Annotated in this window: 114 protein-coding genes and 1 pseudogene (1 of these 115 cut by a window edge); 35 read left to right on the top strand and 80 right to left on the bottom strand. The window is 68.8% G+C overall.

The genetic code is table 11. From position 1 onward, the window contains the following. Positions 1–213 precede the first annotated feature (213 nt). Positions 214–1116: an NAD-dependent epimerase/dehydratase family protein gene (locus NM203_RS28660; protein WP_255064062.1), complete on the top strand. Its 903-nt coding sequence runs from the start codon at positions 214–216 to the stop codon at positions 1114–1116. Here NM203_RS28660 and NM203_RS28665 read toward each other — a convergent pair. After that, a complete protein-coding gene (locus tag NM203_RS28665) occupies positions 1113–2018 on the bottom strand; it encodes an SDR family oxidoreductase (RefSeq protein ID WP_255064063.1) in 906 nt (301 codons plus the stop codon). The genes NM203_RS28660 and NM203_RS28665 overlap by 4 nt on opposite strands. Before the next feature lie 87 nt (positions 2019–2105). On the opposite strand from NM203_RS28665, the gene NM203_RS28670 reads away from it, so the two are divergent. Next, positions 2106–2666, top strand: a complete 561-nt coding sequence (locus tag NM203_RS28670; protein ID WP_255064064.1) for a TetR family transcriptional regulator — start codon at positions 2106–2108, stop codon at positions 2664–2666. Here the strand turns inward: NM203_RS28670 and NM203_RS28675 are convergent. Then, a complete protein-coding gene (locus tag NM203_RS28675; RefSeq protein ID WP_255064065.1) occupies positions 2644–3414 on the bottom strand; it encodes a hypothetical protein in 771 nt (256 codons plus the stop codon). The genes NM203_RS28670 and NM203_RS28675 overlap by 23 nt on opposite strands. Next, complete coding sequence (locus NM203_RS28680; RefSeq protein ID WP_255064067.1) at positions 3411–3926, bottom strand: HTH-type transcriptional regulator AldR; 516 nt, start codon at positions 3924–3926, stop codon at positions 3411–3413. Before NM203_RS28680 ends, NM203_RS28675 begins: the two co-directional genes overlap by 4 nt. A 94-nt stretch (positions 3927–4020) precedes the next feature. Between NM203_RS28680 and ald the strand changes: the two genes are divergently transcribed. Further along, a complete protein-coding gene (gene ald / locus NM203_RS28685; RefSeq protein ID WP_255064068.1) occupies positions 4021–5136 on the top strand; it encodes an alanine dehydrogenase in 1116 nt (371 codons plus the stop codon). A 4-nt stretch (positions 5137–5140) separates the two neighbouring features. Here the strand turns inward: ald and NM203_RS28690 are convergent, their stop codons facing one another. Further along, complete coding sequence (locus NM203_RS28690; RefSeq protein ID WP_255064069.1) at positions 5141–5530, bottom strand: YchJ family protein; 390 nt, start codon at positions 5528–5530, stop codon at positions 5141–5143. Positions 5531–5582: 52 nt separating this feature from the next. Here NM203_RS28690 and NM203_RS28695 point away from each other — a divergent pair, with 52 nt between their 5' ends. Next, entirely contained in the window at positions 5583–6134 is a 552-nt protein-coding gene (locus NM203_RS28695) for a DUF4334 domain-containing protein (protein ID WP_255064070.1), read from the top strand. Here the strand turns inward: NM203_RS28695 and bla are convergent. From bla to NM203_RS28725, 6 genes are all read right to left on the bottom strand, one after another. Next, entirely contained in the window at positions 6131–7033 is a 903-nt protein-coding gene (gene bla / locus NM203_RS28700) for a class A beta-lactamase (protein WP_255064307.1), read from the bottom strand. The two genes, NM203_RS28695 and bla, sit on opposite strands and share 4 nt — an antisense overlap. Then, positions 7030–8331 (bottom strand): M16 family metallopeptidase, encoded by a 1302-nt coding sequence (locus tag NM203_RS28705; protein WP_255064072.1) that lies wholly within the window; start codon positions 8329–8331, stop codon positions 7030–7032. Before NM203_RS28705 ends, bla begins: the two co-directional genes overlap by 4 nt. Then, positions 8309–10576 carry a polyribonucleotide nucleotidyltransferase gene (locus NM203_RS28710; protein ID WP_255064073.1) on the bottom strand — a complete coding sequence of 756 codons (2268 nt, stop codon included), beginning with the start codon at positions 10574–10576 and terminating at the stop codon, positions 8309–8311. Before NM203_RS28710 ends, NM203_RS28705 begins: the two co-directional genes overlap by 23 nt. Before the next feature lie 242 nt (positions 10577–10818). Then, positions 10819–11304 carry an LppU family putative lipoprotein gene (gene lppU / locus NM203_RS28715; RefSeq protein ID WP_408633433.1) on the bottom strand — a complete coding sequence of 162 codons (486 nt, stop codon included), beginning with the start codon at positions 11302–11304 and terminating at the stop codon, positions 10819–10821. A gap of 11 nt (positions 11305–11315) precedes the next feature. Next, entirely contained in the window at positions 11316–11585 is a 270-nt protein-coding gene (gene rpsO, locus NM203_RS28720) for a 30S ribosomal protein S15 (RefSeq protein ID WP_255064076.1), read from the bottom strand. Positions 11586–11708: 123 nt separating this feature from the next. Next, positions 11709–12686: a bifunctional riboflavin kinase/FAD synthetase gene (locus tag NM203_RS28725; protein WP_255064077.1), complete on the bottom strand. Its 978-nt coding sequence runs from the start codon at positions 12684–12686 to the stop codon at positions 11709–11711. 72 nt (positions 12687–12758) lie between these two features. On the opposite strand from NM203_RS28725, the gene mntR reads away from it, so the two are divergent. Further along, on the top strand, positions 12759–13469 hold the full coding sequence (mntR, locus tag NM203_RS28730; RefSeq protein WP_255064079.1) for a manganese-binding transcriptional regulator MntR: 711 nt from the start codon (positions 12759–12761) through the stop codon (positions 13467–13469). An 8-nt stretch (positions 13470–13477) separates the two neighbouring features. On the opposite strand, the gene NM203_RS28735 is transcribed toward mntR, so the two are convergent. The 10 genes from NM203_RS28735 to NM203_RS28780 form a co-directional block, all read right to left on the bottom strand. After that, on the bottom strand, positions 13478–14320 hold the full coding sequence (locus tag NM203_RS28735) for an SDR family oxidoreductase (RefSeq protein ID WP_255064080.1): 843 nt from the start codon (positions 14318–14320) through the stop codon (positions 13478–13480). A 95-nt stretch (positions 14321–14415) separates the two neighbouring features. Then, positions 14416–15672: an acyl-CoA dehydrogenase family protein gene (locus NM203_RS28740; protein ID WP_255064082.1), complete on the bottom strand. Its 1257-nt coding sequence runs from the start codon at positions 15670–15672 to the stop codon at positions 14416–14418. A 1-nt stretch (position 15673) separates the two neighbouring features. Beyond that, a complete protein-coding gene (locus NM203_RS28745; RefSeq protein ID WP_255064084.1) occupies positions 15674–16576 on the bottom strand; it encodes an SDR family oxidoreductase in 903 nt (300 codons plus the stop codon). 3 nt (positions 16577–16579) lie between these two features. Beyond that, positions 16580–17449 (bottom strand): MaoC/PaaZ C-terminal domain-containing protein, encoded by an 870-nt coding sequence (locus NM203_RS28750; protein WP_255064086.1) that lies wholly within the window; start codon positions 17447–17449, stop codon positions 16580–16582. Continuing rightward, complete coding sequence (locus NM203_RS28755) at positions 17446–17886, bottom strand: type II toxin-antitoxin system Rv0910 family toxin (RefSeq protein ID WP_255064088.1); 441 nt, start codon at positions 17884–17886, stop codon at positions 17446–17448. The genes NM203_RS28750 and NM203_RS28755 overlap by 4 nt, the downstream gene beginning before the upstream one ends. A gap of 28 nt (positions 17887–17914) precedes the next feature. Then, a complete protein-coding gene (locus NM203_RS28760; protein WP_255064089.1) occupies positions 17915–19108 on the bottom strand; it encodes a lipid-transfer protein in 1194 nt (397 codons plus the stop codon). A gap of 75 nt (positions 19109–19183) precedes the next feature. Further along, entirely contained in the window at positions 19184–19825 is a 642-nt protein-coding gene (locus tag NM203_RS28765) for a TetR/AcrR family transcriptional regulator (RefSeq protein WP_255064091.1), read from the bottom strand. Between the two features lie 80 nt (positions 19826–19905). After that, positions 19906–20796 (bottom strand): tRNA pseudouridine(55) synthase TruB, encoded by an 891-nt coding sequence (gene truB / locus NM203_RS28770; RefSeq protein WP_255064093.1) that lies wholly within the window; start codon positions 20794–20796, stop codon positions 19906–19908. Then, entirely contained in the window at positions 20793–21431 is a 639-nt protein-coding gene (gene pptT, locus NM203_RS28775) for a 4'-phosphopantetheinyl transferase PptT (protein ID WP_255064311.1), read from the bottom strand. Before pptT ends, truB begins: the two co-directional genes overlap by 4 nt. Before the next feature lie 17 nt (positions 21432–21448). Then, positions 21449–22402, bottom strand: a complete 954-nt coding sequence (locus NM203_RS28780) for an ACP phosphodiesterase PptH (protein ID WP_255064095.1) — start codon at positions 22400–22402, stop codon at positions 21449–21451. 121 nt (positions 22403–22523) lie between these two features. Between NM203_RS28780 and NM203_RS28785 the strand changes: the two genes are divergently transcribed. Then, complete coding sequence (locus tag NM203_RS28785) at positions 22524–23108, top strand: DUF3558 domain-containing protein (RefSeq protein ID WP_255064097.1); 585 nt, start codon at positions 22524–22526, stop codon at positions 23106–23108. On the opposite strand, the gene NM203_RS28790 is transcribed toward NM203_RS28785, so the two are convergent. Continuing rightward, positions 23096–24142, bottom strand: a complete 1047-nt coding sequence (locus tag NM203_RS28790; RefSeq protein WP_255064098.1) for a DUF7064 domain-containing protein — start codon at positions 24140–24142, stop codon at positions 23096–23098. The genes NM203_RS28785 and NM203_RS28790 overlap by 13 nt on opposite strands. A gap of 10 nt (positions 24143–24152) precedes the next feature. Continuing rightward, positions 24153–25280, bottom strand: coding sequence for a sulfotransferase family protein (locus NM203_RS28795; protein WP_255064099.1), 1128 nt, complete (start codon positions 25278–25280; stop codon positions 24153–24155). A 75-nt stretch (positions 25281–25355) separates the two neighbouring features. On the opposite strand from NM203_RS28795, the gene NM203_RS28800 reads away from it, so the two are divergent. Together NM203_RS28800 and NM203_RS28805 are read left to right on the top strand one after the other, a co-directional pair. Beyond that, complete coding sequence (locus NM203_RS28800) at positions 25356–27005, top strand: CocE/NonD family hydrolase (protein ID WP_255064100.1); 1650 nt, start codon at positions 25356–25358, stop codon at positions 27003–27005. Next, a complete protein-coding gene (locus tag NM203_RS28805; protein ID WP_255064102.1) occupies positions 26995–27360 on the top strand; it encodes an MmcQ/YjbR family DNA-binding protein in 366 nt (121 codons plus the stop codon). Before NM203_RS28800 ends, NM203_RS28805 begins: the two co-directional genes overlap by 11 nt. On the opposite strand, the gene NM203_RS28810 is transcribed toward NM203_RS28805, so the two are convergent. Together NM203_RS28810 and NM203_RS28815 are read right to left on the bottom strand one after the other, a co-directional pair. Then, entirely contained in the window at positions 27349–27852 is a 504-nt protein-coding gene (locus tag NM203_RS28810) for a DUF1802 family protein (RefSeq protein WP_408633436.1), read from the bottom strand. The genes NM203_RS28805 and NM203_RS28810 overlap by 12 nt on opposite strands. Positions 27853–27893: 41 nt before the next feature. Beyond that, positions 27894–28169 carry a DUF2277 domain-containing protein gene (locus NM203_RS28815; protein ID WP_255064104.1) on the bottom strand — a complete coding sequence of 92 codons (276 nt, stop codon included), beginning with the start codon at positions 28167–28169 and terminating at the stop codon, positions 27894–27896. A 30-nt stretch (positions 28170–28199) separates the two neighbouring features. Between NM203_RS28815 and NM203_RS28820 the strand changes: the two genes are divergently transcribed. The 3 genes from NM203_RS28820 to NM203_RS28830 all read left to right on the top strand — a co-directional run bounded on the left by NM203_RS28820 (position 28200) and on the right by NM203_RS28830 (position 31031). After that, complete coding sequence (locus tag NM203_RS28820; protein WP_255064105.1) at positions 28200–28970, top strand: enoyl-CoA hydratase; 771 nt, start codon at positions 28200–28202, stop codon at positions 28968–28970. A gap of 154 nt (positions 28971–29124) precedes the next feature. Then, complete coding sequence (locus tag NM203_RS28825) at positions 29125–29658, top strand: hypothetical protein (protein ID WP_255064107.1); 534 nt, start codon at positions 29125–29127, stop codon at positions 29656–29658. Positions 29659–29690: 32 nt separating this feature from the next. After that, positions 29691–31031, top strand: a complete 1341-nt coding sequence (locus tag NM203_RS28830; RefSeq protein WP_255064108.1) for an RNA polymerase sigma factor — start codon at positions 29691–29693, stop codon at positions 31029–31031. On the opposite strand, the gene NM203_RS28835 is transcribed toward NM203_RS28830, so the two are convergent. From NM203_RS28835 to rimP, 7 genes are all read right to left on the bottom strand, one after another. Then, the gene (locus tag NM203_RS28835; protein ID WP_255064109.1) at positions 31028–32359 is read right to left on the bottom strand and encodes an MATE family efflux transporter; all 1332 of its coding nucleotides are present in this window, start codon (positions 32357–32359) and stop codon (positions 31028–31030) included. The two genes, NM203_RS28830 and NM203_RS28835, sit on opposite strands and share 4 nt — an antisense overlap. After that, positions 32346–33344 (bottom strand): DHH family phosphoesterase, encoded by a 999-nt coding sequence (locus tag NM203_RS28840; protein ID WP_255064111.1) that lies wholly within the window; start codon positions 33342–33344, stop codon positions 32346–32348. The genes NM203_RS28835 and NM203_RS28840 overlap by 14 nt, the downstream gene beginning before the upstream one ends. Continuing rightward, complete coding sequence (gene rbfA, locus NM203_RS28845; protein WP_255064112.1) at positions 33319–33816, bottom strand: 30S ribosome-binding factor RbfA; 498 nt, start codon at positions 33814–33816, stop codon at positions 33319–33321. Before rbfA ends, NM203_RS28840 begins: the two co-directional genes overlap by 26 nt. After that, positions 33816–36596: a translation initiation factor IF-2 gene (gene infB, locus NM203_RS28850; RefSeq protein WP_255064113.1), complete on the bottom strand. Its 2781-nt coding sequence runs from the start codon at positions 36594–36596 to the stop codon at positions 33816–33818. The genes rbfA and infB overlap by 1 nt, the downstream gene beginning before the upstream one ends. Positions 36597–36674: 78 nt before the next feature. Next, positions 36675–37046, bottom strand: a complete 372-nt coding sequence (locus NM203_RS28855; protein ID WP_255064114.1) for a YlxR family protein — start codon at positions 37044–37046, stop codon at positions 36675–36677. Between the two features lie 117 nt (positions 37047–37163). After that, positions 37164–38174: a transcription termination factor NusA gene (gene nusA / locus NM203_RS28860; protein ID WP_255064115.1), complete on the bottom strand. Its 1011-nt coding sequence runs from the start codon at positions 38172–38174 to the stop codon at positions 37164–37166. After that, positions 38171–38737: a ribosome maturation factor RimP gene (gene rimP / locus NM203_RS28865; RefSeq protein ID WP_255064116.1), complete on the bottom strand. Its 567-nt coding sequence runs from the start codon at positions 38735–38737 to the stop codon at positions 38171–38173. The genes nusA and rimP overlap by 4 nt, the downstream gene beginning before the upstream one ends. Before the next feature lie 164 nt (positions 38738–38901). Here rimP and NM203_RS28870 point away from each other — a divergent pair, with 164 nt between their 5' ends. Beyond that, on the top strand, positions 38902–39414 hold the full coding sequence (locus NM203_RS28870; RefSeq protein ID WP_255064117.1) for a hypothetical protein: 513 nt from the start codon (positions 38902–38904) through the stop codon (positions 39412–39414). Beyond that, a complete protein-coding gene (locus NM203_RS28875; RefSeq protein WP_255064118.1) occupies positions 39411–39890 on the top strand; it encodes a ferritin-like domain-containing protein in 480 nt (159 codons plus the stop codon). The genes NM203_RS28870 and NM203_RS28875 overlap by 4 nt, the downstream gene beginning before the upstream one ends. 5 nt (positions 39891–39895) lie before the next feature. On the opposite strand, the gene NM203_RS28880 is transcribed toward NM203_RS28875, so the two are convergent. From NM203_RS28880 to mqo, 10 genes are read right to left on the bottom strand one after another with little or no spacing between them, the layout of a single operon-like run. Further along, positions 39896–41650 (bottom strand): proline--tRNA ligase, encoded by a 1755-nt coding sequence (locus NM203_RS28880; RefSeq protein WP_255064119.1) that lies wholly within the window; start codon positions 41648–41650, stop codon positions 39896–39898. Between the two features lie 34 nt (positions 41651–41684). Beyond that, positions 41685–42344 carry a 4a-hydroxytetrahydrobiopterin dehydratase family protein gene (locus NM203_RS28885; RefSeq protein WP_255064120.1) on the bottom strand — a complete coding sequence of 220 codons (660 nt, stop codon included), beginning with the start codon at positions 42342–42344 and terminating at the stop codon, positions 41685–41687. Beyond that, a complete protein-coding gene (locus tag NM203_RS28890; protein WP_255064122.1) occupies positions 42341–43822 on the bottom strand; it encodes an MFS transporter in 1482 nt (493 codons plus the stop codon). Before NM203_RS28890 ends, NM203_RS28885 begins: the two co-directional genes overlap by 4 nt. Positions 43823–43867: 45 nt before the next feature. Next, positions 43868–45466, bottom strand: coding sequence for an MFS transporter (locus tag NM203_RS28895; protein WP_255064124.1), 1599 nt, complete (start codon positions 45464–45466; stop codon positions 43868–43870). A 33-nt stretch (positions 45467–45499) separates the two neighbouring features. Continuing rightward, entirely contained in the window at positions 45500–46714 is a 1215-nt protein-coding gene (cobA, locus tag NM203_RS28900) for a uroporphyrinogen-III C-methyltransferase (protein ID WP_255064126.1), read from the bottom strand. After that, a complete protein-coding gene (locus NM203_RS28905; protein WP_255064127.1) occupies positions 46711–48075 on the bottom strand; it encodes a cobyrinic acid a,c-diamide synthase CobB in 1365 nt (454 codons plus the stop codon). The genes cobA and NM203_RS28905 overlap by 4 nt, the downstream gene beginning before the upstream one ends. Then, on the bottom strand, positions 48069–48683 hold the full coding sequence (cobO, locus tag NM203_RS28910) for a cob(I)yrinic acid a,c-diamide adenosyltransferase (protein WP_255064128.1): 615 nt from the start codon (positions 48681–48683) through the stop codon (positions 48069–48071). Before cobO ends, NM203_RS28905 begins: the two co-directional genes overlap by 7 nt. A gap of 1 nt (position 48684) precedes the next feature. After that, entirely contained in the window at positions 48685–50529 is a 1845-nt protein-coding gene (locus tag NM203_RS28915; RefSeq protein WP_255064130.1) for a magnesium chelatase subunit D family protein, read from the bottom strand. A 4-nt stretch (positions 50530–50533) separates the two neighbouring features. Beyond that, the gene (locus NM203_RS28920; RefSeq protein WP_255064132.1) at positions 50534–50989 is read right to left on the bottom strand and encodes a GNAT family N-acetyltransferase; all 456 of its coding nucleotides are present in this window, start codon (positions 50987–50989) and stop codon (positions 50534–50536) included. Between the two features lie 7 nt (positions 50990–50996). Then, positions 50997–52499, bottom strand: coding sequence for a malate dehydrogenase (quinone) (gene mqo / locus NM203_RS28925; protein ID WP_255064133.1), 1503 nt, complete (start codon positions 52497–52499; stop codon positions 50997–50999). A gap of 108 nt (positions 52500–52607) precedes the next feature. On the opposite strand from mqo, the gene NM203_RS28930 reads away from it, so the two are divergent. Beyond that, on the top strand, positions 52608–53654 hold the full coding sequence (locus tag NM203_RS28930) for an alpha/beta hydrolase (protein ID WP_255064136.1): 1047 nt from the start codon (positions 52608–52610) through the stop codon (positions 53652–53654). A 4-nt stretch (positions 53655–53658) separates the two neighbouring features. After that, complete coding sequence (gene mtr, locus NM203_RS28935) at positions 53659–55059, top strand: mycothione reductase (RefSeq protein ID WP_255064138.1); 1401 nt, start codon at positions 53659–53661, stop codon at positions 55057–55059. On the opposite strand, the gene nicT is transcribed toward mtr, so the two are convergent. The 5 genes from nicT to NM203_RS28960 form a co-directional block, all read right to left on the bottom strand. Next, on the bottom strand, positions 55050–56141 hold the full coding sequence (nicT, locus tag NM203_RS28940) for a Nickel transporter NicT (RefSeq protein ID WP_255064140.1): 1092 nt from the start codon (positions 56139–56141) through the stop codon (positions 55050–55052). The two genes, mtr and nicT, sit on opposite strands and share 10 nt — an antisense overlap. Before the next feature lie 68 nt (positions 56142–56209). After that, complete coding sequence (locus NM203_RS28945; protein WP_255064142.1) at positions 56210–57034, bottom strand: class I SAM-dependent methyltransferase; 825 nt, start codon at positions 57032–57034, stop codon at positions 56210–56212. A gap of 88 nt (positions 57035–57122) precedes the next feature. Then, positions 57123–57449 (bottom strand): ArsR/SmtB family transcription factor, encoded by a 327-nt coding sequence (locus NM203_RS28950; protein WP_255064143.1) that lies wholly within the window; start codon positions 57447–57449, stop codon positions 57123–57125. 39 nt (positions 57450–57488) lie between these two features. Further along, positions 57489–60374: an AfsR/SARP family transcriptional regulator gene (locus tag NM203_RS28955; RefSeq protein ID WP_255064145.1), complete on the bottom strand. Its 2886-nt coding sequence runs from the start codon at positions 60372–60374 to the stop codon at positions 57489–57491. Positions 60375–60422: 48 nt separating this feature from the next. Beyond that, positions 60423–61709 carry a PGRS repeat-containing protein gene (locus NM203_RS28960; RefSeq protein ID WP_255064146.1) on the bottom strand — a complete coding sequence of 429 codons (1287 nt, stop codon included), beginning with the start codon at positions 61707–61709 and terminating at the stop codon, positions 60423–60425. Between the two features lie 332 nt (positions 61710–62041). Between NM203_RS28960 and NM203_RS28965 the strand changes: the two genes are divergently transcribed. Both NM203_RS28965 and NM203_RS28970 read left to right on the top strand, forming a co-directional pair. Next, a complete protein-coding gene (locus NM203_RS28965; protein ID WP_255064147.1) occupies positions 62042–63649 on the top strand; it encodes an HNH endonuclease signature motif containing protein in 1608 nt (535 codons plus the stop codon). 75 nt (positions 63650–63724) lie between these two features. Continuing rightward, entirely contained in the window at positions 63725–64132 is a 408-nt protein-coding gene (locus NM203_RS28970; RefSeq protein ID WP_255064149.1) for an NUDIX hydrolase, read from the top strand. Positions 64133–64135: 3 nt separating this feature from the next. Here NM203_RS28970 and NM203_RS28975 read toward each other — a convergent pair whose 3' ends face one another. Genes NM203_RS28975 through NM203_RS28995 form a run of 5 tightly spaced genes read right to left on the bottom strand, consistent with a single transcriptional unit; the run spans position 64136 to position 69081 of the window. Then, entirely contained in the window at positions 64136–64855 is a 720-nt protein-coding gene (locus NM203_RS28975) for a FadR/GntR family transcriptional regulator (RefSeq protein WP_255064150.1), read from the bottom strand. A 9-nt stretch (positions 64856–64864) separates the two neighbouring features. Further along, on the bottom strand, positions 64865–65638 hold the full coding sequence (locus NM203_RS28980; protein ID WP_255064151.1) for a 3-oxoacyl-ACP reductase: 774 nt from the start codon (positions 65636–65638) through the stop codon (positions 64865–64867). Next, positions 65638–66996: an aldehyde dehydrogenase family protein gene (locus NM203_RS28985; RefSeq protein ID WP_255064152.1), complete on the bottom strand. Its 1359-nt coding sequence runs from the start codon at positions 66994–66996 to the stop codon at positions 65638–65640. Before NM203_RS28985 ends, NM203_RS28980 begins: the two co-directional genes overlap by 1 nt. Continuing rightward, positions 66993–67736: a gamma-glutamyl-gamma-aminobutyrate hydrolase family protein gene (locus tag NM203_RS28990; RefSeq protein ID WP_255064153.1), complete on the bottom strand. Its 744-nt coding sequence runs from the start codon at positions 67734–67736 to the stop codon at positions 66993–66995. Before NM203_RS28990 ends, NM203_RS28985 begins: the two co-directional genes overlap by 4 nt. Next, entirely contained in the window at positions 67717–69081 is a 1365-nt protein-coding gene (locus tag NM203_RS28995) for a glutamine synthetase family protein (protein ID WP_255064155.1), read from the bottom strand. The genes NM203_RS28990 and NM203_RS28995 overlap by 20 nt, the downstream gene beginning before the upstream one ends. Before the next feature lie 169 nt (positions 69082–69250). On the opposite strand from NM203_RS28995, the gene NM203_RS29000 reads away from it, so the two are divergent. Then, the gene (locus NM203_RS29000; protein ID WP_255064163.1) at positions 69251–70825 is read left to right on the top strand and encodes an amino acid permease; all 1575 of its coding nucleotides are present in this window, start codon (positions 69251–69253) and stop codon (positions 70823–70825) included. Positions 70826–70852: 27 nt separating this feature from the next. Here the strand turns inward: NM203_RS29000 and NM203_RS29005 are convergent, their stop codons facing one another. From NM203_RS29005 to NM203_RS29025, 5 genes are all read right to left on the bottom strand, one after another. Then, entirely contained in the window at positions 70853–71416 is a 564-nt protein-coding gene (locus tag NM203_RS29005; protein WP_255064164.1) for an alpha/beta fold hydrolase, read from the bottom strand. Positions 71417–71517: 101 nt separating this feature from the next. After that, on the bottom strand, positions 71518–72165 hold the full coding sequence (locus NM203_RS29010; protein ID WP_255064165.1) for a hypothetical protein: 648 nt from the start codon (positions 72163–72165) through the stop codon (positions 71518–71520). Continuing rightward, on the bottom strand, positions 72162–73652 hold the full coding sequence (locus NM203_RS29015) for a cobyric acid synthase (RefSeq protein ID WP_255064167.1): 1491 nt from the start codon (positions 73650–73652) through the stop codon (positions 72162–72164). Before NM203_RS29015 ends, NM203_RS29010 begins: the two co-directional genes overlap by 4 nt. Position 73653: 1 nt before the next feature. Then, positions 73654–74514 carry a type I methionyl aminopeptidase gene (map, locus tag NM203_RS29020; RefSeq protein WP_255064168.1) on the bottom strand — a complete coding sequence of 287 codons (861 nt, stop codon included), beginning with the start codon at positions 74512–74514 and terminating at the stop codon, positions 73654–73656. 17 nt (positions 74515–74531) lie between these two features. Beyond that, complete coding sequence (locus NM203_RS29025; protein ID WP_255064169.1) at positions 74532–75110, bottom strand: TetR family transcriptional regulator; 579 nt, start codon at positions 75108–75110, stop codon at positions 74532–74534. A 94-nt stretch (positions 75111–75204) separates the two neighbouring features. On the opposite strand from NM203_RS29025, the gene NM203_RS29030 reads away from it, so the two are divergent. From NM203_RS29030 to NM203_RS29040, 3 genes are read left to right on the top strand one after another with little or no spacing between them, the layout of a single operon-like run. Continuing rightward, positions 75205–76227 carry a DUF1214 domain-containing protein gene (locus tag NM203_RS29030; RefSeq protein WP_255064313.1) on the top strand — a complete coding sequence of 341 codons (1023 nt, stop codon included), beginning with the start codon at positions 75205–75207 and terminating at the stop codon, positions 76225–76227. After that, entirely contained in the window at positions 76215–77393 is a 1179-nt protein-coding gene (locus NM203_RS29035) for a sulfotransferase family protein (protein WP_255064314.1), read from the top strand. The genes NM203_RS29030 and NM203_RS29035 overlap by 13 nt, the downstream gene beginning before the upstream one ends. Before the next feature lie 42 nt (positions 77394–77435). Further along, a complete protein-coding gene (locus NM203_RS29040) occupies positions 77436–77819 on the top strand; it encodes a PaaI family thioesterase (protein ID WP_255064170.1) in 384 nt (127 codons plus the stop codon). A gap of 4 nt (positions 77820–77823) precedes the next feature. Here NM203_RS29040 and NM203_RS29045 read toward each other — a convergent pair whose 3' ends face one another. From NM203_RS29045 to dxr, 6 genes are all read right to left on the bottom strand, one after another. Further along, positions 77824–78432 carry a DUF1707 SHOCT-like domain-containing protein gene (locus NM203_RS29045; protein ID WP_255064171.1) on the bottom strand — a complete coding sequence of 203 codons (609 nt, stop codon included), beginning with the start codon at positions 78430–78432 and terminating at the stop codon, positions 77824–77826. Positions 78433–78458: 26 nt separating this feature from the next. After that, a complete protein-coding gene (locus NM203_RS29050) occupies positions 78459–80282 on the bottom strand; it encodes a penicillin-binding transpeptidase domain-containing protein (protein ID WP_255064172.1) in 1824 nt (607 codons plus the stop codon). 81 nt (positions 80283–80363) lie between these two features. Continuing rightward, a complete protein-coding gene (locus tag NM203_RS29055; protein ID WP_255064174.1) occupies positions 80364–81218 on the bottom strand; it encodes a GNAT family N-acetyltransferase in 855 nt (284 codons plus the stop codon). A 70-nt stretch (positions 81219–81288) separates the two neighbouring features. Further along, entirely contained in the window at positions 81289–82446 is a 1158-nt protein-coding gene (gene ispG, locus NM203_RS29060) for a flavodoxin-dependent (E)-4-hydroxy-3-methylbut-2-enyl-diphosphate synthase (RefSeq protein ID WP_255064177.1), read from the bottom strand. Between the two features lie 24 nt (positions 82447–82470). After that, positions 82471–83694 carry a M50 family metallopeptidase gene (locus tag NM203_RS29065; protein WP_255064178.1) on the bottom strand — a complete coding sequence of 408 codons (1224 nt, stop codon included), beginning with the start codon at positions 83692–83694 and terminating at the stop codon, positions 82471–82473. Then, positions 83691–84866 carry a 1-deoxy-D-xylulose-5-phosphate reductoisomerase gene (gene dxr, locus NM203_RS29070; protein ID WP_255064186.1) on the bottom strand — a complete coding sequence of 392 codons (1176 nt, stop codon included), beginning with the start codon at positions 84864–84866 and terminating at the stop codon, positions 83691–83693. The genes NM203_RS29065 and dxr overlap by 4 nt, the downstream gene beginning before the upstream one ends. 151 nt (positions 84867–85017) lie before the next feature. On the opposite strand from dxr, the gene NM203_RS29075 reads away from it, so the two are divergent. The 3 genes from NM203_RS29075 to NM203_RS29085 all read left to right on the top strand — a co-directional run bounded on the left by NM203_RS29075 (position 85018) and on the right by NM203_RS29085 (position 88251). Next, a complete protein-coding gene (locus NM203_RS29075; protein ID WP_255064187.1) occupies positions 85018–85713 on the top strand; it encodes a fasciclin domain-containing protein in 696 nt (231 codons plus the stop codon). A 113-nt stretch (positions 85714–85826) separates the two neighbouring features. Continuing rightward, entirely contained in the window at positions 85827–86423 is a 597-nt protein-coding gene (locus NM203_RS29080; RefSeq protein WP_255064189.1) for a fasciclin domain-containing protein, read from the top strand. A gap of 91 nt (positions 86424–86514) precedes the next feature. After that, positions 86515–88251: a cytochrome c biogenesis protein DipZ gene (locus NM203_RS29085; RefSeq protein ID WP_255064190.1), complete on the top strand. Its 1737-nt coding sequence runs from the start codon at positions 86515–86517 to the stop codon at positions 88249–88251. On the opposite strand, the gene NM203_RS29090 is transcribed toward NM203_RS29085, so the two are convergent. From NM203_RS29090 to NM203_RS29105, 4 genes and pseudogenes are all read right to left on the bottom strand, one after another. Next, complete coding sequence (locus NM203_RS29090; RefSeq protein ID WP_255064192.1) at positions 88242–89165, bottom strand: hypothetical protein; 924 nt, start codon at positions 89163–89165, stop codon at positions 88242–88244. The genes NM203_RS29085 and NM203_RS29090 overlap by 10 nt on opposite strands. Further along, positions 89125–89896, bottom strand: a pseudogene (locus tag NM203_RS29095) (Rv3717 family N-acetylmuramoyl-L-alanine amidase); the annotation flags it as partial. The gene NM203_RS29090 and the pseudogene NM203_RS29095, both read right to left, overlap by 41 nt. A 40-nt stretch (positions 89897–89936) precedes the next feature. Beyond that, entirely contained in the window at positions 89937–90839 is a 903-nt protein-coding gene (gene puuE / locus NM203_RS29100; protein ID WP_408633434.1) for an allantoinase PuuE, read from the bottom strand. 37 nt (positions 90840–90876) lie between these two features. Continuing rightward, complete coding sequence (locus tag NM203_RS29105) at positions 90877–91746, bottom strand: TIGR03619 family F420-dependent LLM class oxidoreductase (protein WP_255064194.1); 870 nt, start codon at positions 91744–91746, stop codon at positions 90877–90879. A gap of 59 nt (positions 91747–91805) precedes the next feature. On the opposite strand from NM203_RS29105, the gene NM203_RS29110 reads away from it, so the two are divergent. The 3 genes from NM203_RS29110 (at position 91806) to NM203_RS29120 (ending at position 94124) form a co-directional block, all read left to right on the top strand. Beyond that, positions 91806–93098 (top strand): cryptochrome/photolyase family protein, encoded by a 1293-nt coding sequence (locus NM203_RS29110; protein ID WP_255064196.1) that lies wholly within the window; start codon positions 91806–91808, stop codon positions 93096–93098. 31 nt (positions 93099–93129) lie between these two features. Next, complete coding sequence (locus NM203_RS29115; RefSeq protein WP_255064197.1) at positions 93130–93792, top strand: GAP family protein; 663 nt, start codon at positions 93130–93132, stop codon at positions 93790–93792. A gap of 62 nt (positions 93793–93854) precedes the next feature. After that, positions 93855–94124 (top strand): DUF2631 domain-containing protein, encoded by a 270-nt coding sequence (locus tag NM203_RS29120; protein WP_255064198.1) that lies wholly within the window; start codon positions 93855–93857, stop codon positions 94122–94124. On the opposite strand, the gene NM203_RS29125 is transcribed toward NM203_RS29120, so the two are convergent. Then, complete coding sequence (locus NM203_RS29125; RefSeq protein ID WP_255064200.1) at positions 94121–95554, bottom strand: WS/DGAT/MGAT family O-acyltransferase; 1434 nt, start codon at positions 95552–95554, stop codon at positions 94121–94123. The genes NM203_RS29120 and NM203_RS29125 overlap by 4 nt on opposite strands. Before the next feature lie 56 nt (positions 95555–95610). Between NM203_RS29125 and NM203_RS29130 the strand changes: the two genes are divergently transcribed. Next, a complete protein-coding gene (locus NM203_RS29130) occupies positions 95611–96318 on the top strand; it encodes a DUF427 domain-containing protein (protein ID WP_255064202.1) in 708 nt (235 codons plus the stop codon). Here NM203_RS29130 and NM203_RS29135 read toward each other — a convergent pair. Genes NM203_RS29135 through NM203_RS29145 form a run of 3 tightly spaced genes read right to left on the bottom strand, consistent with a single transcriptional unit; the run spans position 96294 to position 99076 of the window. Then, positions 96294–97481, bottom strand: coding sequence for an acyl-CoA dehydrogenase family protein (locus tag NM203_RS29135; protein WP_255064207.1), 1188 nt, complete (start codon positions 97479–97481; stop codon positions 96294–96296). The genes NM203_RS29130 and NM203_RS29135 overlap by 25 nt on opposite strands. Position 97482: 1 nt before the next feature. Then, positions 97483–98523 (bottom strand): acyl-CoA dehydrogenase family protein, encoded by a 1041-nt coding sequence (locus NM203_RS29140; RefSeq protein ID WP_255064208.1) that lies wholly within the window; start codon positions 98521–98523, stop codon positions 97483–97485. 58 nt (positions 98524–98581) lie between these two features. Beyond that, on the bottom strand, positions 98582–99076 hold the full coding sequence (locus NM203_RS29145) for a nuclear transport factor 2 family protein (RefSeq protein WP_255064209.1): 495 nt from the start codon (positions 99074–99076) through the stop codon (positions 98582–98584). Between the two features lie 44 nt (positions 99077–99120). Here NM203_RS29145 and NM203_RS29150 point away from each other — a divergent pair, with 44 nt between their 5' ends. Beyond that, positions 99121–99594 (top strand): SRPBCC family protein, encoded by a 474-nt coding sequence (locus NM203_RS29150; protein WP_255064210.1) that lies wholly within the window; start codon positions 99121–99123, stop codon positions 99592–99594. Here the strand turns inward: NM203_RS29150 and NM203_RS29155 are convergent. The 6 genes from NM203_RS29155 to NM203_RS29180 are packed head-to-tail and all read right to left on the bottom strand — an operon-like array spanning position 99591 to position 104892. Next, entirely contained in the window at positions 99591–100478 is an 888-nt protein-coding gene (locus NM203_RS29155; protein WP_255064211.1) for an alpha/beta hydrolase, read from the bottom strand. The genes NM203_RS29150 and NM203_RS29155 overlap by 4 nt on opposite strands. After that, positions 100478–101203, bottom strand: coding sequence for an SDR family NAD(P)-dependent oxidoreductase (locus NM203_RS29160; protein ID WP_255064212.1), 726 nt, complete (start codon positions 101201–101203; stop codon positions 100478–100480). Before NM203_RS29160 ends, NM203_RS29155 begins: the two co-directional genes overlap by 1 nt. Then, positions 101203–101985, bottom strand: coding sequence for an HpcH/HpaI aldolase family protein (locus NM203_RS29165; protein WP_255064213.1), 783 nt, complete (start codon positions 101983–101985; stop codon positions 101203–101205). The genes NM203_RS29160 and NM203_RS29165 overlap by 1 nt, the downstream gene beginning before the upstream one ends. Then, the gene (locus tag NM203_RS29170; RefSeq protein WP_255064214.1) at positions 101985–102950 is read right to left on the bottom strand and encodes a zinc-binding dehydrogenase; all 966 of its coding nucleotides are present in this window, start codon (positions 102948–102950) and stop codon (positions 101985–101987) included. Before NM203_RS29170 ends, NM203_RS29165 begins: the two co-directional genes overlap by 1 nt. Before the next feature lie 2 nt (positions 102951–102952). Then, on the bottom strand, positions 102953–104179 hold the full coding sequence (locus tag NM203_RS29175) for a cytochrome P450 (protein WP_255064215.1): 1227 nt from the start codon (positions 104177–104179) through the stop codon (positions 102953–102955). Between the two features lie 8 nt (positions 104180–104187). Beyond that, positions 104188–104892 (bottom strand): NIPSNAP family protein, encoded by a 705-nt coding sequence (locus NM203_RS29180; RefSeq protein ID WP_255064217.1) that lies wholly within the window; start codon positions 104890–104892, stop codon positions 104188–104190. A 121-nt stretch (positions 104893–105013) separates the two neighbouring features. On the opposite strand from NM203_RS29180, the gene NM203_RS29185 reads away from it, so the two are divergent. Together NM203_RS29185 and NM203_RS29190 are read left to right on the top strand one after the other, a co-directional pair. Continuing rightward, on the top strand, positions 105014–105829 hold the full coding sequence (locus tag NM203_RS29185) for an SMP-30/gluconolactonase/LRE family protein (RefSeq protein ID WP_255064218.1): 816 nt from the start codon (positions 105014–105016) through the stop codon (positions 105827–105829). A 2-nt stretch (positions 105830–105831) separates the two neighbouring features. Further along, entirely contained in the window at positions 105832–106650 is an 819-nt protein-coding gene (locus NM203_RS29190; protein ID WP_255064219.1) for a thioesterase family protein, read from the top strand. Here the strand turns inward: NM203_RS29190 and NM203_RS29195 are convergent, their stop codons facing one another. Next, complete coding sequence (locus NM203_RS29195) at positions 106651–107805, bottom strand: CaiB/BaiF CoA transferase family protein (RefSeq protein ID WP_255064221.1); 1155 nt, start codon at positions 107803–107805, stop codon at positions 106651–106653. It abuts the gene before it with no gap. Positions 107806–107979: 174 nt separating this feature from the next. On the opposite strand from NM203_RS29195, the gene NM203_RS29200 reads away from it, so the two are divergent. The 3 genes from NM203_RS29200 (at position 107980) to NM203_RS29210 (ending at position 110474) form a co-directional block, all read left to right on the top strand. Beyond that, positions 107980–108522 carry a TetR/AcrR family transcriptional regulator gene (locus NM203_RS29200; RefSeq protein ID WP_255064222.1) on the top strand — a complete coding sequence of 181 codons (543 nt, stop codon included), beginning with the start codon at positions 107980–107982 and terminating at the stop codon, positions 108520–108522. 63 nt (positions 108523–108585) lie between these two features. Further along, positions 108586–110070 (top strand): aldehyde dehydrogenase family protein, encoded by a 1485-nt coding sequence (locus NM203_RS29205; protein WP_255064223.1) that lies wholly within the window; start codon positions 108586–108588, stop codon positions 110068–110070. After that, complete coding sequence (locus tag NM203_RS29210; protein ID WP_255064224.1) at positions 110067–110474, top strand: nuclear transport factor 2 family protein; 408 nt, start codon at positions 110067–110069, stop codon at positions 110472–110474. The genes NM203_RS29205 and NM203_RS29210 overlap by 4 nt, the downstream gene beginning before the upstream one ends. Here the strand turns inward: NM203_RS29210 and rlmN are convergent, their stop codons facing one another. Next, the gene (gene rlmN / locus NM203_RS29215) at positions 110475–111527 is read right to left on the bottom strand and encodes a dual-specificity RNA methyltransferase RlmN (RefSeq protein ID WP_303625412.1); all 1053 of its coding nucleotides are present in this window, start codon (positions 111525–111527) and stop codon (positions 110475–110477) included. A 52-nt stretch (positions 111528–111579) separates the two neighbouring features. Beyond that, a complete protein-coding gene (locus tag NM203_RS29220; RefSeq protein WP_255064225.1) occupies positions 111580–112431 on the bottom strand; it encodes a LysR family transcriptional regulator in 852 nt (283 codons plus the stop codon). A 170-nt stretch (positions 112432–112601) separates the two neighbouring features. Between NM203_RS29220 and NM203_RS29225 the strand changes: the two genes are divergently transcribed. Next, positions 112602–113546 carry a DMT family transporter gene (locus NM203_RS29225; RefSeq protein WP_255064318.1) on the top strand — a complete coding sequence of 315 codons (945 nt, stop codon included), beginning with the start codon at positions 112602–112604 and terminating at the stop codon, positions 113544–113546. Here NM203_RS29225 and NM203_RS29230 read toward each other — a convergent pair. Beyond that, on the bottom strand, positions 113457–113644 hold the 3' portion of the coding sequence (locus tag NM203_RS29230; RefSeq protein ID WP_255064226.1) for a phosphatidate cytidylyltransferase. It continues 655 nt past the right edge of the window; the window shows 188 of its 843 coding nt (coding positions 656–843); its start codon lies off the right edge, out of view; its stop codon occupies positions 113457–113459. The two genes, NM203_RS29225 and NM203_RS29230, sit on opposite strands and share 90 nt — an antisense overlap.

Raw genomic sequence — 113644 nt, forward strand, 5'->3', positions numbered from 1 at the left:
GTGAACCACGAAGACCTCCGAGGTGAGTTGGTGCGTTCCTAGACAGCTCGCACTTCACCCGGAGGTCTTCGTCTTGTCACCTCACCACGCCGTCACCAACGTCCGTGGTCAGTACACCTAGCCCAGGTCGAGCCCGATGCGGCGCCCCCACCGATTTCGGTGGGGGCGCCGTTTCGTCGTTGCCGCGGCGGGGCTCCGCCTAGCATCGGGCAGATGCGCGGCTTCAAGATCCTCATCACCGGACCGACCGGCCAGGTGGCCGCACCCCTCGCCAAGGCGCTGGCCGCCGACAACGAGGTGTGGGGTATCGCCCGGTTCAGCGACCCGACGGCTCGGGCCGACCTCGAGTCCGCCGGAATCCGTTGCGAGACCGTTAATCTCGCAAGCGGCGACTTCACGGCGCTCCCGTCCGATTTCGACTACGTGCTGAACCTCGCGGTGGCCAAGAGCGGCCGCTGGCACAAGGACCTCGCGGCCAACGCGGAGTCGGTGGGCCTGTTGATGGCCCACTGCGCCGATGCACGGGCCTTCCTGCACTGTTCGTCGGCCGCCGTGTACGACCCGCCCGATGACGAACCACGCACCGAGGACACCGCCCTCGGTGACAACCACAAGTCCCTGTTCCCCACGTACTCGATCTCGAAGATCGCCGGCGAAGTGGTCGCACGGACGATGGCGCGCGCCCTCGGTGTTCCGACGATCATCGCCCGGCTCAACGTGCCGTACGGCGACAACGGCGGGTGGCCGTTCTACCAGATGGAGATGATGCTCGCGGGCATGCCGATTCCGGTCCCGCCCGGCGGACCCGCCCGCTACAACCCCATTCACGAGGACGACGTGATCGCCACTCTGCCGAGGATGCTCGACGCCGCCTCGGTCCCGGCGACGACGGTGAACTGGTGTGGCGATCAGACTGTGAGCCTGCAGGATTGGTGTTCCTACATCGGCGAGTTGGTGGGCCGCGAGCCGGAGTTCCAGGAGAGCGACCAGGCCCTGCGCGGCGGCCCCACCGACGTGACCCGGATGCACGAGCTGGTCGGCGGGACCACCGTCGACTGGCGGGACGGCATCCGCCGGATGGTGACGACGTTCCATCCCGAGTTGGTCGGCGGCTAGGACACCCCCTCCGTGTAGAGCCCTGCTTTGAGGTCCTCGAGCAGCGTCGGATGGGTGGGCTCCCAGCCCAGCAGCGTCCGAGTACGCTCGCTCGACGTCGGGTTGTCCAGTGCCGCAATGGCACCCACGAAGCCGAGCTCGTCGAGCGCCTGCTCGGGCGTAACGCTGCGCACCGGAACGTCGAGTTGATCGGCGATCCCCGCAGCGATGTCCCTTAAGGCGATCCCCTGCTCTGCGACTCCGTGCAACCGTGTCCCCGCGGGAGCCGATTCCAACGCCAACCGGTACAGGTGCGCCGCATCGAGGTTGTGCACCGCGGGCCACCGGTTCGAACCGTCGCCGATGTAGAGCGACCGGCCGCGCTCGCGCGCGTTCGCCACGAGTCGCGGGACGAAACCGTGATGGTCGGTGGGGCCGTGCACGGTCGGGGCCAGGCGGATGACCGCCGATCGCACGCCGCGGTCGACCAGCGAGACGGTTGCGAGTTCGGATGCGACCCGCGGCCCGGACGGATCGACCGCGGAGTCCTCGGTGCCCAGCGCGCCGGTCCCTCCGAAGGCCAGCATCGCCGTGCCGGACGTGTTCACGAACGGCTTGTTCGAGCCAGCCAGCGCGGACCCCATCGCCTCGACTGCGCGCAGGTCGGTCTCCGCGGCGGCCTGGTAGTCGGTGAAGTCGTGGATGAACGCCAAGTGGATGACGCCGTCCGCATCCGATGCGCCCGCGGCGAGCACGTCGAGATCCTCCAGGCTGCCCTGTCGGACCCCCGCACCCGCGGCCCGCAACGCCTCGGCCGACGCGTCCGACCTCGCCAGACCGGTGACCCGGTGACCGGCGCCGAGCAGTTCGGCGACCACCAGCGACCCGATGTGCCCGCTGGCTCCGGTGACGAATACGTGCATGACCTTCTCCTTCGTGGGTGATGTCAGTTGATGACATCACCGACCCTACGCGTGATGTCAGTTGCTGTCATCACCTAGACTTCCCGCATGGGTCGCTGGGAGCCGGACGCGCAGGGCCGCCTGGAGCAGGCGGCCCTGGAGCTGTACCTGGAGCACGGCTTCGATCGAACGACGGTCGCCGAGATCGCCGCGCGGGCCGGCCTCACCGAGCGCACGTTCTTCCGGCACTTCGCCGACAAGCGCGAGGTGCTGTTTCGCGGCGAGGTGCTCGCCAACGCCATGGCGGCTGCCGTCGATGCCGCACCGGAATCGACGGCACCGCTGGATGCGGTGGTCGCCGCACTCGAGTCGACGTCGGACTTCTTCGCCGATCGCCGCCAGCACGCCCGTCAGCGCCAGGTGGTCATCAACGCGAATCCCGCACTGCAGGAACGCGAACTCATCAAACTCGCGTCGCTGGCCGCGACGATGGCCGACGCGTTACGCAGACGCGGCGTGGCGTCCGCGACGGCCAGCCTGGTGGCCGAGGCGGGCATCGCCGTGTTCAAGGTCGCCTTCGAGAGCTGGTTGGTCGACGACGCCGAGGACTCGCTGGCCGAGCACATCCGCACATCGCTCGACGACCTCAGGTCCGCGACTCACCCCTGAGCTCCGCCCACGCCGAATCCGCCTCCGCGAGTTCGTTATTCGCGTCCTGAAGCTGCTGCTCCGCATCGTGCACGGCCTGCTCGGCGACGGCGAGCGTTTCGAGTAGCCTCTCGTACCGGCGGCGGGCCGTCGCGAGCACCGACGTCCCGTCCGCCACCGCCGCCTCGGCGTTGGCGTGCCGCTTCTCCGCAGAGCGCAGTTCGGCCTTCGACACCCGCGGAGGTTTCGGCTCCGCGACGAGGTCGGGCCGTGCGGTGTCGGTCGACGCGTCGGCGAGCGAGGCGCCGAAATCGCCGAACCCCGACCACTGTTCGGCCTTGACCAGCCGCCCCAGCCGAGCCGCCACCTCCGGATCGGCGATCGCGGCCTGCAACGTCTCCGTGACGTCGCCGCGCAGTGCCGCACTCGGATCGGCGAGTGCCGCGGCCGCGAACGCGGCACGAACCAGATCCGTCACCAGTCGACGCTGCAGCGTCGTCAGCTCGCGAATGCGTGCGCCGTCCATCGCGGAATGCGCGGCCCGAAGCTCCGAGGTCATCTCCGTCAACCGGGTCCTCGCCGTCGAATCCGTGCGGACGAGGTTGTTGACCACCCACGCCGCGGCCGTCGGGCGCCGCGCGTGTGCGATCTCCTTGGCCGCGTCCGAATCTCCGCGCTTCTTGGCGGCGGTCACCAATTGTGTGCGCAGCGCGGTGAACTCCTCGGGCACGACACCGTACAGCGTGTCGAGATCGGCCTGCAGCGTCATAGCGGCGACGCTCCGCGCAGGTGCTCGAAGATCAGCGACGTCTGCGTACCCGCGACGTCGGCGTCGGCGTTGAGGTTCTGTACCACGAACGACCTCAGATCGTCGGTGTCCCGCGCGGCCACGTGCAGGATGAAGTCGTCGGCGCCCGCGAGGAAGTACACCTCCATCACCTGGGGGCGACGGCGGATGTGCTGGATGAAGCTGTCGATCTTCCCGCGCGCGTTCGACTGCAGGCTCACCGAGATCATGGCCTGCAGCGACAGCCCGAGCGCCGCGGGATCGATATCCGCGTAGAACCCCCGGATCACCCCGAGGTCCTGGAGCCGCCGCACCCGCCCGTGGCACGTCGACGCGGCGATGCCGACGAGGTCGGCCAGCGCGCTGTTCGGCATCCGGGCGTCGGTGTGCAGGGCGGTCAGAATGCGCCGGTCGATATCGTCGAGCGCCGCGGCCCGAACATTCTTCGGCGACACCGGCGCGTTGACGACGATTTCCGATGATCTTGACGTCATGACACGACTTTACCGAATCTTCGTCGTACTAATTGAGAAAGTGCCGAAGCTTCTTCACAATTCTGGGTAACGCATCGCCAATCGAGGAGCTGAAATGCGCGTCGGAATCCCGACTGAGATCAAGAACAACGAATACCGCGTCGCCATCACCCCTGCGGGCGTGGCCGAGCTGACGCACCGTGGACACGAGGTGCTCGTTCAAGCCGGCGCCGGCGAGGGCTCGGCGATCAGCGATACCGACTTCAAAGCCGTTGGCGCACAGATCACCAACACGGCCGACGAGGTGTGGGCCGAAGCGGATCTGCTGCTGAAGGTCAAGGAGCCCATCGAAGCCGAGTACGGCCGGATGCGCAAGGGGCAGACGCTGTTCACCTACCTGCACTTGGCCGCCTCTAAGCCCTGCACCGACGCGCTGATGGCGTCGGGCACCACGTCGATCGCGTACGAGACCGTGCAGACCGCCGACGGCGCGCTGCCACTGCTCGCCCCGATGAGCGAGGTGGCCGGCCGACTGGCCGCGCAGGTCGGCGCGTACCACCTGATGCGCACCCACGGCGGACGCGGCGTGCTCATGGGCGGCGTCCCCGGCGTCGCCCCCGCCAACGTCGTCGTCATCGGCGGCGGCATGGCGGGCGACAACGCCGCCGCCGTCGCGAAGGGCATGGGCGCACGCGTCACCGTCTTCGACCTGAACATCAACACGCTGCGCAAGATCGACGCCGAGTACGGCGGCAGCATCGAGACGCGCTACTCCTCGCGCCTCGACCTCGAGGACGCCGTGAAGCAGGCCGACCTGGTGATCGGCGCCGTCCTGGTGCCCGGCGCGAAGGCCCCCAAGCTCGTCACGAACGCGACTGTCGCGCACATGAAGTCGGGCTCGGTGCTGGTCGACATCGCGATCGACCAGGGTGGTTGCTTCGAGGACTCCCGGCCCACCACCCACGACGATCCCACGTTCGCGGTGCACGACACGCTGTTCTACTGCGTGGCCAACATGCCGGGCGCCGTCCCGCGCACGTCGACCTACGCGCTGACCAACGCGACGATGCCGTACGTGCTGAAACTGGCCGACAAGGGCTGGCAGGCCGCGTGCACGGCCGACGCCGCACTGGCGAAGGGCCTCTCGACCCACGACGGCGCGCTGCTCTCCGAGCAGGTCGCGGCCGACCTGGGCCTGCCGTTCACCGATCCGGCGAGCGTGCTGGCCTGATCGCCTAACCGAAAGCCTCCCCGTCCAGGTAGAACCAGCGACGGGCTCGCACAGCGAACCGGGACCGCTCGTGAAGCGTCCCGGTTCGTTGGTTCTCCCGGTAGTAGGCGCGAAACTCGACCTCCCCCGTGTCGTCTCCGGGCTGGCCGTCGACGACGTCGATGATCTCCAGCCCGAACCACTCCGGACCGCTGCCCGACACCGGTTCGGCCGACCGCGTGCGCGGGTGCCAGGTCGCCCAGATGTAGTCCGACCGCTCAGCCGCGTAGGCGCTGTAACGCGACCTCATCAACTCCTCGGCGGTCTCGGCGTGCCGTTCGCCGACGTGGAGGGGCAGACAGCAGCGTTGGTACTGGTCGCCGGTGCCGCAGGGACAGGGCTCATCGGGGCGCATTCGTCGAGTCTCCCTCGTGCGGTTCTTGACACCTGTCAAGTATGGTGTCGGCATGTTGCTCTCCGACGTTCTGCCGAATGCGCCGACAGACACCGCCGACGCCCTGACCCTGTTCGACGCGGCCCCAGCGGTCGAGGCCGACGCGATGATCGGTACCTGGCATGGCGCCGAACTGCCCACCGGCCATCCGTTGGACGGTCTGCTGGCGGCGAGCGGGTGGTGGGGCAAGCAGTTCGTGGACGCCGAGACCGTGCACCCACTGCTGTTCCCCACCGGCGACGGCGCACTATGGGCGTTGAACCCCCTGCTCGCGTTCAGCGGCCTCGGAGTGGTGACCAAGCTGCCCGGTCTGCGCGGACGCGACTACCGTGGGGCGATCTCGGCCGCACGGCCCGCCCTGCAGACCCGGGCACCCAAGGCACGACTGCGCACGACGCGCTACCGCGGCGTCGACACCGCGACGATGATCTACGACCAACTGCCCATCAACGACGTCTTCCGCAGGCTCGACGACGCCACCGTGCTCGGCGCGATGGACCTGCGCGGCTCGAAGGCGCCGTACTTCTTCGTCCTGAGACGCGACGACTCGCTGCCGGTCCGTTAGCCGCTGACGTAGGGCAGCACGAGGGTCGCGAGCTCACCGATCAGCGGCCGCAGGTTCTCCGCCTTCGGATCGTCGGTGCGCGAACGGGTCATGAACGCCAACAGGATTCGCTGCCCCTGCGGGCCGTAGACCACACCGACGTCGTTGGTGCTGCCGTAGTCGCCGCTGCCGGTCTTGTCCGCGCTGGTCCAGCCGGGAGGCAGGCCGGCCCGCATGCTCGACGTCTGATTCGCGCGCATCCAGTCCTCGAGTTGTCGCCGCTGACCGCCGAGGGCCTCGCCGACGAGCAGACTCCGGTATCCGGAACCGAGCGCACGCGGCGTGCTGCTGTCGCGCGGATCGCCGGGGATCGCGGAGTTCAACTCGATCTCCCAGCGATCCAGCCGGGTCCTGTCGTCGCCGATGGTGCGCGCGAAATCGGTGATGCGCGACGGCCCGCCGATGATCCGCAGCAGCCAGTTGCCCGCCGCGTTGTCGCTGCGGGTCAACGCCGCCTCGCATAACTCGGCGATGGTCATGTTCTGTCCGACCCTGGTCTCGGTGACGGGCGAATTGGGCTTGATGTCAACGGGTTCGATGCTCACCGCGTCGGTCAGGTTCAGTTCGCCAGCCGTCGCCTTCTGCAGCACGCGCGCGGCGGCGTACGCCTTGAACGTCGAACACATGGCGAACGGGTCGTTGGCGCGGTGTTCGACGAATCGATCCGAGTCGACGTCGGCGGCGAACACCCCGACATAGGCGTTGTGCCGCTTCTCCAGTGCGTCGATGCGTTCGGCGAACGGGGGAAGCGGCTCAGCCGGATCCGACGCCGACGGCTCCGACGGTTGCGGGGAGCACGCCGTCAGGACAACCAGCGTGCCCCCACCGATGAGAAGGCGGCGCCGCGAGACGTCCATCAGCCCGCCAGCGCTCGCAGCGGCTTGGGCAGCGAGCGCTTCGATCGGTGCGGTCCGAGAACGGCTGCGCCGAACGGCCGCGCGAGCAGTTGACGCGCCACCGCGTTCACCTCGTCGACCGTCACGGCGTCGATGCGCTCGAGACTGGTCGTCACACTGCGGTGCTCGCCGAAGTCCAACTCGTTGCGGCCGATGCGATGCATCCGCGACCCCGAGTCCTCAAGGCCGAGCACCAGGCCACCGCGCAACGCCCCCTTGGCGATTCGACATTCGGCCTCCGTGATGCCGTCGCGCGCGACGTCCGCCAGCACGTCGGTCGTCACCCGAACGACCTCGTCGAAGCGCTCCGGCAGACAGGCCGCGTAGACCGACAGCGCGCCCGAATCGGCGAACGTGTCGATGGTCGAGTACACCGAGTAGGCCAGGCCGCGGGTCTCGCGAATCTGTTGGAACAGCCGGGAACTCAGGCCACCACCGAGGGCTCCGTTGAGCACCGACAGCGCCCAGCGGTGCTCCCAGTGCCGCCCCGGAGTCCGGACCCCCATGAACACGTGCGTCTGTTCGCCGTCGCGGTTCACCAGCTGCAGCGACGGCTGGCCTGGCACCCGGCCGTTACCCTTACGCGGGCGCACCGGCTCGCGACCGTTGACCAGCCGCGGGCCGAAATGCTCTCGCACCAAGGCGATCACCCGGTCGTGATCGATGTTTCCCGCCACCGCGACCACCATTCGCTCGGGCGTGTAGCGCCTGGTGTGGAACGAGTGCAGCTGCGACCGCGTCATCGACGAAATCGACTCGACACTGCCGATCACCGGCCTGCCGACCGGATGTTCGCCGAACATCGCCGACAGGAACACGTCACCGAGCGTGTCCTCGGGATCGTCGTCGCGCATCGCGATCTCCTCGAGCACGACGTCGCGCTCGACTTCGACGTCCTCGACCGCGCACCGGCCCCGCAGGACGACGTCCGCCACCAGATCGACTGCCAACTCGAGATCGGTGTCCAGCACGTGCGCGTAGTAGCAGGTGTGCTCGCGCGAGGTGAACGCGTTGAGCTCACCGCCCACGGCGTCTACCGACTGCGCGATCTGCACCGCGGAGCGGGTCGGCGTCGACTTGAACAGCAGGTGTTCGAGGAAGTGGGCGGCGCCGGCGACGCTGGGACCCTCGTCCCGCGAGCCGACGCCCACCCACACTCCCACCGATGCCGAGCGCACCGACGGCACGTACTCGGTGATGACGCGTAGCCCACCTGGAAGGGTGGTGCGCCGAACCGGATTAGGTGTTGGCCGGCGCGGCATCTGCGGGCGCTGCGTCCGTTTCCGTCGGGGCGTCGGCAGGTGCCGCAGCCTCTGCGGACTCCTCCTCGGCTACCAGGATCAGCGAGATCTTGCCGCGGTTGTCGATGTCGGCGATCTCCACCCGGAGCTTGTCGCCGACCTTGACGACGTCCTCGACCTTGGCGATGCGCTTGCCGCGGCCCAGCTTGCTGATGTGCACCAGCCCGTCACGTCCGGGCAGCAGCGACACGAAGGCTCCGAAGTCGGTGGTCTTCACCACCGTGCCGAGGAACCGCTCACCGATCTTGGGCAGCTGCGGGTTGGCGATCGCGTTGATCAGATCGATCGCCGCCTGCGCCGACTCGCCGTTGGAGGCGCCGACGAACACCGTGCCGTCGTCCTCGATCGAGATCGAGGCGCCGGTCTGCTCGGTGATCGAGTTGATCATCTTGCCCTTGGGCCCGATGACCTCGCCGATCTTGTCGATCGGCACCTTGATCGTGGTGATGCGCGGCGCGTACGGGCTCATCTCATCGGGCTCGTCGATGGCCTCGGCCATGACCTCGAGGATGGTGGTCCGTGCGTCCTTGGCCTGCGCCAGGGCGCCGGCCAGCACCTGCGACGGGATGCCGTCGAGCTTGGTGTCGAGCTGCAGGGCGGTGACGAAGTCCTTGGTGCCGGCGACCTTGAAGTCCATGTCACCGAACGCGTCCTCGGCGCCGAGGATGTCGGTCAGCGCCACGTAGCGCGTTTCGCCGTCGACCTCGTCGGACACCAGACCCATGGCGATACCGGCGACGGGTGCCTTCAGCGGCACGCCGGCGCTCAGCAGCGACAGGGTCGACGCGCAGACCGAGCCCATCGACGTGGAGCCGTTGGAGCTCAACGCCTCCGACACCTGGCGGATGGCGTACGGGAACTCCTCGATGCTCGGCAGCACGGGCATCAGAGCCCGCTCGGCGAGTGCGCCGTGGCCGATCTCGCGACGCTTCGGCGAGCCGACGCGACCGGTCTCACCGGTCGAGTACGGCGGGAAGTTGTAGTGGTGCATGTAGCGCTTGCTGGTCTCCGGCCCGAGCGAGTCGATCTGCTGCGCCATCTTGACCATGTCCAGCGTGGTGACACCCAGGATCTGGGTCTCGCCGCGCTCGAACAGGGCGCTGCCGTGGGCGCGGGGCACCCAGTTGGTCTCGGCCTTGAGCTCGCGGATGTCGGTGATGCCGCGGCCGTCGATCCGGAAGTGGTCGGTGATGATGCGCTGGCGGACCAGTTTCTTCGTCAGCGACCGGAACGCCGCGCCGATCTCCTTCTCGCGGCCCGCGTAGGTCTCGGCGAGGCGGTCGAGGACCTCGACCTTGATCTCGTCGGTGCGCTCTTCACGCTCCTGCTTGCCCGCGATGGTGAGCGCCTTGCTGAGCTCGTCGGTGGCGACGGCGGACACCGAGTAGAAGACGTCGTCCTGGTAGTCGGGGAACAGCGGGTACTCCGCGGTCTCCTTGCCCACCGCGTCGGCCAGTTCCTGCTGGGCCCGGCACAGCACCGAGATGAACGGCTTGGCGGCCTCGAGGCCCTCGGCCACGACGGTCTCGGTGGGCGCGCTGGCGCCACCGGCGATGAGGTCGATGACGTTATCGGTGGCCTCGGCCTCGACCATCATGATCGCGACGTCGCCGTCAGCGGTCACCCGGCCCGCCACGACCATGTCGAAGACGGCGCCCTCGAGCTGCTCGACGGTCGGGAACGCGACCCACTGGCCGTCGATGAGTGCGACGCGCACGCCGCCGACGGGACCGGAGAACGGCAGCCCGGCGATCTGGGTGGACGCCGACGCGGCGTTGATCGCGACGACGTCGTACAGATCCTTGGGATCAAGGCTCATGACGGTGACGACGACCTGGATCTCGTTGCGCAGGCCCGAGACGAACGTCGGGCGAAGCGGCCGGTCGATCAGGCGACAGGTCAGGATCGCGTCGGTCGAGGGACGGCCCTCGCGCCGGAAGAACGAGCCGGGAATGCGGCCCGCTGCGTACATGCGCTCCTCGACGTCGATCGTCAGAGGGAAGAAGTCGAAGTGGTCCTTCGGGTTCTTGCTCGCCGACGTGGCCGACAGCAGCATGGTCTCGTCGTCGAGGTAGGCGACGACCGAACCGGCGGCCTGCTGGGCCAACCTGCCGGACTCGAATCGGATGGTGCGGGTGCCGTAGCTCCCGTTGTCGATGACGGCGGTCGCTTCGAAGGCACCGTCGTCATTGCGTGTTGCGGACATAAATGTGTCAGATCCTCTTTGGTTCTCGTCTTCAACTGTTTCGCGTCGCCACGCGAGAACCCGGAAATCCTGACGGCCATCGATCGAAGCGGTCGGTGGAATCACCGGCCGCCACTACCGAGGACCGCCCATGCGAGAGCGGGTGCTCGAGGTGACGCGCTGGAACGGTCGCGCGGTCGTGCGCGAATCGCACCTGATGTTCAAGCCGATACGGCTCAAAACAGATTCATGCTACAGGGCGGTCATGCCACGTCCTCGACGCACACCGTGAACTGGCGTTCGTCGTAGGGGTAGCCGATCCCGCTGGCGCACTGGTCGGCGTTCGACACGTCCTGCAGGATCTGGGTGGCACGCTGCTTGTCGGACGCCGAGGCGTCGTTGCAGTCCACCCGCACCGGGTCACGATCGTTGTCGGGATCGATGCTCATGCAGCCACCGACCACCCAGTCGATGTCCATGCACACCGTGGTGGACTCGTCGTTGAACGTGCTGTGCGTCGAGTAGTAGGAGTCGACGTCGGTCGGGCACTGGTCGCTTTTCTCGACGGTGCTGATGACCTTGAAGTTCGAGTCCGGGCTGCCGCACTGCGCCTTGATGGCTTCGGGGCGCTCCGGTGTGCCACCGATCTTCAGACAGTCACCCATCTGGAGATCGGCGGCCGCAGCGGACGAGCACCCGGTCACACCGAGGGCGAGGATCACGGCCGAGAGGGCCGCGCGCGCTCTCACGCGGTGCGTCGTCAGCGACGGAGGCCGAGACGACCGATCAGCGAGCGGTAACGCTCGACGTCGATCTTCTCCAAGTACTTGAGCAGCCGGCGGCGACGGCCGACCAGCAGCAGCAGGCCACGACGCGAGTGGTGGTCGTGGCGGTGCACCTTGAGGTGCTCGGTCAGGTCGGAGATCCGCTTCGACAGCAGCGCGACCTGGGCTTCAGGCGAACCGGTGTCGGTGTCGTGCAGGCCGTACGAGCCCAGGATCTCCTTTTTCTGCGCAGTGGTCAGCGACATGTAACAACTCCATCTATCTCAGTCCGCGAGGATGAATTCGAGTGCACGGCCGCCGCGAACTGCAGCACGTGCGTGGTCGGCGGCGATTCTAACAGCGGCCGGGGCGGAGCCGCGAATCCAGCTTCAGGAGTGCGCGGACAGAATCGTGCGGGCGCGTGAGGTGTCGCCCTTCATCGCGACGACGAGGTCGTCGATCGAGTCGAACCGCTCCTGCCCGCGGATTCTGGCGACGAAGTCTACGGCGACGTGCTGGCCGTAGAGGTCGGCGTCGGTGTCCAGGACGAACGCCTCGACGGTGCGGGTGCGGCCGGAGAACGTGGGGTTGGTGCCGACCGACACCGCGGCCTGGTAGCGCTCACCGGGCGTCACCGTGCCCATCACGGGTCCGTGCCCCAGCACGGTGAACCACGCGGCGTACACACCGTCAGCGGGGATCGCGGAGTGCATCGGGGGCGCCACGTTGGCGGTGGGAAAGCCGAGGCCCTTGCCACGGCCGTCGCCGCGTACGACGACGCCCTCGACGCGGTGCGGGCGGCCGAGCGCCTCGGTGGCGGCGACCATGTCACCCGCGTCCACACACGACCGGATGTAGGTCGAGGAGAAGGTGACGGTCTCGTCCTGATGGTGTTCGGCGACCAGCGACATGCTCTCGACGGCGAAGCCGAGGCGCTCACCCGCCTTGCGGAGCATCCCGACGTTGCCCCCGGCCTTCTTGCCGAACGTGAAGTTCTCCCCCACGACCACCTCGACCACGTGCAGACGCTCGACCAGCAGTTCGTGGATGTAGCGCTCCGGGGTGAGCTTCATGAAGTCGGTGGTGAACGGCATCACCAGGAACACGTCGACGCCGAGTTCCTCGGCCAGTTCGGCGCGTCGGGTCAGCGTCGTGAGCTGGGCGGGGTGACTACCGGGATAGACGACCTCCATGGGGTGGGGGTCGAACGTCATCAGCACGGTGGGGATGCCGCGCGACCTACCGGACTTGACCGCGTGGTTGATCAACTCGGCGTGCCCACGGTGCACACCGTCGAACACACCGATGGTGACGACGCACCGTCCCCAGTCCGTGGGGATCTCATCCTGGCCGCGCCAACGCTCCACGCCGCAAGCCTACGGCGCGACGGGCCGCACGAGATCCCCAGATCAGGTGATGATTGCCTAAACTTATTGCCCGTGAGTCCTGACGGTTACCCCCGCGACCTCTCCACGGTGGCGCAGGACTATCTCAAGGTGATCTGGACGGCGCAGGAATGGGGGCCCGAGAAGGTCAGCACCAAGATGCTCGCCGAGCGCCTGGGAGTGTCGGCCAGTACGGCCTCGGAATCCATCCGCAAGCTCGCCGACCAGGGGCTCGTCGACCACGAGAAGTACGGTGCGGTGACCCTGACCGAGGCGGGGCGCCTCGCCGCGCTGGCCATGGTGCGCAGGCACCGTCTGATGGAGACGTTCCTCGTCAACGAACTCGGATACGGCTGGGACGAGGTGCACGACGAGGCGGAGGTACTAGAGCACGCGGTGTCCGACACGATGCTCGATCGCATCGACGCGAAACTCGGCTACCCGACCCGCGACCCGCACGGCGATCCGATTCCGGCGTCCGACGGGCGCGTTCCCACTCCCCCCGCGCGCCAGCTGTCGGTGTGCGTGGACGGCGAGACGGGCACCGTCGCCCGCATCTCCGACGCCGACCCCGAGATGCTGCGCTACTTCGACAGCGTCGGGATCAATCTGGACTCGCGGGTGCGGGTGCTGGCCCGCCGCGACTTCGCCGGGATGATCACCGTGTCGGTGGAGAATCCGGGGAACACCGCGGACGACGACGTCACGGCTTCCACCGTTGACCTGGGAAGCCCTGCGGCCCAAGCGATCTGGGTCGTCGCTTAGCAGGCGGTTCACCCGCGTGCGGCGATCCGCAGGTGGTACCGCTCGCGAGCCTGCGGATCGACGTCGGTGAAGGCGGTATCGAAGTGCGCCATCCGCTCGAGCCGCAGCCGGGCGCGCCCCGGCAGCACCGTCAGCACCACCCCGAGTGCCTTCGGCACCGCCACCTTGCGGCGCCCATCCCGAACCGCAGCCACGATGGCATCCGCGACATCCTCGGCGTCGACTTCGGCAAGCGGGCGAGCCCAGCCCGGCAAGGCGTTACCTGCAGAGAGTTCAGTGCGCACCACACCCGGCAGCACCAACGTGACGCCAATCTCCGGGAGCTCGCGCTGCAGGGCCTCGGTGAAGCCGAGCACCGCGTGCTTCGTGGCGCAGTAGGTCGCCACGCCCGGATACGCGCTCACCGCCGCCAGTGAGGCGATGTTGACGATGTGACCACCGCGTTCCGCGAAGCGATCCACTGCGAGCTTCGACCCGAAGATGACACCGCGCAGGTTGATGTCCAGCATCCGATCGGTCATCGCGTCGTCTTCATCGACGAACAGTCCGGTCGGCATGATTCCCGCGTTGTTGATCACGACGTCAGCTGGACCCCAATGACTTTCGGCTTCTGCGAGGAAGGCGGCGAAGCTCAACCGGCTAGTGACGTCGAGCGCTAGACCGCACACCTGGCCGCCGGTCAACGCGGCAAGTTCTGCTGCGGTCCGCTGCACGTGCGCGGAGTCGACGTCACCGAGTGCCACCTTGGCACCGGCCCGTAGGAAAGCCAGTCCGGTGGCCCGGCCGATTCCGCGAGCCCCACCCGTGACGACCACGACCTTGTCCCGCAGCACCTTCTTCACCCTCGTCATCGGTCAGCTCTTCCGAGCCTCGTCGTGAACACGGTCGATCACGTCCGCGTACTTCTCGGCAATGGGCTTGCGCCTCAGTTCGGCTGTCGGCGTGATCATCCAGTCAGCAGGCCCTTGGCTACGTGGGTGATCTGGACTTCGTTGCTGCCGGCGTAGATCATCAGCGACTTCGCGTCGCGGGCGAGCTGCTCGACCCGGTACTCGGCCATGTATCCGTTGCCGCCGAACAGCTGCACCGCGTCCATGGCTACCTCGGTCGCCACCTCCGACGAGTACCACTTGATCGCCGACGCTTCGCCCAGCGTGGGCAACTTACCGGCTTTCAGCCGTTCGAGGGTCTGAAAGACCATGTTCTGCACGTTGATTCGGGCGACTTCCATCTTCGCCAGCTTCAGCTGGATCAGCTGAAACCGACCGATCTCCCCACCCCACAGCGTGCGACTCTTCGCGTAGTCCACACACAGGCGGTGGCACTCGTTGATGATGCCGAGCGACATCACCGCGATACCGACCCGCTCGGCGACGAAGTTGGCCCGCGCGCTGTCGCGACCGTCGCCGCCGGTGTGGTCTTCGGTCTCCCCCAGCAGCCGGTCCGGGGTCAGCCGAACGTCGTCGAAGAACAGCTCACCGGTCGGCGAGCTCATCATGCCCATCTTCTTGAAGGGCTTGCCCTGCGTGAGGCCCGGCATGCCCGAGTCGAGCACGAAGGTCAGCACCCTGCGGTCCCGCTTGTCCGCGCCGGCGCCGCCTCCCTCGTCGAGCTTCGCGTACACCACCAGGACATCGGCGTTCGGACCGTTCGTGATGAACGTCTTCTGGCCGTTGAGAACGTAATCCTCCCCATCGCGCCTGACGTAGGTCTTCATGCCGCCGAACGCATCCGACCCCGCGTCGGGCTCGGTGATCGCCCACGCCGCAATCTTCTCGAGCGTCATCAACTCCGGCAGCCAGCGTTCCTTCTGCGCCAACGTGCCACGGCTCATGATCGTCGCCGCGCCGAGACCGAGGCTGACGCCGAACGTGCTGATCAGGCCGATGCTGACGCCGGCGAGTTCGGACACCATCGCCACCGCCATCGACGCCTGAGCGCCGATATCGCCGAGGCCGCCGCCGGACCTCTTCCCAGCCGTGTCCGACGTCCCCTCCTGTGTGGCGCGCTCCCTGTCCAGCATGGTCTTGACGGCGTCGGCGGCCTTCACGTCGAGCCCGAACTCGCTGAACAGCTTTCGCGCGATCGGATACGGGGACAGCTCACCGCTTTCGAGACCGTCGAGGTTCGGGCGGATCTCCTTGTCGATGAAGTCGCGCACGGTGTCGCGCATGATGATGTCGGTGTCGGACCATTCGAACATCTCAGGCAATCCCCCGGTCGCTACGCTCCCGCCCCAAGAGGGGCAGCCTCTCCGCGATGTCGTCGATCTGCCACACGTCGTCGGTCTCGATGGTCTCGACGTCGTGCCAGCCGGCCAACTGCGAGATCGCGCCGCCCTGAACCGCGTACACCCGCCCGGTGATCGGGCACTTCTCCGTCGCCAGATAGGCGACGAGTGGAGAGATGTTGGCAGGGGCGAAGAGGTCGACCTCCCCGTCCTCGGGTTCGGACATCAGCGCGCCCATGCCGGGCGTGGCCAGGGTGAGCCGGGTCCGCGCGATCGGGGCGATCGCGTTGACCCGCACGCCGTACCGTTCGAGTTCGTCGGCGGCGACGAGTGTCATCGCCGCGATTCCCGCCTTAGCCGAGCCGTAGTTGACCTGGCCGGCGTTGGGAATCGTCGTACCGGAACCGGATGCCGTGTTGATCACCGACGCGATCGGTTGGTCGCCCGCCTTGGACTGCGCCTTCCAGTACTCGGCGGCGTGCCGCAGGAGCAGGAAGTGTCCCTTGAGGTGGACCGTGATCACCGCGTCCCAGTCGGCCTCCGACAACGTCGCGATGAAGCCGTCGCGCAGGATGCCCGCGTTGTTCACCAGCACGTCGAGCCTGCCGAACTCGTCGATCGCCTGCTGCACGAGCGACCCGGCCCCGGCCCAGGTGCCGATGTTCTCGGTGTTGGCGACGGCGGTGCCGCCCGCAGCGCGGATCTCGTCCACGACCCCCTGAGCGGGTCCGACGTCTGCGCCCTCCCCTCCGTTGCTTCCGCCGAGGTCGTTGACGACGACGCTGGCACCCTCGCGTGCGAACAGCAGCGCGTGCTCCCGCCCGATACCGCGCCCGGCGCCGCTGATGACCGCGACGCGGCCGTCGAGTTGTCCCATTGTCTACACTCCGATCTCTGCTAGTCCGTCGGTGATGGCCCGCTCGCCACTGCCGACCCTGGTGGTTTCGAATGCGAAGGTGCCGGCGTCCTTCTGCCAGATCCGTGTCTCCAGGTCGTCGCCGGGGATGACCATCTTGGAGAACCGCACGGCGAATCGCTTGAGCCGGTTGACGTCCGAGTCGGCCACCCCGGTGAGCACGGCCCACGACGTGAAGGCCATCGTGCACAGACCGTGGGCGATGATGCCCGGCAGACCGGCCGACTTCGCGATGTCCACGTCGAGGTGGATCGGCATCGGATCACCCGACGCCGGCGAGTACCGGAACGTCTGGTCCTCGTCGACGTGCTGGCGGACCACCGCGACGGGTTCCCGGTCGCGCAGTGCCTCGTCGAACCTGTGGTCGGGGCTCAGGGTCCCGACCGACCTGCCCACGTTGTACCCGCGGATGAAGGTGGTGACGTACTGCTCGTTGACCAGTTCGCCGTCCTCCGTGCGGCATTCGAGCACGATCGCCGCGCGGGTGCCGTTATCCAAACCCTCGTAGCCGATCATCTTGCCGCGCGATACCAGCCTGTCGCCCGGCCTGATGGGTCGATGGAAGTGGAAGTCCTGCTCGCCGTGCACCACTCGCGGTATGAGCTCCACCGGCAGGACGTCCACGGCGGGGATGAGCAGCGCCTCGAACACCGGCACGATGCCGAACACCGGAGGTGCGACGGCTCCCGACCGGTGCGCTTCGATGGGATCGTTGGTGGCCGCGGCGTATTCGGCGAGCCGCTCAGCAGTGACCTCGAAGTGCTCCTCGTCGGTCCACTTGTCGATGCCGCTGTCGTCGAACTCCAGTTCGCCGAGATCGTGCACCGCGCTCACGCGGCGGCCGATGCGAGCGAGTCGAGCGCGTCGAGGCTCTTGTCGAGTTGCTTGACACCGTCCTTCTCGACGGCCTTGGCGAGCGCTCCCTTGACCAGCGCGCCCTCGAAATCACCCGCAACCGTGAACGTCGATCCGGCGCCCTCCGGCACGATCGTGAACTCGAACGTCGCCTTCACGCCTGCCATTCCAGTACCGGTCAGCACCAGCCGAGACGGCGCTTCGACGGACTCGATCGTCCAGTCGATCTTGTTGGCCATGCCGAGCATGACGATCTTGGCCGACAGCCTGGTGCCCTCGGTGAGGGTGGCGGGCGGCTCCTCCATCCACTTGTCGTGCACGGTGAACCACTCCCCCCACGTGCTCGGATTCGCGACGGTGACCCACAGTGCGTCGGGGGTCGCCGACAGGGTGCGGCTGGCTTCGATGTGTCCCATGAGTGTCTCCTTTGTTGGTGTCGGTTGGTCAGCGCTCGGCGCGCTGGTAGGCCGTCACGACGGCGGCGCCGCCGAGGCCGATGTTGTGCTGCAGGGCCGCGGTGACGTTGTCGACCTGACGCTTGTCGGCGGCACCGCGCAGCTGCCAGGTGAGCTCGGCGCACTGCGCGAGCCCGGTGGCGCCGAGGGGGTGGCCCTTGGAGATCAATCCGCCCGACGGGTTGACCACCCAGCGGCCGCCGTAGGTCGTCTGGTTGTCGTCGATCAGCTTGTGGGCCTCGCCCTCGTCGCACAGGCCGAGCGCCTCGTACAGCAGCAGCTCGTTGGCGGAGAAGCAGTCGTGCAGCTCGATGACCTGGAAGTCCTCGGGGCCGAGTCCCGACTGGGCGTACACCTGTTGTGCGGCTTGGACGTTCATGTGGTATCCGATGAGCCCCTTACAGGTGCCGTCGAAGGAGTTCTCGTAGTCGGTGGTCATCGCCTGCCCGACGATCTCGACGGCCCGGCCCGCCAATCCGTGCCTGTCGACGAAGTCCTCACCGGCGAGGATCGCCGCGCCAGAGCCGTCGGAGGTCGGCGAGCACTGCAGCTTGGTCAGCGGGTCGTAGATCATCTTCGCGGCCAGGATGTCGTCGAGCGTGTACTCCTCCTGGAACTGCGCGTACGGGTTGTTCACCGAGTGCTTGTGGTTCTTGTAGCCGATCTTCGCGAAATGCTCTGCCGTGCTTCCGTATTGCTGCATATGCTCGCGCCCGGCTGCGCCGAACATCCACGGCGCGGGCGGGAACAGCACCTCGGAGATCTCGGCCATCGCGAGGATGTGCTTGTCCATCGGATTGACGCGATCGTCGTAGGTGGAGCCGAGTGAACCCGGTTGCATCTTCTCGAACCCGAGGGCGAGCGTGCACTGCGCCAGTCCGCCCCGGATCGCCCTGGCGGCGAGGTACAGCGCGGTCGAGCCCGTCGAGCAGTTGTTGTTGACGTTGACCACCGGGATGCCCGACAGCCCGAGTTCGTAGACCGCGCGCTGACCCGACGTGGACTCGCCGTACACGTAACCGACGTAGGCCTCGTCGACCAGGGCGTAGTCGATGCCGGCATCCGCCAGCGCTTTCGTCCCCGACTCCCGAGCCATGTCCGGGTAGTCCCAGTTGTCCTTCCGGCCCGGTTTCTCGAACTTCGTCATGCCCACGCCGATCACGAACACTCTCTGCGAACTCATGAGAAGAAACATACCGACTGGTCTGTTTCTTTTCAAGAAGGCGCGAAGGAGCCCGAAGTGGCGTGGGAGACGGGGCTAGGTGAGGCGGTCGTCACCGAGGGCGTCGAGGAGCATTGCGCGCAGGTAGACGCACGCGCGGTCCCAGCGCCGTCGGGCCCGCGTCGGGTCCGGGTCGGCGAAGCTGGCCACCAGGATGCCGCGCAGGACGTCCATCGCGGTGTAGGCGGCGTCGCGCAACCCCCGCTGCGCGGGTCGCTCGGGCAGCAGCTGAGCAATCGCCCCGATCAGGGCCCCGTTGACGATGGGTTCCACGCGATGGACCTGCTCGGCGAGCACCGGATCGGTGCGCGCAGCGATCCAGAGTTCAACGGTGGCAGCGAAAATGGGGCCCTGGTGCGATTCCCAGAGGTAGTCGAGTGCCGTCGCGATCGGGTCTGGCGTGTGCTGCACGCGGCCCAGTTCGCGGATGGCCGCCTGCGTGCGCTGCTCGGCGAGGTGCTCGATGGCCGCGACCACCAGCGCCTCCCGTGACGGGAAGTGATGCACCTGCGCGCCGCGTGTGACACCCGCGACCTCGGCGACCTTGTGCGTCGTGGTGCCCGCGTAGCCGTAGGTGACCAGGCACTGGACGGTCGCGTCGAGCAGGCGTGTGCGCATGGCGGCGGTTCGCTCCGCCTGAGTTCGCCGTGTGGTCCCGGCACCACCGCTCGAGGTCATCGCTTGAGGTTACTCGCGGGCCCAAGCTGGCAAGTGACATACCGGACAGTTGGTAAAGTTTCGAGCCTGCGAGCGGTGAGCTACAGCGTCGCCGGGCGCAACACGGTCACCGACCGAGTGCCCGCGCCCTCGTCGGAGAGCAGAGCGATCACCCGACCGTCTGGGGCCGTCGCCGCGTAGATTCCATCCACGCCCGCCGCACGCAGTGCCCTGCCGTGACCTACCGCGACCACCTCGTCGGCGCTGAGGTCGCGTCGCGGGAAGCCGAGCAGGCACGCCTCGTCCAGCGAATGGCTCAGACGCGGCGACTCCGCCAGCGCGTCGAGCGTGCGCGCCTCGTCGAGGCCGTACCGGCCGACCCTGGTGCGCCGCAACGCCGTCAAATGCCCTCCGACGCCGAGAGCGGCACCGACGTCACGGGCCAGCGCCCGGATGTAGGTGCCCGACGAGCACTCCACCTCGACGTCGAGGTCGGTGAAGTCGGCCGACCGCCGCATCTCCAGCACGTCGAACCGCTCGATGCGGACGCGGCGCGCCGCCAACTCGACCGTCCTGCCCTCACGGGCCAACTTGTAGGCGCGCTCACCGGCCACCTTGATCGCACTGACGGCCGACGGCACCTGGTCGATCTCACCCCGCTGCGCGGCGATCGCCGACTCGATGGCGTCAGCACCGATGCCTCCGGCCGGAACCGTCTGCCGCACTTCGCCTTCCGCATCATCCGTCGACGTCGTCTGGCCGAGTCGGATCGTCGCGGTGTAGGTCTTGTCGGTCGCGGTCAGCAGGCCGAGCAGCTTGGTGGCCCGCTCGATGCCGATGACCAGCACGCCGGTCGCCATCGGGTCGAGGGTTCCCGCGTGGCCGACCTTCCGGGTGCCGAAGTAGCGCCTGCACCGACCGACGACGTCGTGGCTCGTCATGCCCGCGGGCTTGTCGACGATGACCAATCCCGGCTCGGGAGCGGACGTCACAGCACGATCGCCGTGAGCGCGAGACCGTTGCGCACCGTCCACCGTCCGGTCAGCGACGTCAGCGGCGGGCCGGACTCGGCGGCCGGGTCGACGAGGATGCGCGATCGGAACGTGCCGGTATCACCCGACGCGTCCACCTCGAAGGCGATGTGGGCGTCCTCGAAGCCCAACCAGCGATGCGTCAGCGGGAACCACGCCTTATAGGTGGCCTCCTTGGCGCAGAACAGGATCCGGTCCCAGTGCAGCCCACCGGGCAGCGCCGACAGCTCCCCGCGCTCGGCGGGCAGGCTGATCGCGTCCAGCACGCCCTTGGGCAGGACGTCGTGCGGTTCGGCGTCGATACCGAGCGAGCGCACGTCGTCGCGACGCCCCACGACGGCACCGCGGAAGCCCTCGCAGTGGGTGAGGCTCCCGACGACGCCGTCGGGCCAGCAGGGTTCGCCCTTCTCGCCCTTGAGGATTGGAGCCGGCGGCAGCCCCAACTCGCCGAGCGCCTGGCGCGCGCAGTGGCGCACGGTGATGAACTCGTTACGCCGCTTGGCCACCGACCGCGCGATCAGCGGCTCCTCCTCCGGCAGCGGCGCGAGATCGGCGGGGTCGTCGTACAGTTCGGCGGTCGCCACCGCCGCGGGCATGACGGCGGCCAGCAGACTCACTTGGTCCGCCTGTCCGCGATCCGCTGCTGCATCTTCTGCGCGTTCTCCCGCATCTCGGCGGAGATCTCGAAGTGGCCGCCGAACTCGTTGAGATAGCCCGGCGGGTACTTCGGGTCGGGCAGGATCTGGCGCAGCCATCGATACGGCTTGCGGCGCCGCCACTCTCGCGGATAGCCCACCGAGACCTCCTCGAAGCGCACGCCGTCGTACCACGTGGTGCGCGGGATGTGCAGATGGCCGTAGACCGAGCACAGCGCGTTGTAGCGGGTGTGCCAGTCCTTGGTCGCTGTGGTGCCGCACCACAGCGCGAACTCGGGGTAGAACATCGCGTCGCACGGTTCGCGCACCAGCGGGAAGTGGTTGACGAGGATGTTGGGCGTCATCCAGTCGAGGTCCTCGAGCTTCTTCCGCGTCTGGGTCACCCGGTCGCGGCACCACGCGTCGCGAGTGGCGTACGGCTCCGACGACAGCAGGAACTCGTCGGTGCCGACGACGTTGCGCTCGCGGGCGACGGCCAGCCCCTCGGCCTTCGTCGCCGTGCCCTCGGGCAGGAACGAGTAGTCGTAGAGCAGGAACATCGGCACGATCGTCGCCGGGCCACCCTCCTCGGTCCACACCGGGAACGGGTGCTCGGGCGTGACGATGCCCATCTCGTCGCACATGTTGACCAGGTAGTCGTAACGCGCCTGCCCGAAGATCTGCATCGGGTCCTTGTTGGTGGTCCACAGCTCGTGGTTGCCGGGCACCCAGATGACCTTGGCGAAGCGTTTCCGCAGCAGATCGAGTGACCATCGGATCTCATCGGTCCGCTCCGCGACGTCACCGGCGACGATCAGCCAGTCGTCCGGTGTCGCGGGATGCAGGGACTCGGTGACGGGCTTGTTGCCGGTGTGCCCGATGTGGAGGTCACTGATCGCCCAGAGAGTCGGAGCGCGCTGTTCTCGTGACACAACCGACCAGCGTACCCAGCGCCGGCCGGACGGCAGGATCGGCAACTAGAACACGTTCTCGCGCGGGACTTGTACACTCCCCGGAACAGCGGACGACGTAAACAGAGGACGGGAGCTCCCATTGGCTGCCAAACTGCGCCTGGCTGCGGCGCTGTGTGCACTGATCGCGGCCGTGGTCGTGGTGTGGCAGACCAACCCCGCGGGCCCCGCCGCCGGGCTGCACGCTCAGCGCATTCCCACATCACTGCCGGTCAACAACGTCTCCACCACCATCAAGTGGCCTGTCATCGAAACCGTCGACCCCCGCCCGTTCCACGCGTGTGAGGACATCCCGTACGACGTGTACGAGCGGCTGGGCTTGGCGTTCACCCCGCCCCAGCCGGAGGACGGGCTGCGCTGCCACCTCGATGCGGGCAACTACCAGATGGCCGTCGAAGCGTTCGTCTGGCGAACGTACGAGCAGACGCTGCCCGCCGACGCCGTCGAGCTGGACATCGCCGGCCATCGCGCCGCGCAGTACTGGATCATGAAGCCCACCGACTGGAACGACCGTTGGTGGATCACCTGCATGATCGCGTTCAAGACCAGCTACGGGGTCATCCAGCAGTCGGTGTTCTACTCGCCGATCTACTCCCCCACCGCCCCCGACTGCCTGCAGGTCAACATGCAGCGGGCGAACGAACTGGCGCCGTACTACACGTTCTGACTCGCCTCCAGCTGGTCTCTCGGGATCGAGCGCTCGAGCATGCCGTAGCTCTGCTCGCCGTCCCACGTGTAGCGCACGCCGGCCTGCTGCAGTGCGGGGAACGTCCAGTTGGCCAGCATCGCCGCCATCTCCTCGGGGACGTCGGCGGGATCGGTGATGTCGTGGGTCGACAGCACCGTCTCGCCCTCGATGCGGACCCGCCCATCGGCGGTCTCCAGTACGACGGAGACGTCCTCGCCGAGCGGCTGCAGCCGGCGGAGCCACGGCGCCTCGACGGCGCGGGCGGGGATCAACTCGCCGTCCCCGGTGAACAGGTAGCCCTCGTTGAACGTCGGCTCGCCGTCGGGCCGCGGTGGATAGGCGATGTAGCCGAAGGCGCGGCCGCCGGGGAACAGCGCCGACTGCCAGCAGTGTCCCCAGAAGCCCTCGAGCTTGCGTACGCCCTGTCGGCGGATGCGCAGACCGCTGCCGGTGAACGTCCTCTCCGCACCGTCGACCTCGAGCGTGCCGCGCGCCCGGAACAGCTGTTCGTAGCGCGGGCCGCCCATCAGGTCACCGACCACCGACTTCTCCGCCTGCTGCACCCAGGGCGGCACGGCGAGCACCGCCTCCACCTCGAACCGCGCGTCGACGAGCGGTCCCGTCTTGCGACCGTTCACCAGAGCGGCCGACGACGTTCGCGTCAGCTGACCATCGAAAGTCATTCGCCACGTGTCGAATTCGCGTACGCATTCGAATGCCAGCGGCCCACCGCCCAGGATCGTCGGCCTGCCGTCCTCGCCGAACGGTGACCAGCTGGCCCCGTCCTCGCGGGTGCGGTACACCCGACCGTCCGGGAACGCGACGTTGACCTGGACCGCGTGCGCGCCCCAGTTCTCGGCGAGCGCCTCGATGCCGACTCGCGGCAGGCCGAGGTCACCCGCGTCATCGAACACCCAGAAGCTGACCGAGTCGCGCATCTCCGGGTTGTCGGGCCGTTCGGCGAAGGTCAGTTCGCGCTGCGGGTCGATACCGCCCCTCAGATCAATCGCCATGTGCGCGTTGTCATCCCTTCCGTGTCCACTCACCTGCGCGCTCGACGTAGTCGGCGAAGAGCGGCCGGATCGCATCGAGATCGAGGTCGAAATCCGCCGGGTCCGCGCGCACGCTGGGCTCTCTGGTTGCCGCGTTGTGCTCCCACCAACTGGCCATCTGCTGTTCGAAGACGTCGCCGACATCCTCGCCGAGCCACGCGTAGAGTCCGCACACCTCACCGATGGGATCGGCTTGGATGGCCCGGAAGTCGATGTCGTAGAAGCGGTTTCCCGCCCCGGCCTCGCGAAACGCCACTGTCCGCGCCATGCCCGTCGACCACTGTTCGACGTTCAGTCTGCCGAGGTACGGTCGGTCCAGCCGGTCACTGAAGCCGCCGACCATGTCCGCGTACAACTCGACGACCGACAGCAACACGTCGGTCGGATCTCGGTGCGTCATCACGAAGCGGGCGTCGGGGAACACCGTGTTCAGGGCGTCGAGCGACAGCACGTGCGACGGCGACTTCAGCCGCCACGGGCGATTCGGCTCGCCGAACTGCATCAGCTTGAGCACCCGCTCCTCGAAACGGTAGGTCGAGGTGAAATCCGCACCCGACACCAGCCATTCGGAGTACTCCGGGATCTCGGCGAACGCCTGGAAGATCTGCGACCTGAAGTCCATCGCCATCAGGTCGAGGCACTCAGAAGGATCGTGGGTGTTGTGCGGGACGTGGAATCGGCTGCCGACCAGGATCTTCTCGTCGACGGGGATGCGCGGATCCACGCCCTGCACGGTCGACGCCGGCGGGCAGGGCCGCGCCGACTCCCACCGGCGCAGGTAGCGCACGTTCGGATCCTGTGCCAGCAGGCAGGACAGCGCCGTCGATCCCGTCCGCGGCAGCCCGAGCCCGAACAGCGGCGCGGTGATCTCGATGTCGTCGGTCTCCGGGTGCCGTCGGTACCAGTCCTCGACGTGCAGTCGCTGCTCGAGATATCCGATGATCAGCGGGTAGACGAAACCCTCACCGCGGGCGTTGAGCCGCGCTGCGGTCAGCCCGCGCACCAGGATGTCCAGGCCCTCGCGGAAGGCGTCGTCACCGAAGTCGGTCAGTCCGGTGTGGCGAACGGCCGCTCTCATCAGCTCGCCGGATGACGCCACGCCGCACCTCCTGGTGATTCGAGACAGTACACTGCCGCTAATTGCGGAGTCCGTCAAGATGCGTAGCCTGCAAGCGTGTCCCGCGTAGCGAAAGTGGCCTCACGACTGCTGGCCCGACGTTTCGAGATCCCCCCTCCGACGACGACCTTCACCGTGCGCCGCGGCGTGCGCGTCCCGATGCGCGACGGTGTCGAACTGCTCGCATCGCACTACGTGCCCGACACGGCGACGCCGTCCGGCACGCTGCTGGTCCGCTGCCCGTACGGACGCGGCTTCCCGTTCGCGACGCTGTTCGGCGCGGTGTACGCGGCACGCGGCTATCACGTCGTGATTCAAAGCGTGCGCGGCACGTTCGGCTCCGGCGGCGAGTTCACGCCGATGGTCAACGAAGTCGCCGACGGCGCGGACACGGTGACGTGGCTACGCGAACAGCCGTGGTTCACCGGCACCTTCGCCACCCTGGGACTGTCCTACCTCGGATTCACCCAGTGGGCGCTGCTCACGGATCCGCCGCCCGAACTGACGGCCGCGATCATCAGCGTCGGCCCGCACGACTTCAACACCTCGTCGTGGGGCACCGGATCGTTCTCCCTCAACGACTTCCTCGGCTGGAGCGACATGGTCGCCCATCAGGAGGAGGGTGGCCGACTGCGCGCCGGGATCCGACAGGTCTCCTCGCGCCGCGGCCTGGCCAGGACCACGGGCCAACTCCCGCTCGGCGACACGGGCCGGGCGCTGTTGCGCGACGGCGCCACCTGGTACGAGTCCTGGCTCGAACACCCCGAGGCCGACGACCCGTTCTGGGACGACCTTCGCGTCGCCGACGCGCTGGACCGCGTCGACGTACCGGTGCTGCTGATCGGCGGCTGGCAGGACCTCTTCCTCGACCAGACCATCCACCAGTACCGGCGCCTGCGCGACCGCGGCGTGACCACGGCCCTGACCGTGGGCGCGTGGACGCACACGCAGATCATGACCAAAGCGGCGCCGACGGTGCTCCGCGAGTCACTCGCCTGGCTCGACGAGCACCTCGGCGGTAACCCGGCCCCGCCGCGGAGTCCGGTTCGCGTCGAGATCGCCGAGCACGGCTGGATGGACCTACCGGACTGGGCGCCACCGATGACCGAGCGCACGCTGTATCTGCAGCCCGCCCATCGCCTTTCGGAGCAACCGGCCCCGGATTCCGCGCCGCCGTCGTCGTTCACGTTCGACCCCGCTGATCCGACGCCCACACTCGGCGGCAGGCTGCTGTCCCCCGAGGGCGGCTACCGCAGCGACGGGGCCCTGGCGCTTCGAGCCGACGTGCTCGACTTCATCGGCGAACCGCTGCCCTCGGACCTGTATCTCGTCGGGACCCCGGTAGTCGAACTCGCGCACACCTGCGACAACCCGAACAACGACGTGTTCGTCCGCATCAGCGAGGTCGATTCCGACGGCCGCTCACGCAACGTCACCGACGGATTCCGCAGGCTCACAGGCGATTCCGACACCCTGCGGCTGGAACTCGACGACGTCGCCTACCGGTTCAGCGCGGGCTCGCGGATCCGGGTCATGGTGGCGGGCGGCTCACATCCGCGCTTCGCGCGCAACCTGGGCACCGGCGAACCGGTCATCAGTGGGCGGTCGATGAAACCCGCGACGCACTTCGTTCACCACGGCGCGGGTGGTCAGTCGCGGCTGATCCTGCCGATCGGCGACACCCCACCGCCGACGCATGGCGCGTAGGCGTTCCGGCTGCGGCATCGCCGATTTCACCGATCTGATCGACCAACTCGACGATGTCGCGCGAACCGACCACAGCACGTACGCGAAGTTCGCCGTCTCGGGCCGCACCCTGGGCTACCTGTGGCCGGAGACCACGACCGTCGGACTGCGGCAGACCATCGAGGAACAGCGCGCACTCGTCGCGGAACGCCCGTCGGTGTTCGAGGTGCAGTTCACCACCGGCACTTTCGGCTGGGTGGTCGTGCACCTCGCGGGTATCCAGCGCGACGAACTGGCCGAGTTGACGTTCGAGGCATGGCGACTCACGGCCTCGGAGGCCCTGGTCACCGCCCGCGGGGACCGGCTACCCCACTGAACTCCGCACCCTGGCGGCGACACCGGCCACGGCCCCGTCACCGTGTACCGGCGCACCCCACTGCGGGGACACCGGCAGATCCACCCAGCTGACGCAGCCCCCGTAGGCGGGCAACCGGGGCAGCCGCACCGGCTCGACCAGCGGGCGGGCTTGCACCACCAGGACGGTCAGCCGGTGCCGAGGCCTGAAGTCGAGGCGTTCGGACTGCACCGACGCGGACGTCCAGATGTGCAGGTCGGCGATCTCCTCGAGCCCCTCGGCGCGGTTCACCTCAACGGCGGCAACCACTTCCGCCCCGGCCCGAATCACCACCTCGGTCTCGGTACTGTCCTGTGCGGCGTCGGCCAGCACATCACGGTGTTCCGGGCGCACCCGCTCGGCGTGCCCGTGCGCGACGGTCGGGAAGAACACGAACCGCGGCTCGGTGAGCGCGAAGCGCTTCTCGTGGATGCCGCCCTTGCGGAGCAGCACGGTCTGGCGCCCGTCGAGCATCGCGTGCACCGCGGCGCTCCACTCCTTCAGCGCCGGCGAACTCACTTCGAGGCGCGGGCGGCGATCCGGGCCCGCACTTCGGGCCGTCGCAGCGGAGGCACGGTCTTGGGCGGCTGACGACGAGGCGGCAGCTGGGCGAGCAGTCGCCTGGTCGTCGCGGTGACCTCGGCGACGGCGGCTTCGAACGCGACCTCGTTCGCCGCGGTCGGTCGGGTGATCCCGCTGACCTTGCGGACGTACTGACGCGAGGCGGCCTCGATCTCGTCTTCGGTGGCGGCGGGCTCGAGCCCGCGCAACTCGGTGATGTTGCGGCACATGCCCCAACCATAGGTCGATACGGTGATGCCATGCCCGAGACCGAAGCCGCACCCGTTCTGCTCATCGACACCACCGACCGCGTCCGCACGCTGACCCTGAACCGGCCGCAGTCGCGAAACGCGCTGTCCTCGGAGTTGCGCAGTCGGTTCTTTCGCTCACTGCGCGAGGCGCAGGCCGACGACGACGTCGACGTCGTCATCGTCACCGGGGCCGACCCGGTGTTCTGCGCGGGCCTCGATCTCAAGGAACTCGGCGACACCACGGACCTGCCCGACATCTCGCCCAAGTGGCCTCCGATGACGAAGCCCGTGATCGGCGCCATCAACGGCGCCGCCGTCACCGGAGGCCTGGAGATCGCGCTGTACTGCGACCTCCTCATCGCCTCGGAGCACGCGCGGTTCGCCGACACCCACGCCAGGGTCGGGCTGCTGCCAACGTGGGGGCTGAGCGTGCGGCTGCCGCAGAAAGTCGGCGTCGGCCTCGCCCGCCGCATGAGCCTGACCGGTGACTACCTGTCCGCCGACGACGCGCTGCGCGCCGGGCTGGTCACGGAGGTGGTTCCGCACGACGAGTTGATCCCCGCGGCCAGAAAGGTCGCGGCCTCGATCGTCGGCAACAACCAGCGCGCCGTGCGCGCGCTGCTGGACTCCTACCACCGTATCGACGAGCAGCAGACCAGCGCCTCGCTGTGGATCGAGGCGCAGTCCGCCACCCAGTGGATGAAGGTCGCCACGGGCGACGACATCGCGGCCAACCGCGCCGCCGTCATGGAACGGGGCCGCAGTCAGGTGCAACCGTGAACGCCGCCCGGGAGATGTGAGGCAGCGCCTCATCGCGCGCGTCGGCTGACCAGCGCGAAAAAAGTCGTCCGAAAAGTGTGCGACACCCCCGGTGGGGTGGCTCCTATTCGCGAACGCCTGCATCCGAGCAGGTGAGACCGTTGAGGAGAACATCGTGACCACCACCATCCCCGTCGACGACTCGGCCACGCACGTCATCAGGCCGCTCGCCGACGACGAGCCACCGACCCGCCGCGGCGCACTGATCCTGTTCGGCGCGTCCTGCGCTGTCGCCGTCGCCGCAGGACTCGGAGCCCTGTTCTTCGGTGCGCCCGATCCCGCTCCCGTCGTCGGTCCGGGCGGTGTGGAGTCGGCCATCTCGTCGACCGACCCGGTCGTTCCGTCCACTCCGGGGAAGGTCGGCCCGGCACCGACCGCGGCACCGCGGGCCACCGCGCCCACTCCCGCCGAGGCCCCGCAGTGGACGACACCGTCGGCACAGCTGCCCGCCCCGCAGCCGCCCGCACCGCAGGATCCGGTCGACCCCGTTGATCCGGTGGAACCGGAGCCCCAACCCGAGCCCGAGCCCCAGCCCGACCCCAAGCCGTTGCCGCAGGGCCCCGACGACAAGGTAGCCGTCCCTCCGGCGCAGCCCGATCCGCCGAAGCCCGTCGTCGTCGGCCCTTCCGACCTGACGATTCAGCCGTGAGGGCGGCACTGGAGTGCTGGAATGGCCGCATAATGACCGCCGTACCGCAACCCGACCGCTACGGACCGCCGACGGACGCCGCGTTGGCGTCCGCGGCGGCCCGCGGTGACCAGCAGGCGTTCGGAATGATCTACGACCGCTACGCCGACCGGCTGATGGATTACGCCTGCGGCATGCTTCGCGACCGTGACACCGCCGCCGACTGCGTGCACGACGCGTTCTGCACCGCTGCCGGTGCGCTCGACGGATTGCGCGACCCGGACAAGCTCCGTCCGTGGTTGTACGCGATCGTGCGCGGTCAGGTGCTGCACCACATGCGCGACACCCGTCGCGAGACGCCCGTCGCCGAGCACTACGACACCTCGTCCGACGAGCCCGAGCCGCACGCACTCGCGGCGCGCCGCGAGTTGGCGAGTCTGGTCGCCGAGGCCGCCGGCGGGTTGAGTGAGCGGGACCAGCAGGTGCTCGACCTGACCTACCGCCACGGTCTGGACGGTCCCGAACTCGCCGAAGTACTCGGGGTCAGCCAGACCAACGCCAACACCCTGGTGCACCGCATGCGCGAGACGGTCGAGCGCTCGCTGGGCGCACTGCTGGTCGCGCGACGCGCCAGCAGCGGATCGCACGAGTGCCAGGAGTTGTGTGCCATGCTGGCCGACTGGGACGGCCGCTTGACCGTGCTCATGCGCAAACGCATTGGGCGACATATTGATTCGTGCTCCACCTGTGAGGACCAGCGCCGCTCGGCGGTGACGCCGGCCGCGCTCCTCGGCGGCGCACCCGTGTTCGTAGCCGCGCCACCGTGGCTGCGCGACGCGACGCTCGACGACATCGAACTGGTCAACCACTCGTCGGCGCTGCCCGCCGACGGCGGCACGCGAGGCGACCGTGCGGGCTGGGTGCCGATGACGCTGTTCATCGCGGCGCTCGCGGCGGCGGTCGGCCTGGGTGCGCTGTACCTGTCACAGCGGTCGGACGACGTGATGCCCGTCGACCGGTCCACGACGCTCGCCCCGCCGGCCGCGCCGGTGAGCGCGCCACCCGCCGCACCGTCCACGCAACCGCCGCCGGCCACCACTCCGCCGCCTCCCGTCCAGACCCCGCGCTCGAATCCGCCACCCCCGGTCACGACGGCGCCTCCCCCCGAGCCGACCACCCCCACCGCCGCGGAACCCACGCCGGAGCAACCACCCGCGCCCACTCCGTCGACCCCACCACCCTGGACACCGCCGCAGTGGACTCCCCCGCAGTGGACTCCCCCGCAATGGACTCCGCCGAATCCCCAACCTCCGCAACCGGTTCCGGGCGGACCGACGGGGATCGCCCCCGTCCCGGCGACTCCGGTCGTTCCGGTGCCCGTGCCGATCCCCTAGGAGACGCCGCCGACCAGCCAGCGCCCCGACAGCGCCCGCCAGCCGACGAAGACCAGACGCAGCAGCATGAACGTCGTCAGGCCGGCCCAAATGCCCATCAGTCCCCAGCCGTAGGCCAGGGACAGCCAGATCAGCGGGAGGAAGCCGACCAGCGCGCTGGCGAGGGTCGCGTTGCGCATGTAGCGGGCGTCGCCTGCGCCGAGGAGCACCCCGTCGATCGCGAACACGATGCCCGCGATGGGGAGTTGAGCCACCAGGAACCACCACGGCACGCCGATCTCTTCGAGCACCGACCGGTCGGCGGTGAACAGCGTGGGCAGTACCGAGGCACCGAGCGCGAACCCACATGCGAGCACGGTCGCGGCCATGGTCGAGAAGATCGTGACCCGCCACGCAACCGATTTCGCATTGGCCAACTGCCCGGCTCCCAGCGCCGCCCCGACCAGCGACTGGGCCGCGATGGCCAGCGAGTCCAACACCAGTGCGAGGAAGCTCCACAGCTGCAGCACCACCTGGTGGGCCGCCACCGCCGCGGCGCCGAACCGGGCCGCAACGGCGGCGGCCGATACGAAGCAGGCCTGAAAGGCCATGGTGCGCACCAGCAGATCGCGACCCATCACGACCTGGGCGCGCAGGACGTCCGGACGGATGCGCAACGGCACGCGTTCGGCGAGCAGAGCGCGGCAGAACCGCAGCGCCGCCAGCCACTGACCGACGAGGTTCGCCACGGCCGAACCCGGCAGCTCCATCCGCGGCAGCCCGAGCCAGCCGTAGACCAGCAGCGGACAGAGCACCGCCGACACGGCGAACCCGAACACCACGTAGCGCAGCGGCCGCGCGGTGTCCTGCACACCGCGCATCCAGCCGTTGCCCGCCAACGAGATCAGGATCGCAGGCGCCCCGAGGATCGCTATTCGAAGCCACGGTTCCGCCTCCTCGGCGATCTCCCCGCCGTCGGCGATCACCGCGAGTAGCGGAACCGCCGCCGCTTCCACGGCGACGACGACGAGCACCCCGAGCCCGACGGCCAGCCACGTCGCCTGCACGCCCTCGCCGACGGCGGACTCCCGGTCCCCGGCGCCGAAGTAGCGCGCCGACCGCGCCGTCGTCCCGTACGACAGGAACGTCAGCTGCGAGGACAGCAGCGACAGAACCAGGCCGCCGATGGCGAGGCCGGCCAGCGCGACCGCGCCGAGGCGGCCCACGATGGCGATGTCGAAGAGCAGGTAGAGCGGTTCTGCCGCGAGCACGCCGAGCGCGGGCACGGCCAGGCCGGCGATCCGACGACCGGTGACGGGCGCGGCGTCGGGATCATCAGCCGAGGGCATCGGTCAGCGCCGCCACGACCTCCTCGGCCGAACCCGTCGCCGAGTAGCCGGCGGCGAGCCGGTGCCCGCCGCCGCCGAACGAACTGGCCACGGTCGCGAGATCGAAGGAGCGCGCCCGCATCGACACCGACCAGCGCTCCGGCTCGATCTCCTTGAACACCGCGGCGACTTCGGCCTGCTGTGTCGTGCGAACGATGTCGACGATGCTCTCGACCTCCTCGGGCCGCGCCGCCGCCCACTCCGCGTGCGGGACGACGGCGTAGACGAATCCCCTGCCGCCCAACGCAGTCGACCGCAACTCCGCGGATGCGAGCACCCGCGACAGCATGGGGAGCCAGGAGAACGGGTGGCTGTCCATGAGCGCGCGGCTCACCGCGGCGTTGTCGACGCCGAGGTCGACGAGGCGCGCCGCGAGCCGATGTGCACGGGGGGTGGCCCAGCGAAACGATCCGGTGTCGGTGGTCAGTCCGGCGTACAGACAGTGCGCGACGCTCTCGTCGATCGGCTTGTCCCACGCGTCGAGGAGTTCGGCGACGAGCATCGTCGTCGAATCCGCGGATGGGTCAACGTAATTGGCGGTACCGAACAGCAGATTCGACGCGTGGTGGTCGATGACCAGCACCTGGCCCGCGGAGTCGGCGACCTCCTGAAGCGCGCCCAGCCGGTTCACGCTGGGGATGTCGACGGTGACCACCAGATCGGGATCGCGGCGCATGTCCGCCGGCGGCACCAGCAGGTGTCCGCCGGGCAGCGTCGCGAGCGACTCGGGCAGATCGGCGGGTGCCGCGAACGACACCTCGACCTCCTTGCCCACCTGCTCGAGCACCAGCGCGAGAGCCAATCCGGCACCCAGGGTGTCGGCGTCGGGGTGCACATGGCACACGACGCCGATCCGGTCCGACGCGGCGAGCAGCGCGGCGGCCGCCGTCGCGTCGACGCGGTCGCCTGGCGTCAGGCGCTCAGTCGCCGGGTCGATCGTCGTCACCGGTTTCCTCCACGTCCTGGCCGGCGTCCTCGGTGTCGTCGACCGCGGTCACGCGGTACGGATCGGCATCGCCCGCGGGGGTCGCACCCTCGCGGATGCGCGCCAGATCGGCGTCGGCTGCACGGGCGCGAGCGAGCAGATCCTCCATGTGCCGCGCCGTGTCGGGCACCTTGTCCAGCACGAACGACAGCGTCGGAGTGAAGCGCACACCGGTGGCGGCGCCGACCTTGCTCCGCAGCGTGCCCTTGGCCCGCTCGAGTGCCGCTGCCGCGCCCGCGTAGTCCGGTTCCTCGTCGAGCGTCTCGCCGCGCACCGTGTAGAACACGGTGGCGTCGTGAAGGTCACCCGTGACCTTCGTGTCCGTGACGGTCACGAAGGCCAACGGGGGATCCTTGATCTCGAACTCGATCGCTGACGCAACCACCGTGCCGATGCGCTTGGAGAGCCGACGGGCTCTTCCGACATCGACCATTAGGCGCGCTCCTTCTCCACCAGCTCGTAGGCCTCGATGACGTCGCCCTCCTTGATATCGGAGTAGGTGATCGTCAGACCGCACTCGTACCCGTCCCGGACCTCGGTGACGTCGTCCTTCTCCCGCTTCAGCGACGAGATGGTGACGGTCTCCGCGACCACGACGTTGTCGCGGATGAGACGTGCCTTGGCGTTGCGCCGCATGATGCCCGAGGTGACGAGGCAACCGGCGATGTTGCCGACCTTGGACGACCGGAAGATCGCCCGGATCTCGGCGCGGCCGAGTTCCTTCTCCTCGTAGATCGGCTTGAGCATGCCCTTGAGCGCACTCTGGATCTCGTCGATGGCCTGGTAGATCACCGAGTAGTACCGGATGTCGACGCCCTCGCGGTTCGCCAGCTCGGTGGCCTTGCCCTCGGCGCGCACGTTGAACCCGATGATGATCGCGTCCGACGCCGACGCCAGGTTGACGTTGGTCTCGGTGACGCCGCCGACACCGCGGTCGATGACGCGCAGTTCCACCTCGTCGTCGATCTCGATGCCCAGCAGGGCCTCCTCGAGCGCTTCGACGGTGCCGGAGTTGTCGCCCTTGAGGATCAGGTTGAGCTGCGACGTCTCCTTCAACGCGGCGTCCAGATCGTCCAGGCTGATGCGCTTGCGGGTACGCGCGGCCAACGCGTTGCGCTTGCGCGCGCTGCGCCGGTCGGCGATCTGCCGGGCGATGCGGTCCTCGTCGACGACGAGCAGGTTGTCGCCTGCACCGGGCACCGACGTGAAGCCGATGACCTGCACGGGCCGCGACGGCAGCGCCTCCTCGACGTCCTCGCCGTGCTCGTCGACCATCCGGCGGACGCGACCGTACGCGTCACCGGCGACGATCGAGTCGCCGACCCGCAGCGTGCCGCGCTGGATGAGCACGGTGGCCACGGGTCCGCGGCCGCGGTCGAGGTGCGCCTCGATCGCCACACCCTGGGCCTCCATGTCGGGGTTGGCCCGCAGGTCCAGTGCCGCGTCCGCGGTCAGCAGCACGGCCTCGAGGAGAGCCTCGATGTTGGTGCCCTGCTTCGCGGAGATGTCGACGAACATGGTGTCGCCGCCGAAGTCCTCGGCCACCAGGTTGTACTCGGTGAGCTGCGACCTGATCTTGGTCGGGTCGGCGCCCTCCTTGTCGATCTTGTTGACCGCCACCACGATCGGCACGTCGGCCGCCTGTGCGTGGTTGATGGCCTCCACCGTCTGCGGCATGACGCCGTCGTCGGCCGCGACCACCAGGATCGCGATGTCGGTGGCCTTCGCACCACGGGCACGCATGGCGGTGAACGCCTCGTGACCGGGGGTGTCGATGAACGTGATCGGCCGCTCGCTGCCGTCGTGTTCGACGGCCACCTGGTAGGCGCCGATGTGCTGGGTGATACCGCCGGCCTCGCCCTCGCGGACGGTGGCGTCGCGGATGGTGTCCAGCAGTCGGGTCTTGCCGTGGTCGACGTGACCCATGACGGTGACGACCGGCGGGCGGAACTCGAGATCGTCTTCGCCGCCCTCGTCCTCGCCGTAGGTGAGATCGAACGACTGCAGCAGCTCGCGGTCCTCGTCCTCCGGGGACACGACCTGCACGACGTAGTTCATCTCACTGCCGAGCAGTTCCAGTGTCGAGTCGTCGACCGACTGCGTGGCGGTGACCATCTCACCGAGGTTGAACAGCGCCTGCACCAGCGAGGCCGGGTTGGCGTTGATCTTGTCCGCGAAGTCGACGAGCGAGGCGCCGCGGGCCAACCGGATGGTCTCTCCGTTGCCGTGCGGCAACCGCACGCCACCGACGACCGGTGCCTGCATGTTCTCGTATTCGGCGCGTTTCGCCCGCTTCGACTTACGGCCGCGACGCGGAGCGCCGCCCGGCCTGCCGAAGGCACCTGCGGCACCGCCGCGCTGACCGGGGCGACCACCGCCGCCACCGCCGGGACGACCGCGGAAACCACCGGCAGCCGCACCGCCGCCGGCACCGGCGCCCGCGCCGGCGCCGCCACCGCGGTAGTTACCGCCGCCACCGCCGCCGGGACCACCGGGACGACCGCCGGGAGCGGGACGACCACCGGGGCCGGGACGTGGACCGCCGGGGCGACCGACGGCACCCGGCCGTGCGCCCGGCGGACGAGGGGGCATGTTGCCCGGCGAAGCGCCACCCGGACGTGGGCCACCGCCTGGACGGGGTCCACCCGCACCGGGGCCGGGCCGCGGGCCACCGGGGCCGGCGGCCGGCCTCGGGGCCGGACGCTCGACCGGCTGCTGCGACGAGAACGGGTTGTTGCCGACACGCGGGGTTCGCGCAGCGGGCTTCGGGGCGCCGGGCCGAGGACCGGGAGTGGGACCCGGCGTCGGACCCGCAGCGGGCCGCGCGGGCTCGCTGGCGGCGGGGGCCGCCGGAGGCGCGGGGGGTGCCGGGGGCGCCTGGGGCGGCGCCGGCGGGGGTGCCGGGGGTGCCGGGGGTGCGGGCTTCGGGCCCGACGGCTTGGGCGCAACGGGAGCGCTGGCCGCGCTCGCCGCGGGGCTCGGTGCCGGCTTGGCGGGAGCGGGTGAGCCGTTGGCCCCGTTCGATCCCTGAGCCGGCGCCTTGCCCGGCTTACCGCCGCCGAACGCCTCGCGCAACCGGCGCGCCACGGGGGCCTCCACAGTGGAGGACGCGGACTTCACGAATTCGCCCTGTTCACTAAGTCGGGCGAGCACTTCCTTGCTTGTTACACCGAGTTCCTTTGCCAACTCGTGTACGCGGGCCTTACCTGCCACTACAACTCCTCTTCGCAGAGGCACAGCGGTGGTGGGGCCGCGCCTCGGTTTTAGCTATGACGCATGGTCATCGGGACTTCACGGTGTGCTCATGGGTTTCGCTACCTGTTTCTCTAGCCGGGCGCTCGAGTCCGTCAGGGAGCTGACGTACCCGACCACCGCGGTGGTGTCCGGCGTGCCGGTGACCCGCAACGCTCGAACGAACGCTCGCCGTCGGATCGCTTCGTGCAGGCACTGCTGGTCGGGATGCAGCCATGCACCCCGTCCGGGCAGGTTACCCGCTGCGTCGACGGTCACGACACATTCGCCGTTTCCATCGTGCACAGCAGCCACTCGAAGCAGCTCGACGGCCAGCTCTCGCTTTCGGCAACCCACACACGTCCGCACCGGTCCGAGAGCTCGGTCGGGGCGATGGCGCGCATGAGAGGCAGAAGTCTCGCGCTGGATCACGGCTCAGTCTAGCGTCAGGAGTTCCCGCAGACAGAATCGCGTGTCGGGTGCCGTCGAGTGGGCGTGCTCCCCGAGCCCCGGCGGTCGCCCCGATACTTGCGCGGGCAAACAGCTGACTCACTCCGCCGCGGGTGGCGGCGCCGGCTCGTTGTCGCTGCGGATGTCGATTCGCCAGCCGGTCAAGCGCGCGGCCAACCTGGCGTTCTGGCCCTCCTTGCCGATGGCCAGCGACAGCTGGAAGTCCGGAACGACGACGCGGGCCGCGCGGGCCGCCTCGTCGATGACCGTTACCGAGACCACCTTGGCCGGTGACAGGGCGTTCGCGACGAATCGCGCCGGATCCTCGTCGTAGTCGATGATGTCGATCTTCTCGCCCGACAGTTCGCTCATGACGTTGCGCACGCGCTGCCCCATCGGTCCGATGCAGGCGCCCTTGGCATTCAGGCCGGGCGCACGCGACGCCACCGCGATCTTCGAGCGATGCCCGGCCTCCCGCGCCACCGCGACGATCTCCACCGAGCCGTCCGCGATCTCGGGCACCTCGAGTGAGAACAGTTTGCGCACCAGGTTCGGGTGGGTGCGCGACAGCGTGATGAGCGGTTGCCGCGCGCCGCGTGTGACGCCGACGACGTAGCAGCGGACCCGGTCGCCGTGCTCGTAGCTCTCCCCCGGCACCTGCTCGGCGGCGGGGATCACGCCCTCCGAACCCTTTGCCTCGCTACCGATCCGGACCACCACCAGGCCGCGCGCGTTGGCGCCCGCGCTGCGCTGGATGACACCGGCGACGATGTCCCCCTCACGCGCTGAGAACTCGCCGTAGTTCTTCTCGTTCTCGGCGTCGCGCAGCCGCTGCAGGATGACCTGCCTGGCCGTGGTCGCCGCAATGCGACCGAAACCCTCTGGGGTGTCGTCCCATTCGTTGATGAGATTGCCATCGGCGTCGGTCTCCCGCGCCAGCACCTGCACGACGCCGGACTTGCGGTCGATCTCGATGCGCGCGTCGGCTTCGTGGCCCTCGGTGTGGCGGTACGCCGTCAGCAGCGCGGTCTTGATGGTGTCGATCACGACGTCGACCGTGATCCCCTTATCGGCTTCGATGGCGTGCAATGCGGCCATGTCGATGTTCACGAGTCCGCCTCCCTTCCTGATTCTGTTGTACCGCCTGCAAGCTCGATCTCTTTCCGGCCGGGCGGCGAGAACTCTACTTGCACAACGGCTTTGACGATGTCGGCGAGTGCGACGTCGCGCACCGCGAACTGACTGGGTTTGGCGCCTGCGACGACGAGCCGCACGGTGCCGTCGGTGATCTCGCCGATCCGCGCGATCTGCTGTGATCCGTCGGACATCGTCACCTCGGCTTTGCGGCCGCGCGCCCGCCGGAAGTGCCGCTCCGCGGTGAGCGGGCGTTCGACACCCGGCGACGTCACCTCGAGGACGTACGGCACGAACGGGTCGGCGCCGTCGGCGTCATCCAGCCGCTCGGAGGCGGTTCTGGCCAGGGCGGCGATCGCGTCGAGGTCGGGTGGCGTGTCGCCGTCGGCCACGATGACGATCCGGGGCGGCCGGGTGGCCGCGTCGACGACGACGTCCTCGATGTCGTACCCGGCCTGCGCGAAGTCGCCCTCGAGTAGCTCGACCACCTGTTCCGGCGACGGCAGTCGCGCGGACCGCAGCGGTGCGTCCGATGCCACGGCGAGCTCCTCGTCTTGAGTTGTTCTGACACGATCTCGAAGTTGGGCGGCTCCCGATCGAGTATCAACGATACGCGAGCGGGACAGGCTCGATTGGCAAACGTGCGGCGGCCCCGGGCAATCCACAGCGCCGGGGCCGCGGTGGTCGATGGCAGGATGAACCCGTGTCGAGCGCGCTTCCACCCGTCAGCAGGCGGCGCATCCTCATCGGGGCGGCCACACTGGCGGTGCTGGGCGCGACCGCGACCGGCTGCGCTGAGCCGGCCCCGCGGCCCGACGTCGATGCGATGACCGCGCAGTTGGACCGTGCCCGCGCCGACAGCGACCTCGCCACCCTTGCGGCCGCCGGCGCACCGCCGGCACTCGGCAAGGTGCTCACGTCGGTCGCCGCGGAACGCAGCGCCCACGCACGCGCTCTCACCGACGAACTGACCCGCATGCTCGGTGCCATCCCGACGACCACAGCGTCGAGCACACCGGCCACCACCACCACGACGACGGCCGCGGCGAAGCCGCCCAGCGCCCGCGATGTGGGCGACGCGCTGAAGGAGTCGGCCAGGAGCGCCGGCGACCTGGCGGCTCAGCAGTCGGGGTACCGCGCGGGTCTGCTCGGCTCGATCGCGGCCGCGTGCACGGCGGCCCTGGTCGTCGCACTCGGCGAACAGGACGACGCATGACGTCACCGTCGAGCTCACCGGAACCCACCCCCGAACGCCCCGATGCGGCGGGCGATGCGGCGCTGTTCGACGCCGTCACCGCCGAACACGGGATGATCTACGGGTACGGCGTCGTCTCGGCGCATTCGAACCCCACGGCCAACGGTCTGGTGTCCAGCGCACTGCGGGAGCACCGGACGCGCCGCGAGGAGGCGATCGCCCGGTTGACCGCGCGCGGGGTCACCCCTCCCCTGCCGGCGCCGGGCTACGCGCTACCGAGCGCCGTCGACGACCCCATCGACGCCGCGAAGCTGGGCCTGCGCATGGAGGAGGACGCCTGCGACGTCTGGCGGGCCGTCCTCGAGCAGGCGACGGTGAGCGAGGACCGCGCGCTCGCGGTCACCGCCCTGACCGAGTCGGCGGTCAACGCCGCCGCATGGCGCAAGCGCCTCGGCACGGAACCGAGCACCGTGCCGTTTCCCGGCGGCGACGACTGAACGCGCTAGCCGATCGCAGCGAAGATCTCGGCGGCCGCGCCGTCGGCGGCGACGTTGCGCTGTTCGCCGGTGAAGCGGTTGCGCAACTCGACGTGGCCGTCGGCCCAGCCACGGCCGACGACCACGATCGACGGGACCCCGAGCAGCTCCGCGTCCTTGAACTTCACCCCCGGTGACACGGTGCGGTCGTCGAGCAGGACGTCGGCGCCGAGCACCTCGAGTTCGGACGCCAGGGCCTCGGCACCGGCGCGCGCGTCCGCGTCCTTGTTGGCTATGACGACGTGCACGTCGAACGGTGACACCGACGCCGGCCACCGCAGCCCGAGCTCGTCGTGGTGCTGCTCGGCGATCACCGCGACCATCCGCGACACGCCGATTCCGTAGCTGCCCATGGTCAGTCGCACCGGCTTGCCGTCCTCACCGAGCACGTCGGCGGCGAACGCGTCGGCGTACTTGCGGCCCAGCTGGAAGACGTGACCGATCTCGATACCGCGCGCGGCCACCAGTGGACCCGCGCCGTCCGGAGACGGATCGCCCTCGCGCACCTCGGCGGCTTCGATGGTGCCGTCTGGGGTGAAGTCGCGCCCCGCCACCAGCCCAACGACGTGCTTGCCCTGCTCGTCGGCACCGGTGATCCACGCCGTGCCGTCAACGATGCGCGGATCGACCAGGTAGCGAACCCCGTTGGCCAGCAACCCCTTCGGGCCGATGTACCCCTTGACCAGGAACGGATATTCGGCGAAGTCGCCGTCGTCGAGCATCGCGTACTCCGCGGGCTCCAGCGCTGCGCCGAGGCGCTTGTCGTCGACGTCGCGGTCACCGGGCACCCCGACCGCCAGCAGTTCCCATTCGCCGCCGGGCACGCGGGTCTTCAGCAGCACGTTCTTCAGCGTGTCCGCCGCTGTCACCTCGCGACCCGCGAACTCGGGAAGGCTTGCGCCGTTTGCCCATTCGACGAGCGTCGCGATCGTGGGGGTGCTTCCGGTGTCGTGCACGACCGGTTCCGCCAGGCCGTCGAACGGGATCGGCTCCGGCACCGCGGTGATGACGGCCTCGACGTTCGCCGCGTAGCCCGACTCGATACAGCGCACGTAGGTGTCCTCACCCACCTCGCTCTCGGCGAGAAACTCCTCCGACGCGCTGCCGCCCATCGCACCGGACACCGCGGACACGATGACGTAGCGCACCTCGAGCAGGCTGAAGATCCGCTGATACGCCTCGCGGTGCGCGTGGTAGGCCTTCTTGAGCCCGTCGTCGTCGACGTCGAACGAGTACGAGTCCTTCATCAGGAACTCGCGCCCGCGCAGGATGCCCGCGCGCGGCCTGGCCTCGTCGCGGTACTTGTTCTGGATCTGGTAGAGCCGCAACGGGAAGTCCTTGTACGACGAGTACTCCCCCTTGACCGTCAGGGTGAACATCTCCTCGTGCGTCGGCCCGAGCAGGTAGTCGTTGTCTCGGCGGTCCTGAAGTCGGAACAGGGTGTCGCCGTACTCGGTCCAGCGGTTGGTGGTCTCGTACGGTCCGCGCGGTAGCAGCGCGGGGAACAGGATCTCCTGCCCCCCAATGGCGTTCATCTCGTTGCGGACGATGTTCTCGATCCTGCGCAACACCTTGAGCCCCAGCGGCAGCCAGCTGTAGAGACCGGGGCCGACGGGCCGGACGTAACCGGCGCGGATCAGCAGCTTGTGGCTCGCCACTTCGGCGTCGGCCGGGTCGTCGCGCAGGGTGCGCAGGAACAGCTGGGACATACGGGTGGTCACAGCGGCCACCCTATCGACCGGGTGCAACGGAGATTCAGTCGCGCCCCTGCCACGTGCAGACGCACGCCTCGTTGCCTTCCGGGTCGGCGAGCACCCAGAACGCCGGCGCCGCACCCGCGTCACGCATGACGCCGCCCGCGGCGAGCGCCGCGTCGATGCGTGCCTGCGCGTGCTCGGGCGGGACGTCGACGTCGAGGTGGATTCGATTGCGATCGCGGTGCCGCGGGGCGTCCATCTGCTGAAACCAGATCGTCGGACCGCGCCGCAGCGGGTCCAGCAGGGCGCCGTCGGGCAGGTCCGGCGGACCGGGATCGCCGACGTAACCGGTGACGGCCTGCCAGAACGGCCGGATCAGCGGGATGTCGAGCGCATCGATCGCGATCTCGACGTTCTGCGGTACCGCGTCGCCGTGTCCGGGCGCCGTCCGGACGGCACCGCTGATCGCCCGGGCCAGCCGCAGGTCGTGGTCGGTGACCGTCCCGACCGCGGCCGTGTGCAACCGCAGCACGACGCGGTCGGCGAGCAGGTCCACGCTGAGGTGTCCGTCCGCGTCCCCCGCCGCCGCCACGGCCACCTGCGCGGTCGACGCCGCGTCCGCGAGCGAGGCGACGGGCACGTGGCTGATCAACACTCCGAGGATCAGCCGCCAGCCCAGCGGGTCGGCGATCGCCGAGATCTCGCCGCGGGAGGTCACAGCTCGCCCGCCTCGACCGCCTCTCGGGTGTGTTGCGCGGTGGCGATCTGGCGCGCCGAGAAGCCGATCCAGAAGGCGGCGACACCGACGATGATCGCTATCCCGGCGACCCACAGCAGCGAGTAGGTGTAGCCGTATCCGAGCGCGTCGAGCTGGGCCGGTGTCATGTCCTTCACCGGGCCGGTGGTCCCGCCCAGGTACAGCGTGCGCGACGTCTGCACCGCCATGATGACGACCAGCACCACCGGTCCACCGAGGTTCTGCACCATCAGCGTGATCGCCGACACCGGGCCGATTTCACGCGGTCCCACCTCGGCGACGGCGCACAGCGGCAGGATCACCGCGATACCGCCGATGCCGAAGCCGCCGATCACGATGGGGAAGAACAGGTCCGGGAAGTACGGGATGTCGCGGGTCAGGGTCGAGCCGTAGAGCATCGCGGCGAGGACGAACAGGCCGCCGCCGATGATCAGCCACCGCGGCGCGATGCGTGGAGCCAACTGCGCGGCCACCACCGTGCCGACGGCGAAGGCGACGGCGAACGGGATGAAGCAGATCCCGGCCTGGAGCGCCGAGTAGCCGAGCACGTCCTGGACGAGCAGGCCGATCATCACGGTCAGCGTGAGCATGACTCCGCCCGCGAGGAACAACGTCACGAACGTCATGACCCGGTTGCGGTTGTCGAAGACGGAGAACGGCACCAGAGGATTGGCGGCGACCCGCTCCACGAACAGGAACCCGAGGAAGAACGCCGCCGAGGCGACGCCTGCTCCGATCACCCAGGGGTCGACCCAGCCGCGCACCGGTCCCTGGGTGAAGACCAGGACCGCCGACGTGCAGCCGAGCGTGGCCAGCAGCGCGCCGGAGATGTCGAGTTTCAGCCGCTCGTGCCGGGTTTCGTTGATCCGCAGCACCGCGATGACGATGATCACGATGCCGATGGGCACGTTGATGAGGAACGCCAGCCGCCAGGAGATGACCGTCAGCGCGCCGCCGAGGACCAGCCCGAGTACCGAGCCGAGGCCCTGCATCGCCGCCGACACGGCGAGGGCCTTGTTCCTGGCCTGGCCCACCGCGTAGGTCGTCGCGATCAGGGCGAGCCCGGTCGGGGCCGCGACGGCCGCTCCGGTGCCCTGCACGATCCGGGCCACCACCAGCGTGACGCCGTCGTTGGCCAGCCCGCATACCAGCGAGGCGATGGTGAAGACGCCGACGCCGGAGAGGAACGCCCGCTTGTGGCCGATGGCGTCGCCGACCCGACCCCCGAGCAGCAGCAGCCCGCCGAAGGCCAGCACGTAGCCGGTGATGACCCAGCTCTTGGTGGCGTCGGAGAGGTCGAGGTCGGCCTGCATCTGCGGCAGCGCGACGATGACGATCGTGCCGTCGAGCGTCGACATCAACTGCATGCCGGTGATCGCGACGATCGCAGCGCCGAGAACCGACGACGACAGCCTTGTCGTACTGCGCTCGGCAGACATGAGGCCCAACCCTACCGAGTCGCGGTGACGCGCCCCCGTGAGGAGCTAGTCGACCTTAGGCTCGGTGTGCCCAACGGTCGAGCCGAGCTCTCCTGCGTCCAACGCGTCCTTGACCTCCTGCGCGTGCGCGACCTCGGAGGCGGTGTAGGTGATGAAGAGCGCCACCACACCGACGACGACGGCGACACCGGCGACCCAGAGCAGGCCGTAGGTGTAGCCCTGATCCAGCGCGTGCAGTTGGGCGTCGGTCATGTTCTTGACCGGGCCGGTGGTTCCGCCGAGGTAGAGCGTGCGCGACGTGATGACGGCCTGGATGATCGCGAGGACCACGGGTCCGCCGAGGTTCTGCAGCATCAGGGCGATGGCCGACACCGGACCGATCTCGTCGAGACCGACACCGGCGATCGCCGACACCATCAGCGGAACGACGATCATGCCGATGCCGAAGCCGCCGACCGTGATGGGCAGCACCAGGTTCGGGAAGTACGGGATGTCGCCGTTCAGCGTCGATCCGTAGATCATCGCCGCGAGTACCGCCACCCCGCCGATGAGCACCAGCAGGCGCGGGGCCAACACCGACACCAGGTGCGTGGAGACGCCGAGACCGATGCCGAGCGCGATGACGAACGGAATGAAGCCGATACCCGCCTTCAACGCGCTGTAGCCCATGATGTCCTGCACGTACAGGCCGATGAGCACGGTCAGCGTGAACATGACGCCGCCCGCGAGGAACACCGACGCGAACGTCGCCACGCGGTTGCGCTCTCGGAACAGGCTGAACGGCACCACCGGGTTGACCGCGGTGCGCTCGACGAAGAGGAACGCCGCGAACAGGACGAACGCCGCGAGGCACGAGCCCAGGGTCAGCGCCGACGTCCAGCCCTTCTCGGGCCCCATGGAGAAGCCGAACACGGCCGCGGTGCAGGCGAGCGTCGCGAGGATGGCACCGGCCGCATCGAGCTTCATCCGCTCTTTGAACGTCTCGGTCAGCGTGGTGCGGGCCAGGTAGATCATCACCAGGCCGACCGGGACGTTCACCAGGAACGCCCAGCGCCACGACACCTCGGTCAGGGCGCCGCCGACGACGAGGCCCATCACCGAACCGACGCCGGTCATGGCGGCGAACACGGCGGTTGCGGCGTTGCGTGCGGGGCCCTTCGGGAACGTGGTGGCGATCAGTGCGAGGCCCGTCGGCGACGCGATCGCCGAGCCGACGCCCTGCAGCAACCGCGCGGTGACGAGGGTGGCCTCGTTCCACGCGATGCCGCACAGGATCGAGGCGATCGTGAAGAGCGCGACGCCGACGATGAACGTCCGCTTGCGCCCGATGGTGTCGCCGAGGCGGCCGCCGAGCAGCATCAGGCCGCCGAACGTCAGCACGTAGGCCGTGATGACCCAGCTGCGGCCGGCGTCGGAGAGGCCGAGTTCGTCCTGAATCTGCGGGAGCGCGACGATCGCGACCGTGCTGTCCATGGTGGCCAGCAACTGCATGCCGCCGATCGCGATGACCGCGGCGAGGAAGCGACGCGAGGGCAGCCACGAGGGGTACCAGCCGGCGCGCTCTTCAGCGCTCTGCCCGATGTTGATGGGGGCGTTGTCCCCTGCGGCGGCTGCGGCGCGCTCTGCATCATTGAGAGCCGTCATGCCGGGTTACCTTACAGTAATCTTAGAAATCCTTTAACCGGCGAAGGCGGCGACGGACCCGATCACGATGATCGCGGGGGGTCGAATCCCCTCTTCGCGAATGCGTTCCGGAGCGTCGGCGAGCGTCGCGCGCAGCGTTCGCTGTGCGGCTGTCGTCCCGTGCTGAACCACCAGGACCGCAGTATCCGCAGGTCGACCGCCGTCGATGAGCACGCGCGAGAACAACTCGATTCGTTCGACGGCCATCAGCAGGACGATCGTCCCGGACAGCTGAGCCAGCGCATTCCAATTCACTAACGATTCGGGGTGGTCGGGCGCAACATGGCCGCTGACCACGACGAACTCGTGGGTGACGTGCCGGTGGGTGACGGGCACCCCGGCGAGAGCGGGAACACCTATGGCACTTGTCACACCCGGCACGACGGTCACCGGAATGCCAGCCTCCGCGCACGCCAGCACCTCCTCGTAGCCGCGCGCGAAGACGAACGGATCGCCGCCCTTGAGCCGGACGACGAACTTGCCCTCCCTGGCCCGCTCGACGAGCACGGCGTTGATGGCGTCCTGCGCCATCGCCCGGCCGTACGGGATCTTGGCGGCGTCGATGACCTCGACGTGCGGGCCGAGTTCGGCCAGCAGCTCGGGCGGGGCGAGCCGATCGGCGACGACGACGTCGGCCTGCGCCAGCATGCGCCGACCCCGCACGGTGATGAGCTCGGGATCGCCGGGGCCGCCGCCGACGAGTGCGACGCCGGAGTACAGCGGCTCGTGCGAGTCCGCGGTGATCATCACCCCGGTCTGCAGGGCCTCTCGCAGCGCGTTGCGCACCGCGGCCGAGCGCCGGTGCTCACCGCCCGCGAGGACACCGACTGCGAGGCCGTCGTACTCGAACGACGCCGGCGTGACGGCCGAGCCCTCGACGGCGATGTCGGCACGGACGCAGAAGATGCGCCGCCGGTCCGCTCCGGCGACGATCGCCTCGTTGACGTCCGCGTCGTCGGTGGCGGCGATCACGTACCAGGCGCCGTCGAGGTCGGCGTCGTCGAAGTCGCGCAGCGTCAACGTGATTCCGGGGGTCTGACTCTGCAGCGCCTCGACGGCGGGGGTCGCGGCCCTGGTGACGACGTGGACGTCGGCGCCGTTGGCGAGCAGCAGCGGCAGCCGGCGCTGGGCGACCGTTCCGCCACCGACCACGACCACCTTGCGCCCGGCCAGCCGCAGGCCGACGAGGTAGGCGTTCTCCGAAGTCACCCGGCGAGCCTAGATGCCGCGCTCACGAATCGGTACGCCGCATCGGGATGGGCGGCGGCGTGCGTGTGCAGGTAGGCCGCGTGCACCCCGCGATGCACGGCACCGTCGGTGACGTTCGCGCCACCCGCACCCCGGAACGCCCAGGCCGGTTCGTACGACCGCGCGAAAGTGACTGCGGTGCGGTGGAATTCATGCCCGGTGGATCGCGTTCCCACCGCGTGCACCGAGGACTCGGCCGGAGCCACGGCGTCGCGGTAGCCCAGCGTCAGCCGCTGCGTGAAGTGCGCGGCACCCGAGAGCACCCCGCACATCGGCGCACCGTCCAAGTGGTCCACCAGGTAGGTGAGCCCCGCACACTCGGCGTGGATCGGCGCTCCGGCGTCGGCGAGGACGTGGATCTGGCGGCGGACCGTCTCGTTGGCCGACAGTTCGGCGCCGTACTCCTCGGGGAACCCGCCGGGCAACACGACGGCGGCGGCGCCGGGCGGCAGCGCTTCGGTCAGCGGGTCGAACGCGACGACGTCCGCCCCTGCGGCACGGAGCAATTCGGAGTGCTCGGGGTAGCCGAAGCTGAACGCCCGCCCGGCGGCCAGCGCGACGGTGACCCCGGAGGCGACCGGTTCGGCGAACGCGGGGTCCCACGGCGCCGCGTCGACGCTGGCGCCCGCTGCGCGCACGATCGCCTCGATGTCGACGTGACGGGCCACCAGGTCCGTCATCGCGTCGACGGCGTCGCGGGCGAGGCGACCGTGCTCGACGGCGGTGACCAGGCCGAGATGCCGCGACGGAACCGACAGTTCGTCGGCACGCGGAATGGCACCGAGCACCTCGACGCCGGCGTGCTGACACGCCTGCCGCAGCACCTCGGCGTGCCGCGGCGACCCGACGCGGTTGAGGACGACGCCGACGATGCGGGTCGCGGAGTCGAAGGTCGTGAAGCCGTGTAGCAGGGCCGCGACGCTGTGGCTCTGTCCGCGGGCGTCGACCACCAGCACCACGGGCGCCCCGAGCAGACCCGCGACGTGCGCCGTCGATCCGCGCGCGACCGCGCCGCCGTGCGGGTCGATACGACCGTCGAACAGGCCCATCACGCCCTCGACGACGGCGATGTCCGCACCCGCGGAGCCGTGCCGGTAGAGCGGGCCGATCAGGTCCTCACCGACTAGAACGGAATCCAGGTTGCGGCCCGGCCTACCCGTCGCCAACGCGTGGTAGCCGGGGTCGATGAAGTCGGGCCCCACCTTGAACGGCGCCACCGCGTGGCCGGCCCTGCGCAGCGCGCCCATGAGACCGGTGGCGATCGTCGTCTTGCCGCTGCCGGACGCGGGTGCGGCGATGACCACCGCAGGAACACTCACCATTCGATCCCGCGTTGTCCCTTGCGCCCGGCGTCCATCGGGTGCTTGATCTTCGTCATCTCGGTCACCAGATCGGCGGCGTCCAGCAGTGCCGGCGGAGCGTCCCGGCCGGTGATCACCACGTGCTGCCTGCCGGGCCGATTCGCCAGCGCTGCAACGACTTCCGCGACGTCCACCCAGCCCCACTTGAGTGGATAGGTGAACTCGTCGAGCACGTAGAAGTCGTGGCGCTCCTCGGCGAGGCGGCGCGCGATCTCGGCCCAGCCGTCGGCGGCGGCGGCCGCGTGGTCGATCTCGTCGCCCTGTTTCCGTGACCAGGACCAGCCCGACCCCATCTTGTGCCACTCCACGGGACCACCGACCCCGCTCGCCTCGTGCAGCGCGCCCAACTCGCGGAACGCCGTCTCCTCGCCGACCTTCCACTTGGCGCTCTTGACGAACTGGAAGACCGCGACGTCGAAACCCTGGTTCCACGCGCGCAGCGCCATGCCGAACGCGGCGGTCGACTTGCCCTTGCCGGGACCGGTGTGCACCGCGAGCAACGGGGCGTTGCGCCGTGCCCTCGTGGTCAGTCCGTCGTTCGGAACGGCGACCGGTTGTCCCTGCGGCACGCTACGCCGCCTCCGACCTGACCAGCCGCGTCAGCGAATCAGCGCGCAGTTGCGCCAACCGCACCGCGGGTGCCCCGAGCTGACGCGCGAGGTCCTCGGCCAGCCCGAGCCGGATGTAGGACGTTTCGCAGTCGACCACGACCGCGGCCGCGCCCTCGGCGACCAGCCGCGCCGCGGCCGCCCCGGTCCGGCCCAGCGGGTCGGGTCCGCCCGTCGCGCGGCCGTCGGTGAGCACCACCACCAGGCAGCGGCGCGCCCGGTCTCTCGTTCGTTCGCGGACGACCACGTCGCGCGCCGCCAGCAGGCCCTGCGCCAGCGGCGTCTTCCCGCCGGTGTCGAACCGGGTCAGCCTGCGACTGGCGATGTGCACCGACGACGTCGGCGGCAGCAGCACCGTCGCGTCCTGGCCGCGGAACGTGATGACCGCGACCTTGTCGCGGCGCTGATAGGCGTCACGCAACAGCGAGAGCGTCGCACCCCCCACCGCCGCCATGCGGTCGCGGGCGGCCATGGAACCGGACGCGTCGACGACGAAGATGACCAGATTGCCCTCGCGCCCCTCGCGGACCTCGCGACGCAGGTCGGGCACTCCCACGCGGACCGCCCCCGGCGCGTCCTGCCTGCCCGCCGCCGCCAGCAGCGTGCCGAACACGTGCAGGCCGTAGCCGGAGTCCACGGCCCCCGTGGCGGAGATGGCCTTACCGGTCCGGTTGCGCGCGCGGGACCGCCTACCGGGCGCACCGTCGCCCACTCCGGGGACCACCAGGGCCCTGGTCCGGAACGACGCCGACGGCGGCGCGTTGCTCCGGGTGGGCGGCGGCTTCCCCGGTGACTCACCCTGCGGCACATCGTGATCCGATGACCCGTTGGAACTCCCGCCTGCGGGCGGGTCGGGCTCGGGTTCCGGCTCGGACTCGGGTTCAGCGTGCTCCCCCGCGTCCGCCATCGCCTGATCAAGGGTCTCCTCGTCGAGGCCGGGGTCGTCGAAGGGGTCCCGTCTGCGGCGGTGCGGCAGCGCCAGTTCCGCGGCGACGCGCACGTCCTCCTCGGCGACGGTGTCGGCCCCGCGCCAAGCGGCATGCGCCACGGCTGTGCGGGCGACCACCAGGTCGGCGCGCATGCCGTCGACGTCGAAGGCCGCGCACAGGGCGGCGATGCGACGCAGCTCGGTGTCGGGCAGTGTCACCTCACCGACGGTGGCCCGCGCCGCGGCGACCCGGTGAGCCAGATCGGCGTCCTCGTCGGCGTAGCGGGTGGCGAAGGCCTCCGGGTCGGCCTCGAAGTCCATCCGGCGGCGGATCACCTCAACGCGAACATCGACATCACGCGAGGCCGCCACATCGACGGTCAACCCGAATCGGTCCAACAGCTGCGGACGCAGTTCGCCCTCTTCGGGATTCATGGTGCCGATCAACGTGAACCGCGCCTCGTGGCTGTGCGAGATGCCGTCGCGTTCGACGTGCACCCGACCCATGGCGGCGGCATCGAGGAGCACGTCCACCAGGTGGTCGTGCAGCAGGTTGACCTCGTCGACGTACAGCACACCACCGTGCGCCCGTGCCAGCAGACCCGGCGAGAAGGCGTGCTCACCGTCGCGCAGCACGCGCTGCAGGTCGAGCGAGCCGACGACGCGGTCCTCGGTTGCCCCGATCGGCAGTTCCACCAGGCGGGCGTCCGGATCGATCGCGCTCAGCACGTCGGCGAGCGCGCGCACGGCCGTCGACTTGGCGGTGCCCTTCTCACCGCGGATGAGTACCCCGCCGATCTCGGGTCGGACGGCGCACAGCAGCAGCGCCAGGCGCAGCCGGTCCTGTCCGACGAGCGCGCTGAACGGGTAGTGGGTCACGTCGTCAGCCTCCGGGGCTTCGCAGCATCGGCACGTGGGGAATGCCGTCGTCGAGGAACTCGTCACCGTCGCGCACGAAACCGTGCCTGGCGTACATCTCCTCGAGATAGGTCTGGGCGTCGATGCGGCACGGGTAGTCGCCGACCTCGGCGAGCGCCGCCTGCATCAGGCGGTTGGTGTGTCCGTGGCCGCGGTCGGCGCGCTTCGTGCACACCCGCCCGATCCGGAACACCTTCTCCCCGCCGGGATGCTCCTCCATCAGGCGCAGCGTCGAAATCACCTGTCCTTCAGCGTTTTCCAGCCAGAAATGCCTAGTCTCGGCAAGCAGGTCCCGGCCGTCCAGCTCGGGATACGGTGTCGCCTGCTCGACGACGAAGACCTCGACGCGCAGCTTCAACAGTTCGTAGAGCGTCGCCGCATCGAGATCCTTGGCCCAGCTGCGCCTCGGTACCAGCGACACGTCGCCTCTAGGCGTTCGTGGTCAGTGCCGAGGGCGTCTTGTCGAGCTTGAGGACCTTGGTGCCGTACGCCCACACCTCTTCGAACAGCTTGGGCTCGTTGGACAGTTCGATGCCCAGCGACGGGACCATCTCCTTGAGCTTCGGCTCCCAGGACGAGTACCTGTCGGCGAAGCAGCGCTCCATCACGTCGAGCATGGCCGGCACCGCGGTGGAGGCGCCCGGCGAGGCGCCGAGCAGACCCGCGATGGTGCCGTCGGCGGCGGCGAGCACGGTGGTGCCGAACTCGAGCACGCCCCCCGCGCCCTTCTTGCGGATGACCTGAACACGCTGCCCGGCGATGTCGAGCTCCCAATCGGAATCGACCGCGCTGGGGGCGAATTCGCGCAGCGCGTCGACCCGGTCGGCCTCGCTGAGCAGCAGCTGGCCGACCAGGTACTTGACCAGGCTCATCTCCGTCAGACCGACGCCCAGCATCGAGCCGATGTTGTTGGGCTTCACCGAGAACGGCAGATCGGTGACCTTGCCCTGCTTGAGGAACTTCGGCGACCAGCCCGCGAACGGCCCGAACAGCAGGTACGACCGCCCGTTGATGACGCGGGTGTCCAGGTGCGGCACCGACATCGGCGGCGCACCGAGCGGCGGCGCACCGTACACCTTGGCCTGATGCGCTGCCGCGAGGGCGGGATTGCCGGTCCGCAGCCACTGACCACCGACGGGGAAGCCGCCGAATCCCTTGGCCTCCTTGATGCCGGCCTTCTGCAGCAGCGGCAGCGCACCACCGCCCGCACCGAGGAAGACGAACTTCGCCTGGATGGATCGCTTGGAGCGCGTCCGGCGGTTGACGACCTTCACCGTCCAACTGCCGTCGGAGTTCTGGCTCAGGTCCCGCACGTCGTGCCCGAACAGTGTCGTCATACCGCGCTGTGCGGTGTAGCCGATCAACTGCTTCGACAGTGAGCCGAAGTCGACGTCGGTGCCGTCCTGCGTCCAGTTCAGCGCGACGGGCTCGGAGAAGTTGCGCCCCGCCGCCATCAGCGGCAGCCGACGGGTGAACTCGTCGCTGTCGTCGATGTACTCCATCGTCGCGAACAGCGGGTTCTGAACGAGAGTTTCGCGGCGGGCCTTGAGGTAGCCGATCTTGTCCGCACCGTGCACGAAGCTGACGTGCGGCACCGGATTCAGGAAGCTGCGGACGTCGGGCAGGATGCCGTTCTCGACCGCGTGCGCCCAGAACTGACGCGACACCTGGAACTGCTCGTTGACGTGGACGGCCTTCGTGATCTCGACGGTGCCGTCGGCACGCTGGGGGGTGTAGTTCAACTCACACAGCGCCGAGTGGCCGGTGCCCGCGTTGTTCCAGGGATCGCTGCTCTCGGCGGCCGCACCGTCGAGGCGCTCGATGAGCGTGATCGACCAGTCGGGTTCCATGATCCGCAGCAGCGCACCGAGGGTGGCGCTCATGATCCCCGCGCCGACCAGCACAACGTCCGTTCTCGTCGTTTCAGACACCCTGATCGTCAGTCCTTCTCGATTGCGGCGTCCGCAGGTCGCGGCGCGTCGGGATACCAGATTATCCCGCCGCGGAATTCCGAACCCCGCCGAGGTTAAGGTGGCTGCGTGACACCGAGGGATGTCGCCGCCGGAGCGGCTCCGGCCTGGGAGTCCGACGTGCTGCCCGGTTATCAGCAGCACACCATTCCGCTGGGACCCGATCCGCACGGTGAGGGTGACCTGGTCGCGACACTCGTCCGCCGCGGCGAACCGGCGCCCGCGGCGCACGCCGTGATCACCCTGCACGGCTACACCGACTACTTCTTCAACGCCGAACTCGGCGATCACTTCGCGTCCCGCGGGTTCGCGTTCTATGCGTTGGACCTGCACAAGTGCGGCCGATCCCGGCTCGAGGGCCAGACCCCGCACTTCACGACCGACCTCAAGAACTACGACACCGAACTGGCCCGTGCGCTGGCGATCGTCGCGGCCGAGACCGACGGCGCGCAGATCCTGATGTACGGGCACTCGGCGGGTGGGCTCGTCGTGACCCTCTGGCTGGACCGACTGCGCCAGTCCGGGGCGTTGACCGCCGCCGGCGTCGGCGGGCTGGTGTTGAACAGCCCGTTTTTCGACCTGCACGGCCCCGCGATCCTGCGTGCCGCACCCACGTCGGCGGCGTTGATGGCGCTGGGCCGGTGGCGCAAGACCACGGTGATCCGGAAGCCGATCGCCGAGGGCGGCTACGGGGCCACCCTGCATCGGGACTACTCGGGTGATTTCGATTACAACCTGGACTGGAAGCCTCTCGGCGGGTTCCCCGTGACGTTCGGCTGGATCAACGCGATCCGGCGAGGGCACGCCAAGCTGCACCGCGGCCTGGACGTCGGCGTGCCCAACCTCATTCTGCGTTCGGACCACAGCGTGAGCGAGGCCCCTGACCCGGAGGCCATCCAGCGGGGCGACGCCGTGCTGGACGTCGCGCAGATCGCACGCTGGGCCGGCTGTGTGGGCAACCGGACGGTCGTCGTGCCGATCACCGACGCCAAGCACGACGTCTTCCTGTCCCTGCCCGCCCCGCGTGACGTCGCCTACCGCGAACTCGACGGCTGGCTGGACTACTACCTCGGCGCTGAATCAGCCAGCGCCTCAACACAACCCGGACGGGACTGACCGCATGGAGCACTTCGATCTCACGATCATCGGATCGGGATCGGGCAACAGCATCCCCGACCCGAGCGTCGACCCGCGCTACGCGTCGATGCGCATCGCGATGTGCGAGGAGGGCGAGCACTACGGCGGTACCTGCCTGAACGTCGGCTGCATCCCCACCAAGATGTTCGTGTACGCCGCCGAGGTGGCCCAAACCGTCAGGCACTCAAGTCGATACGGCATCGACGCGCACATCGACAAGGTGCGTTGGCCCGATGTCGTGGATCGCGTGTTCGGTCGCATCGATCCGCTCTCCGAGGGCGGCGAACGCTACCGCGGCGGCCTGCCCAACACCACGCTCTACCGGAGCCACGTCCGCTTCGGTGCTACCCAGCCCGATGGCCGCTACACGTTGCGCACCGACGCCGGTGACGCCTTCACCTCCGACAAGGTGGTGATCGCCGCCGGTTCCCGCATCCGCATCCCACCGGCCATCGCCGACTGCGGAGTGGCGTACGAGACGAGCGATACGATCATGCGGATCGCCGAACTCCCCGACCATCTGGTGATCGTCGGCGGCGGGTTCGTGGCGGCGGAGTTCGCGCACGTGTTCTCGGCACTCGGCGTCCGCATCACGATCGTGGTTCGCGGCGACGGCCTCCTGACCCACTGCGACGAGACGATCTGCCATCGCTTCACCGATCTCGCCGCCGAGAAGTGGGACGTCCGAACCCACGAGAACGTCATCGGGTCCCACCACGACGGCGAACGGATCGTGCTGGAACTCGACGACGGCAAGGAGATCAGCGCCGACATGCTGCTGGTGGCGACGGGTCGCGTCGCCAACGGCGACCGCCTCGACGCCGAGCAGGCCGGCGTCGATGTGGACGCCGACGGAATGGTCGTGGTGGACGACTACCAACGGACCACCGCCCGTGGGATCTTCGCGCTCGGCGACGTGTCCTCCGCCTATCAGCTCAAGCACGTCGCCAATCACGAGATGCGCGTCGTCCGGCACAACCTGATGCAGGACTGGGATGACACCGCGGCGATGGTCGCGTCCGACCACCGCTTCGTTCCGTCGGCGGTGTTCACCAGCCCGCAGATCGCCACCGTCGGACTCACCGAGGCCGCGGCCAAGGCGGCCGGCCACGACGTGGTGGTGAAGGTGCAGAACTACGGCGACACGGCCTACGGCTGGGCGATGGAGGACACCACCGGCATCGCGAAGGTCATCGGCGACCGGGCCACCGGGCTCATTCTCGGGGCACACCTGATGGGCTATCAGGCCTCGACGTTGATCCAGCCCCTGATTCAGGCGATGAGCCTCGGTCAGACGGCGCAGGAGGTCGCCCGCGGCCAGTACTGGATCCACCCCGCGCTGTCCGAGATCGTCGAGAACGCCCTACTCAAGCTCTACGAGTAGCGCTCCTCGACACGGCCGAAACGCCACACGGCGACGGCGATCGCCCATGCGGCGAGCATCAGACCCACGATCAGGAATCCGACGAATTCCAGGTTGGCGGAACCGATGAGGGCGAGCGGTCCACTGTCGACGCCCAGCCGGTCGGCCAGCAGGCCGGCGAGCACGATGACGCCGATGACCAGTGCGATGATCACCGACAGAACGGTGACGGTCAGGTTGTAGTAGACCTTGCGCACCGGCTGGAGGAACGCCCAACCGTATGCCCGCGACATCAGGATGCTGTCGAGGGCGTCGAACAGGCTCATTCCCGCGGCGAACAGCACCGGCAGCACCAGGATCGCGTACCACGGCAGCGTCAGCGCCGCAGTGCCCGCGGCCAGTACCAGAAGCGCCACCTGCGTCGCGGTGTCGAACCCCAGGCCCATGAGCAGCCCGACCGGGTAGAGGTGCCACGGCTTGCTGACCCGGCTCATCACGCGACCGAGCAGTCGGGCGAGGAAGCCGCGGTTGTTCAGCTGTCGTTCCAGTTCGGCTTCGTCGAGCTCGCCGTTTCGCATCTGCTTGAACACCTTGGCGATACCGACGACCGCGATCAGGTTGGTCAGCCCGATCAGGATGAGGAAGGTGCCCGCGACCACGGAGCCGATCAATCCGAGCGTCTGAAGCATCGGCGAGTTCTCGTCCTGCACCGGACCCACCACCGCGCGGACGCCGATGGCCAGCAGGAACGCCAACCCGAACACGACGCTGGAGTGCCCTAGCGAGAACCAGAAGCCGGCGGATAGCGACCTCTTCCCCTCGCCGACCAGCTTGCGCGTGGTGTTGTCGATGACGGCGATGTGGTCGGCGTCGAACGCGTGACGAACGCCGAGCAGGTAGGCGGTAACGCCGAGCCCGATGCCGAAGACCCCGGCCGAACCCAGGGTGATGTGCTGCGGTGCAACACCGAAAACCAGTACGCCCCAACCGAATACGTGCAGCAGGAGAACGACGCCGCCGATGGCGGCGATCGTCCTCCAGTCGGTCCTGTCGAACCTGGTCGCAGTCGCCTGCGTTGGCTGCGCCGTCACCGAAGCGGTCATGCTACGACCCTATGGTGACGACCGACGCCTGTCTAGCTGTTCAGATGGGCAGGTCCACGCCCGTCCGGTCAGCGCTTGGTGGCGGTGACCAGAAGGTATTCGGCCTCCCAGGCCCCATCGCGCTGCGTCCTGGTGAGGAAATCCAGGAAATCCGTGTCCAGTGCGTCGCGCTGCTCCGGCTTGTCAGCATTGAAGTTGTACACGGAGATGGTCGGACCGTAGTTGCGCTTCCAGTACTCGCGGAAGTCCAGCGGTTCCGCGCAGTGGTCCAGCGTGACGGTCTGACGCCGCAGCACCAGGTCCTCGACCCGGTCACCGAACAGTGCGCCGACGTGCTCCTCGCTACCCCACAGCGGCGCCGGGCTGGCCCCGGGTGGCGGCGGTGGAGCGTACGGCTTCATGGTCGCGAACAGCTGGCCGATGAAGCCTTCGGGGGTCCAGTTGATGAGGCCGATGGTCCCACCGGGTCGGCACACCCGGACCAGTTCGTCGGCCACCACCTGGTGATGCGGTGCGAACATGGCGCCCACGCAGGACATCACCACGTCGAAGCTGTTGTCCGCGAACGGCATCGCCTCGGCGTCAGCTTCGACCCACTCCAGTTCCACGCCGTGGCCGGACGCGATGCGCCTGCCCTCCTCGAACAGCTCCGGCGTCAGGTCGCTCGCGGTCACGATCGCGCCGCGCGCCGCCGCCGGGATGGCCGCGTTACCCGAGCCGGCCGCGACGTCGAGCACGCGGTCACCCTCCCGCACACCGCATGCCCGCACCAGTTCGGGTCCGAGCTCGGGAATGAGTTGCGCGGCTACGGCCGGGTAGTCACCGGATGCCCACAGTGCGCGGTGTTTCGACTTCAACGCGCGGTCGGCATCTCGTTCGTCAGTAATGCTCATCTCCCCTCCTCAGGGGTTCGTGGTATCAACCTGACGATCGTCGCGCTGCGCGCTTGGGAAATTCTTTGAACGGCGTGAAATGCCCAGATCAGTTGTGGTGATGGCGGGCGCCGATCCAGTGCAGCAGGTCGTGCACGGTGGCGTCGTCGAGCCGGTAACTCACCGACCGACCGGAGCGGGTACTGGTCACCCAACCCTGCCCGCGCAGCACCCGAAGCGCTTGGGAGACCGCGTTCTCCGATCGTCCCAGCGCGGCAGCCAGGTCGCTCACGCAGATCCCCGGTGCCCGGTGCAGGCTCAGCAGGATCTCCAGCCTGTGCGGATCGGACAGCAGGTCGAATCGCCGCGCCCAGCCCGGCGTATCGACGTCGGCCAGCGCCGACGACGCCAGATCCACCACGGACTGATCCTCCACCCTGCAAATGTAGTCCCGGACCGACGTGGACGTACGCTGCTAGCCCGGTGTTTCCAGTAGGCGACGCAGACACGCGTCGGCGAACGCGAGGGTTTCTGGCCCCGACAGCGACGACTGGCCGGTGTCGAGGCCACCGGACGCCGCCGCGCCGCCACCGTGATAGCCCGCGGAGCTCATGGCGCGTTGCAGTGTCGCGGCGTCGTCGTCGGCGCCGACGCGGTACAGCAGGTCCCGCGTGTAGCGGAACGCGTGCCAGTGCTGGCTGATCGGGCCGGGCCCCGCCTGGCTCCAGTGGTCGTTCACCTCGCGCAGCATCCGGGCGGCCACGGCGGGTCGGCCACGGGCCGCGTGGACCGCCGCCGTCTCCATGCGACCGATACCGGTCATGAAGTTGTTCTGCACCGGCGTCGCGAGCGCGATCGCCCGGCTGAGGTGGTCGAGCGCCTGCACGTGGTCGGTCGACTTGAGCGCCCGGCCCATCGCGTTCAGCGCCATCGCCGTCGTACTCGGGCTTCCGCCGGGTAACGCGAGACGCAGGGCCTTCTCGGCAGCGGGGATGCCGTCCTCCGGTGCGCCCAGGAAGTCGTGTCCGATGGTGATGTTGTAGAGCACCCACACTTCTCGCGCGAGTTCACCGGTGCCCTGTAGTCGTCGGAGTTCGGTTTCGTAGTGCGCCAGCGCTCCGGCCGCGTCGCCCTCGACGAGGATCATGTCGGCGACCGAGTCGTCGGGGTAGGCGAGGTACTGCGTACCCGCGGGCGGTCTGCGACAAGCGGCCAGTTCGGCGAACTCCCGCACCCGCGTCCACTGCCCCAGCACCCACGCGCCGCGGGCGGCGACACCGACCGCCGCGGGAAACAGCGGATGGTCGTGGTCCGCCAGCGAGATCACCCGCTCCACCCAGTCCATCGAGTGATAACCGACCCGCAGGTGCACCAGTTCGGGCAGTGTCACCACGATCCGCAGGGCGAGGTCCATGTCGTCGCCCGCCATCGCCTTGCCGACGGCTGTGCGAAGGTTGTCGAAATCCGGTGCGGTGAAGGTGGTTCCGGCGGTGGGCGCCATTCGATCGATCCACCGCTGCTCGCCGGGTCCGCGCACCTCCAGTGAGCCCCGCTCGAAGAGCTCGGCGAAGTAACGCGCGTGCCTCGATGCGTAGACCCGATCCTGGCCGCGTTCCTCCAACCGCTCCCGGCCGTAGGCGCGCAGCGTCTCCAGCAGCGCGTAGCGGGTGAAGGCCGCGTGGCGGAACACGCTCACCATCGACTTGTCGATGAGGCTGGTGAGCAACTCGAGCGTGTCATCCTCGTCATCGCCGTCGTCCGCACACACACCGTGTGCGGCCTCCAGGTCGAAGGTGCCCGCGAACACCGAAAGCCTGGCGAACAGCGCCTGTTCGCGGTCCGCCAGCAGCCGGTACGACCAGTCGATCGTGGCCGCGACGCTGTGCTGACGGGGGTGGGATCCGCGGGCGCCGCCGGTGAGCAGGCGCAGCCGGTCGAGACGTCGCGCCACGTCGAGGCTGCTCATCGCCCGCAGGCGTGCGGCGGCGAGTTCGATGGCCAGGGGCACGCCGTCCAGACGCCTGCATATCTCGGCGACGGCGCCGATGGGCTCGGCCTCGAGGTCGAAGTCGGGCCGCACGCCGCGTGCTCGCTCGGCGAACAACTGCTCGGCCTCGTGCAGCGGCATGGGCTCGACGGGGAGCAGACGTTCCAGTCCGATGCCCAGTGGCTCACGGCTCGTCGCCAGCACCGACACTCCCCCGCACTCGGTGGTGATGCGGTCGACCAGCGCCGCCGCGTCGTCGAGAACGTGCTCGCAGTTGTCGATGAGCAACAGCACCCGCCGTGTCCGCAGATGGCCGAGCACCGCCTCGATTGGTGCGAGCTTGCGGCCGTGGGCGAGCCCGAGAGCCACGGCAACGGCCTCGCTCACGGCCGCCCCGTCGCTCACCGGCGCCAACTCGCAACTCCACACGCCATCCGGGTAGTCGTCCTGAACGCGATCGGCGGCCTCGAACGCGAGCCGCGTCTTGCCGACTCCGCCGACGCCGGTGAGCGTCAGCGCGGTGCCGGACTCCAGGGCCGCGGTGATTCGGGGCAGGACCTCGGTCCGGCCGACGAATCTGGCGCCTCGCCGCGAAATCAGTTGCGGTGCCGGTATGTTCGCAGGGACTCGCCGCTCGGGAGGCTGCGATCCAGCGAGAACCTCCTGATGAACGGCGCGCAGCGTCGGGGAGGGCTCGATACCGAGCTCGTCGACCAGCCGTTCACGCATCTGCCGATAGGTTTCGAGAGCGTCGGCCTGTCGGCCGCAGCGCGACTGCGCCAGCATGAGTTGGCCCGCGAGCCGTTCGTCGAGGGGATGCGCCTGCAGTCCGGTCACCAGTTCCGCTACCAGCTCCGTGTGCATACCGGCCCGCAGCGCCGCGTCGTTGCGATCCAAGATCACCGAAAGACGCTCGGCCTCAATCGAGTTGCGGGTCTCGTTGATCCAGGGCGTGTCGATGCCGGCGAGCGGCTCGCCCCGCCACAACGCCAGCGCCTCGTCGAACGTCCTCGCCGCCTCGCCCGCGTCGGAGTGCGCGCGCGCAGTCAGGGCGAGCGCCCGGAAGCGGTGCAGATCCACTGCGTCGGCATCGGCCGTCAGCGTGTAGCCGACGGACCCGCGGATGATCCCCACACCGTCGAGATCCCGCAGCGATTGCCGAAGGCGGGAGACGTACGCGGCCAACGCATTGCGCGCACGGTGCGGAGGCTCGTCGGCCCAGACCCTGTCGATCAGTTGATCCGTCGGGACCGGGCGGTTGACGTCGACCAGCAGGCACGCCAGAACGCAGGCCTGCCGCGCATGCCCGATAACGAGGCGCTCGCCGTCGACGCGCGCCTCGATCTCGCCGAGTAGCTGGAAACTCACCCCCATCCCCTACAGGGTCCCGCAAGTTTCCCCACCGCGGGTGATCTTGACGCACTAGCCGGCATCACCGTTGTCGCCGTTCTGTCCGTTCCGGGTGCCGGGGGCCTTCCCGGAGCCGGTTCCGCCCGTTCCGCCGGTACCGCCCGCTCCGCCGGTTCCGCCATCACCGCCGTTGCCCCCGTTACCGCCTGCGCCGGTGTTGGTCGTCGACGTGGCACCGCCACCGTCGCCGCCGTTGCCGCCCGGTGAACCCGCGCCACCGTTCCCGCCGTCACCGCCGGTGCCACCCGCCGCGGGGCCCGAGCCGGTCTTCGCATTTCCGCCCCTACCGCCGCTGCCCGCGGAGCCGAGCACGCCACCGTTTCCACCGTTGCCGCCGCCGTTTCCGGTCGCATCCGTGGTGCCCGTGTTGGTCGCCGTGCCACTGTCGCCTCCGTTACCGCCGTTGCCCACGGCCTGCGCGTCGCCACCGTCGCCGCCGCTGCCGGAGTTCGCAGAGCCGCTGCCGCCCGACGTGGCGTCTCCGCCTGCACCGCCGCTGCCGCCGTTGCCGAATTGCCCCGAGGCGCCGCCGTTTCCACCGGCTCCACCGTTGACCGTTCCGGAGCCGGTGCTCGCGTGCCCACCACCGCCGCCGTGGCCGCCGTTGCCGAAGATCGCGCCGCCGGCGCCTCCGTGGCCACCGTTGCCGCCGGTCTGATCACCGTTGAGTTGGCCGATCGCGTCCCCGCCCCTGCCTCCCGCACCTCCGTTACCGAACAGCCCGGCGGCACCACCGTTTCCGCCCGCCTGCCCGGCAGTGCCCGCACCTCCGGCACCTCCGTTTCCGAACAGCAACCCACCGCGGCCGCCGGCTTGACCCGCCGCACCGGGCGCGCCGTTGCCGATCAGCAGGCCACCGTTCTCGCCGGGTTCGTCGCCGTTGCTCACGAACACCCTGAGGAACGCGGTGATCGGGTCGACGAATCCGGGCTGCTGCAGATTCGCCGACGGGCCCGGCAACCGGATGGCGATGCGCTCGATGGGCGTCGGGCGTGATGATGAGTCGCCAGTTGCTGCCGCGGACGAGCGACTCACATACGGCGACGCCGTGCCGAACGACGCCCGCACCGCAGGGCGCTCGTTGCCACGCGGGACGAGCAGGATGTACAGCGGTTCGTGAGGCATGTCGCCGGACGGGGTCGTGCTCACTGCGTTGTGCCGTGGCGGCGGGACGGTCACCGTCGTGCCGTCCTCGTGGACTGGACGAACGGATGCCACCACGGGGCGCGCCGGCGACGTGACGACGGTGGCGGTCAGTTCGGTGCGCGGAGAGGACGCGTGCTGTGGTGGTGACGCCACGTGTACGAGCGTGACGCCCACGCCGAGGGCGACGGCGAGTGAACCGACGCGTCCGACGTATCCGCCGGACGCCGGCGCGCGATGGCGCGCTGAGCAGAGATCGTGAGTTCGAGTTGTCATGTGGATCATGGCTTCGACGGTGCGCCCGCCGCTTTCCACCGCTCTGAAGCAGCGATGAAATCCGCAGGTGAGAATGTTGATGGTCATCGGCACTAGCACGCGGGTCCGACGTTTTTCGGTACGGCCGTGCCGGTTGTGCACAGTCCGGGTTTCATCCACAGGTCGAGTTCGCACCGTGGCGAGGAGAGCATGACTCTCGGATAATCGAATGTATGTGCGAGGCGTTTCGGGATCCGGCGGGGATGGACGATGCCGCGCTGAACCTCGCGATCACCGGGTACGCGCGCGCCGAGGCCGCGACCGCCGGACACCGACTGGCCGCGATCGCCGAACTGGTCGACCGGCGGCTGGGTACCGAGTTGGCGCTCTCGCGGGAACGCTCGGCCTGCGACGCGTGGGATTGCTGTGCTGCCGAGATCGCCGCCGACCTGATCGTCAGCCACCGCACGGCCTCGGGGTTGATGTATCAGGCCCTGGACCTGCGCGACCGGATCCCCCTGACCGGGGACCTGCTGCGCCTCGGCGACATCACCCTGAAGGTGGCGGCCACCGCGTCGTGGCGCACCCAGCTGATCGTCGACCCCGACGCGCTGGCCCGGGTGGACGCCGACCTCGCCGCGGTGGCCACCCGGTGGGGCGGCTACTCCGAGCAGAAACTCTGCGATGCGATCGACGCCGCGATCGAACGCCACGACCCCGATGCGGTGCGCCGGTTCCGGACCGCGCAGAGATCGTTGAACATCGCGTTCGGTAAACCCGACGACGCCACCGGCACCCGATCCATCTACGGACGGGTCAGTGCCCTGGACGCCGAGCTGACCGACCGCCGCCTGGACGCCATGGCGGCATCGGTGTGTCCCGAGGATCCGCGCAGCCACGGCGAGCGTCGCGTGGCCGCCCTCGGGATCATCAACGCCGGCGGCGATCACCTGCCGTGTCTGTGCGGATCGGCGGACTGCCCGGCCACCGGGCCCGACGCCCGCGGTAAGCACTTCGAGATCCTCGTCCTCACCGACAACCCCCACCCCGCCGACGGCCCGGCACCCGAGGCACCCGACGACGGCCCAGACGACGGTGGGCCGCGCTACGACCCGGACTACGACTGGGAACACCACTGGACCGACGAAGCGCCACCCGAGGATGCCGACGGCGTCGACGACGCCGATTGCGAGACAGCTGCTTCCACCCCCGCGACCACCGCCCCGTGTGGCTACACCGCGATCGTCGCCGGCGGGAGCGTCCTGCCCGCCGCGCTGCTGGCCGACCTGTGCCGGATGGGCGCGAGCATCCGCACCATCGCCACCCCGGAGGAGGTGACCGCCGAGATCCGCTACCGGCCCTCTATCGCGACCCAACGCCTCGTACGGGCCCGCGACATGACATGCCGCTTCCTCGGCTGCGATCACCCGGCCGAATACGCCGACCTCGACCACACCGTCCCCTACGGCCGCCCCGGCGGGCTGACCCATCCGGGCAACATCGCCACGCTGTGCCGAAAACATCACCTGCTCAAGACGTTCTGGGTCGGTGAGGGCGGCTGGAGTACTCAGCAGCTCGCCGACGGCACGATCGTGTGGACGAGTCCATCGGGGCTGAAACACCGAGCGCCGCCGGGCTCGCGGATCTCCTTCCCGAACTGGGACCCCACCACACCACTACCGGACACCCCGACACCGGTGGTCACCGAACCCACCCCCGGCCGCGACCTGCGCATGCCCACCCGCCGACGCACCCGCGCCCAACAACGCGCCGCGAGCATCACCGCCGAACGACGACGCAACCACGAAGACCGCCTCGCCCAGAGCACCGCACCGTTCTGAACAGGTGACACCCGCAGCTCGCGCCGATCCTGTTCGGGCTCATGGATGTTCACGGCCCCGTGAGATACTTTCCGGGTGACCGACAGCACGCCGACGGTGATCAGGGTCGCCGCAGCGGTGATCGTGGACGACTTCGGTCGCATCCTGCTGGTACGCAAGCGCGGGACAGCCGCGTTCATGCAACCCGGCGGCAAGATCAGGCCCGGCGAAACGCCCGTCGAGGCCCTGCACCGCGAGGTCACCGAGGAGCTCGACGTCGGCATCGTCGCCGAATCGGTGCGCTTCCTGGGACGGCACGTCGCACCGGCTGCCAACGAACCGGATCACACCGTCGAGGCCGAGCTCTTCCTGGTGCGTCCCATCGGCACTCCCCAAGCCTCCGCCGAGATCGACGAACTTCTCTGGGTCGATCCGGCTGCACCCGGTGACATCGAACTCGCGCCGCTCACCCGAAACGCAGTGCTGACGCTCGTGTGTGAGTGATCGTCAGTCCAGGAAGCCGTGCAGCAGCGACGCCGACCCCCAGACGTGTGCCGCCATCGCATCCGCCGCGCCGTCGCCGTCACCGGCGAGGATTCTCATCACGATGGCCTCGTGCTGCTCGTCGGAGTGCGCGATGTTACGAGGCACCATCGGGATGTGGTCGAGCATCTCATTGAGCCGCATGCGGTTCTCGGCCACCAGCGGCACCAGCGACGGCACCCCCGCCGCCTCGGCGATCGCGAGGTGCAGCCGCGAGTCGAGCCTTCGGTAGTCCTCCGGTGCGGCGTTGCGTACGTCGAGGTGCTTGGCCCACAATGCCTCTCGTTCGGCAGCGGTCATGGTGCGACCCGCGGCGATCCGCGCGGCACCGCATTCGAGGATCTCGCGCAGCCGCAGCGTGTCGTCGATGTCGTTGCGGCTGAACCGGACTCCGTCCCCGCTCGGCTTGGGCAGCTCGTCAGCCAGGAAGGTGCCGCCGTACCGGCCGCGTCGGGACACCAGATACCCGGCTTCGGCGAGTGACTTGATCGCCTCGCGTACGGTGTCGCGGCTGACGCCCAGGCGTACGGCCAACTCGCGTTCCGGCGGCAACGACTGGCCCGGTTCGAACACACCGAGCCGGATCGTCTCGAGCAACCGCGCGACCGTGTCCTCGAACGCGTTCCCGAGCCGGACCGGGCGCAGCAGCGTCTCACTCGTCGGCTGCGGATCCGGCTCGGTCACGTCAGGCCGTCACAGCGGAGTGACGTAGTGGCCGGTGATGCCGCCGTCGACGAGGAACGTCGACCCGGTGATGAACGAGGCGTCGTCACTGGCCAGGAACGTCACCGCGGCCGCGAGCTCGTCGGGTTCGGCGAACCGTCCCATCGGCACGTGGACCAGCCGCCGCGCGGCCCGCTCCGGATCCTTGGCGAACAGCTCCTGCAGCAGTGGGGTGTTCACCGGCCCCGGGCACAACGCGTTGACCCGAATCCCCTGTCGCGCGTATTGGATTCCGAGCTCGCGGGACATCGCGAGCACGCCGCCCTTGGACGCGGTGTACGAGATCTGCGATGTCGCCGATCCGTTCACCGCCACGAACGAGGCGGTGTTGACGATCGATCCCTTCTGCGCCGGGACCATGTGACGCAGTGCCGCCTTGCAGCAGAAGAACACCGACTTCAGATTGATGTCCTGAACCCGGTCCCACGCGTCGATACCGGTCACCTCGATCAGGTCGTCCTCTGGAGGACTGATACCAGCGTTGTTGAACGCGATGTCGACCGAGCCGTGCTCCTCGGCCGCCGTGTCGAACAGCGCGTCCACCTCGACCTGATCCGACACGTCGACCTTGACGAACGTTCCGTTCAGGTCGTCGGCGACGGTCTTGCCGGTCTTCGGATCGATGTCACCGATGACGATGGTGGCGCCCTCGGCGCGCATCCGCTTGGCCGTGGCCAGCCCGATGCCGCTGGCGCCTCCGGTGATGACGGCGACCTTGCCCGCCAGCCGCTGGGTCAGATCCACTACTTTTCTCCGATCGCAAAGAAGACGTTCTTGGTTTCCGTGAAGTGCAGCGGCGCATCGGGTCCGAGCTCGCGCCCGAGCCCCGACTGCTTGAAGCCGCCGAACGGCGTGTTGTACCGCACCGACGAGTGCGAGTTGACGCTCAGGTTGCCCGACTCGACGGCGTGTGACACGCGCATCGCCCGCGACAGGTTCTCGGTCCAGATCGACCCGGACAAACCGTACGGCGTGTCGTTGGCGAGCTCGATCGCATCGGCCTCGTCCTCGAACGGCAGCACCGTCACGACGGGGCCGAAGATCTCCTCGGTCACCGATCGGTCGGTGCGCGCCGGGGTGAGCACCGTGGGCGCGAACCAGTAACCGGGTCCCGACGGTGCGGAGCCCTGAAACGCGATCGGTGCACCGTCGGGAACGTAGGACGACACCGTCTCCCAGTGCGGTTTCGACACCAGCGGGCCCATCTCGGTCTCCCGCGCCGCCGGGTCACCGACGACGACGCCCTTGACAGCCGGCTCGAACAGTTCCATGAAGCGGTCGTAGACGTTGCGCTGCACCAGGATCCGGCTTCGCGCGCAGCAGTCCTGCCCGGCGTTGTCGAAGACACCGTAGGGCGCTGTTGCGGCGGCCTTCTCGAGATCGCAGTCGTCGAACACGATGTTCGCGCTCTTGCCACCCAGCTCGAGGGTCACCCGCTTCACCTGTGCCGCAGCGCCCGCCATCACCCGCATGCCCACTTCGGTGGACCCGGTGAAGACGATCTTGCGGACGTCGGGATGGGTGATGAACCGCTCCCCCACCACCGACCCCTTGCCGGGCAGCACCTGGAACAGCCCCTCGGGCAGCCCCGCCTCCAGCGCCAGCTCGCCCAGCCGCATCGTGGTGAGCGGCGTGATCTCGGCCGGCTTGACCAGCACCGCGTTGCCCGCGGCGAGTGCCGGAACGAAGCCCCACGCGGCGATCGTCATCGGGAAGTTCCACGGGGCGATCACGGCGACGACGCCGAGCGGCTCGTTGAACGTGACGTCGATACCTCCCGCGACGGGAATCTGCTGACCCAGAAGACGTTCCGGACTTGCTGAGTAGTACGTCAGCACGTCGCGGACGTGCCCCGCCTCCCACTCGGCATTGCCGATCACGTGTCCGGAGTTCGCAACTTCCAGCGCGGCGAGCTCGCCGATGTGGCTGTCCACCGCCGCGGCGAAAGACCTGAGCGCGCCGGCCCTCTCGCTGGGTGCGGCTGCGGCCCACCGCTTCTGCGCGATGGCCGCGCGTGCGACCGCGTCATCGACGGCGTCGACCTCCAGCAGATCGACGGTGCGCAGCACCTCTTCGGTCGCCGGGTTGATCAGCGGGGTCATCGGATCCTCTCTGTTGCGTATCCAGCGGCCGCCTGCACCACCGCGGCGAAGAGCCGGAGGTCGTCCAGCCGCTCCTCCGGATGCCACTGGACGGCCAGCACGAAATCGTCGCCCGGAATCTCGACCGCCTCGATGACCCCGTCGGTGACGTCCAGTGCCGACACGATCAGGCCCTCGCCGAGGCGATCGATCGCCTGGTGGTGGTAGCACTGCGCGTCGGACGATTCACCGATGACAGTGGCGAGCCGGGTGCCCGGCACGGTGCGCACCGACGACGTCGTGAAGACCGCGTTACCCGGCTGGTGCCGGGTGTGGCCGATGACGTCGGGAAGGTGCTGATGCAGAGTGCCGCCGAACGCGACGTTGACGACCTGGGCACCTCGACAGATGCCGAGCACCGGCAGCCTGCGCGCCAAAGCCCTTCGCAGCAGGATGAATTCCCACGCGTCGCGGTCTCGTGCCGGCTGGTCGGTGGTGGGGTGCGCGGGCTGCCCGTAGGTCGCCGGGTCGACGTCGCGACCGCCGGTGATGACCAGCCCGTCGAGCCCGTCGAGCACCCGGTCGGCGACGGAGTCGTCGACCGGTTGCGGCGGCAGCAGCGTCGCGATGCCACCGGCGCGCGTGACGCCCTCGAGGTAGATGGCGGGCAGGAAGCTGGCGGTGACGTCCCAGACGCCGGTCTGGGCACGTTGCAGGTAGGTGGTCAGGCCGAGGACGGGCCTAGAGTCGTTCGAAGCCACGCACCCGCTCCCAGTCGGTGACCGCCGAGTTGAACGCGGTGAGCTCCACTTTCGCGTTGTTCAGGTAGTGGTCGACGACGTCGTCGCCGAACGCGGTGCGCGCGACGTCCGAGCCGTTGAAGAGCTCGGCGGCCTCGGCCATCGTCGTCGGAAGCCGTTGCGCGCCTCCGGTGTAGGCGTTGCCCGAACAGGCCTCCTCGAGTTCGAGGCCCTGGTCGATACCGTGCAGGCCACCCGCGATCAGAGCCGCGACCGCCAGATACTGGTTGACGTCGCCACCCGGCGCACGACACTCCATCCGCATACCGTGGCCGTGCCCGACCACGCGCAGCGCGCACGTCCGGTTGTCGATGCCCCAGGCGACGGCGGTTGGCGCGAAGCTGCCGTCCACGAACCGCTTGTAGGAGTTGATGTTCGGTGCGTAGAACAGCGTGAACTCGCGCAGTGTCGCGATCTGGCCCGCGACGAAGCTGCGGAACATCGTCGACATCCCCAGGTCGTCGGCGTCGTCGGCGAACACCGCCGTGCCGTCCGTCCCGCGGAACGAGATGTGGATGTGGCAGCTGTTGCCCTCGCGCTGATCGAATTTGGCCATGAAGGTCAGGCTCTTGCCGTGCTTGTCGGCGATCTCCTTGGCACCGTTCTTGTAGATCGTGTGGTTGTCGCACGTGGTGAGCGCCTCGTCGTAGCGGAACCCGATCTCCTGCTGGCCGAGGTTGCACTCCCCCTTGACCCCCTCGCAGTACATGCCCGCGCCCTCCATCCCCACCCGGATGTCGTGCAGCAGTGGCTCCATCCTGGTGGAGGCCAGCATCGCGTAGTCGATGTTGTAGTCGGTGGCGGGCGTGAGGTCGCGGTACCCGGCCTTCCACGCCTCCCGGTACCCGGTGTCGAACACCATGAACTCGAGTTCGGTTGCGGCGACGGCGGTCATGCCCCGTTCGGCGAGGCGGTCGAGTTGCCTGCGCAGGATGCTCCGCGGCGCCTGCACGACGGGTGTGCCGTCGGTCCACGACAGGTCGGCCATCACCTGCGCGGTGCGGGACAGCCACGGCAGCAGGCGCAGTGTCGAGAAGTCCGGCGTCATGACCATGTCGCCGTATCCGGTCTCCCAACTCGAGATCGCATACCCGTCGACGGTGTTGTTGTCGACATCGACGGCGAGCAGGTAGTTGCAGCACTCCGCGCCGTGCGCCACGACGTCGTCGAGGAACAGCCGGGCCGAGATCCGTTTGCCGGTGAGGCGCCCCTGCATGTCGGCGAAGGCCACGATCACCGTGTCCACCTCGCCAGCGGCGATGAGCTTCTCGAGGTCGGCTTTGCTCAGCGGTGGCTGATCGCTCACGTTCGCTCCTCTTCGCGGTCGATGATGACGACAATTAGACCATTGGAGACGGGTTTTCAGCAGACTCACAGGTCGCCGTTACGCGGTCTTCATTGTCAAAGGTAGGACACCAGACCTTTGGCATCCTATTGTGCCTCTAGGCCAAGCGGCTGCCGAAAAGGAGAACACAGTGCCAGAGGGTCACGAAATTCTGGACGAGGACGAAAAGCACCTCGCCTCGTTGGGTTACACCCAGGAGCTGAACCGCACGTGGTCGGGCTTCAGCAACTTCGCCATCTCGTTCTCGATCATCTCGATCCTGGCGGGCTGCTTCACGTCGTTCGGCCTCGGCTGGAACAACGGCGGACCAGCGGCCATCGCCTGGGGCTGGCCGATCGTCTCCGTCTTCATCCTGATGATCGGACTGTGCATGTCCGAACTCGTCTCGGCCTACCCCACGTCGGGTGGAATCTATTGGTGGGCAGCCAAACTCGGGGGCGCGAAGGCCGGTTTCTACACCGGATGGCTGAACCTCATCGGCCTGATCGCCATCCTGGCGTCGGTGGCGTACGGTTCAGCGACGTTCCTGGACCTGACGCTCAGCACGTTCAGCGAGACCTGGGCCGAGGGCTACAGCCTGACCCGCGTCTTCGTGATGTTCCTGGTCATCCTGGTCCTGGTGGCGACCATCAACATCTTCTCCTCGCACCTGCTCGCCGTCATCAACAACATCTCGGTGTGGTGGCACGTCGCGGGCGCGATCACCGTGGTCGGAATCCTGTGGCTGCTACCCGAGCAGCACGCCAGCTTCAGCGACGTGTTCGCGACGACGGTCAACAACACCGGCTTCTTCGGCGGCGAGACCGGCATCGCCTTCATCTTCTTCGTGCTGCCGATCTCGGCGATCCTGACCCAGTACACGATCACCGGGTACGACGCGTCGGCGCACCTCTCCGAGGAGACCAAGAGCGCGGCCGACGGTGCGGCCAAAGGCATTTGGCGGTCGATCTTCTACTCGTCGATCGGCGGCTGGATCCTGCTGCTGACGTTCCTGTTCGCCGTGCAGGACGTCGACGAGGTGACCGCGGGCGGCGGTGCGGTGGCGGTGATCTTCGGCCAGGCGCTCGACAGCCAGTGGATGGGCATCGTGCTGCTGATCTCGACGGCCGGTCAGCTCTTCTGCACCACGGCCTGCCAGACCAGCGCGTCGCGCATGCTGTTCGCGTTCAGCCGCGATCGCGCCGTGCCCGGCCACCAGCTGTGGTCGAAGGTCAACGCGAACAAGATCCCCGCCAACGCCGTCATCGTCACGGCGACGCTCGCGGCGGTCATCACGCTGCCCGCACTCGTCGAGGTCGACATCAACGGCGCACCAGTGCCCATCGCGTTCTTCGCAGTGGTGTCGATCGGCGTCGTCGGGCTGTACCTGTGCTTCGCGGTGCCGATCTACTACCGCTGGAAGGCCGGGGACGACTTCCCGGTCGGCAAGTGGAACCTGCGCGGTCACCACAAGTGGATGGCGCCGCTCGCGCTGATCGAGATCCTGCTGACGTCGTTCATCGCGCTGTGGCCGACGTCGAACCTCGGTGCGCCGTGGGATCCGGGCTTCGAGTGGAAGTACGTGAACTACACGCCGCTTCTGGTCGGCGGCGTGCTGATCCTGCTCTACATCTACTGGCACGTGTCGGTGAAGAACTGGTTCACCGGCCCGATCAAGCAGGTCGAGCTGACCGCTGACGGCAAGGAAGTCATCGTCGACAAGTAACCGCACGCGACCGACTGGCCGCCGGGATCACCAGGTGCTCGTACGCAGCACGATCTCGGCGGCCAGTTGCGCGGTGGACTCCTGGGCGTTACGGCGGCCCTGCAGTTCGACGAGCCGGTAGTCGCCGTAGACGTACCGCTGACTGGCCTTCGCGACCGCGCGGGCGGCGGGCGTGCTGACCAGCGCGGTGGTGTTCACCTCGACGGGCGGGCAGTGTTCGTCGCGGACGACGCCCGCCGGGTCGGGGACCCTCGGATGGCCGCGATCGATGACCACCAGCCCGATGAACCGGTCCAGCCTGGTGGCCGCCAGTTCCCAGGCCAGTTCACCGCCCACGCGGTCACCGACCAGCAGCGACCACTTCACATCGAGCGTGTCGAGAATTCCGACGACGGCCTTGGCGCTCAGCCGCGGATCCGGCGCGATGACGACGGTGCGCAGCGAAGCCGTGTGCAGGCGCTGGCAGACCGCGTCATAGGCCGCGGGCGCCTGCTGCGCGGCGCCGAGCAACGCGACGACCGACCCCTTGTCGGGGCCCGACACGTCGACGGTGGCCGGGAAACCGTCGATGGTCACCATGGTCGAAGGCATTCCGCCACCGTATCGGCTGAACTCGCGCTGGGCACGGGTTTCGGCTCGGCGGGCAGGAGCGAAGCGACTCGGGGCGGTTCGGGTGGTCTCACCCGGACTTCTCAGCGCGGTTCCAGGCGCTGGGCCTGCTTTTCGGCAACGTCCAGAAACGTCTGCGGCAACATCCCTTTGACGGCGATCGCAGGGTTGACCGTCGGGAACGCGATGCCGAACACCGCGGAGTCGCCGACGTTCTCGAACGAGAAGAACACGTTGCTCCGCAGTCCACTGAGATCCATCGCCTGCTCGTACACCAGGGCGTCGGGCCGCGGTCCGTCGATGCGCGTCGTCGTGACGGGAATCCCCTGTGCGGCGGCGTCGAAGTACGTCTCGTACGCCGCACACCGATCGGCGACGGCGGCGAGCGCCGCCATGTCGAGATTCCACGACAGCACCGTCATCACCATGCGGGCACCGTCGTAGGCGACGACGTACTTCTCCGCGCTTCCAGGGCCGCGCTCGGCGGACCTCTCGATGACCCGCGTGAGGCCGTCCGAGCACCCCTCCGGCCGCGACAGCATGGCGGGCGGGCCGCCCTGACCGTCGGGCCGGTCCGGTGCCTCCACGATGCGGTCGAACTGCACGCCGGGTGGGAAGTCCGCGGCGGTCAGCAGCGCCTGCTCAAGGCGGGCGCCGCGCCACACCGGAGTCCCGGCAACGACGGTGCACCCGCTGAGCAACACGACGAGTGCCAGCAGCGTCGCCTTCACAGTGCCAGCGCCGAGGTGATGACGGGCCGGTCGGGCGGGCCGTCGGCCAGCAGTGCAAGCACGGCGGCGGTGTCGAGGTGCGCCTCGAGGAGGTCGGCCATGACGTCGAGTTGCCGGTCGCGCGACGCCGTCACGTCGACGTCGTCGGCGCCGACGAATCCGGTGCGGCCGGCCGCCCGCGCAACGTCTGCCAGCCACCGGCGCCGTACGTCGTCGTTGTCGAGGAGCCCGTGCCAGTGCGTGCCGAACACGGCGTCCCGGCGGATTCCGACGCCCAGCCAGTCGTCCTCGGCGGAGCGCGTCACCCGGCCGTGGTGGATCTCGTAACCGTGCAGTGGCGACTCCCAGTGGGCGAGCGTCTTGTCGGGGTCGAACACGATGTCGGCGTCCAGAAGCCCCAGGCCCGCGGTGACCCCGGCCCGCGACTCCACCGGGTCGTCGATGGTCCGGCACAGCATCTGAAACCCACCGCACACACCGAGCACCGGGCGACCCGCTCGCGCGTGGAGGACGATTCCGTCGGCGAGTCCCCGCTCGCGCAACCACGCCAGGTCGGCGACGGTGGACTTGCTCCCCGGCAGCACGACGACGTCGACGTCGGCCAGATCGGCGGGGTCGGAGACCCACCGCACGAGCACCCCCGGCTCACACGCCAGCGCCTCGACGTCGGTGGAGTTGGAGATGCGCGGCAGACGGACGGCCGCGACGGTCAGCCAGTCGTCGCCTCGCGGCACCTGCGGTCTGCCGACGACACGGTGGGGCTGGACCGAGAGCGAATCCTCGGCGTCGAGCCAGAGTTCGTCGCTGTGGGGCACGACCCCGTACGTCGGTCTGCCGGTGAGCCCGGCCAACTGGTCGAGGCCCGGCGCCAGCAGGGCCGGGTCACCGCGGAACTTGTTCACCACGAAGCCCGCGATGAGCCGCTGATCGGCGGGCTCCAGGACGGCGACCGTGCCGAACAGGTGTGCCAGCAGCCCACCGCGATCGATGTCGCCCACGATGACGACGGGCAGCTCACCCATTCGGGCGAGCCCCATGTTCGCGAGATCGGTTGCCCGCAGGTTGATCTCGGCGGGCGAGCCGGCGCCCTCGCAGATCACCGCGTCGAATTCGCTTCGCAGCGAGGCGAGTTCGGTGGCCACCACCTCGGCGAGTTCGGCTCGATGGGTGAAGTAGTCGCCCGCCCCGACCGAGCCCGCCACCCGGCCCCGGACGACGAGCTGAGACGTCCGGTCACCGGACGGCTTGAGCAGAATCGGGTTGAATCGCACGCTGGGTGCCAGTCCGGCGGCGCGCGCCTGCATCGCCTGCGCGCGGCCGATCTCGCCGCCCTCGACGGTCACAGCCGAGTTGTTCGACATGTTCTGCGCTTTGAAGGGCGCCACGCGAACGCCCTTGCGCGCCAGCAGCCGACACAGCCCGGCGACCACCATCGACTTGCCCGCGTCGGACGTCGTGCCCGCGATCAGCAGAGCGCCGCCCGTCATGTCACGCGGGCAGCGTCAGGATGTCCGCGCCGTCGTCGGTCACCACGAGGGTGTGCTCGAACTGCGCGGTCCACTTCTTGTCGACCGTCGCGACCGTCCAGCCGTCGTCCCAGATCTCGTAGTCCAGAGAGCCGATGTTGATCATCGGCTCGATGGTGAACGTCATTCCGGGTTCCAGGACGGTCTCGACGGCCGGCTGGTCGTAGTGCAGCACCACCAGCCCGTTGTGGAAGGTGGTGCCGATGCCGTGCCCGGTGAAGTCGCGAACGACGTTGTAGCCGAAGCGGTTCGCGTAGGACTCGATGACCCGACCCACCACCGAGAGGGCGCGGCCCGGCTTGACGGCCTTGATGGCGCGCATGGTCGCCTCGTGGGTGCGCTCGACCAGCAGACGGTGTTCCTCGGCGACGTCGCCCGCCAGGAACGTCGCGTTGGTGTCGCCGTGCACCCCGTCGATATAGGCGGTGACGTCGATGTTGACGATGTCGCCGTCCTCGATGACCGTCGAGTCGGGGATGCCGTGGCAGATGATCTCATTCAGCGAGGTGCAGCAGGACTTCGGGAAGCCCTTGTAGCCCAGCGTCGACGGGTAGGCACCGTGATCGAGCATGTACTCGTGCGCGATGCGGTCGAGCTCGTCTGTGGTGACGCCGGGAGCGACGGCCTTACCCGCCTCGGCGAGCGCGTTGCCCGCGATGCGGCCCGCGACGCGCATCTTCTCGATCACCTCGGGTGTCTGCACCCACGGCTCGTCGCCCTCCTGCACCGTCGACTTCCACGCGTACTCCGGCCGCTCGATCGATCCGGGTACCGGCAGGGTCCCGGATACCGTGCCGGGGCGAAGAGCTGTGCGAACACTCATGGGGGCCAGCCTAATCGTCAGTCGACGGAGAGCGCTTCCATGGCGCCCTGAATCCGGTCCGGCAGCGAGCCACCGTGCTGTAGCCAGTCGTCGAGGGCGATCCGCACCGACGCCATCGCCATCGCGCCGATGAGCCGGGGCCTCGGGTCGTCGGGCTCGAGCCCGCCCAGCCGCGCGGAGACCAGCTCGGCGATCGCCGTCTCGTAACCGACGTAGATCTGCAGTGTCCAGGCGGACAGCGCCGGCGAGGACCGGGTCATGACGGCCAGGTCCCGGACTTGGGCGCTGATGGCGTCGAAGCCGTCACCGAGGCTTCGGAACGCCGCTACGACGGCGTCGCGGGCGGACAGCTCGGTCGGCTGCGCCTCGAGCCGGGCGGTGATGACGTCGAGCCACCGCCGCGTCATCCCGTCGGCGACGGCATCCTCTTTCGAGGCGAAGTAGCGGAAGAAGGTGGCCCGCCCGACGTGCGCCTCGGCGGCGATCCGCTCGATGGTGGTCGCCGTCAACCCGTCTTCGGCGACCAGAGTCGCCGCGGCCGCGGCGATGCGGTCACGGGTCAGCTGACGCTTGCGGATGCTGAGAGGTTCGGCCATTCCGCTTTGAGACTACGTCTCGTTTGAGACTCTGTCTCATGTGACTGAGGAACGTGCCCCGAGAACACGGGAGGCCTGGCAGTTCGTCCAGCACATGCTCGGCGACGTCAGCGCGATCGTGCTGGCCGACGCCCGCGACGAGAACGAGGTGCTCGACGGACTTCGCGTGGTGTCACGCGTGACCGCGCTGTGCTCCGAGTTGTCGGTCGAGGCCGATCCCGACCTGCCGTGGTTCTTCGACATGTGCTCCCCCACCCGCATGGTCGGCGGGCCGAACCCGGACGGCCGCTACCTGCTGGCGATGATCCGCGGCGACCGCCGCTACCGCATCACCGGCACCCGCGGCACGTCGGCCTACCTGGGTCTGCAGGTGCTCGCGGGCACGGGGATGACGCCGCGCCGGATGGCCGCCTACCTCAGCGACACCGATCTGCGGCTGCAGGACGGCGCCTTCACCGTCGTGGTGTCCGCCGACGAACCCGCCGAGCTCGATGGCGCGCAGTGGCTGCAGATCCCCGGCGACGGCACGTCGATCGTCGTGCGCGAGTACATCGGCGACGCGGCGACCGAGCTCGGCGCGACACTCGAGATCGAGACGCTCGATGCGCCCGGCCCGCGGCTCTTGACGGATTCCGAAGTGGCCGAACAGTTCACCGCGATGGCGTGGACGCTGATGAAGCTGACCACCCTGCACCGCACCATCAAACCCGAACTGCTGGAGCAGCCCAACGTGCTGCTCACCGCGGAGGCCGCCGACCTCGGATCCGCCGACACCACTCCGGACAACCTGTACATGATCGGCACGTTCGGGCTGTCCGACGACGAGACCCTCCTTCTCGAGATCACCCCGCCCGACACCCGGTACTGGAACGTCACGCTGGAGAACATCTGGCACGAGTGCATCGAGCCGCGCCGACGGCACAGCTCGGTGACGAATAAGGGGGTCGCTCCGGACGACGACGGCATCGTCCGAATCGGCATCGGGGCCGAGGACTTCGGCCACGGCCACTGGCTGGACACGGGTGGCCGGCGCCGAGGCTTCGTGGTGCTGCGCTGGCTCGACAATCCAGCGGCACCCCACGTCGTCACATCCGTACGGAAGGGATCGGCACGGTGAAGGAGCGCTTCGACGTCGACACGCTCGTCGGGCGGGCTTGCGAACTCGCGGGCAGTGACGACTTCGGCGCACCCGACGGTTGGCGCGACGGCCTGGAGGTGCTGACCGACGGTCTGGTCAACGAGGCGCACCTGTCGGACCTCGGTGTGGAGATCGCGGTCATGGACATCGTCAACCCGCTGGTCAATCGGTTGCGGATCACGCAGTGGCGCAAGGAGAATCCCGCCATCGCGGCCGCCCCCATCGAGCGCCCGATCTTCATCGTCGGGCAGCCCAGAACGGGTACGACGATCCTGTTCGACCTGCTGGCGCAGGATCCCGACCTGCGGCCTCCTCTGACGTGGGAGGTCGACGCGCCGTGGCCGGTGCCGCAGCCCGAGACGTACGCCACCGATCCCCGCATCGCCGAGATCCAGGCTCAACTCGAGATGTCGGAACTGATCGTGCCGGGAATCATGGCGCATCACCCGATGGGCGCGCTGCTCCCGCAGGAGTGCGTACGCATCTGGGCCGCGCAGTTCTGCAGCATGATCTTCCCGGTGCAGTACCGGCTGCCGTCGTACTCGCGATGGATGCTGTACGACGCCGATCACCGCCCCAACTATCGCTATCATCGAATCTTCCTGCAGCACCTGCAATCCGGGGTCTCGGGGCAGTGGTTGCTGAAGTCACCCGCACACCTCTGGCAGCTCGACACCCTGGTCGCCGAATATCCCGACGCGGTCATCGTGCAGACCCACCGGGACCCGTTGAACGTCATCTCGTCGATCGCGTCGCTCACCCACCACGTGCGCAGGATGGCGTCGGAGCACGGCGACGTCGCCGAATGCGCGGAGGGCTGCCGCGAGGAGAACGTCGTCGGACTCGAGCGGTCGATGAGGGTTCGCGACTCCGGGGTGCTGAAACCGGGTCAGCTCATCGACGTCCTGTTCGCCGACTTCATCAGGGATCCCTTCGCGACCATCCGACGGCTCTACGACGCCCTCGGCCGCGAGCTCACCCCCGTGGCCGAGCAGCGGATGCGCGACTTCCTCGCCGCCCACCCCGGCGACGGCGGCGGCGCCCGGTACACGTGGGCCGACACCGGTCTCGACGCCGACGAGGTACGCGAGCAGGTGGCGGTCTACCAGGAGCGGTTCGGCGTGCCGACGGAGACGCTGAAGTAGTCGGGAGCACTCAACCAGCGGTAATGGTGTTACCGTCAGCCGGTGAGCGAAGAGGAACACCTGCTGCACCGGTTGGGGATGCGCGACGTCGAGGACACCCCGGAGCGCCTGGTGATCGAGATGGCCAACCGGCCGGACCTGGTCAACATCCGCGGCGCGATCCAGGGCGGCCTGGTCGCCACCCTCATCGACATCGCGGCGGGCAGGCTCGCCGGCACCGCCGCGGGCGTCGGTCACAACGTGACGACGGCCGACATGAACGTGCACTTCCTCGCGCCGATCATCGAGGGCCCAGCACGCGCGGAGGCGACGATCGTGCGGGCGGGCCGGCGCCTGATCGTCACGGAGGTCGACGTGTTCGACCGGGGCCGGGATCGTTTGGCCGCCAAGGCAACCCTGACGTTCGCCGTCCTGGAACCGCGGTGAGGAGCTAGCTGCGGTCGCGGCGCAGCAGGCCACGCCGCGGGCCGCGGATGTCGATCGAGCCGCACACGCTGCGCCCGGTGAGCACCACGTGCGGCGTGCCCTCGGCGGGCGCGTCCTTGCGGTGATCGCGCGCACTGCCGACGATGACCTCGACGTCGTCGATCGAGGCGCTCGCCCCGTCGGGCAACCGGATCTCCACCGAACCGAACTTCACGTCGAGTTCGATGACCACGATGGGGCCGGCGAAGCGCGCCTTCGTCAGGTCGAGGTCGATCGAGCCCATCCGCCGGTGCAGGGCCAGCCGGGTCGGGACGGTCCACTCCCCCTGCCGCTTCAGCGAGCCCATGACCCCGCGGAGTTCGACGCGATCGGTCGCGGTGGTCACGATGGCGCCGGGGCCCGGCAGGTCACCGACGAGGGCGTCCAGGTCGGAGTGCAGCCGTGCCGTCGCCACCAGCGTCGAGCGCTCCTCGAACTCGTCGATGTCGATGAGGCCGAGCGCGACCGCGTTGTGCAGCCGGCGCAGCGTGCCGTTGCGGTCGGCGTCGGAGATGCGCAGGATGGCCGCCACGTCGGTGACGCCGTCGCGGGGACCGTCGTTGATGCTCGTCATAGCTGCTCCTTCACGGAACAGGCTACTCACGCGAGGTAGTCGGGGGGCAGGCCGTTCAGCATGTCCTTGCACATCCGCACGGCGTACTCGGAACTGCCGCCGCCGACGATCAGCGCGGCGAAGGCCAGGTCACCGCGGTAGCCGGCGAACCAGGCGTGCGATCCGCCGTTGTATTCGGCCTCGCCCGTCTTGCCGCGGACGTCGCCGCTGCCGTTGAGTTCCTTCGCTGTGCCGTTGGTCACGACCAGCTGCATCATGGGGCGCAGCGCGTCGACCATCTTCGGCGAGATCGGCAGCGCGTCGCCGTTCAGCTTCGTGGGCTTGCCCTCGATCAACTGCGGCACCGGGGTCCTGCCTGCGGCCACCGTCGCCGCGACCATGGCCATGCCGAACGGACTCGCCAGCACCTTGCCCTGGCCGAATCCGTCCTCCGTGCGCTCGGCGAGGTCGACGGTGGGGGGCACCGAACCCGTCAGCGTGGTGATGCCGTCGACCTCGTAGTCGACCCCGAGTCCGTACTGCGCTGCGGCCGTGGTCAGTCCGCGCGGCGGCATCTTGCTGGCGAGTTCGGCGAACGTGGTGTTGCACGAACTCGCGAACGCCCGCGACATCGGCACGGTGCCGAGGTCGAAGCCGCCGTAGTTGGGCACCGTGCGGTGGCCGATGTCGGCGGTGCCGGGGCAGCCGAGCAGCGTGTTGGGTGTGGCCATGTCGCGGTCGACCGCGGCACCGGCGGTGACGATCTTGAACGTCGAGCCGGGTGGGTACAGGCCCGTCGTGGCGACGGGGCCGTCGGCGTCGGCGGCCGGATTCTGTGCGACGGCGAGGATCTCACCGGTGGACGGCTTGATCGCCACGATCATCGCCTTCTTGCCGACCATGTTCACCGCGTCCTGCGCGGCGTTCTGGACCGCCCTGTCGAGGCTGATCGTGATCGACGGGGCGGGCGCGCCGGGCACCTCGTTGAGGACGTCGACGTCGCCGCCGTTCTGATTGACGGTGACCACCCGCCAGCCGGCTTGACCGTCGAGTTCGTCCGCCACGGACTTCTTGACCTCGTTGACGATCGCGGGTGCGAACCGGTCGTCGGTGGCGAGCATGTCCTCCTGCGGCGTGATCACGACCCCCGGTCGTTGCGCCAGTGCGGCTTTCACCGTGTCGTGGTCGGCCTGGCGCAGCGTGATGAGGGTCAAGGGGGTGGCCGAGGAGCTGGCCTGTTCGGCGAGTCGCTGCGCGTCGAGCGTGTTGTCGAACGGCCGCAGCGCGTCGACGATCGCCTGCGCCGTCGGCATCAACTCACCCGCGGCCGCCTTGGCGTCCAGCGCGTAGCCGTAGCGGTAGCCCGGCACCAGCACGTCCGTGCCGCCGCGCTCGTTGACCGACGCGCGTCGCGGCGGATCGGCGCGTAACGCGAACGTCTGGTTCTCCCCCAGGTTGGGATGCAGATCCGTTGTGCTCCAACGGACTTCCCAGCTGCCCTCCTCGCGCAGCATGTTCAGCTGCCCGTCGTAGGTCCAGATGCGGTTCTTAGGCAGGTGCCACGTGTAGCGGTAGGTGACCGTCCCGGTGTCCTCGGCGTACTTGGAACTCAGGACCTGCGCGTCGAGGGATTCCGCCTGCAGGCCGGCCCACGCCTCGTTGAGCGCCGCCCGTGCATCGGCGGGCTTGTCGCTGAGTTCGGCGGCCGCTGCCGTGTCGCCCTTCGCGAGCGCGGCGAAGAACTGCTCGGCGGTGGGCTCCGGGCCGAGCGGCTTCGGAGTGCAGGCGCTCAGGAGTCCGGCCGACCCGATGACCGTGGCGATGGTCAGCATGCCTGTGACGCGTGTGACGAATGGTGCGTTAGTTGCCATTGGGGCTGATGTTAAGAGTGCGAACGCCCAACGTCCCGTAGGCGCACCGACATCAGTTCGTGATCGAGCCGAAATTTCTCGTCAGTCGAGCAGGACCGTCGCGAAGGTGCCGACTTCTTCGAACCCGATCCGCGCGTAGGTGGCTCGGGCGACGGTGTTGTAGCTGTTGACGTACAGGCTCGCGGTGCGCCCGCCACGCACGATCGCCGCCGACAGCGTCGCCGTGCCCGCGGCCCCGAGACCGCGGCCGCGCCAGTCGGGATGGACCCACACGCCCTGGATCTGACCGACCGCGGGTGATTGCGAACCGACCTCGGCCTTGAACACCACCTGGCCGCGGTCGAAGCGCGCCCACGCGCGGCCGGCGGCGATCAGGCCGGCGACGCGCCTGCGGTAGCCGCGGCCACCGTCGCCCAGCCTCGGATCGATGCCGACCTCGCCGATGAACATGTCGATGGCGGCGACGAGGTACGCGTCGAGTTCCTCCATGCGCACCGGTCGCACCAGGGGGTCGCTCGCGCAGCGGGGCGCGGCGTTCAACGCCATCAGCGGCTGCACCTCGCGCACGTCGCGAGCGGGACCCCACGCACCCTCCAGCCGCCGCCACATGGGCAGCACCAGCTCGGCCCGTCCGACGAGGGACGAGCACCGGCGTGCGCCGCTCATCGCCTTGTCCGCGAACGCGTTCAGGTCGTTGAGCTCACCGCGCAGTGGGATCAGATTGGCACCCGCGTAACACAGCGACCGGCTCGGGCGGGTGCGCGTCCAGAGTTCACCGCCGATCGCCGTGGGGTCGACACCGTGATCGGCCACCCGCGAGGCGACCATGCACGACCCGACGGGATCGTCGTCGAGCACGCGGCGCACCATGGCGGCGTCTCGCACCACGGTGACGCGTCGTTCATCCGCGAGACGAAACAACGGAGGAGCCGACATCCGGACCCCCCTCTCACAATCGGGTGCGCTAACGACCACAGGAGCGGTGACTCCGCTCACAGGATCACGATCAGCTTACGGTCACCACCGGCGAACCGCCCGCACTTCCCTCCGGGTTCATCTCCTCGGCGATTCGCAGCGCCTCCTCGATGAGGGTCTCGACGATCTGCTGCTCGGGAACGGTCTTGATAACCTCACCGCGAACGAAGATCTGCCCCTTGCCGTTTCCGGACGCGACACCGAGGTCGGCCTCACGCGCCTCGCCGGGACCGTTCACCACACAGCCCATGACCGCGACCCGCAGCGGCACGTTCATGCCCTCCAGCCCCGCCGTGACCTCGTTGGCCAGTTTGTAGACGTCGACCTGCGCGCGACCGCACGACGGGCAGGACACGATCTCCAGCCCGCGCGGCCGCAGGTTGAGCGACTCGAGAATCTGGTTGCCGACCTTGATCTCCTCGACCGGCGGCGCCGACAGCGACACCCGGATGGTGTCGCCGATCCCACGGGACAGCAGGGCGCCGAAGGCGACGGCTGACTTGATGGTGCCCTGGAAGGCGGGCCCGGCCTCGGTGACTCCGAGGTGCAGCGGGTAGTCGCATTGCGCGGCGAGCTGTTCGTAGGCCTCCACCATGATGACCGGGTCGTTGTGCTTGACGCTGATCTTGATGTCGCCGAAGCCGTGTTCCTCGAACAGCGACGCCTCCCACAACGCCGACTCGACGAGCGCCTCCGGGGTGGCCTTGCCGTACTTCTCCATCATCCGCTTGTCGAGCGAGCCGGCGTTGACGCCGATGCGGATCGGAATGCCCGCGGCGGCAGCGGCTTTCGCGACCTCTCCGACCCGGCCGTCGAACTCCTTGATGTTGCCGGGGTTCACCCGCACCGCCGCACAGCCGGCGTCGATCGCCGCGAAGATGTACTTCGGCTGGAAGTGGATGTCGGCGATCACCGGAATGTTCGCCTTCGCCGCGATGGCGGGCAGCGCGTCGGCGTCCTCCTGCCGAGGACACGCGACGCGGACGATGTCGCAGCCCGACGCGGTCAGTTCCGCGATCTGCTGCAGCGTCGCGTTGATGTCGTGTGTCTTCGTGGTGCACATCGACTGGACCGCGATCGGATGGTCGCTGCCGACGCCTACGGTGCCGACCATGAGCTGCCTGGTCTTGCGGCGGGGCGCGAGGACGGGCGGCGGTGGGGCCGGGATGCCCAACCCGATGGTGGTCATGCGCGATCTCCTTAAGAAGGCCGACTACTGGAACAGGCTGATGGGGTTGACCAGGTCCGCGGTGACGGTCAACAGCATGTAGGCGCCCACCACCGCGAGCACGACGTAGGTGGCGGGCATCAACTTCAGATAGTCCACCGGACCCGCGGGCAGCAGCCCGCGCGCCTTGCGGAGCATGTTGCGGAGTTTCTCGTAGGTCGCCACCGCGATGTGGCCGCCGTCGAACGGCAGCAGCGGCACGAGGTTGATCGCACCGAGAACGAAGTTCAACTGCGCGAGAAGGAACCAGAAGATGACCCACAGATCGTTCTCGACCGCTTCACCGCCGAGTCGGCTGGCGCCCACGACGCTGATGGGCGTCTCCGGGTCGCGCTCGCCGCCGGTGATCGACGAGGCGAGCGCGCCGATCTTGGTCGGAATCTTGACCAGCGCCTTGCCCAGTTCCACGGCGAGGTCGCCGGTGAACGCGAACGTGGCGGGCACCGCGGACAGCGGGTTGTACTGCGCGGGTGGCGTCGGATCGGTGCCCGCGCTGATACCCATGGCGCCGACCGAGGTGGGCTCGGCCGCGTCCTTCGAGGTGTAACGCTGCGTCTGCTGGACGTTGACGTCGAGTGTCAGGCGCTGTCCGTCCCGCTCCACCACCACGGGCACCAGGCCGCTCGACGCGCGCGTCGCGGCCACCACGTCGTCGGGGCTGTTCACGTCGCGATCACCGATCTTGACGATGACGTCGCCCGGCTTCATCCCGGCCACCGCAGCCGGCCCAGGATCAGTGCAGTCCGCGTACGTGCCGGGCGCGGTCTCGGGGGCCACACAGCTGGTCTTGCTGACCACCGGCGTCGTGGACGGGTGCAGGTTCGGCAGGCCCCACACGTTGGCGATCCCGTAGATGATCACCAGGCCGAGAACGAAGTTCATCGCAGGCCCGGCGAACAGCACGGCGATGCGCTTCCACGGCTTCTGCCGGTACATCGCGTACTTCTCGTCCTCGGGCGCGATCTCGTCGTGCGGCGTCATCCCGGCGATATCGCAGAAGCCACCGAGCGGGATGGCCTTCACGCCGTACTCGGTGTACCCGCGCTCGTTCGGCTTCTTCGTCGACCACAGCGTGGGCCCGAAGCCCACGAAGTAGCGCCGCACCTTCATCCCGGTCGCCCGAGCCGCCCACATGTGGCCGCACTCGTGCCACGCCACCGACACCAGAATGGCGAGGGCCGTGACCACGATGCCCACTACGTACATCATCGGGTGCGAACAACCTCCTGTGCTGACGCCGCGGCGAGCAGCTCCTGTGCTCTCGCGCGGGCCCAGTCCTGCGCGTCGAGTACCTCGTCCACGGTAGCCGGTTCCGCGGACCACTGATCTGCGGCGTGCAGCACGTCGGCCACGGTGCGCACGATCGACGGGAACCGGATGCGACCGGCGAGGAAGGCCTCGGCGGCCTCCTCGTTCGCCGCGTTGTAGACGGCGGTCAGGCAACCGCCGCGGGTGCCCGCCTCGCGGGCGAGCGCGACGGCGGGGAAGACGTCGTCGTCGAGGGGTTCGAAATCCCAGGTGGACGCCGTGGTGAAGTCGCACGCCAGCGCGGCGGCGGGCACGCGGGCGGGCCACCCCAGCGCCAGCGCGATCGGCAGCTTCATGTCCGGGGGGCTGGCCTGCGCGATGGTCGACCCGTCGGTGAACGTCACCATCGAGTGCACGATCGACTGCGGGTGCACGACGACCTCGATGCGGTCGTAATCGACGCCGAACAGCAGGTGGGTTTCGATGAGCTCCAGACCCTTGTTCACCAGGGACGCCGAATTCAGCGTGTTCATCGGGCCCATGGACCAGGTGGGGTGCGCGCCGGCCTGCTCGGGGGTGACGTCCTCGAGCGCCTCGGCGGCCCAGCCGCGGAACGGGCCGCCCGACGCGGTCAGCACGATCTTGGCCACCTCGTCAGCCGTCCCGCTGCGCAGGCACTGCGCCATCGCTGAGTGCTCGGAGTCGACGGGCACGATCTGGCCCGGTGCGGCGGCCTTGAGCACCAGCGGGCCACCCGCGACGAGCGATTCCTTGTTGGCCAGCGCGAGCCGCGCGCCGGAGTCCAGTGCCGCCAGCGTCGGCCGCAGACCGAGGGCGCCGACCAGCGCGTTGAGCACGACGTCGGCCTCGGTCTCCTGGACCAGCGTCGTGACGGCGTCCGGGCCCGCGTACGGCACGTCGCCCAGCCGTGCGGCGGCGTCGGCGTCCGCCACCGCGACGTTCGCCACGCCCGTCTGCGCGCGCTGCCGGGCCAGCAGATCGGGGTTCCCACCGCCCGCGGCGAGCCCCACGACCTCGAAGCGGTCGGGGTTGGCCGCGATGACCTCGAGCGCCTGGGTACCGATCGACCCGGTGCTGCCCAGGATCAGAACCCGGAGACGGTTGTCGCTCACCGGCCCATTGTGCCGCGACCGCGGTCCCGAAACGAAAATGTGACACGAATCTGACGGAAGGCTGTGAGTGCCATCCGTCATGGGTACTAGCTCGAATGCAGATCGAGGACGGCGGCCGGTGTCGTCCCGCAACACATTGGAGTGAGACAACATGAACGCAGCGCACCGTAAGAGCTTCGCGGCAGTGGGTTTGACCGCCGTCGCCATTCTCGGCGTATCCGCGTGTTCGAGCGATACCGCCAGCGACACCGCGAGCAGCGTCTCCAGCAGTGCCAGCAGCATCTCGTCGAGCGTTGCGAGCAGCACCACCTCGGCCCCCGCGATGACGGGCGCCGCCGACCCCGCCGCCGACCTGGTGGGCACCGGGTGCGCGGCCTACGGCGAGGCGAACCCCTCCGGACCCGGTTCCATCGTCGGCATGTCCACCGAGCCGGTGGCCACCGCCGCCTCGGGCAACCCGGAGCTGTCGACGCTGGTGTCGGCGCTGTCGGGCAAGCTGAACCCGAACGTCAACCTGGTCGAGACCCTGAACTCGAACCCGGCCCTCACGGTGTTCGCTCCGACCAATGACGCGTTCGCCAAGCTCCCCCCGGAGACCCTCGAGACGCTCAAGACCGACTCGGACCTGCTGAGCAGCATCCTCACCTACCACGTCGTCGAGGGCCAGGCGAGCCCCGCGCAGGTCGTGGGCGACCACAAGACCCTGCAGGGCGGCAACGTCACGGTGACCGGTGAAGGCGAGGGCATCAAGGTCAACGACGCCGGCCTGGTGTGCGGCGGCGTGAAGACCGCGAACGCGACCGTCTACATGATCGACACCGTGCTGATGCCGCCCGCCGCGGGCTGATCTGCGCGACACCGGAACCCACGGTCGGCGCCTCGCCGCGAACTCCCCGTGCCCGCGGCGGGGCGCCGTCCGTGTCTCTTGAAACCGAACACCTCACGAATAGGACTGAACGCATGAACATCTCGAAGACCACGAAGTGTCTGACCATCGCCGCCGCCACGTCGGGCTTGCTGTTGGCCTCGGCGGGTGTCGCGAACGCCGAACTCGTCGGCCCCGGTTGCGCCGCGTACGCAGCGCAGAACCCGGTCGGCCCCGGATCGGTGATGGGCATGGCTCAGGACCCGGTCGCCGTGGCGGCGTCCAACAACCCGATGCTCACCACGCTCACGTCGGCGCTGTCCGGCAAGCTGAATCCGAACGTGAACCTCGTCGACACGCTCAACAGCGCACCGGCTCTCACCGTGTTCGCACCGACCGATGAGGCCTTCGCGAAGATCGATCCGGCCACGATCGAGACGCTGAAGACCGACTCCGCTCTGCTGACCAAGATCCTCACCTACCACGTTGTCGAGGGTCAGGCCTCACCCGCGCAGGTCGTGGGCACCCACAAGACCATGGAGGGTGCCGACGTGACCGTCACCAACACCAGCATGGGCATGGGTCTGCCCGGCGATCTCAAGGTGAACGACGCGACCGTGGCTTGCGGTGGCGTGCAGACCGCCAACGCCACCGTCTACCTCATCGACACGGTGCTGATGCCCCCGATGTGATTCGACGCCAGTTCGAGTCAGCCCGGCCAACCGGCCGGGCTGACTTCGTTTTGGTCCACATCCAAAAGCGTTGCAGCTGCGAATAACTCATATGAACACACTGATCGCGATCGGCTTCATCGGAGGCCTGATCACCGGCATCTCGCCGTGCATCCTCCCGGTGCTGCCGGTGATCTTCTTCTCCGGTACGCAGGGCGCCGCTAGCGATTCGGGATCCGGTGCGGTGCTGACGCAGGCCCGCCCTAAGCGCGTACTATCCGAGACTCTGCGGCCGTACCTGGTGATCGCGGGACTGGTGACGAGCTTCAGCGTCGTCACGCTCGCGGGATCGGCGCTGCTGTCCCTGCTTCGCCTGCCTCAGGACACCATCCGCTGGGTGGCGCTGGTCGCGCTGGTGGCGATCGGGCTCGGATTGATCTTCCCGAAGTTCGAGGCTCTGCTCGAGAAGCCGTTCTCCCGGCTGCCGCAGAAGCAGTTCGGTTCCGGCCGAAACGGTTTCGGTCTCGGTTTGGCACTCGGTGTGCTGTACGTTCCGTGTGCCGGGCCGGTGCTCGCGGCGATCGTCGTCGCCGGGGCGACTGGCACGATCGGACCCGAGATCATCGCGCTGACGCTGTCGTTCGCGGTGGGAGCGGCACTCCCCCTGCTGATCTTCGCGCTGGCCGGCCAGCGGGTGGCCGAACGAGTCGCCGCGTTCCGGCGCAGGCAGCGCCAGATTCGCGTGGTCGCCGGTGTGGTCACGATCCTGCTGGCCGTCGCGCTGGTGTTCAACCTGCCCGCAGTCCTGCAACGCGCCATCCCGGATTACACGAGCGGCTTGCAGGAGAAGGTCGGCGGCGAGGAGCAACTCCGCGAGAAGCTCAACCTCGGCGGCCTGGTCAACGACCAGAACGCAGAGCTGTCGAATTGCACCAACGGGGCACCCGAGCTCGAGAGCTGCGGTGTCGCACCGGATATCAAGGGCATCACCAAGTGGCTCAACACTCCCGACGGTGCGCCGATCGATCTGAAGTCGTTGCGCGGCAAGGTCGTGCTCGTCGACTTCTGGGCGTACTCCTGCATCAACTGCCAGCGCGCGACACCCCACTTGAACGACTGGTACGAGGCTTATCGGGACAAGGGCTTCGAGATCATCGGCGTGCACACGCCGGAGTACGCCTTCGAGAAGGAGGAGGCCAACGTCGTCAGCGGCGCGAAGGACCTCGACATCACCTATCCGATCGCCATGGACAACGGCTTCTCGACGTGGACCAACTACCGCAACCGCTACTGGCCCGCCAAGTATCTGATCGACAAGCAGGGCGTCGTGCGGCACATCAAGTTCGGCGAGGGCGGCTACGCGGACACCGAAAACCTGATCCGGCAGTTGCTTTCGGACGGTGACGACGGCGATCTTCCTCCCGCGACCGAGCGCGGCGACACCACTCCCACCACGAAGACCACGCCGGAGACGTACTTCAGCGTCGGCAAGGAGGTCAACTACGGTGGCACGGGCGTCTACGACGAGGGCACCCGCGTTTACGACTTCCCGGCTCAACTGGCCGACGACACGTTCGCGCTGCGCGGGCCGTGGGCACTCGACTACCAGGGCATCACCGCGCAGGCCGACGGCGCCGCCGTCAAGCTGAACTACAACGCCCGCAACGTGTATCTCGTCGTCGGCGGCACCGGCACGGTGCGCGTCACCCGTGACGGCACCACCAGCGAAATCCCTGTCAGCGGCCCACCCAACATGCGTCAGATCGTCACCGACGATCAGGATGGCGCGGGCACCATCGAGGTGTCGTTGGACAAGGGCCTGCAGGCGTTCTCGTTCACCTACGGCTGAGCGGGGCAGGTGCCCCTCGGCAGAAGCGCTTCGTTCTGGGTGAGCCACTGTGCGATCGTGGTCAACTCCGCCGTGCCCTCATCGAACGAACCCGGTTCGACGATGAGGGCGACAACGGTCGTCGGCGCATCCGCATCGTCGGTCAGAACGCCGAACTGCCGGACCAGATAGTCACTCTGCTCGCCGGGTCCCCAGCCGCCCTTGAACTTCGTGCCGCGGATCCCACCGAGGCCCCAAGTGTCCGCCGCCACCTCACCCATGAGGGTCAGCACCCGGGTCGCGGCCTCATCGGTGGCGCAGGCGATAGTGGACAGGAAGCGCACCTGATTCTCGAGTTGCCACTTCGTCTGCCCGAACGGAGTGTACGGCGGCCTGATCCGAGCCGCCTGCACCGTGGTCGCTGGGTCGTCGAGCACCGCCTGCACCTTGCCCGCAGCCGTCTCCCCATCACCGAGAGCGGCCCAGATCCGTTCTGCCGCAGCATTATCCGAGACCGTGAGGGCGGCCCTGACGTCGTCATCGACTTGAAGGCCCTCGCGAAGCGCGGCGATCGACAGCGGCACCTTGATCGTCGACCAGGCCGTCGTTTCGCCGGTCCACGGCGCGACCGTGACGGGCTGCTGTCCGATCCCCATCACGACGAGCCCGGCGATCTCACCACCGAACTCATCCCGCTGGAACCGGGCGAAGGACTCCTGCAGCCCGTTCGACGGTGCGGGTGGCGGCGGCTCAGTCGAGGCGGGTAGAGGCGGCGCCTGAGTCGTCGACGGAGGATTGGCGGCGGGAGGCTCCGACGATTCCCCGAGATGCACGCCCGCCAGTACGCCGACCGCGACGACGGCTAGCGCGACGCATGCGCCGGCGATCCCCCACCGCACCCACGGTGAGGGCTGCCGGTTGGGGTGCCGGTTCATCGGGGTCAGCCGCCCAGATAGGCGGCGATGCCGTTCACGACCGCGGCCGCGTAGGCGGCCTGACCCTGGTCGCTGCTCATCGCGGCGGCGTCGTCGGCATTGCGCATGTTGCCCAATTCGACCAGCACGGCCGGGTATTCGGCGAGGTTGAGGCCCGCGAGGTCGCTGCGCCCGTACAAGCCGGCTGACCCGATGTAGGTGGACTCGACCAGACCGGCACCCGCCAGGGCGTCGCGCATCGTCGTCGCCAGCCGCATCGACGGGTCACCCTGCGAGGGGAACACCGGCGGCGCCGAGTAGTTCACGTGGAAGCCGCGGCCGGACGGCGGGCCGCCGTCGCCGTGGATGCTGACGATGGCCGCGGGCTGTGCGGCGTTGGCCAGCGCGGCTCGCGTGTCCACGCACGGCGCGGGACCCGAGTCGTCGCCTCGGGTCAGCACGACGTCGGCTCCGCGGGCCGTCAGCCCGTCGCGGATCTTCTCCACCACGTCCCAGTTGAAGGTGTGCTCGGGGAACCCGGCGTTCGTCGACGTCCCCGTGGTCTGGCAGTCCTTGGTCCCACCCCGACCGTTGGGCACCTGCGTCGTCAGCGGCGACTCCGAGGACGCACCGTGCCCGGCGTCCAGCACCACGGTCTGACCCGTGATGTCGGCGTCGGCGTGCGGCGCGGGACCGGCTACCAGCCCGGCTGACATCACCAGCGCAGCGGTCGCGGCCTGCAGTAGTCGCATCGCGAAAGGCTAACAAAGCAGCGGGTGCGCGCCGTGCATCTCATGGCGGGGGGAAGTGCTCCACCCAGTGCCTGGCGATGTCCACCCGACGGGCGACCCATACCCGGTCGTGCTGCGCCACGTGGTCGAGGAAGCGCTCGAGCGCCGCGATCCGCGCGGGGCGGCCGACCAGCCTGCAGTGCAGGCCGATCGACAGCATCTTGGGAGTTCCAGCCGCGCCTTCCGAATACAGCACGTCGAACGCGTCGCGAAGGTAGGCGAAGAACTCGTCGCCGCTGGGGAATCCGCTCGCGGACACGTACTTCATGTCATTGGTGTCCAGCGTGTAGGGCACCACCAGGTGGTCCACCCCGTCGACCCTCGTCCAGTACGGCAGATCGTCGGCGTAGGAGTCGGAGTCGTAGAGGAACCCGCCGTGCTCGACGAGCAGTCCCCTGGTCTGCGGCGAGTCCCTGCCGGTGTACCAGCCGAGCGGCGCTTCGCCGGTCAGCTCGGTCAGGAGGAGGACCGCGCGGGCCATGTGCTCGCGTTCGATATCCGGGTCGACCAGCTGATAGCTGAGCCAGCGCAACCCGTGACAGGCGATCTCGTCGCCGCGGGCCAGGAAGGCCGTCACCGCTTCGGGGTTGCGTGCGAGCGCCTCGGCGACACCGAACACCGTCAGCGGCAGCTGATGGCGGTCGAACAGCCGCAGCACCCGCCAGAGTCCGGCACGCGAGCCGTACTCGTACAGCGACTCGACGCTGAGGTGCCGGTTCGGAAACGCCTGTGCGCCCACGACATCGGACAGGAACGTCTCCGACTCGGCATCACCGTGCAGGACGCTGCGCTCGCCACCCTCCTCGTAGTTGAGCACGAACTGCAGCGCGATGTTCGCCTCGTCCGGCCAGTGCGGGTGTGGCGGATCGGGGCCGTAGCCGATCAGGTCGCGCGGGTACTCCACGCGTTGGATTGTGACAGCTGACGGGCGGGCGCGCCGGTCAGCGGCATTTCGCGATGATGTCGTCGGCGAAGCGCTCGACGGGCCCGCGGAAGGTCCGTACGTCGTTCGGATCGACCCCGTCCGCACCCATCCAGGGTGCGCACATCACGGCGGTGATGCCGACGTCCTCGGCGCGCCTGAACAGGTCGACGGTGGGCACCTCGAGCAGCGCCAGCAGGATCTCGAACGGCTCGTCGGCGCGGCCGTACTCCCGACGCAGTGCCGTCAGCCTCTCGACGTACGACACCGCCACGTCCCAGCTGTAGGCCGCGCCGACCCAGCCGTCGCACAGCCTCGCCGCGCGCCGCAGGGCGGCATCGGACTCGCCGCCGCACATGATCGGAACCGGGCTGGGCGGGTGCGGTTCGATCATCACCTCGGGAACCCGGTAGTGCTCGCCCTCCCATGACACCCACCCGCCCCGCCACAGGGCGCGCAGTGCCGGGATCATCTCGTTGAGCCGCTTGCCGCGGGTGGCGAACGACTGCCCCAGCAGGTCGAACTCCTCGCGCATCCAGCCCGCGCCGACCGTCAGGGACACCCGCCCCCGCGACACCACCGCGGCCGTGGCCACCTGCTTGGCCACCTCAAGCAGCGGCCGCGACGGCGCGACGTACACCGCGTTGGTGAAGCGCACCCGCGTGGTGACGGCGGCCATCGCACCGATCATCACCCAGGAGTCGGGCCACTCGGTCTCGGGCGGCCACGGCGGTGTCACCGACCCGTCGGGGTACGGCGAGTTCAGCACCTTCGGGTAGATGAGGTGGTCGGCGGTGATCACCCCGTCGTAACCGGCGTCGTCGAGCATCGGCACCAACTCGAGGCCCGCGGTGGTGTTGAGGAACGGCGTTCCCGACCAGAACTGCATCGCCCCACCCTGCTACACCCGAGCGTTTCCCCATCGGCGTTTGCGGGCAAGATCATCAGATGCCCACGCTGTTGTGGTTCCGCCGCGACCTCCGCCTGCACGACCTGCCCGCCGCCCTCGACGCCGCGGCGGCCGATGGTGACGTGCTGGCCTGCTACGTGCTCGACCCGCGGTTGAAGGCGTCGGCGGGAGCCCGCCGACTGCAGTACCTGTACGACGCGCTGCGTGAGTTGCGCGATGGACTCGACGGCAGGCTGCTGGTCACCCGCGGCAAGCCGGAGACCCGAATCCCCGCTCTCGCCAACAAGATCGGGGCGACCGCCGTGCACGTGTCCGCCGACTTCTCGCCGTTCGGCGTGCGCCGTGACGACGCGGTGCGGGAAGCGCTCGGCGACGTTGCGCTGGAGGCGACGGGTTCGCCGTACCTGGTCTCCCCCGGCCGCGTGACGAAGAACGACGGCACTCCCTACAAGGTGTTCACGCCGTACTACTCGGCCTGGCGGGAGCACGGCTGGCGGGGGCCTGCGAAGTCGGGGCCCAAGACCGCGACCTGGTTAGACCCCGCCGACGTCGGTGGCGGGGTCGACATCCCGGACGGCACTACCGAGCTCGAGCTGCCCGCCGGCGAGGCTGCGGCCCGAAAGGCCTGGAAGTCGTTCGTCGACAAGAAGATCGAGGACTACGCCGATGCCCGCAATCGGCCGGACGTCGACGGCGTCAGCCGCATGTCGGCGCACCTCAAGTTCGGCACCATCCATCCGCGCACCATGGCCGCCGACCTCGGCGCGGGCAAGGGCGCCCAGGCGTACCTGCGCGAGCTCGCGTTCCGCGACTTCTACGCCGACGTGCTCTACCAGTGGCCGCGCAGCGCGTGGTGGAACTGGAACGAGTCGTTCGACAGGATCGAGGTCGACGAGGACGACGACGCGAAGAAGCGCTTCGAGACGTGGAAGGCGGGTCGCACCGGGTTCCCGATCGTCGATGCGGGGATGCGGCAGCTGTCGGAGACCGGGTTCATGCACAACCGGGTCCGGATGATCGTCGCGTCGTTTCTCGTCAAGGACCTGCACCTGCCGTGGCAGTGGGGGGCGCGCTGGTTTCTGGATCAGCTCGTCGACGGCGACATGGCGAGTAATCAGCACGGCTGGCAGTGGGCGGCGGGCTGCGGCACCGACGCCGCTCCGTACTTCCGGGTGTTCAACCCGACCACGCAGGGCGCGAAGTTCGATCCCGACGAGGTCTACATCCGGCGCTGGGTGCCCGAGTTCGCCACCGACGACTATCCGGAGCCGATGGTCGATCACAGCGCGGAACGCAACGAGGCGTTGAGCCGCTACAACGCCATTCGCTAGGCCGGCCGCCGGCCCAGGCTAATCTCCCCGAGTGAACGGTTCGGCCGGCGTGCTCGCCGCACTGCTGGCGCCCGCCGTCGTCGTCGCCGTCTCACCGTTCTCGATCATCGTCGCGGCCCTCGTCCTGCTGCACACCGACCGGCCGCGGACGAACGGCGTCGCGTTTCTGGTGGGCCGGCTACTGGCTCTCGCGATCGTCACGACCGTCTTCGACCAGGCTCCTCGGATGCTGGGCGGCCTCGGTCGCCCGATGCCGCCGTGGCTGCTCGCGGTCGTCGGCGCGGTGCTGTTGGCGGCGGGCGGCTGGCTGTGGATCAGGCGCGACCGGTTCCCCACCGACCCGCGGTGGCTCGCCCGGCTCAGCGCGCTGTCCCCGGTCGGCTCGGGGGTGATCGGCGCGTTCCTGGTGCTGAGCAATCCGAAGATGCTCGCGGCCAGCGCGGCCGCGGGCCTCGTCGTCGGCACCTCGGATCTCGCGCCCGTCGGCGCCGGGCTGGCCGTTGCCTACTACTGCGTCGTCGCCAGTTCGACGGTGGCCGCGCCGGTGCTCGCCTACCTCGTGGTGGGCGCGCGCTACGACGCGCAGCTCACGCGTCTCAAGGACTGGATCGACCGGCACAACGCGGCCATCGGCGCCGTCGTGATGATCGTGATCGGTGCGGTCCTGCTGGGCTTCGCGCTGCGCGGCCTCTGACGTACGACGCACCGTCGTATGCCAGAATGGCAAGCAGCTGACACCCACCCTGAGGAGTAGCCGTGGCCAACACCGAGGTCGAGCGACACACCGGCGTCGATGTCGAGGACGTGCCCTCAGCCGAGTGGGGCTGGTCGAAGGAGAACCACAAGCTGATTCACCTCGGCGGCATCCTCTCGGCGCTCTTCCTGCTGGCGATGGTCCACTGGGGCCCTGGCTGGGGTAACCACGTCGGCAGGGTCGAGGACATCTTCCTGTTCTTCTTCGCCTTCACGATTCTCGGCTTCGTCGCCCGCGACTGGTGGCTGCGTAAGCGCGGCTGGCACCGCTAGCGCGACGCCGCGGCGAGCGGCAACAGCGCTTCGATCGTTCTCGGCGGACCGTCGAACCCGGCCGCACTCCGGATCTCGGCGAACGCCCGCAGCATCGCATCCGTCACCTCGTGCGGATCCTCGGTCGTCAGGTCGTCCGTGAGCACCGACACGTTCAACTGGTCGACGTAGCTCCACACCGTGACGTTCATGCCGCTGCCGATCACCAGCGGACCCACCGAGTAGATCTCGCTGATGGTCGCGCCCTCGATCGAGCCGCGCTCGCGCGGTCCCGGCACGTTCGACACCGTGAGGTTCATGACCGCGCTGGACCTCATCCGCCGGGCCTGCCAGCGGAACGCCTGCGGTGCGAGCGAGGGCGGCAGGTAGTTCATCCACGACGGCAGCAGATCGGGTCCGAGCAGCTGGTGATTCTCTTTGGCGATGCGGGTCGCGGTCGCCGTCAGCCGGACCCGCTCCAGGGCGTCGTCGACGTGAACGGCCAAAGACGGTGTCATGTAGGTGAATTCGTTGCCCACCAAGCGGTCCGGGTTGCCGTAGCTGACGGGGACCCCGGCGATCAGCGGCTCGTCGGCGGTCCCGTCGTAGTGCAGCAGCAGCTCGCGCAACGCACCGGCCACCATGGCGAGCACGATGTCGTTGAGCGTGACGCCGAGCGCCTTGGCGACCTCCTTGACGTCGGCCAGCGCCATGGGTGCGGTCGCGAACCTGCGCACCGGTGAGACGACGTGGTTGAGAAAGGTCGAGGGCGGCGCGAAGTTGGCGGCGAGCTCCGGGTGGCTCCCGCGCTCCTTCGCGCGCCTGCGCACCCGCGCGACGCCGTGGCCCGTGTCGGCGACCAGACCCGGCAGCCTGCGGATCTGCCGCGCGTGGTCGCGGCCGGCCGCACGCATCAATCCGGTGGTGGTGCACTCGGCGTCGGTGGTCCGAATCGCCGTGCCGGGCAGGTCGGGCGGGTCGGGTTGAATCGCCCACGCCATCTGATTGGCCGACGCGACGCCGTCGGCGAGCACGTGGTGCACCTTGTGGATGATCGCGACCCGATCCCCGACCAGCCCGGTGGCGATGTACATCTCCCACAGCGGTCGGTCGCGAGCCAGCGGGGTGCTCGCGATCTCGCCGATCACGCGGTCCAACTCGCGCCGCCCGCCCGGTGCGGGCACCTCGACGGAGCGCAGGTGGTAGTCGTAGTCGATCTCCGGGTTCTCGCGCCACATCGGGTGGTGCAGCTTGAGCGGAATGTCGACGAGTTGGTAGCGCAGCGGTGCGAGCGCGTGCAGCCGCCGCTGTGCGACCTGCCGGAACAGCTCGAAGGAGAAACCCTCGGCGAGACCGGAGGTGTCGACGATCCCGACCTTGAGGGTGTGCATGTGAATCTCGGGCGCCTCGGTGTACAGCAGCAGAGCATCAACGCCGTTGAGTCGCCTCACGCGACCAGTGTCCCCGCCGGGAGTGCCCGCCACACCTGTTCTCGTACGATCCGAGGATGAGTCTCGTCGCGGGCCGGGGGCCGTTCGGACAGGACCCCTCGGGTTGGTTCGCGCCACCGGTGCCCAATCCGGTGGTGTTCGTCGAGCCGCACCCTCGTCGCGTCGTCGCGGTCGTCGGCGGAACTCCGGTGATCGACACCGAGCGGGCGCTGCTGGTGCACCGACTCGGCCAACCGCTGGGCTACGCGTTCCCCGCCGACGAGGTCTCCGGTGTGCCCTACGCCGCCGAACCCGAGGCGCCGGGCTACGTCCGGGTGCCGTGGGACGCGGTGGACGAGTGGTACGAGGAGGGCAGGCGGCTGGTGCACTACCCGCCGAACCCGTATCACCGGGTCGACTGCAGGCCCACCGGACGACGCCTGCGCGCCACGGTGGCCGGGGCCGTGCTCGTCGACACCACCGACACCGTGATCGTCTTCGAAACCTCGCTGGAGCCAAGGCTTTACGTGTCATCCGAGCACGTCGAGACCGATCTGCTGCGCCGTTCTACGACGTCGAGCTACTGCAACTACAAGGGGTACGCGACGTACTGGACGGCGGTCGTCGACGGTATCGAGGTGCAGGACGTGGCGTGGAGCTACGACGATCCCATGCCGGAGACGACGCCGATCGCGGGCCACTTCAGCTTCGACGCCGCGCGGTGCGACCTGCTCGCCGAGCTACCGCGGGCCGAGGTGACTCAGCGCCCCGCCGGCGCGGAGTAAGTCGGCTTGCCCAGCCCGAGTTCGTGCTGGGCGATCATGTTGCGGAACACCTCGAGCGTGCCGCCGTAGACGCCGGTCGGACCGGCCAGCCGGTACACGTACTCCATCCCGCCGTCGTCGGCCGCGCCCTCACTGCCGACGGGCAGACTGGCCGCGGTACCCAGGATGTCCATCATGTCGGGGGACACGTCGCGCATGGTCTGGGCGATCGCGACCCGGCCGAACGCCTCCGGGGTGCTCATCGCGGCTTCCATGCGCGCGAAGCCGAGCCCGAAACGCTGCTTGACCGAATCGTCGTCCAGCAGGCGGTGTCCGGTCTCGCCCTCGGCGCCGATGACGGCGGCGATGTGGTCGGCGGCCTCGGCCATCACGTTGATGTGCTCGGTCATGACGGCGATCTTCTGCAGGCCGCTGCCGTCGCGTTCGAAGGTGCCGTGCTCCTGGTCGAGCGCTCCCCGCAGCACCGACCAGCCTCCGTTGACGTCGCCGATACGATAGCGATCCGGGATCCGCACGTCGCTGTAGTAGGTGATGTTGGTGCGATCCCCGTCGATGGTGCGGATGCCCTGCACCTCCACACCCGGCGCGTCCATCGGCACCAGGAACATCGTGAGGTTGCGGTGCTTGCGGCCGTCCGGGTCGGTGTTGGTGATGAGGAAGACGTACTGGGCGTTGTGCGCGTTGGAGGTGAACATCTTGGAGCCGTTGATGATCCAGTGGTCGCCGTCGCGCACGGCCCGCGTCTTGCACGTCGCGATGTCCGAGCCGCCCTCCGGCTCGGTGTAGCCGAGGCAGAGCCGCAGCCGGCCGGCGAGGGTGCCGGGCAGCACCTCGTCGGCGAGCTCGGGTGAGGCGAACTGCGCAACCGTCTTCGCCACCATGCTCGTCGTCCCCCAGTGGAACCACGGCGTGTGGGCGCGGCTGATCTCGAGTTCCCAGATCCGCCGCCGGACGGCGCTGAAGCCGCCGTCCTCCTCGGTCCTCCAATCCGATTCGAGATACCCGGCCTCGCCGAGTGCCAGGTGCACGCCCTCGTCGAAGTTCTCGCCGGACTCCCTGTCGCGCCGGATCACGTCCTCGGTGACGAGGTCGGCGAGGAACGCGCGCAGCTCCAGTTGGAAGGTCCGGTCCTGGTCGGAGAGGGCCACTCGGGAGAAGTCCATGTCAGACACCCGCTTCCCGTGCGCTGACGAGGTCGGTGACGCGCTTGGCGCTGGCGGCGGGATCGCCACCGGCGAGCGCCCAGCCCCTGGCACGCAGCGCGTAGGCCGACGACGCCGCTTCCGCGGAGACGCCGAGACCGCCCTGCACGTGCATCGCGGCGGTCGCCGCGCGCGGCGCCTCGTACGCGGCGAAGGCGAAGGCGGCGTCGGCGAGCTCGGGCCGCTCGTCGGGTTCGTTGTCGAGGAACCACGCGGCGCGCCGCGCCAGGTTGCGCGCGCCCTGCACCGTGATCGCCACGTCCGCCAGAGCGTGCGAGATGCCCTGCAGCGTCGAGATCGGCACTCCGAGGGTGTAGCGGGTCTTCGCGAACTCGGCGGCCTGCGTCAGCGTCAACTCCAGCAGGCCGGCGAGTGCGGCGGCCATCATGACCCGCCATTCCTGAAGTGCCCTTTGGTAGCTCGCGATCGCGTCGGCTCCGCTGGCGAGTACGACACGATGGTCCGCGTCGCCGGGCCGTACCCAGGCCATCGGCAGCCGGCCGATGTTGTCGACCTTCGGCGGGTGGGTGTCGAAGGACAGTCGCACGACGTCGTCGCCGTCGCGGATCACGATGTCGTCGGCGATCGAGGCCGACGGGATGAGCCGTCGTTCACCGCGAACGCCGAAGCTCGGGTCGAGGCAGGCGACGCGCTCGCCGGGGACGGATGCCGACGCGTCGGCGCCGAGCCGCTCCATCAGCCGGATGGTGCACACGTGATCGATCCACGGGACAGGGGCGATGGCACGGCCCACCTCCTCGGCGACCAGGGTCAGGTCGACCAGGGTGGCCCCGTCACCGCCTGCCGACTCGGAGACGGCCATCGTCGTCGCACCCATTGCGCACAGTCGCTCCCAGAGGCTCTTGTCGTATCCGGAACCCTCAGCGGCCCATACGGTTTCGATGCCGCAGTAGGTCTTGAAGAACTGCCGGTACGCGGACTGCAGGTCGACGTGGTCCTCCGTCAAGCTGTAGTCCAGCCTGCGCAGCTCGAATCGGTCCATTCTGCGAGAGTGACATTAGCGTCTGAATTTGTAAAGTGGGCCGGACAGCCGCACCTCGCTAACCCGCCAACCGCCGTGCGAGCGCACCCGTCGTCCGCTTGATCCGGTCCGAGATGTAGACCGACACCAGTACGTTGAACACGTCCTCACGCAGACGAGTCAGCGTGGAACTCTGGAACTTCCACTCGCCGTCGAGCTTGACGTAGGTTTCGTGGTAGTGGCCGTAGCCGCGCAGGTTCACCCCCGGCAGTAGCCGCACCACGTCCTCCAGGGCCCAGATCCCGCGCGCGGTGGTATCCGACGTCACCTCGATCTCCGGGGCGTGTACCTGGTGGGCGGTCACCTGCGAGCGCTTCTCCAACGCCTTGCGGGTGAAGGCCACGAAGCCGTCCGCGCCCTCGATGACCTTGCCGCCCGCCGGGGAGGTGTCGCTGAGGAAGTCGTCGGCGAAGAGTCCACGCCACGCCTCCCAGTCCTTCGTGTCGAGCAAGCGGCAGTACCTCGCCTTGAGTTGCTTGATGGCTTCGATCTCGACGAGGGCGGCGGCGTCCATCCACCGAGCGTGACACTATCGCGTTAATCTGTAAAGCTGTTCGCATGGGAGTAGTGACCACCAGTTCCGAGACCGCCTTCACCCAGTCCGCCGAGGAGGTCTACGACTTCGTCACCAACCCCGCCAACTGGGTCAAGACCTATCCCGGCAGTGCGCACATCGGCGGGCTGCCCGAGGACCTGCCCCTCAAGGTCGGCGACACCTGGACCGAGGCCGGCCCGGCGGGCGATCGCATCTTCACATGGCATCTGGCCATCGCCATGCGGCCCAGGATGTTCGTGTTCAACTCGGTGGGCAGGCTGGGTCACGACAGCGAGGGCAACGGCGGGATGGAGGGGCGAATGACCATCCAGTACCAGTTCACCCGGCCCGGCGCGGACGTCACGCTCTTCACTCGCACGATGACCATCGAGGCCTACAAGGGAACGCCCATGCCCGACAAGTTCTTTCAGATCGTCAACCCGGCGAACATCGACGCCTACCACGCCGCCGTGGCGCGCGAGCTGGCCGCGAGCTAGCCGCGCAGCGCCCGGCGCAACGCCTCCGCCTGCATTGCGAACACCCGCTGACTGACCTGCCAGTCGGGTAGTAGCGAATCGAAGCCGTGGCAGGTACCGGGCACCACGTAGAGCTCCGTTGCGACGCCGGCCCGCAGCAGACGTGCCGCGTACTCGATCGCCTCATCGCGCAGGGGATCCAACTCCGAGCACGTGATGAACGTCGCGGGCACGCCGCTCAACTCCTCGGTACGCGCCGGAACGGCTTCTGCGGGAACGGCCTCACCGGAGAGGTGCTTCCACATGAGGGTGCTCGCCTCACCGTCGAATCCCGGGGTGGTGAGGAACTCCCGCTTCGACGGCGTCGGCCGATCGTCCAGCACCGGTTGGTGCAGCAACTGGAACACCACGTCCTCGTGCCGCTGAGCCAGCAGCGCCGCCACGGCGCCTCCGGCACTGTTGCCCGCAAGGGCGATCCGCTCCGACCCGAACTCGGATGCGACCCAGCGCAGGGCCCGCTCGGCGTCGTGCAGGCCCGCCGGAAACGGGTGCTCGGGCGCCAATCGGTAATCGACCGACACCACGGTGCACTCCGCCCGTGTCGCGAACTCGACGCACTGGCGGTGATCGATGTCGAGATTGCCGAGGACGAACGCGCCCGCATGGCAGTAGAGGACGACCCCGACGGCGTCGGGCGCGCGGTAGACGCGGACGGGAACGGCGTCGTCGACGGTGGCCTCGGCGATGTGGAGTGCACCGGCGTCGAGCGCCGTCGCCGCCTCCCGCCGGCGCACGTTGATCGCCTCACGCACCGCGCCGATCAGCTCCCGCGACAGGTCCGTTCGCGCCTCCGCGAACGGGTGCAGTGCGGGGGCGAGCCGCTCAGTGGGCGACGGCGCGGCCATCAGCCGATCTGCAGGCTCTGCCCGCCATCGACGACGAGCTCCGATCCGGTGATGAACGACGCCTGATCCGACAGCAGGAACGCGACGGCGTCGGCGATCTCAGCGGGCTTGCCGAGGCGGCCGCTGACTGAGGTCTCGACGAGCCTGCGCTGCGTCGCGGGATCCAGCATCGGCGTCTCGACGGGGCCCGGGAACACCGCGTTCACCCGGATCCCCTGCGTCGCGAGCTCGGCGGCGGCCACCTGGGTCAGCCCGCGCAGCGCCCACTTCGACGAGCCGTAGGCCGCGTGGTTGGGGAAGGCGCGAACCGCCCCGGTGCTGCACGTGTTGACGACGGCCGCCCCCTCGGCGGCGCGCAGCTGCTCCAGTGCCGCGCGGATACCGAGGAACGGGCCCAGGCAGTTGACGCGCCAGCTGCCCTCGAAGCCCTCCGGCGTCTCGTCGGCGAGGGCGGCCCGATGCAGCACCCCGGCGTTGTTGACCAGTGAGGTCAGCGCGCCGAAGCGGTCGACCGTACTCGCGACCGCAGCCTGCCACGCCAGCTCCGAGGTGACGTCCAGTGGTACCGCGATGACGTCATCGCCGAACTCCTCGACCGATGCGGACAACTCGTCGGCCAACAGGTCACAGGCGGCGACCCGCACGCCGTCGGCGTGCAGACGCCGCACGATCGCCGCGCCCTGTCCGCGTGCGGCGCCGGTCACGAGCGCGATGCGCTGGCTCATCAGCCGTACCCTCCGGGAGTCGACGCGCTCGGACCGTCTCCGGAGGCCTCGCGCAGGTGCTCGGTCGCACCGCGGCGCAGGGCCTGGGATTCCGAGGCGAGAGTGATCATCCGGAACCCCTTGGCCACCGCGGCTTTTCCGATCCGTCCGTCGCCGGCGTGAATGCCGGAGAGCAGACCGGCGGCCTCGGCAGCCGCGCGCACGCGCCCCATCGCGTCCACTACGGTCGGCTCGGTCCACGCCTGCGCCAACCCGTAGCCCAGGGAGATCGCGAGATCGGCAGGGCCGACGTACAACCCGGTCAGGCCCGGCACCGCGGCGATGTCCTCGACCGCGCCGAGGCCCTGTGCGGTCTCGATCATCGCGAACACGCTCACCCGCGCTTCGAGCTCGCTCGGGTCGTGACCGAGGCCGGCGCGCAGCGGGCCGAAACTGCGCACGCCCGAAGGTGCGTACCGCGTCGCCGCAACAGCGGCACGGGCCTGGTCCGGGGATTCGACCATCGCGATCACGACGCCGTCGGCGCCTGCGTCGAGCACCCGGCCGATGGGCGCCGCGTCGGCGTTCGGCAGGCGCACGACCGTGGCGATCGGGAGGTGCTCGAGTCTGCGAATCAGCTGTGCTGCACCGGCATCCGACAGATAGCCGTGCTGGACGTCGAAGCCGACGTAGCCGTAGCCGGCTCGGGCGAACTCCTCCGGCCCGATGTCGGTCGGTCCGACGACCCACCCGCCGAACACCGGACCGGGCCGAGCGAACAGTTCCTGCAACCTGCTGGGCATCAGGGCACCAGCGCGATCTTCACGCGGTCCGGTGTCGGACGGCACGCCAGTTCGAACGCCTGCTGCACCTCGGTCACCGCGAACGTGTGGGTGACGTAGGCCGGCAGCAGGTCGGGATGTGCCGCGGCGAAGTCGCGGGCGGCGGCCAACACGCGGCGCCGCTCGAGCGTAACGCCGGATTTCAGGGTCAGGTTGTTGCGCAGCATGATCCGCATGCTGATCGGATAGCAGTCGTCGTCGGGGACGCCGAAGTAGAAGACGGTGCCGCCGAACGCCGTCGCCTCGATCGCGTGGCCGAGGGTCGCGACCTGGTGTCCCACCGCCTCGATGACGATGTCGGGGCGGTCGTCGGGCAGGTGGCGGACCCAGCGATCGCTGGTGGCGAGCACGGCGGTGTCGACGCCGAACGCGCCCGCCACCGCGGTGCGGTCGACGGGATCGACACCGGTCACGTGTGCGGCACCGAAGGCCTTCGCCACGTAGGAGAACAACAGCCCGATCGAGCCCTGGCCGATGACGGCGACGTGCTTGCCCGCGAGGTCGCCGAGCTGTTCGATCGCGTAGAGCACGCATGCGAGCGGTTGCAGCGCGACGGCGTGTGCCGCGGACAGGGCCGGGTCGTAGGCGGCCAGCCCGGCACCGTCGGCGACGACGCGCTCCATCAACCCGTCGAACCCGGACGCCCATCCGACCACGCGGTCGCCGACCCGATGGTCGGGGTGCGCACTCGCCAGCACCTCACCGGCGACCTCGTGGATGGGGAACCCGGCCATGTCGGCTGCGCTGCAACCGGTGTCGCCGGGCAGCCTGCCCTGGGTACCGCGGAATCCGGGGAGGTCACTGCCGCATACCCCCGCGGCGAGGAACCGCAGGAGCACGTGGCCGTCGGAGAGCGCCTCGGGTGAGGGCTCGGGAACGTCCTGCTGCGCGAACGTGTACGGGGCGGTGAGCCGGTAGGACCACACGGTCAGACCTCCACGGGTATCGAACTCCAGCCCCACTGGAAGCTGGACGGCGGCCGCTCCGCGGCGGCCGGGTCCACCTGGAAGTCGGGCACCCGCTTGAGCCATTCGGTGACCATGATCGTGATCTCCAGTCGCGCCAGGTGCACCCCGAGGCAGAAGTGCTGCCCGCGACCGAACGCCAGCAGACGCTCGATGGGCCGGTTCCACACGAAGGCATCCGGATCGTCGTACTCGCGGCCGTCGCGGCCCGCCGATCCCAGCAGCGTGATGAGGCGCTGGCCGGGCTGCATCGTCGTGTCGTGAATCGTGAACGGCCTGCGCACGGTTCGCGCGAACCACTGCGCCGGGGCACAGAACCGGATCATCTCCTCGCGTGCCACCGACACGTTCGCGTCGAGGTCGGCACGCACCGCCGCCAGTTGGTCGCGATGGCGGTGCAGTTCCCACAGTCCGTGCGCGACGATCTTCGGCACCGTCTCGGTTCCCCCGATGAAGACACCGAGCATCTGCACCGCGGCTTCGACATCGGACAACCCGGACCCGTCCGGCAGCCGGTAGTTCAGCAGTCCGTCGACGATCGCGACGGGATCGCCGGTCCCGGCGCGCCGACGTTCGACTACGGGCCGCAGGTAATCGAGGTAGCCGGGTCGCGCGTTGGCCACCTCCACCCCGCTGCCGGGCTGGGCCTGGCTGCCCGCGTTGACGGCGGCCAACACGTCGGCCGCGAGTTCGGTTGGCAGACCGCATAACTCGCAGACGATGGTCGCGGCGACGATGCCGCCGTAGTCCTGGGTGAGGTCGAACCGACCGCGGGGCAGCAGTTCGTCGAGGCGCTCGTTGGCCAGCCTCCTGATGCGGTCGGTCAGGGAGGTCACCGGCTTGGGCCGTAGCGGACCGGAGGTACAGCGCCGAACGTCCTCGTACAGCGGCGAATCGAAGTTCGCGTGGAACGGCATGGGGTGCAGGGGCGGATCGGACACCGGCCCGGTGTTGTGCACGCCGAGTACCGCCGACGACGGCAGCGTCCCCTCCGAGGCGACGAAGGTGCCGTCGTTGCGCGCCAACACGTCCCAGATGTCGGCGAACCGCGACAGCGCGTAGACGTCCCACTTCGGCACGTAGTACACGGGGTGTTCGTCGCGCAGGACGCGGTAGTACGACAGCGGATCCGCCATCACAGCCGGATCGAAGGGATCGTACGAGAAGTCCTGAATGACTGGGCTGTTCATATTCGATGTCACTGTAGCGGGGATGGCGGCAGCGCTTGCAGGATCGAGTCCTCCCAGCCGTCGCGGAGGGCGGGAGCCACACTCATCCACGTGACGATCTCGGCGGGCGGGCTGTCCTTCCACGACGGGTAGTGGTTCTCGAAGCACGCCCAGTCACCCTCGAGCGCCCAGTAGTGGATGACCTCGTTGAAACGGAACGTCGTGATGAACGAGCCCAGCCAGTACTTGCCGGTCGACTCCGACCACGGCACGTACAACCGCTCGAGCTCTCGGATGTAGTCGTCCTGGCGACCCGGCTTGGTCTGCATGATCTCCTGGATCACCAGGCCGGCCTTGACGTCCGCCTCCTGCAGTTGGGCGAGCGTCCGGTTCGACCTGCCCGCGTACATGATCCGACCCTCGCCGGTCGCGCCGAGGCTGGACAGGAAGGCCGCCCACTCCACGGCGGCCGCTCGGTGCGACCCGCCGGGCGCCTGGGCCCAGCCGATGCGCGCGTAGTCGGCGAAGGCGTCGATTTCCCAGATGACGGTCACCTGCGGCCAGTGCCCGTTGTACGCGGTGGTCTCCCACAGCGCGAACAAGCGCGCTCCGAGCGCCTCCATCATGGGTTGGTAGACGGCGCTGAACCGCTCGGTGAAGAGCTCGCTGCCGCCCGATCCGAGCGAAACGGTCTCGTGCAGGTACATCAACGTGTGACCGTGGTACTTCTTCATGTTCACAGCGGCCGGCCCGCCGTGCGCAGGCTGTTCGTGGTTGACACTGACACCTAGCGAGCGTGACACTTATGCCGTGTTTTGTAAAGGTGCGAACGCGACCCCGGGGATGATCCAGCCGATGACCGAGCCGGTGTGTGACGGCTTCTGTTTCGGGGAGGGCGCTCGGTGGTTCGAGGGCCTGGTGTGGTTCTCCGACATGCTCGGCGAGGCGGTGCACACCGTCACGCTGGCCGGTGAGATGTCGACCCTGCCGCTGCCGGGGCACGCCCCGTCCGGCCTCGGGTTCCGGCCCGACGGTTCACTGCTGATCGCATCGACGAAAAAGCGTGCACTGCTGCGCTACGACGGCGACGCGGTCCAGACGATCGCCGATCTGGCCGACGTGGTGCCCGCCGACCTGGGAGACATGGTCGTCGACGACCTCGGGCGCGCGTACGTCGGTTCGCAGGCCAGGGACGGCGGCGTCATCGTGCGGGTCGATCCGGACGGCGGTGTGACCGTCGTGGCCGAGAACTTGCACTTCCCCAACGGCATGGTGCTCGTCGACGCCGGACGCACACTCGTCGTCGCCGAGTCGACCGCGCGTCGACTCACCGCCTTCAACGTCGACGCCGACGGAAACCTCTCCGATCGCAGGCTCTTCGCCGACGGGTTGGAGGGCCCGCCCGACGGACTCGCCGCCGACGCCGAGGGCGGGGTGTGGACGTCCCTGGTGCTGGCGAACGCCTTCGTGCGCGTGCTGGATGGCGGCGAGGTCACCCATCGCGTCGACATCGGCGAACGGATGGCGATCGCCTGCGCACTGGGCGGACCCGAGGGCAGGACGCTGTTCGTGCTGTCGAGCACCGACGCGTATCCGGAACGACTGGTCGGCACGAACGGCTCGCGGCTCGACGCCGTGATCGTCGACGTGCCCGCCGCGGGAGGTTTCTGAGAGTGTCGGATTCCTATTACGAACTCCTCGACGTCGACGACGCCCTCGGCGAGCGGTTCCACGCCACCGATCTGGTGCGCAGCACGTGGACGGCGGCCATCCAACACGGCGCTCCCCCGTCGGCCCTGCTGGTGCGGGCGCTGGAACGCTGCGAGCAGCGCGACGACACCCGACTGAGTCGGGTGCTGATCGACCTGTTGGGACCCGTGCCCGCCGAAGGCGACCTGTGGGTGCGGGCGACGAAGGAGCGCTCCGGCAAGCAGATCGAGCTGGTATCAGCGGAACTGCTGGCACAGGGTCCGGACGGCTCGCCCCGCCCGGTGGCCAGGGCGAGCGGGTGGCGGTTGGCGACCCTCGACACGTCGGCGCTGCAGCACGCGTCGGCGCCGCCGCTGCGCCCGCTGTCGGAAGCCGTCAACCGGAACATGTCCAAGGACTGGGACCGCAACTACGTGCACAGCCTCGACTGGCGCTGGCTGACCGAGCCGATGTCGCCGGGCGCCGGTGAATCGTGGATCAAGCCGGTGGTCGACCTGGTCAAGGGCGAGACGCTGACTCCGCTGGAGCGGCTGTTCACCGTCGCCGACGACGCGAACGGCATCGGTACGAAGATTGACATCCGCGCCTGGACGTTCATGAACACCGACCTGGTGGTGCACGTACACCGCATCCCGCAGGGTGAGTGGATCGGCATCCGCGCCGAGACGAACTACGGTCCCGACGGTGTTGGGACGACGATCGGGACGCTGTTCGACGAGGTCGCCGCGATCGGGAGCATCCAGCAATCGGTGCTGCTGCGACCCCGCCCGTCGAAGACCTAGTCAGGTCTCCAGCTCGGCGAGCACCTCGTCGGTGTGCTGGCCGAGCGCGGGCACTCCGGAGCGTGGCGCCCACGGAGTGCCGTGGAAGTCGGCGGGGGTCGCGACCATGGGTATCGTCGAATCCCCTTCCGGCACATAGACGATACCGCCGGCGCTGTGGAACTGCTCGTCGGCGAGCACGTCGTCCATCGTGTTGATGGGCGACCAGAAGAAGTCCGGTTCGGCTGCGAACACCGCCGCCCACTCGTCGAGCGTCCTCGTCGCGAAGACGGCGTCCAACTCGCGGATCAGCTCCTCGGCGTTCACCGCCCTGGCACGCGCCGAGTCGAAGCGCGGATCGGACAGCCAATCCTCGCGATCCACCGCACGACACAGCGGCGGCCAGTGCCGGTCGCCCTGCAATCCGACGATCCAGAACGAGCGGTGGTCGGCTGTCGAGTAGTTGTTCATGCACGGGTTGCCCATGGTCTCGCGTTGACCGATCGCCACCGAATGTCCGGTCGCCAGAAGGGTGTTGAGGTCGAAGCTCGTCGTGTAGGCGCCCTGCCGGTACAGCGACGTCGTGACCAGCTGGCCCGCACCGCTGGTCGCGCGTGAGACCAGGGCCGCGCAGACCGCGGCCACCAGCGTCATCGCCGCCGAGTGATCGCCCATGCCGCCTCGCTGAAACGGTGGACTCTGCCCTGGCCGGGTCAAGAGGCTCGCGATGCCCGCGCGCGCCCAGAACGCCGCGACGTCGTAGGCGGGCCGGTCCGCATCGGGCCCCTCCGTGCCGTAGCCCGTGATCAACCCGTAGACCAGCCGCGGGTTGGCAGCCGACACCGTGTCGTAGTCGAGGCCGAGCCTGTGCAGCGCGGCCGGCCGAACGTTGGTGATGAACACGTCCGCGGCCGCGAGCAGCCCCCGTGCGGCGGTCAGTCCGTCGTCGGTGGCGAGATCGAGCACCGCGCTGCGCTTGCCGCGGTTGTCCATGTCGAACGGCGGGTTCTCCTCGGCGAGGCCGAGCATGCGGCCGAACATGCGCGCCGGGTCACCCGCGGGCGGCTCGATCTTGACGACGTCGGCGCCCCAGTCGGCGAGGATTCCAGCCGCGGCGGGACCCGCGACCCAGACCCCCAGTTCGACGACCTTGACACCCGCCATCGGTCCGGCCACGGACACCGCCTTTCGGTTTCACCAATCCGCATTACAATCTCAAAGATTTTGTAAAGTCAACGCAGGATCGTCCACGAACGTCAAGCCTAGGAGGCGCGGTGTGACCGTTCGGCTCCCCCACTCCATTCGGCTCGGCGGGCGGGCGATATGAGCAAGGCGGCTTACCATCGTCCTGTGAACGAACCGCTTGCTGCCGGTCGGGGCGGTGACGGCGAGGACTCGTCGACCCGCACCCGCATCCTCGCCGCGACCGCGGAGGTGCTCGGACGCAGCGGACAGACGAAGCTCAGCCTGTCCGAGGTGGCGCTGCAGGCCGGCGTGTCCAGACCGACTCTCTACCGCTGGTTCTCGTCGAAGCAGGAACTCCTCGACGGGTTCGGCCGCTACGAGCGCGACATGTTCGACAGCGGCATCAGTGCCGCGACCGCGGGTTTGCGCGGCACCGAGAAGCTCGACGCCGCATTGAGATTCATCGTCGCCTACCAGCAGTCGTACTCGGGGGTGCGGCTCATCGACATCGAGCCCGAGGTCGTCATCGTCCAGCTCGAGCAGGTGATCCCGCTCATGCGCGCTCGCCTGCTCCGGCTGCTCACCGGCCCCAACGCCGCCGTGAAGGCCGCCACCGCGATCCGCGTCGCGGTGTCGCACTACATCGTGCGCAGCGATGACGACGACGACTTCCTCGCCCAGCTGCGCCACGCGGTCGGCATCAAATAGTTAGGTCGGCTCGAATTCATCCAAGGGGCTGACACTGCCGCCCCGCTTTGTAATGCTGAGCACATGACTAGCGTGCAGGACGATACGGGCGTGTTGGCCGGCGACGAGCGGATGCTCATCGACGGCGAGCTTCAGCACACGGGCAGCGGGGCGTCGTTCGACGTCGTCCACCCGGCCAGCGAACAGATTGTGGGCCAGGCGGTGGACGGCACCGTCGACGACATGGCGCGGGCGGTGGGTGCCGCGCGGCGCGCGTTCGACGAGACCGACTGGTCGCGCGACCTCGATTTCCGCTACCACTGCCTGACGCAGCTGCACGACGCGTTCGAGCGCAATAAGGAGCGGCTGCGCCGGGTGCTCATCACCGAGGTCGGGTGCCCGGTCACCGTGTCGGGCTCCCAGATCGAGAGCCCCATCGAGGAGGTCAAGCACTGGGCCGACCACGGGAAGCACTTCGAGTACCTCGTCGACAACGGGGTGCACGACACCCCGCTGGGGCCGGCGCGGCGCAAGATCCACTACGAGGCGGTCGGTGTGGTGGGGGCGATCACGCCGTGGAACGTGCCGTTCTACCTCAACGTGGCCGAAACGGTGCCCGCGCTGATGGCGGGAAACACCGTCGTGCTCAAGCCCGCTCAGCTGACCCCGTGGTCGGGCAGCGAGTACGGCCGCATCGTGGCCGAGGAGACCGACATCCCGCCCGGTGTGTTCAACGTCGTTACCTCGAATGCTAACGAAGTGGGCGCCGCGCTGAGCAGCGATCCTCGAGTGGACATGATCACCTTCACCGGGTCCACCGCGACGGGCCGGGCGATTCTGGCCGCCGGCGCACCGACGGTCAAGAAGACGCTGCTCGAACTCGGCGGCAAGTCGGCGCACATCGTGCTCGACGACGCCGACTTCAGCTCGACCTTGCCGTTGGCGGCGATGATGGCGTGTGTGATGTCGGGGCAGTCCTGCATCCTGCCGTCGCGGATCCTGTTGCCGCGCAATCGCTATGACGAGGGCATCGAGGTTCTGAAGACGATGATGGAGGGCTTTCCCATCGGCGATCCGTGGACGCCCGGCAACATGCAGGGCCCGCAGATCAGCGAGACACAGCGGCAGAAGGTACTGGGCCTGGTCAACCGCGCCGTCGAGGCGGGCGCTCGACTGGTAACCGGAGGCGGCGTGCCGGAGCACCTTCCCGTCGGCTACTACACCCAGCCCACCCTGCTCGCGGACGTCGACCCGGACAGCGAGATCGCGCAGGAGGAGGTCTTCGGGCCCGTGCTCGCGGTCATCCCCTACGGCACCGACGACGAGGCCGTCGCGATCGCGAACAACTCGATCTACGGCCTATCCGGCGAGGTGTCCGGCGGCGATCTCGACCGCGCGTTCGCCGTCGCCACCCGGATGCGCACCGGCAACGTGACCATCAACGGCAAGAGCCATTTCGGCATCGGCAGCCCGTTCGGCGGCACCAAGCAGAGCGGACTGGGGTACCGCAACGGCGACGAGGGCCATAAGGAGTACCTCGCCGCGAAGACCATCGGCATGCCCGAGTGAGTGATCCCGAGATCCCCTCGCTGCTGTACCGCTACGCTCGCGCCGTCGACACCAAGGACTGGGAGCTCTACCGGTCGGTGTTCACCGATGACGCCCACATCGACTACAGCTCAGCGGGTTTCGCGACGGGTTCGGTTGACGAGGTCGTCGCGCAACTCAGCGCGGGCTTCGGCACCATCCCGTGGAGCATGCACTACATCACCAACATCGAGGTGCTGGCCGCCACCGAGGACCGGGCCACGGTGCGCGCGATGTTCTACAACCCGATGCAGCTGCCCGGCATGGCCGAGACGTCCTCCTGCGGGGGCTATTACCACCACGAGCTGATTCACACGCCGGACGGCTGGCGCAGCCGACGGCTCGTCGAGGAGAACGTGTGGTTCGTGGGCAAGCCGGGGAGTTAGCTAGCCCTCGGCGGCCAATTGGCCACAGGCCGCGGCGATCTCGCGCCCCCTGGTGTCGCGGACCGTGCAGGACACGCCGTGCGCGCGCACGCGTTTGACGAACTCGCGCTCCACCGGCTTGGGGCTGGCATCCCACTCACTACCCGGTGTCGGGTTGAGCGGGATCAGGTTCACGTGCACCAGCGGACCCAGCGCGGCGTGCAGCTTCCTGCCGAGCATGTCGGCGCGCCACGGCTGGTCGTTGACGTCGCGGATGAGCGCGTACTCGATGGACACCCGACGGCCGGTCTTGTCGGCGTAGTACCGCGCGGCGTCCAGGACTTCGCCGACCCGCCACCGGTTGTTGACCGGCACCAGGGTGTCGCGGAGTTCGTCGTCGGGGGTGTGCAGCGACACCGCGAGCGTGACGCCGAGTTCCTCGTCGGCCAGCTTCCGGATGGCCGGCGCCAGTCCCACGGTCGACACCGTGACCGAGCGCGCCGAGATGCCGAAGCCGTGCGGCGGCGGTGCGGTGATTCTCCGAACGGCGGTCAGCACGCGTTGGTAGTTGGCCAGCGGTTCGCCCATGCCCATGAAGACGATGTTGGAGAGGCGGCCGTCATGTGCGTCGCGCATCGTCGCCGACGCGGCTCGCACCTGCTCGAGGATCTCGGCCGTCGACAGATTCCGCTTCAGCCCGCCCTGACCGGTGGCGCAGAAGGGGCAGGCCATTCCGCACCCGGCCTGGGACGAGATGCACACTGTGTTGCGCTGCGGGTAGCGCATGAGCACCGACTCGAACGTCGTGCCGTCGCCCGCGCGCCACAGCGTCTTTCGGGTTTCGCCGGCGTCGCACGCGATCGAACGGACCACCGATAGCAGGGTGGGGAACAGCGCCTCGGCGACCTGACCGCGCACGCCTGCGGGCAGATCGGTCATCTGCTGAGGATCGGCGATCAGCCTGCCGAAGTACTGGTTGGCCAACTGCTTGGCGCGAAACGCCGGCAGTCCCAGTTCCGTAACCGCCGCCGTCTGGGCGTCGTCGTCGAGGTCGGCGAAGTGCCGCGGCGGCATACCCCGGCGCGGCGCTTCGAAGACCAATGGCAGATTCACGATTGCTCCAGTATCAGGCTTGTTCGCTCAACACGTCGCGGACGGCGCAGTCCACGGCGGCCAGCACGTCGGCGTCGGCGCCCGCCCTGCCACGGACGAAGACCGACGCGCGACTGGCGGGAGGCAGCCCCTCGGCGAGACACAGCCCGTCGGGAAGGCGGCCGATCATCGGCAGCAGCGCCACACCCAGACCCGAGCGCACCGCGGCGAACAACCCGGACAGATCCGAGCTGTCGGCGACGATGCGGTAGGGCACGCCGATGCGGTCGAGCGCCGAGAAGGTCGGCTCGCGCAACGTGCACGGCTCCGAGAACATCACGACGGGGAGCGGCTCGTTGGCGGGGACGGAGAAGCTGCGTCCCGAAATCCATTTCAGCGCAACCATTCCCGATGCATTGGCAGGATCGAGCCCCGAGCCGTCCAGCATGACCGCCAAATCGACGACGCCGTGTTCGATGGCGTCGGCGAGCATCACGTTGCGGTCCAATCGGAAGCGCAGCCGCCAGTCGGGCAGCCGCTCCCCCAGCGCGCTGGTCAGCCCCGGCAGCATGACGTCGGCGCCGTGCTCGGTCGCGCCGATCAGCAGCACCCGCTCCTCGGCCGCTCCGAGGTCGGCGAGGGCGGTGTCGTGGGCGGCCAGGATGGTGCGCGCGTGCGCCAGCACGCGGTGTCCGAGTTCGGTGAAGGCGACTCCGCGTCCGGATCGTTCGACGACGGGCCCGCCGACGACGGCCTCGACCCGGCGGACGTGCTGGCTGACGGCGGACTGGGTCAGGTGCAGAACGCTGGCGGCTCGGTGAAATCCACCACAGTCGGCCACCGCCACGACGCTGCGCAGCGGCGCGATGTCGAGCGCCTGAGCCATGGCGCCAAGATACTCTGATCAGTACAGACGATCAAAATCCGCGCTCATCGGCTGTGACCCTCAGGGCGCCCGCGGTATTCGATAAGCAGGTGCGATCGTTTGCGATCGCCGAAATTCGTTGGACCGGCACGCGGGCCCGCCGACAGCATGGTCGGGTGACCCCCATTCGCATGCCGCTGAGGACCGCGTCCACCGTGACGTTCTTCTACGCACTCGGCTACCCGATCGGCAACATGGCCGTGCACGCGATGTCGCCCATGGCGGTGCTGGCGTTCCGGTTCGGTCTCGCCGGGGCGATCCTCGGGGTGTGGGCGCTTGTGTCGAAAGCGGGCTGGCCGACCGGTCGCAAGCTCGCGCACGTCGCGGTCGCCGGTCTGCTCATGCAGGCGGTGCAGTTCTGCGCCCTGTACTACGCGATCCAGCACGGCGCCCCCGCGGTGCTGTGCGCGGTGGTCATCGCGATGAACCCCGTCGCGACCGGCGTGCTCGCCGCGGCGTTCCTGCGCGATCGCCTCACGCCGGGCCGCGTCGTCGCACTGGTGCTGGGGGTGGCCGCCGTACTCGCGGCGTGCGCAAGCCGATTGGTCGCCGAGGGCGGGGTCGATGCCGCCGTGCTCCTGCTGCTGATCGCCCTGGTCGGCATCGCGGCTGGCGGCGTCTATCAACAGCGCTTCTGCGCCGACGTCGACTTCCGCGCATCGACGGCCGTGCAGAACGCCGTGGCGTTCGTGCCCGCACTGGTGCTCGCGCTGACGACGCCGTTCGTCGTCCACGACGCCACGAAGGCGGTGTTCGCCGTGGCCGGTGTGGTGCTGCTGAACGCGACGCTGGGCGTCTCGCTCTACGTCCGCGCGATCAACCTGCACGGCGCATCGGCCGTCGCGATGCTGTTCTGCCTGATCCCCGCTGTCGCGGGCGTGCTCTCCTGGCTGATGCTCGGCGAGCACGTCGACATCGGCGTGGCCGCCGGACTGGTGCTGGGTGCACTGGCCTGCTGGCTGAATGCGCGGTCGGGCCGCAAGCGCTCAGGCGAGAATGGTCAGGACGATCCAGCCCGCCACCGCGGACGGCAGCATCGCGTCGATGCGGTCCATGATGCCGCCGTGGCCCGGTAGCAGCGTCCCCATGTCCTTGATGCCCAGATCGCGTTTGACCTGGGACTCGACGAGGTCGCCGAGCACCCCGGTGATCACCAGCATCAACCCCAGCGGCA

Origin of the sequence: Mycolicibacterium arenosum (assembly GCF_024320865.1) — a bacterium.
In the GTDB taxonomy this organism is placed as follows: Bacteria; Actinomycetota; Actinomycetes; order Mycobacteriales; family Mycobacteriaceae; genus Mycobacterium; species Mycobacterium arenosum.

Excerpts from the sequence above, each read along its gene's own strand:
- NM203_RS28760 (WP_255064089.1), bottom strand. The coding sequence starts at position 19,108 with ATGAGTTCGCAGAGAGTGTTCGTGATCGGCGTGGGCATGACGAAGTTC.
- NM203_RS29225 (WP_255064318.1), top strand. The coding sequence starts at position 112,602 with ATGCCGCTGAGGACCGCGTCCACCGTGACGTTCTTCTACGCACTCGGC.
- NM203_RS28830 (WP_255064108.1), top strand. The coding sequence starts at position 29,691 with ATGACCGCCGTACCGCAACCCGACCGCTACGGACCGCCGACGGACGCC.
- rlmN (WP_303625412.1), bottom strand. The coding sequence starts at position 111,527 with ATGCCGCCGCGGCACTTCGCCGACCTCGACGACGACGCCCAGACGGCG.
- NM203_RS28945 (WP_255064142.1), bottom strand. The coding sequence starts at position 57,034 with ATGAGCATTACTGACGAACGAGATGCCGACCGCGCGTTGAAGTCGAAA.
- NM203_RS28955 (WP_255064145.1), bottom strand. The coding sequence starts at position 60,374 with ATGGGGGTGAGTTTCCAGCTACTCGGCGAGATCGAGGCGCGCGTCGAC.
- NM203_RS28875 (WP_255064118.1), top strand. The coding sequence starts at position 39,411 with ATGACGTCACCGTCGAGCTCACCGGAACCCACCCCCGAACGCCCCGAT.
- NM203_RS29045 (WP_255064171.1), bottom strand. The coding sequence starts at position 78,432 with ATGACGAGCATCAACGACGGTCCCCGCGACGGCGTCACCGACGTGGCG.
- NM203_RS29110 (WP_255064196.1), top strand. The coding sequence starts at position 91,806 with ATGCCCACGCTGTTGTGGTTCCGCCGCGACCTCCGCCTGCACGACCTG.
- NM203_RS29145 (WP_255064209.1), bottom strand. The coding sequence starts at position 99,076 with ATGGACGCCGCCGCCCTCGTCGAGATCGAAGCCATCAAGCAACTCAAG.
- NM203_RS29160 (WP_255064212.1), bottom strand. The coding sequence starts at position 101,203 with ATGAGCCAGCGCATCGCGCTCGTGACCGGCGCCGCACGCGGACAGGGC.
- NM203_RS29155 (WP_255064211.1), bottom strand. The coding sequence starts at position 100,478 with ATGGCCGCGCCGTCGCCCACTGAGCGGCTCGCCCCCGCACTGCACCCG.
- NM203_RS29105 (WP_255064194.1), bottom strand. The coding sequence starts at position 91,746 with ATGCAGTTCTGGTCGGGAACGCCGTTCCTCAACACCACCGCGGGCCTC.
- NM203_RS29055 (WP_255064174.1), bottom strand. The coding sequence starts at position 81,218 with ATGTCGGCTCCTCCGTTGTTTCGTCTCGCGGATGAACGACGCGTCACC.
- NM203_RS29130 (WP_255064202.1), top strand. The coding sequence starts at position 95,611 with ATGAGTCTCGTCGCGGGCCGGGGGCCGTTCGGACAGGACCCCTCGGGT.
- NM203_RS28660 (WP_255064062.1), top strand. The coding sequence starts at position 214 with ATGCGCGGCTTCAAGATCCTCATCACCGGACCGACCGGCCAGGTGGCC.
- NM203_RS29140 (WP_255064208.1), bottom strand. The coding sequence starts at position 98,523 with ATGGACCGATTCGAGCTGCGCAGGCTGGACTACAGCTTGACGGAGGAC.
- NM203_RS28835 (WP_255064109.1), bottom strand. The coding sequence starts at position 32,359 with ATGCCCTCGGCTGATGATCCCGACGCCGCGCCCGTCACCGGTCGTCGG.
- NM203_RS28695 (WP_255064070.1), top strand. The coding sequence starts at position 5,583 with ATGTTGCTCTCCGACGTTCTGCCGAATGCGCCGACAGACACCGCCGAC.
- NM203_RS28765 (WP_255064091.1), bottom strand. The coding sequence starts at position 19,825 with ATGACCTCGAGCGGTGGTGCCGGGACCACACGGCGAACTCAGGCGGAG.
- NM203_RS29175 (WP_255064215.1), bottom strand. The coding sequence starts at position 104,179 with ATGAACAGCCCAGTCATTCAGGACTTCTCGTACGATCCCTTCGATCCG.
- NM203_RS29015 (WP_255064167.1), bottom strand. The coding sequence starts at position 73,652 with ATGACGGGCGGCGCTCTGCTGATCGCGGGCACGACGTCCGACGCGGGC.
- NM203_RS28790 (WP_255064098.1), bottom strand. The coding sequence starts at position 24,142 with ATGGCGATTGATCTGAGGGGCGGTATCGACCCGCAGCGCGAACTGACC.
- NM203_RS28905 (WP_255064127.1), bottom strand. The coding sequence starts at position 48,075 with ATGGTGAGTGTTCCTGCGGTGGTCATCGCCGCACCCGCGTCCGGCAGC.
- NM203_RS28820 (WP_255064105.1), top strand. The coding sequence starts at position 28,200 with ATGCCCGAGACCGAAGCCGCACCCGTTCTGCTCATCGACACCACCGAC.
- NM203_RS28740 (WP_255064082.1), bottom strand. The coding sequence starts at position 15,672 with ATGTTCGAATGGTCCGACACCGACATCATCATGCGCGACACCGTGCGC.
- NM203_RS28735 (WP_255064080.1), bottom strand. The coding sequence starts at position 14,320 with ATGACGAGGGTGAAGAAGGTGCTGCGGGACAAGGTCGTGGTCGTCACG.
- NM203_RS29065 (WP_255064178.1), bottom strand. The coding sequence starts at position 83,694 with ATGATGTACGTAGTGGGCATCGTGGTCACGGCCCTCGCCATTCTGGTG.
- NM203_RS28670 (WP_255064064.1), top strand. The coding sequence starts at position 2,106 with ATGGGTCGCTGGGAGCCGGACGCGCAGGGCCGCCTGGAGCAGGCGGCC.
- NM203_RS28965 (WP_255064147.1), top strand. The coding sequence starts at position 62,042 with ATGTGCGAGGCGTTTCGGGATCCGGCGGGGATGGACGATGCCGCGCTG.
- NM203_RS29090 (WP_255064192.1), bottom strand. The coding sequence starts at position 89,165 with ATGAACCGGCACCCCAACCGGCAGCCCTCACCGTGGGTGCGGTGGGGG.
- NM203_RS28745 (WP_255064084.1), bottom strand. The coding sequence starts at position 16,576 with ATGGGACAACTCGACGGCCGCGTCGCGGTCATCAGCGGCGCCGGGCGC.
- NM203_RS28890 (WP_255064122.1), bottom strand. The coding sequence starts at position 43,822 with ATGTCTGCCGAGCGCAGTACGACAAGGCTGTCGTCGTCGGTTCTCGGC.
- NM203_RS28810 (WP_408633436.1), bottom strand. The coding sequence starts at position 27,852 with ATGCTCGACGGGCGCCAGACCGTGCTGCTCCGCAAGGGCGGCATCCAC.
- NM203_RS28705 (WP_255064072.1), bottom strand. The coding sequence starts at position 8,331 with ATGCCGCGCCGGCCAACACCTAATCCGGTTCGGCGCACCACCCTTCCA.
- NM203_RS29030 (WP_255064313.1), top strand. The coding sequence starts at position 75,205 with ATGCTCGGCGACGTCAGCGCGATCGTGCTGGCCGACGCCCGCGACGAG.
- NM203_RS29180 (WP_255064217.1), bottom strand. The coding sequence starts at position 104,892 with ATGAAGAAGTACCACGGTCACACGTTGATGTACCTGCACGAGACCGTT.
- NM203_RS29025 (WP_255064169.1), bottom strand. The coding sequence starts at position 75,110 with ATGGCCGAACCTCTCAGCATCCGCAAGCGTCAGCTGACCCGTGACCGC.
- mtr (WP_255064138.1), top strand. The coding sequence starts at position 53,659 with ATGGAGCACTTCGATCTCACGATCATCGGATCGGGATCGGGCAACAGC.
- NM203_RS28985 (WP_255064152.1), bottom strand. The coding sequence starts at position 66,996 with ATGACCCCGCTGATCAACCCGGCGACCGAAGAGGTGCTGCGCACCGTC.
- NM203_RS29080 (WP_255064189.1), top strand. The coding sequence starts at position 85,827 with ATGAACATCTCGAAGACCACGAAGTGTCTGACCATCGCCGCCGCCACG.
- ald (WP_255064068.1), top strand. The coding sequence starts at position 4,021 with ATGCGCGTCGGAATCCCGACTGAGATCAAGAACAACGAATACCGCGTC.
- NM203_RS29005 (WP_255064164.1), bottom strand. The coding sequence starts at position 71,416 with ATGCCTTCGACCATGGTGACCATCGACGGTTTCCCGGCCACCGTCGAC.
- NM203_RS28680 (WP_255064067.1), bottom strand. The coding sequence starts at position 3,926 with ATGACGTCAAGATCATCGGAAATCGTCGTCAACGCGCCGGTGTCGCCG.
- NM203_RS28710 (WP_255064073.1), bottom strand. The coding sequence starts at position 10,576 with ATGTCCGCAACACGCAATGACGACGGTGCCTTCGAAGCGACCGCCGTC.
- map (WP_255064168.1), bottom strand. The coding sequence starts at position 74,514 with ATGAGTGTTCGCACAGCTCTTCGCCCCGGCACGGTATCCGGGACCCTG.
- NM203_RS28755 (WP_255064088.1), bottom strand. The coding sequence starts at position 17,886 with ATGGGACACATCGAAGCCAGCCGCACCCTGTCGGCGACCCCCGACGCA.
- NM203_RS29135 (WP_255064207.1), bottom strand. The coding sequence starts at position 97,481 with ATGGACTTCTCCCGAGTGGCCCTCTCCGACCAGGACCGGACCTTCCAA.
- ispG (WP_255064177.1), bottom strand. The coding sequence starts at position 82,446 with ATGACCACCATCGGGTTGGGCATCCCGGCCCCACCGCCGCCCGTCCTC.
- NM203_RS29185 (WP_255064218.1), top strand. The coding sequence starts at position 105,014 with ATGACCGAGCCGGTGTGTGACGGCTTCTGTTTCGGGGAGGGCGCTCGG.
- NM203_RS28690 (WP_255064069.1), bottom strand. The coding sequence starts at position 5,530 with ATGCGCCCCGATGAGCCCTGTCCCTGCGGCACCGGCGACCAGTACCAA.
- nicT (WP_255064140.1), bottom strand. The coding sequence starts at position 56,141 with ATGACCGCTTCGGTGACGGCGCAGCCAACGCAGGCGACTGCGACCAGG.
- NM203_RS29205 (WP_255064223.1), top strand. The coding sequence starts at position 108,586 with ATGACTAGCGTGCAGGACGATACGGGCGTGTTGGCCGGCGACGAGCGG.
- rpsO (WP_255064076.1), bottom strand. The coding sequence starts at position 11,585 with ATGTCGCTGACCACTGCGCAGAAAAAGGAGATCCTGGGCTCGTACGGC.
- rbfA (WP_255064112.1), bottom strand. The coding sequence starts at position 33,816 with ATGGTCGATGTCGGAAGAGCCCGTCGGCTCTCCAAGCGCATCGGCACG.
- NM203_RS28895 (WP_255064124.1), bottom strand. The coding sequence starts at position 45,466 with ATGACGGCTCTCAATGATGCAGAGCGCGCCGCAGCCGCCGCAGGGGAC.
- pptT (WP_255064311.1), bottom strand. The coding sequence starts at position 21,431 with ATGCCCGCGGCGGTGGCGACCGCCGAACTGTACGACGACCCCGCCGAT.
- NM203_RS29165 (WP_255064213.1), bottom strand. The coding sequence starts at position 101,985 with ATGCCCAGCAGGTTGCAGGAACTGTTCGCTCGGCCCGGTCCGGTGTTC.
- NM203_RS28675 (WP_255064065.1), bottom strand. The coding sequence starts at position 3,414 with ATGACGCTGCAGGCCGATCTCGACACGCTGTACGGTGTCGTGCCCGAG.
- NM203_RS28805 (WP_255064102.1), top strand. The coding sequence starts at position 26,995 with ATGGCGCGTAGGCGTTCCGGCTGCGGCATCGCCGATTTCACCGATCTG.
- NM203_RS29085 (WP_255064190.1), top strand. The coding sequence starts at position 86,515 with ATGAACACACTGATCGCGATCGGCTTCATCGGAGGCCTGATCACCGGC.
- NM203_RS29075 (WP_255064187.1), top strand. The coding sequence starts at position 85,018 with ATGAACGCAGCGCACCGTAAGAGCTTCGCGGCAGTGGGTTTGACCGCC.
- NM203_RS28815 (WP_255064104.1), bottom strand. The coding sequence starts at position 28,169 with ATGTGCCGCAACATCACCGAGTTGCGCGGGCTCGAGCCCGCCGCCACC.
- NM203_RS29150 (WP_255064210.1), top strand. The coding sequence starts at position 99,121 with ATGGGAGTAGTGACCACCAGTTCCGAGACCGCCTTCACCCAGTCCGCC.
- NM203_RS28665 (WP_255064063.1), bottom strand. The coding sequence starts at position 2,018 with ATGCACGTATTCGTCACCGGAGCCAGCGGGCACATCGGGTCGCTGGTG.
- NM203_RS29220 (WP_255064225.1), bottom strand. The coding sequence starts at position 112,431 with ATGGCTCAGGCGCTCGACATCGCGCCGCTGCGCAGCGTCGTGGCGGTG.
- NM203_RS29050 (WP_255064172.1), bottom strand. The coding sequence starts at position 80,282 with ATGGCAACTAACGCACCATTCGTCACACGCGTCACAGGCATGCTGACC.